This window comes from Alistipes sp. Marseille-P2263 (assembly GCF_018101075.1).
Taxonomy (GTDB): Bacteria; Bacteroidota; Bacteroidia; order Bacteroidales; family Rikenellaceae; genus Alistipes; species Alistipes dispar.
Map to the genome: position 1 here is coordinate 53,149 of NZ_JAGQEJ010000005.1, position 113,389 is coordinate 166,537.

The following is a 113,389-nucleotide window of genomic DNA, read 5'->3' on the forward strand; positions in this document are numbered from 1 at the left end:
ATGCCCCGGTCTATTGTGAGAAGTACGTGCTGAGGAACGGCGGTTCCGCTCCCGTCCTCGTCGAGATTCCCGCGGCGCGGTCGGTGATCCGTACCCGTGCGGACAAGGGCGTGGAGGGAAGCTACGAGCTGGTCGCCGAAATCCGGGGAGACACGACCCTGACGCTCGCGCCGCAGGAGGAGGTCGCCTTCGGCGCCTTCTTCGGCGGACGGAAGGCCGGGGAGCGGCCCTCTTCGCTGGATATGGACACGGAACTCGCGGCGCGGCGCGGTCTGATCGCCCGTCTGCAGGAGGACCTGGTGCTCGACACGCCCGATCCGGTCGTCGATGCGATGTTCGCCTTTGCGAAAATCCGCGCGGCGGAGAGCATCTATGCCACGCGCGGCGGCCTGATGCACGGACCCGGCGGCGAACGCTACTATGCGGCGATCTGGGCCAACGACCAGGCCGAGTACATCAATCCCTTCTTTCCCTATCTGGGGTATGAGAACGGCAACCGTTCGGCGCTTTGCTCCTTCGGGCACTTCGCCCGGTACATGAATCCCGGTTTCCGGCCCGTGCCGAGTTCGGTCATCGCCGAAGGGACCGGCATCTGGAACGGCGCCGGGGACCGCGGCGATGCGGCCATGATCGCCTACGGCGCTTCGCGCTATGCGCTGGCCCGCGGCGACAGGCGGGAGGCCGGGGAGCTGTGGCCGCTCGTGGAGTGGTGTCTGGAATATTGCCGCCGGCAGTTGACGCCGGACGGGGTGGTGGCTTCCGATTCCGACGAGCTGGAGGGGCGTTTCCCCGCCGGCGACGCCAACCTCTGCACCTCCTCTCTCTACTACGACGCCCTGCTTTCGGCCTCCATGCTGGGGCGCGAGCTGCATAAGCCCGCCGCGCAGACCGCCGCCTACCGCCGCGAAGCCGCCGCCTTGCGCGAGGCCATCGAACGGCATTTCGGCGCCCGGGTCGAGGGCTTCGACACCTACCGCTACTATGAGGGGAACGACCGGCTCCGGGCATGGATCTGCATTCCCCTCACCGTCGGGATCGACACACGGAGCGAAGAGACCGTGCGGGCGCTCTTCTCCCCGGCCCTGTGGACCGAAAACGGGCTGCTGACCCAGTCGGGCGACAAGACCTTCTGGGACCGTGCGACCCTCTATGCCCTGCGCGGGGCCTATGCCTGCGGCGAGACCGGGAAGACCACCGACTACCTGTCGTTCTACTCCGCGCGGCGGTTGTTGGGCGACCACGTGCCCTATGCCATCGAGGCGTGGCCCGAAGGCGGACAGCGGCACCTTTCGGCCGAGAGCGGGCTTTACTGCCGGATTCTCACCGAGGGCGTCTTCGGCATCCGTCCGACCGGTCTGCGCTCCTTCGACCTCACGCCCCGCCTGCCCGCGAAGTGGGAGCGGATGAGCCTGAGGAATATCCGTGCGTTCGGTTCCTGCTTCGATGTCGAGGTGGCCCGTGCGGACAAGGGCCTGGAGGTCCGTGTCACGGCGGGCGACCGGGTGGTCTGCCGCAGGACAATCCGCGACGGACGTACCCTGCACGTCTCGCTCGACTGACCCTCTGCTGCGGACGATCTCCCGGTGCGGGCCTTGCAGGACATCCTCTTGGGGACACTCCGGCCGTGAAGCCCCGTGTTCCGGTTCGCCCCGTTCGTCGGACCGCTGTGCGGAGGGCGGACTGCTTTCCGGCGGCGTCCCCGGGCCCTTCTTAATTAAAATGGTTCGCCCCTGCCGCATCCGATGTGCGGCAGGGGCGTATTGTATCCGTTCCGGAACTATTTCCGGGCGATGTAGAAGAGGTCGAAGCACCCTTCGCCGACGGGGCCGATGCGGTAGTCGTCCATGCGGATCGACGTCGTGAGGTCGGTGTTGCGCGCGAGCAGCCGGCGGCGGTTGATGCGGTTGAGCAGATCGTAGGGGAGTTGCAGCAGGCGGCGCGGCAGGCGGTGCTGAAGGTCCAGCGGGTCGAAGCGCAGGAGGCGCTGCACGCTGCGGCGGTTTTCCTCGTAGTAGGCCATCGCCTTCGCGTTCCCGAAGACGCCGAGCGTCTCGACCGCAGCGAAACTTTCTCCGAGCAGCGTGCGCAGCTCTCCGGCCGTATATTCCCGCACGTGCCACGGGTTGCGCGTGAGCGACATCGGGGCATTGGGCGTGGTGACGATCAGTTGTCCGCCGGGCCTCAGCACGCGGTGAATCTCCCGCACGAACTCCCCGTCGCGGCGGATGTGCTCGATCACCTGGAACGTGATGACCCAGTCGAACGACGCATCGGCGAAAGGGAGGGGAGGCACGACGGCCTGCCGGAATGCGACGTCCGTCCGTGCGAGCAGCTCCTGCGGCGGGATGTGCTTGTCGATGGTGGTGAAGCGGCGTGCGTGCGGCGCCACGACCTCGATGCCGTAGCCCGAGCCCGTGCCGATCTCGAGCACGTCGCCGGCTATGCGCTCCGCCGCCGCATGATAGGCCAGCAGCGAGCGCTGGAATACGAAGTTGTCCGAAGCCTCGCGCGAGACCCGTTCCGCCGTGTTGATCTTAGCCATTGTTCCGCAGTTTCATGCCCTCGGGCGTCGTCTCCGCCTCGCCGCTTTTGAGCAGCACGCCCAGCGACCGTTTGAAAACCTTCTTGCTCGTCCGCGTGAGCCGGGCGATCTCTTCGGGCGAGCTGTCGTCGTTCAGGGGCAGGAAGCCGCCGTTGTCGCGCAGCAGTTGCAGCAGCTCCCCGGCCGTGTCCCGCACCTGTGCGTATCCGGTCTGCTGGAGGCTCACGTCGATCCGGTTGTCCCCGGTGATGCGGCGCACGTAGCCCGTCAGGCGGTCGCCCACGGCCACCGGGCGGAAAAGCTGGTTGCGGTAGAGCATGCCCCAGTGGCGGTTCTCGACGATCACGCGGTAGCCGATCTCGCTCTCCGAGGCGACGAGCAGAGTCACCCGCTGCCGCTCGGCGACGGTGATCGGGTCGTTGTTCACGAAGCTCTTGAGCTTGGTCGTGGCCACGCAGCGGCCCGTGACGTTGTCCTCGTAGAGATAAACCACGTAGCTGTGCCCGATGAGGATGCCTCCCTGCTGGTTGCGGTTGGGCAGGAAGAGGTCCTTTCCGTGCAGTCCCCAGTCGAGGAACGCCCCGTGCGCCGTCTTGTCCACTACGCGCAGGTATCCCGCCTCGCCGACGCGCAGCAGCGGCTGTTCGGTCGTGGCCACCAGCCGGTCCTCCGAGTCGTGGTAAACGAAGACCTCCTTGCGGTCGCCGACCTTGTCCGCGAGCGACGTGTAGCGGTTCGGGAGCAGCACTTCGGCCTGTTCCTCGTCCGCGAGGTAGATTCCGTGTTCCGTCGTGCGGCTTACGGTGAGTGTCTGGGTGCGTCCGGCTTTGAGCATCTCGTTTGCTTTTTCGATTCGCTGCAAAAGTACGTTTTATTTCCTCCGAATCCAAACGTCCCGGCGGTCCGGGGAGTCCGGCCGGCCGGAAAGTTTGGCTTTTATGCGGAAAAACGCTATTTTTACACGGTCCGGCCGTGTCGTCCTTCCGGAAAGGCGTGTCCGGACGCAGCACGGAAAGCGTATGGAACTCAGAATCGCCGTTCTTCAGACCGACCCGGAGTGGGCGCAGCCCGCCCGGAACCTCGCGCGCGCCGGAGACCTCGTAGCCTCCTCGGGGGCCGATGTGGCGTTGCTGCCCGAGATGTTCGCCACGGGGTTCTGCACGGATCCGGCCGCCGTGGCCGAACCGGCGGAGGGCGGTGCGATCCTCGGCGCCATGCGCCGCTGGGCCGCACGGTGCGGCTGCGCCGTCGCCGGCAGCGTCGCCGTGGCCGCGCCGGAGGGTTTCCGCAACCGCATGTATTTCGTCGAGCCTTCGGGACGGACGACCCATTACGACAAGCGTCACCTCTTCTCGCCCGGCGGCGAGGCGCGCGGCTACCTTCCCGGCGAGCGCCGCGTCGTGGTCCGCTACCGGGGCGTGCGCTTTCTGCTGCTCGTCTGCTATGACCTGCGCTTCCCCGTCTGGAGCCGCTGTCGCGGGGACTACGACGCCATCCTCTGCTGCGCTTCGTGGCCCGCGTCGCGGCGCGACGCGTGGCGGACGCTGCTGCGGGCCCGGGCGATCGAGAACCAATGCTTCGTCGCCGCCGCGAACCGCGTGGGATGCGATCCGGCGGCGCATTACGCGGGGGATTCCGCACTCGTCGATTTCCGGGGCCGGACCCTCGCCGAGGCCGGTGCGGAGACGTGCACGCTGACGGGTGCGTTCGACCCGGCCGCAGCCGGGGAGTTCCGGGAGGCGTTTCCCGCCGGACGCGACGCCGACGAGTTCGTTCTCGGATAGCGGGGCTTTGTTTTTCCGCTCCGAATGTCGTATCTTTACGGCCCGATTCGCGCCCGGCGGCCGCGATCCGATGAAGCGCGCCTCCGGGACGTCCTTTTTGCCGAACGATGGAAGACACGATTAAGATATACGGCGCCCGGGTCCACAACCTCAAGAACGTGGACCTCGAGATTCCGCGCCGCAAGCTGGTGGTCATCACGGGCCTTTCGGGCTCGGGAAAATCCTCGCTGGCCTTCGATACGATCTATGCCGAGGGACAGCGCCGCTACATGGAGACCCTTTCGACCTACGCCCGGCAGTTCGTCGGGACGATGGAGCGCCCCGACGTGGACAAGATCACGGGGTTGAGCCCCGTGGTGGCCATCGAACAGAAGACGACCAACAAGAATCCCCGCTCGACGGTGGGGACCGTCACCGAGATCAACGATTTCCTGCGTCTGCTCTACGCCCGCGCCTCGCGCGCCTATTCGCCCGTCACGGGCGAGGAGATGGTGCACTACACCGACGAGCGGATCGCCGAGCTGATCCTCTCGGGCTTCGCCGGGCGGCGCATCGCCGTCATGGCGCCCGTGGTGAAGGGCCGCAAGGGCCACTACCGCGAGCTGTTCGAGACCCTGGCCAGAAAGGGTTACATCTATGCGCGCATCGACGGCGAGATACGCGAAATCTCGGCCGGGATGCGGCTGGACCGCTACAAGATCCATACGATCGACCTGGTGGTGGACCGGCTCGTCGTGAGCGGGGAGTCGGCCGAGCGGCTTATGACCTCGCTCCGCGAGGCCATGCGGCAGGGCAAGGGCACGATGGCCGTCTATGACTACGGGACGGAGCAGCAGCGTTTCTATTCGCGCCACCTGATGTGTCCTTCGACGGGCATCGCTTTCGAGGACCCCGCGCCGCACACCTTCTCGTTCAACTCTCCGAAGGGCGCCTGTCCCCATTGCAACGGCCTGGGCGAGGAGGCGGTCTTCGACCTGGAGAAGATCGTTCCCGATCCGGGGCTGTCGCTGCGCGAAGGGGCCGTGGAGCCGCTGGGCAAGTACCGCAACAACCTGCTCTTCGCCATGCTGGAGATGCTGGGCCGCCGTTATGACTTCACGCTCGACGATCCCGTGTCGAGTTTCTCCGAAGAGGGGTTGAACGCCGTGCTGTACGGCGATTCGGAGCCGCTGACGGTCGATCTTTCGGAGTTCAGCTCCTCGGGCGGGCGGCAGTTCCTGCAGTGGGAGGGCGTCGCCGAGTACATCGGCCGCACGGAGGACGAGGACTCGAAGCGCGGCCAGAAGTGGCGCGACCAGTTCCTCATCTACCGCAAGTGCTCCGTCTGCGGCGGTTCGCGCCTGCGGAAGGAGGCCTTGCAGTTCCGCATCGACGGAAAGAATATCGCCGAAGTGTCGGCCATGTCGATCGCCGATTTTTCGGAGTGGGTGGCCGGTATCGGGGAGCGGATGACCGAGAAGGAGTGGCGTATCGCGCAGGAAGTCGTCAAGGAGATCCGCGAGCGGCTGCGCTTTCTGATGGACGTGGGGTTGGGCTACCTGTCGCTGTCGCGCTCGTCGCGTTCGCTTTCGGGCGGCGAGAGCCAGCGCATCCGGCTGGCCACGCAGATCGGTTCGAAGCTGGTCAATGTGCTCTACATTCTCGACGAGCCTTCGATCGGGCTGCACCAGCGCGATAACCGGCGGCTGATCCGCAGCCTCGAGGAGCTGCGCGACGCAGGCAACTCGGTGATCGTCGTCGAGCACGACGAGGACATGATGCGCGCCGCCGATTTCATCGTCGATGTCGGCCCCCGCGCGGGCCGCAGGGGCGGCGAGATCGTCGCCGCAGGCACGTTTGACGACATCCTGAAGTCGGGGACCGTCACGGCCGACTACCTGACGGGCCGGCGGCGGATCGAGATTCCCGCGCATCTGCGTCCCGGCACGGGCGGGCGCATCGTCCTCCGCGGTGCGCGGGGCAACAACCTCAAGAACGTCACGGTCGAGTTCCCGCTGGGAAAACTCGTCTGCGTCACCGGCGTGAGCGGTTCGGGCAAATCGACGCTCGTGAACGAGACGCTGCGGCCGATTCTCTCGAAGGCGCTCTACCGCTCCTTCGACCAGCCGCTCGAATACGACTCGGTCGAGGGCATCGAGCATATCGACAAGCTCGTCGTCGTGGACCAGTCGCCCATCGGACGTTCTCCGCGGTCGAATCCGGCGACCTATTCGAACGTCTTCTCCGATATCCGCAAGCTGTTCGAGATGACCCCCGACGCCCAGATCCGCGGGTTCAAGGCGGGACGCTTCTCGTTCAACGTCAAGGGCGGACGCTGCGAGGAGTGCCGCGGCGCGGGCGTGCAGACGATCGAGATGAATTTCCTGCCGGACGTCTATGTACGCTGCAAGGCGTGCGGCGGCCACCGTTACAACCGCGAGACGCTCGAGGTGAAGTACAAGGGAAAGAATATCGACGACGTGCTGAACATGACGGTCAATATGGCCGTGGAATTCTTCGAAAACATTCCCGCTATCCACCAGAAGTTGCGCGCGATTCAGGAGGTGGGGTTGGGCTATCTGACGCTCGGGCAGCCCTGTACGACCCTTTCGGGCGGCGAAAGCCAGCGCATCAAGCTCGCCTCGGAGCTTTCGAAGCGCGACACGGGCCGCACGCTCTACATTCTGGACGAGCCGACCACGGGACTGCATTTCGAGGACATCCGCCTGCTGCTGGAGGTGCTCGACAAACTCGTGGACCGCGGCAACACGGTCATCGTCATCGAGCACAACCTCGACGTCATCAAGGTCGCCGACCATCTGATCGACATGGGCCCCGAGGGCGGAGCGGCCGGGGGACGGATCGTCGCCTGCGGCACGCCGCACGAGGTGGCGCGCTGTCCGGAGAGCCATACGGGCCGATTTCTCGAAAAATTAGGTCTTTAGCCTCCGCTGGCCCCGATTTTGCTTTCATAGCCGTAACAAATCTTATGTGCTATGAAAAAAACAGTCATCATCGTACTCGGGCTGCTGATGTGTGCGGCGGCCGTCACCGTCATCGGACAGAAAAAGGTGCTCTCTCCGAAACAGGAGCGCCGCGAAGTGCGCGAGAAGCGGCGTGCGGAGCGGATCGCCAACTACGAACAGTTCATGGATTCGCTCGTGCAGTCGCGCAACTTCCAGTTCAATCCGCAGTCGATGCAGCGCCAGCCGGCGGGGCCCCTGCGCCAGATCATGAACCCCGAGTTCAGCCTCGGCATCTGGGACGGCACGGCCGACATCTGCCTGCCTTATATAAAAGGGTATGTGGCTCCCTACTACGTCACGATCATCAACTACACGGTTTCCGATCTGCAGGGCTACACCACCGAACAGACCCAGGAGGGGTGGATGGTCAGCTTCTCGACCTCGCTCTTCTCGGCCTCGACCTATACCTTCACCCTCGAGATCTTCTCGCGCACGGGCGGGGCGAACCTGACGATCACCAATCCGTGGTACAATCCCGTGCAATATACGGGCACGATTTCGCAGTTCTATTAGCGGACTTTGCTTTTCCGCGGCGACCGCGGACCCTCCTTCGGCGACCGTTTCCGGCAGCTCATGCGGCCGGGAGCGGTCCGTCCGTTTTCCGGCGGGCGGTTATTCCCGGTAGATCAGCGCCACGGCCGAGACCGATACGCCCTCCTCCCGGCCTTCGAACCCGAGCCGTTCGGTCGTCGTCGCCTTGACCGACACGCGGTCCGTCTCCACGCCCATCGCTTCGGCCATCGCCGCGCGCATGGCGTCGATATGGGGACGCAGTTTGGGGCGCTGCATCCGGATCGTGCAGTCCACGTTGCCGATCTCGTATCCCTCGCGGCGCAGCAGCTCCGCCACGCGGCGCAGCAGAATTTTCGAGTCGATGCCCTTGAAGTCGGCCGACGTGTCGGGGAAGTGCAGCCCGATATCGCCCAGCGCCGCCGCACCCAGCAGCGCGTCGCACACGGCGTGTATCGCCACGTCGCCGTCCGAGTGCGCCACGCACCCCTTCGTGTGGGGGATCTCGACCCCGCCCAACACCAGATGCAGCCCCTCTTCGAGGGCGTGCACGTCGTATCCGTGTCCTATTCTGAAATCCATGTGTCGGAGGTTTTTCGCACCGCCGGCGTGCCTGCGCGTCCTCTCTTCCGGGAACGTCGGACCGCACCGGGCGGCTTTTCTTGACATACAAAGATAACGCTCTCCCGCCTTTTTGCCAAGTCCGCCGGAAATTTTCCGTCCGGATTTTGCCGTTTGTGTTTTATTTTCGTATCTTTAGGTGCGATTCGCTTCCGGATCGGCGGAAAAACGAACCTTAAACTTTCGAAATATTATGAACACGACGCTCAATCCCGACCCGCTGGTGCGCTTTCTCGGAAAGCCCCGGGCAGCTTTCACCCGTTCGGACATCGTCCGGTATGTCCGGGAGAACGGAATCGAAATGATCAACCTGCGTTATCCGGGGGCCGACGGCCGCCTGAAGACGCTCAACTTCGTCATCAACGACGAGGATTACCTGGAGAGCATCCTCACGTGCGGCGAACGCGTGGACGGGTCGAGCCTCTTTCCCTACATCGAGGCCGGGGCGAGCGACCTGTACGTCGTGCCGCGCTACCGCACGGCGTTCCGCAATCCCTTCGGCGGGATTCCCGCCGTGGACATCCTGTGCAGCTACTACACGAAGGACGGCGAACCGCTCGACATGGCTCCCGAGCAGACCCTCCGCCGTGCGCACGAGGAGCTGCGGCGCGCGACCGGGCTGGACTTTCACGTGATGGGCGAGCTGGAGTTCTACGTCGTCTCGCCGAAACAGGATCTTTTTCTGGCCGCCGACCAGCGGGGCTACCACGAATCGACGCCCTTCAACAAGGGCGCCGCGTTCCGTGCGCAGGCCATGAAATACATCGCCCAGGCGGGCGGCGAGATCAAGTACGGTCACTCCGAGGTGGGGAACTTCACGCAGGGCGACCGCATGTACGAGCAGAACGAGATCGAATTCCTTCCCACGGACCTCGAGTCCGCCGCCGATCAGCTCGTGGTGGCCAAATGGATCATCCGCACGCTGGCCTGCGAGTACGGCGTGGACGTGACGTTCGCGCCGAAGATCACTGCGGGCAAGGCCGGCAGCGGTCTGCATGTCCACACGCGTCTGATGCGCGGGGAGCGCAACGCGATGGTGGGGCCGGACGGCTCGCTGTCGGACGAGGCTCTGAAGGCCATCGCGGGCTACCTCTGGCTGGCTCCTTCGCTGACCGCCTTCGGCAACACCAATCCCACCTCCTATTTCCGGCTCGTCCCGCATCAGGAGGCGCCCACGAATATCTGCTGGGGCGACCGCAACCGCTCGGTGCTCGTGCGCGTGCCGCTGGGCTGGAGCGCAGGGGCGGGCCGCATGGCCTGCGACGCCAATCCGCTGGAGCGGCCCGCGACGCCGGACGTGAACCTCAAGCAGACCGTCGAGTTCCGCTGTCCCGACGGCTCGGCCGACATCTACCTGCTGCTGGCCGGACTGGCCGTCGCTGCGCGCCACGGCTTCGAGATGGAGAACGGCACGCAGTACGCCCGCGACCGCTATGTGGACGTCAATATCTTCGACGAGCGGCATCGGGAGGTGCTGGCGCGGCTGAACCGGCTTCCCGCCTCGTGCGAGGAGTCGGCGCGGCGGCTGGAGGAGCACCGGGCCGTTTACGAGCGCCACGGCGTCTTCTCGCCGCGCCTGATCGACGGACTCGTCGCACGCCTCGCGGCTTTCCGAGACGCCGACCTGCGGCGGGAGCTGGCCGGGGACGAAGAGAAGGTCCGCGAGCTGGTCGAAACCTATTTTTATTGCGGCTGACCGCAGTTTTTCCGTCCGAAATCCGTACCTTTACGGGTGGAATCCCGGGACTGTCCCGGCTTTCCGCCCGATGGGGCGTATCCGTACGTGCGGTGCGTTTCCGGATCGCCGGCCGGGCGTCCCGTTTTGCTGCGCTTTCGTTGCGAAAGCCTCCGCCCGGGGCGGGGATTCAGGGCCGAGTCGGACTTGTGCGTGCCGTCGCGGGCGGCGAATCGCGGCTGTCCGGATTCGCACGGCGGCGTAAGGGCGTTGCATAGATTGAGGAAAATAAGTGTAACTCTAACATTTTTATAGTATGTCAGCAATCACCTCGCTGGAACCCCGCATCGTCTGGGAGCAGTTCGATGCCATCACGCGGGTTCCGCGCCCTTCGAAGAAAGAGGGCAGGATCATCGAATTTCTCGTCGCGTTCGCCGAGAAGCACGGCATCGAATACCGTAAGGACGCCACGGGTAACGTCGTGATGCGCAAGCCCGCCACCCCGGGTTACGAGGACCGTCCGGGCGTGATCCTGCAATCGCACATGGACATGGTCTGCGAGAAGCGTTCGGATGTCGAGTTCGACTTCGAACGCGACGCTATCCGCACGCGCATCGACGGCGGGTGGGTGAAGGCCGAAGGAACGACGCTCGGCGCCGACTGCGGCATCGGCATGGCCGCCGCATTGGCCGTGCTGCTCGACCCCGCGGCGCAGCACGGGCCGCTGGAGGCACTCTTCACCGTCGATGAGGAGACGGGGCTTACCGGAGCCTTCGGACTGGGGGAGGGGATGCTCACGGGCAAATACCTTCTGAACCTCGATTCGGAGGACGAGGGCGAGTTGTTCATCGGCTGCGCCGGCGGCATCGACACCCTCGCCACGTTCCGTTACACGGCCGGGGCGGCACCTGCCGACTACGCCTATTTCCGCGTCGGGGTCTCGGGATTGCAGGGCGGCCATTCGGGCGACGACATCGACAAGGGCCGCGTCAATTCGAACAAGGTCGTGGCGCGTTTCCTGTGGGCCGCGATGCAGGAGTTCGACCTGCGGCTGAGCCGTTTCGACGGCGGCAATCTCCGCAATGCCATTCCGCGCGAGGCATGGGCCGTCTTCGGCGTGCCGGCCGGCCGCAAGGCCGGGTTCGCCGCCTTCTGCGAGCGGTTCGCCGCCGACCTCGGAGCCGAATTCCGCCTGCGCGAGCCGTCGTTTAGGATCGACTTTTCGGAGACGGAGCGCCCCGCGTCGGTCATCGACGCCGCGACGCAGCGGGGGCTGGTCTATGCGCTCGCGGGCGTGCCGAACGGCGTCGTGGAAATGTCGTTCGCCGTGCCGGGGCTGGTCGAGACCTCCACGAATCTCGCCTCGGTGAAGTTCGAGGGCGAGGACCGCATCGTCGTCACCTCGTCGCAGCGTTCTTCGGTCGAGAGCGCCAAGCTCTGTGTCATGCGGAGCGTCGAGGCGGTCTTCGCGCTGGCCGGGGCCGAGGTCGTCCATTCGGACGGCTATCCGGGCTGGGAGCCCGACCCTGCGTCGCACCTGCTGGAGGTGACCGCCGGCGCCTACGAACGGCTGTTCGGCACGAAGCCCAGGGTCCGTGCGATCCACGCCGGGCTGGAATGCGGGCTTTTCCTCGAAAAATATCCCCGTCTGGAAATGGTCTCCTTCGGGCCGACCCTGCGCGGCGTCCATTCGCCCGACGAGCGGCTCGAAATCGCCACGGTCCCCAGATTCTGGGAGCTGCTGCTGGAGACGCTGCGTAGCCTCTGATCCGGCGGCATTCCGTTCGGAGCGGCGTGCGACAAACCGTTTGTCGCACGCCGCTTTCGCGTTTGGCACTCCCGGAATTTTTGCTATATTTGTAGTGTAAAAGGACCTGATCGTATGCCGAAAAGTCTCTTCTGCCTCGTCGTTTTCCTGCTGTCGGGCGGAACGGCTGCGGCACAGTATCCCGACGACGAGTACTATCCCTATGCCGAACGCGAGGAGCGGCGGGAACTGCTCGTGACCGATTCGACCCTTTTCTACCGCGCCGTCCAGTCCGCCGCCGACCTCTACGGCGAGCAGACGGACTTCAACCTGCCGCAGGTGGCCTTCAAGCGCCGCGGGCTGGAACGCCGCGCCGGGCGCATCTCCTTCGCGGGCATGGACCTGTCGTACCGTTATCTTCCGGCCTTGCGGCTGCTGGGCGCGGAGGAGATCCGTTACGCCGGACTCGTGCCGCCGCCCGGCGAGTCGGGCGGCGCGGGCGGCGTCCGTCTCGTCGGCTTTTCCGCCGGGGAGCCGTTGCAGCCCTTTCTGGCGTCGGTGCGGCTGACCGACCGCAATTACCTCGCGGGGGCGAAGGTCGCCGCCTCGGCGCATCTGGGGCGGGGGTGGCGCGCCTCGCTGGCGCTGGATGCCCGCACGGGACGCGACATGCACGTCGAGGGCGTCTTCACCAATGCCCTGACCGTCGGACTGCGGCTCTTCCGCCGTTTCGGCGGGGAGCACGCCTTGTCGCTGGTCTGCATCGTCCCGCCCTCGGTGCGGGGCACGCGTCTTTCCTCCTCGGAGGAGGCTTTCACGCTGACGGGCGACCGGCTCTACAATCCGGCATGGGGCTATCAGGACGGGCGGGTGCGCAATTCGCGCGTGCGGCGCGAGACGCTGCCGCTCCTCGTCGCCGACTACGCCGTGCCGCTCTCGGAGGCGGCCTCGCTCTCGCTCCGCCTCGGGGCCGAAGCGGGCGTCGCGCGTTACAGCATGCTCGACTGGTACGACGCCCGCACCCCGATGCCCGACAACTACCGTTACCTGCCGAGCTACACGGACGATCTCGAAACCGAGCGGGCGTGGCTCACGCGCGACCCGCGCTATACGCAGATCGACTGGGACGAGCTGATTCGCCGCAACCGGATGCAGGGCGGTCATGCGGTCTATGCGCTCGACGACCGGGTGGAGCGGCCCGTGCGTCTCTGCCTCGACGCCGCCTTTTCGGTCCGCACGGACTCCCGCCTGACGCTCCGTTGCGGGGTGTCGCTGCGCAGCGACCGAACCCGTTTCTACCGGCAGATGCGCGACCTGCTCGGGGCCGGTTACGTGACGGATATCGACCGTTACCTGGTGGACGACGACACGTACAGCAACCTGCTCCAGAACGATCTGCGCCATCCCGACCGCACGATCCGCGAGGGCGACCGCTTCGGTTACGACTATGCGATCCGTTCGCGCGAAATCCGGGCGCGGTTCTGCGCCGAATACCGCTCCGACCGTTTCCGCTTCGATCTCTGCGCCGAGCTGGGCGCCGCCGCCGTCCGGCGGCGGGGGTTCTACGAGAAGGAGCTCTTCCCCGGGGCGCTCTCCTACGGACCTTCGCGCACGGTCCGTTTCGCCCCGTGGCGGCTGAAGGCGCTCGCCGGCTGGTCTTTCTCCCCGCGCAGCTACCTCGAGGCCGCCGTCATGGCCGGAGCCGAACCGCCGCTCTCCGAAGCGCTTTTCTACCAGCCTTCCTACAACAACCGCATCGTCGATGATTCGTCGCCCGAGCGCACCTTCGCCGCCGAAGCGTCGTGGCGCCGCACGGGGCCTTCGCTCGACATGCGCATCACGGCCTTCGCCGTCGCCGTGTTCGACGGTCTGGAGACACGGCGCTATTACGACGATCTGGCGGCGCTCTTCTGCGACATGTCCGTTGCGGGGATCGGCCGTCTCTGCCTGGGGATCGAGGCTGCCGCCGAGGTGCGCCTTTCCTACCGCTGGAGCCTTGCGCTGGCCGCTTCGGCGGGCCGCTACCGCCATATCCGCGATCCGCTCCTCACGGTCCTCTCCGACGTGGACAACACGGCGGTTCTGACGCACGCCGCAGGGCGTATGGCCGGCTGCGCGGTGGGCGGAACGCCCCAGACCGCGGCCACGGCCGGGGTTTCCTACTTCGGTCCGAAAGGGTGGGGCGGCCGTCTGTCGGCAGGCTATGCCGGCGGACGCTACGTCGAGCCGATGCCTCTCCGCCGCACGGACCGCATCGCCGGACAGGCCGCGCTCACGCCCGAGGCGTTCGACGCCTTCACCCGTCAGGAACGCCTCGCCGACGCCTTCACGCTCGATGCGTCGTTGTTCAGAACCTTCTATTTCGACCGTTCGCGGCTGACCGCTTCGCTGCTGCTGCGCAACCTCACGGGCGGGCGGGACACGGTTTACAACGGCTACGAGTCGCTGCGCGTGCGGCGCATCCGTTCGGGCGACGCGACGGAGTGGATGCCCCATGCTTCGCGCCGGACGTACGCCTGGCCGCGTTCGTTCTACCTTACGGTCTCTTACCGTTTCTGACCGGAGGGTAAAAAATCGTTCGGTTTTTTTGCATTTCGATACAAAATGCGTATTTTGGAAGGTGAAAAACCTTTAAAATATCCCGCGTTATGATTATCGGCATTCCAAAAGAGATCAAGAACAACGAAAATCGCGTCGGCCTCACTCCCGCCGGCGTGCAGGAGTTCGTCAAACGGGGACACGACGTCTTCGTGCAGGCTTCGGCCGGCGAGAACAGCGGTTTCCCCGACAGCGCCTACGAGGCGGTCGGCGCCCGTATCCTCCCCACGATCGAGGAGATCTACGCCACGGCCGAGATGATCGTCAAGGTCAAGGAGCCGATCGCTCCCGAGTACAGGCTCATCCGCCGGGGGCAGCTCGTCTTCACCTATTTCCACTTCGCCAGTTGCGAGGCGCTGACCCATGCGATGATCGACAGCGGGGCGGTCTGCTGCGCCTACGAGACGGTCGAACGGGCCGACCGTTCGCTGCCGCTGCTCATTCCCATGTCCGAGGTGGCGGGGCGCATGGCCACGCAGGAGGGACGCTACTTCCTCGAGAAGCCGCGCGGCGGCAAGGGCGTGCTGCTGGGCGGCGTTCCGGGCGTGAAACCCGCCAAGGTCTTCGTCATCGGAGCCGGCGTGGTCGGTACGGCCGCGGCCCGCACGGCCGCCGGAACGGGCGCCGACGTGACGATCTGCGACATTTCGCTGCAACGGCTCACTTACCTGGCCGACGTAATGCCGCGCAACGTCAAGACGCTCATGTCCTCGGAATACAACATCCGCGAGGAGCTCAGACACGCCGATCTGGTGATCGGTTCGGTGCTGATTCCCGGCGCGAAGGCGCCGAAACTCGTCACGCGGGAGATGCTGCGCGAGATGGAACCCGGAACGGTGATGGTGGACGTGGCCATCGACCAGGGCGGTTGTTTCGAGACGTCGCATCCGACGACGCACGAGGATCCCGTCTATTACGTGGACGGTATCCTGCACTATTGCGTGGCGAACATTCCGGGCGCCGTGCCGCGCACTTCGACCCTCGCGCTCACGAACGCCACGCTGCCCTATGCCCTCCAGTTGGCCGACAAGGGATGGCGCCGCGCCGCGAAGGAGAATCCCGAGCTGGCGCTCGGTCTGAATATCGTCGAGGGCCGGGTGGTCTATCGTCCCGTGGCCGAGGCGTGGGGACTGGAGTACGAGCCGCTGGCGCTCTGATCTTCCGGGGAGCGTCCTGGAAAACGTCCCGTCGCAGCCGTCGTCTGCGGCGGGACGTGCCGTCTGCCGCTCCGGGTCCGGTTTTTCCCGGAATCCGTTCCGGTACGCCGGATGCGGAACCGGTGCGGGGGTGTTTTGTTCTGCGCCGCATCAAATAAATTTGCCGCAGCGCCCGCTTTGCACTATCTTTGCCCCTTGAAAAGAAAACCGTTATGGCAAGTTCCAACTTCGTAGATTACGTGAAGATTTTCGCCCGCTCGGGTCACGGCGGGGCCGGCTCGGCGCATTTCCGCCGCGAGAAGTTCGTGGCTTTCGGCGGTCCGGACGGCGGCGACGGCGGCAAGGGCGGCAGCATCGTCTTGCAGGGCGACAGGCAGTACTGGACGCTGATCCACCTCAAGTACCAGCGCCACCAGTTCGCCGAAGACGGGCAGAACGGATCGGGCGCCCGCTCGTCGGGCAGGGATGCGCGGGACATCGTCATTCCCGTGCCGCTGGGTACGGTCGCACGGCGGGTCGTGGAGCTGGAGGACGGCACGACGACCACCGAACCCGTGGGCGAGGTGACCTCCGACGGCGAACGGCTCGTGCTGCTCCGGGGCGGCCGGGGCGGTTTGGGCAACTGGCACTTCAGGAGCGCCACGAACCAGACGCCGCGTTACGCCCAGCCGGGCGAGGAGGGCGAGGAGGGCGCTTTCATTCTCGAACTGAAAGTGCTGGCCGACGTGGGGCTGGTGGGCTTCCCCAATGCGGGCAAATCCACGCTGCTGTCGGTCGTCTCGGCCGCGAAGCCGAAGATCGCCAACTACGCCTTCACGACGCTCGAACCCAATCTGGGTATCGTGGAGGTCCGCGACGGCCGTTCGTTCGTCATGGCCGACATTCCGGGCATCATCGAGGGGGCGCACGAAGGCCGCGGCCTCGGCACGCGCTTCCTGCGCCATATCGAGCGCAATTCGGTGCTGCTGTTCATGATTCCTGCCGACAGCGATGACATCCGCCGCGACTACGACATTCTGCTCGGGGAGCTCACGCAGTACAATCCCGAGCTGCTCGACAAGGAGCGGCTGCTGGCCGTCACCAAGTGCGACATGCTGGACGAGGGGCTGATCCGCGAGATGCGCGCGCACCTGCCCGAGGGCGTTCCGGCGGTGTTCATCTCCTCGGTGTCGGGGCTGAATATCCGGAAGCTGAAGGATATGCTCTGGGAGGCGCTCCAGCGCTGATCCGCCGGAGCCCGTCCTGCCGGAGGCGATATATTCGCCGGCCCCGTCCCTCACGTCAGAGACCGTTCTCCGGAAACAGGATGTCGCGGTTGGTGACGCGCAGCGTGTATTTTCCGTCGAAATAGTCGATTACGCCGTATATCGAGCCCGTGCCCGCCGGTACGGGCTCTTTGGCGTAGGTGCAGGTCCCGGCGGTTCGCACGGGCAGGGTGTGCCCCTCGTCGTCGGCGAGCGTACGCTCGGTGGTCACGCTCCGGCCCGTCTGCGGGTCGGTGTCGCACCATTTCGCGCCCGCCTGCGGAAAATGCACGCCGTCGATCCGGACGCGGGTGTCGATATGCCGTTCCGCGATCCGGTCGATCGTGACGGCTTCGGCTCGCAGCCCCTCGTCCGCCTCCGGCATCCGGACACTGACGTAGCGGGCGAAATCCTCCGCCGGAATGCGGCCTGTGCCGCTGCCTTCGGGGGCGACCCCGATCTGGATCTTCCCGCCGTAGTCGCACAGCACGAGACCGTGGCAGCGCAGCGTCGCCACGTAGCCGAACGGACAGACGTCCGCCACCGATTCGAGGTCTGCGGCGACGGTGATTCCGCCCGTCGCATCCTCGATCACCAGCGATTTGGTGAATTCGCCGTAGCGGTCGTTCGCCGCGACGTAGCCCTGCACCGTGATCTCCTGCGTCACGACGACGCTGTTCCTTCCGTCGCAGAGCGACTTGAGATAGGCCACGGAGTTCGTCGCCCGCTGCTCCTCGCGGGGCGCGGGATGCGTGGCCTCGTCGCATCCGGCCGCGAGCGCCGCCGCGCATACGGCGAGCAGCGTTTCAAAGTGTCCGGCAGTCCGTCTCATCGCGCAGTTTGAGTATGTAACGGCCTCCGCCCGTCTCGTCGCGCTGGAGAATCCCCGTGAGCGACACCTGCCCCGCGGGCACTTCCTCGTCCGCGAAACGCGCATAGGTGCGGACGTAGGTGTAGATTTCCGCGCCCTCGTCGTCGGCGAAGCGTTTGTATCCGGACCAGGTCGAACCCGAAAGGTCTTCGGGACGGTAGATGAGGCGGTCGATACGCACCAGCGTTCCGCAGCGCTCCGGCGTCAGCTCCGCGATCCGGAGCCTCGCGGGTTCGAGTTCCCGCAACGTCTCTCCGTGACGGATCAGCGCGGCGTCGAGCGCGGGCTTCGATCCGATGTAATCCGTCGCATAGCCGCTTCCGGGGCCGGGCAGCCGTCCGGCTTGCAGTACGCCGCGGCTTTCGCCCACGGCGAGCCCTTCGAGCCGCAGCGTCACGCGGCAGCCCGCGGGGTAGTCGTTATGAAGCTGGTCTATGCCTGCCATGACCTCGATCGCCGCGTTCCCGTCCTCGATGCAGAGGGAGCGGTAGAAGTTGCGCGCCCGGTCGCTGCTCGTCACCGTGCCTTCGACCGTGATGTCGCCCGTCACGGGGAAGGTCTCCCCGGCGTAGAGCGCGCGCAGCGCGGCGATGGTTTCGGTCCGCGGGGGCGGCTGCGCGCCGTCGTCCGGCTCCCCGAACGAGGAGTCGCAGCAGCCCGCCGCCAGCGACAGCAGCGCTCCGAGAACCGTTGTACGCCGTATCATTGCTCGATGCGCGAATCCTTGAGTCCGAGGAAATAGAGGATGCCGTCCAGTCCGATCGTCGAGATCGACTGCCGGGCCGTGGCCTTCACCTTGGGCTTGGCGTGGAAGGCGATCCCCAGTCCCGCGAGGCTGAGCATCGGCAGGTCGTTGGCCCCGTCGCCCACGGCCACCGCCTGCGCGAGGTTGATCTCCTCGAACTGACACAGCAGACGCAGCAGCTCGGCCTTGCGGCGTCCGTCCACGATTTCGCCCGCGTAACGGCCCGTCAGGCGTCCGTTCTCGATCTCCAGCTCGTTGGCGTAAACGTAGTCGAAGCCGTACCTCTGCCGCAGGTAGTTGCCGAAATAGGTGAATCCGCCCGAAAGGATCGCCGTCTTGTAGCCCACGCGCTTGAGAATGGTCATCATGCGTTCCAGTCCCTCGGTGATGGGCAGCGAGCGGGCGATCTCCTCCATCACCGCGACGTCCAGCCCCCTGAGCAGCGCCACACGCTGGGTGAAACTCTCGCGGAAGTCGATTTCGCCCCGCATGGCGCGTTCGGTGATTTCGCGCACCTCGGCTCCGACGCCGGCCCGGTCGGCCAGCTCGTCGATCACTTCGGTCTCGATGAGCGTCGAATCCATGTCGAAGCAGATCAGCCTCCGGCTGCGGCGGTAGATGTCGTCGCGCTGGAACGAGACGTCGAGCCCCAGCTCCGAGAGGTTCATGAACCGCTCCTGCATCGCGGCGCGCTCCTCGTCGGTGAGCGATCCGCGCACCGAAAGCTCGATGCACGACCGCGCCGTGCGGTCGTCCTCGCGCAGGGGTACGCGCCCCGTCAGGCGTTTGATGGCGTCGATGTTGAGCCCGTGTTCGGCCACGGTTTTCGTCACCTCGGCGATGTGGCGCGCCGTCACGGTGCGTCCCAGCAGCGTGATGATGTAGCGGTTCTTGCCCTGCCGGCTCACCCAGTCCTCGTAGCGGCGTTCGGCGATCGGGGCGAATCGGATCATCACGCCCAGCTCCGAGGCTTTGAACAGCAACTCCTTCATGATGTTGCCCGACTTGTCGGCCGTGGTCCGTATCAGGATGCCGAGCGTCAGCGACTGGTGGATGTTGGCCTGGCCGATGTCGAGGATGAAGGCGTCGTAGCGCGCCAGAATCTCGGTCAGCGACGAGGTCATGCCGGGCTTGTCCTCCCCGGATATGTTGATCTGAATGATTTCTACGTCGTTTCGCATCTTCGGTGGTGTATTTCGGTCCTCTTCTGCAAGAATATGGACAAAGTTAATAAACTTCTCTTTTTTTTGGCTATTTTTGCATGGCAAACTTCTAAGGAACGGAATTATGAATTTTCTCGACGGCATCCTGTTCGACCTCTTCGCGGGGGCGGGCAAGTCGGCTCCCCTGATGGTCCCCGACAGCGTGCAGAAAGCCAATTTCGCCGAGACGGTCCGCAAGCTGGCCAACCTCGACGTGGACCAACTGCTGCAAAACCTGCTCTCCGAGGCGGTGTGGATTCTCGTCAAGGTCCTCATCGCGCTGACTATCTACTTCGTCGGACGCTGGATCGTGCGGCGGATCATACACCTTCTCGATGCCGTCTGCGAACGGCGCCAGGTGGACGTGTCGCTGCGTTCGTTCCTCCGCAATACGGTCCGCGTGGTCTTCATGCTGTTGCTGGTGCTCATCGTGGTCTCCACGCTGGGCGTGAACGTCACGTCGCTTATCGCCGTCTTCTCGGCCGCCACGCTGGCTATCGGCATGGCCCTGAGCGGTACGGCGCAGAACTTCGCCGGCGGGGTGATGATCCTGCTGATGAAGCCCTACCGCATCGGCGACTACATTTCGGCGCAGGGACAGTCGGGCACGGTCCGCGAGATCAAGCTCTTCTCGACGGTCATCACGACCGTGGACAACCAGACGATCTACATTCCCAACAACTCCATCGCCACGGCCATCATCGACAACTATTCGACGGCCGACGTGCGCCGCGTGGACTGGACCGTGGGCATTTCCTACGGCGACGACGTGGACACGGCCCGCAGGACCATCCTCGGCATGCTTGCGGCCGATCCCCGCGTGTTGCGCGAACCGGCCGAGCCGGTGGTGTGGGTCTCGGCGCTGGCCGACAGCTCGGTGAACCTCACCGTGCGCGTGTGGACGAAGAACACCGATTTCTGGGACGTCTTTTTCGAGTACAACGAGCGGTTCTACAAGGAGCTGCCAGCCGCGGGAATCAACTTCCCCTTCCCGCAGATGGACGTGCATGTGAAGAACGAATAACCTTAACCCAAAGATATTCATACGATTATGGAACTGAAAGAGATTCTGGCCATTTCGGGGCAGCCCGGACTTTATAAATATGTGGCGCAGTCCACGCGCGGCGTGATCGTCGAGTCGCTGCTCGACGGCCGGCGCATGAACGCCGCGGCGAACGCCCGTGTGAGCGCCCTCTCGGAGATTTCGATGTTCACCGAGGGCGACGACATTCCGCTCGCTGAGGTGTTCACCCGCCTCTACGCCCATACGGGCGGGAAGGAGGCCATCAGCCCCAAGGAGGCTCCCGAGAAGCTCAGGGCCTTCTTCGCCGAGGTACTCCCCGAGTACGACCGCGACAGGGTGCATGTCTCGGACATGAAGAAGTGCTTCGCGTGGTTCAACATCCTCATTGGAGCCGGTTTCACGGAATTCTGTCTTCCCGCCGAGGAGGAGTAGCGGACCTATGCCCGGCCTCTCGTAAGGGGGCCGGTTTTTTACGGAAACGGGAGGGTCCGCGGACCCTTTCATGAAGAAACGACGATATGGAACAGAAGATCAAAGCGCTGGCTCTGGTGGCCCACGACAACATGAAGCGCGACCTGGCCGAATGGGTCGATTGGAACTGCGCGAAACTCAGTCCGCACCATCTGATATGCACCGGTACGACGGGCAAGATGGTCGAGAAGACGCTCCGTGATCACCGCAGGGAGCACGACAAGGCCGACGGACCGCATCCCGACCTGCGCATTACGCTGCTCAAGTCGGGCCCGCTGGGCGGCGATCAGCAGCTCGGATCGCTCATCGCCGACGGCAGGATCAATGCGCTGATTTTTTTCTGGGACCCCATGTCGGCCCAGCCGCACGATGTCGATGTCAAGGCGCTGCTGCGCCTGGCGACGCTCTACAACGTTCCCACGGCCATCAACCGCTCTTCGGCCGACTTCCTGATCTCCTCGCCGCTGTTCGAAGATGACGGCTACGAGCCGGTGGTCAAAGATTACAAGGCTTATATCGAGCGCGTGCTGAAGTAGCGGCATGAATACGGCCGTTACCGCCGCCTTTCCCTGTCTGGCTGCGGTTCCCCGTTGTCAGAGGTCGTGCGACAGCGGCGCGGGGACCGTGCCCGAGAGGTCGAAGTCTCCCCAGCGCTCGGCGATGAAGTCGAGCGTGGAGTAGAGTTCGTCGGGATCGAGCGACGTCACGAGTTTGAGGCGCGTGGCCTTGAAATCGGGCAGCCCCTTGAAGTAGTTGGTCAGGTGGCGGCGCATTTCCAGAATCCCCACGTGCGGGCCTTTGACCTCGAGCGACTTGCCCAGGTGTTCCCGGGCGATCTCCACCCGCTCCGCGACCGACGGCTGGGGCAGCACCTCGCCTGTCCGGAGGAAGTGCTTCACCTCGCGGAAGATCCACGGCCGGCCGTAGGTCGCGCGGCCGATCATCACGCCGTCCACGCCGTAGCGTTCGAACATTTCGGCCGCCTTCGGTCCCGAATCCACGTCGCCGTTGCCGATGATCGGAATGCGTATCTGCGGGTTGTTCTTCACCCGGCCGATCAGCGTCCAGTCCGCTTCGCCTCGGTACATCTGTGCGCGCGTGCGGCCGTGAATCGTCAGCGCGGCGATGCCCGTGTCCTGCAGGCGGAGGGCGATCTCCTCGATATTTTTCGACTCGTCGTCCCATCCGAGGCGTGTTTTCACCGTCACGGGCTTGTTCACCGCCCCGACGATCCGCCGCGTCATTTCGACCATCAGCGGCACGTCGCGCATCATGCCCGATCCGGCTCCCCGTCCGGCGATCTTCTTCACCGGGCAGCCGAAGTTGATGTCGATGATGTCCGGCCCGGCCGCTTCGGCCATCCGCGCCGCCTCGACCATCGGTTCGACGAGGTGGCCGTAAATCTGGATGCCCACGGGGCGTTCCGCCTCGTCGATCTCGAGCTTGCGGAGCGATTTGGCCGCGTCGCGGATCAGACCGTCCGAGGAGATGAACTCCGTGTAAACCACGTCGGCCCCGAACCGTTTGCACATGTAACGGAACGACGGGTCCGTCACGTCCTCCATCGGAGCCAGCAGAAGCGGCTTCTCGCCCAGTTCGATGTCCGCTATTTTCATACCTCTTGTGCCGGGTCTTCCGGAATGCGCGTGATGAGTATTTTGTCGATGCGTGCGCCGTCCATGTCCACGATCTCGAATCCGAAACCGCCCCATTGCAGCCGCTCTCCGGTTGTCGGGATGTGCTTCAGTTGATCGAGGATCAGGCCGCTGACGGTGTTGTAGGCGTTGGTGGGGTGCTCCTCCTCGGCACCGAAGTGGAGCAGGAAGTCGTAGAACGGGCATTGTCCGTCCACCAGGCAACTGCCGTCCTCGCGCGGAACGATGTCCGGCTCCTCGCTCTGCTCGGGCAGCTCGCCCACGAGCGCCTCGAAGATGTCGCGCAGGGTGATGATGCCGCGCGTCACGCCGAATTCGTCGCAGATGATGCCGTATCCCAACTGTTCGTTGCGTAACTGTTCGAGGGCGTTGTAAACCTCGAAACCCTCGTGGAAGAACTTGGCCGGCTCGATCAGCGCGCGCAGGTCGAACCCTTCGTCGGGGAGGTGTACGAACAGGTCCTTGAGGTAAACCACGCCGAGCAGCCTATCGAGCGTTCCGTCTCCCACCGGGTAGCGGTTGTGCGGCTCGGCGGCGACCTTCTCGCGGATCTGCTGCGCGCTCATCGCCGCGTCGAGCCACACCATTTCGCTGCGGTGGGTCATGATCGACTCCACCGTGCGGTCGCCCAGCGAGAAGACCCGGCCGACGATCTGCTGTTCGACCTGCTGCACCTCGCCGTCCTCGGCCCCCTCCTGGATGATCGAGCGGATTTCCGCCTCGGTGACCTTCGTTTCGGCCTCGCGCAGTCCGAGCAGGCGGGTCACGCCTGCCGTGCTCTTGGAGAGCAGCCAGACGAACGGCGAGGCCGCGGCCGCGAGCAGCCGCATCGGGCGGGCCATGATCTTGGCCATGCGTTCGGCGGCGTTCATGCCGATCCGTTTGGGAACCAGCTCGCCGAAGATGAGCGTGAGGTAGGTGACGACGATGACGATGGCGAACTGCGCCGCGAGGGTGGCCGTGGCGATCGGAATACCCAGCCGCGCCAGCTCCGCGCCCGCCTTGCCGGCCAGCGCATCGCCCGAGTAGATACCCGTGAGGATGCCGATCAGCGTGATGCCGATCTGGATGGTCGAGAGGAACCGGTCCGGGTCCCGGGCGAGTTTGAGCGCCTGCCGCGCCGACGCGCTGCCCTGCCGGGCCTGCATTTCGAGGTTCGAACGGCGCGCCGAGATGAAGGCGATTTCCGACATGGCGAACAGGCCGTTCAGCAGGATCAGTAACAGAATGATCAGTATTTCCATCTGACGAGTGTTGGTCGTTTTCCGGCGGCGGACGGCGGCGGTTCCGAAGGGACGGATGCGGCCCGGCCGGGGCCTGCCGCCCGCATCGCGCGGGTTATTTTCCGCAAAGATAGGCAATGTTTTCCGATATTGGGGAGATTCCCGCCCCCGGGAATTGATTATTCGTCGAAAATCGCTAAATTTGCAGGCGAAAAATCGCAGAGCACACAATGAATATCGAAACCTTTATCTCGGATGCGGTCCGCCGTTCGGTGGAGGCGCTTTACGGCGAGCTTTCGGGCGAGCAGTTGCAGATTCAGAAAACCCGCAGGGAATTCGAGGGCGACTACACCCTCGTGACCTTTCCGCTGCTGCGCCGCAGCCGCAAGTCGCCCGAGGCCACTGCGACCGAGATAGGCGAATACATGACGGCCCACGTGCCGGAGATCGCGTCGTTCAACGTCATCAAGGGATTCCTGAACCTCTCGCTCGACGGCGCGTTCTGGGCGGCCCGCTTCGAGGAGATCGCCGCCGACGACCATTTCGGCCAGGCCGCGCCGACGGGCCGCACCGTGATGATCGAGTACTCGTCGCCCAACACCAACAAGCCGTTGCACCTGGGCCATATCCGCAATAACCTGCTGGGTTACTCCGTGGCGCAGATCCTCGCGGCCAACGGCCACACGGTCATCAAGGCCAACCTGGTGAACGACCGCGGCATCCATATCTGCAAGTCGATGCTGGCGTGGAAACTCTACGGCGGCGGCGAGACCCCCGCTTCGTCGGGCATGAAGGGCGACCACCTCGTAGGCAAGTACTACGTCGAGTTCGACAAGCACTACAAGGAGCAGATCAGGGAACTCGTGGCCGCCGGGCAGTCGGAGGACGAGGCCAAACGGAACGCGCCGATCATGCGCGAGGCGCAGGAGATGCTGCGCCGCTGGGAGGCGAAGGATCCGGAGGTCTATTCGCTCTGGGAGACGATGAACGGTTGGGTTTACGAGGGCTTCGACGTAACCTACAAGGCATTGGGCGTCGATTTCGACAAGGTTTACTACGAGTCGCAGACCTACCTGCTGGGCAAGTCGCTCGTCGAGGAGGGCCTTGCCAAGGGCGTCTTCTACCGCCGCCCGGACAATTCGGTGTGGATCGACCTCACGGGCGATGGGCTGGACGAGAAGCTGCTGCTGCGCGGCGACGGCACGTCGGTTTACATGACGCAGGACCTCGGTACGGCCTACCGCCGTTTCGAGGACAACCGGCTCGACGACATGATCTATGTCGTGGGCAACGAGCAGAACTACCACTTCCAGGTGTTGAAACTGGTTCTCAAGAAGCTGGGCTACGCCGAGTGGAGCGATCATATCACGCACCTTTCCTACGGCATGGTCGAGCTGCCCGAGGGCAAGATGAAGTCGCGCGAGGGCACGGTGGTCGATGCCGACGACCTGATCGCCGCGATGGTGCAGACCGCGCGCGAGATGTCGGCCGAACTGGGCAAGCTGGACGGCTGCACGGAGGAGGAGGCCGACGCCGTTTCGGCGATGGTGGGCCTCGGGGCGCTGAAGTACTTCATCCTCAAGGTCGATCCCAGGAAGACGATGCTCTTCGACCCGCGCGAGTCGATCGACTTCAACGGCAATACGGGCCCCTTCATCCAGTACACCCACGCACGCATCCGTTCCGTGCTGCGCAAGGCTGCCGAGGCGGGCATCGGTCTTGAGGGCGACGGCGACGGAGCCGCCGCGAACTACCTGCCGGAGGAGATCGCCCTCGTCAAATCGCTGACGGAATACCCTGCCGTGGTGAAGGCCGCGGGCGACAGTTTCGCCCCTTCGATCGTCGGAGCCTATGTTTACGAGCTGGCCAAGACTTTCAACGGCTACTACCACGATCATTCGATTCTCCGGGAGGAGAACCCCGCCGTGCGCCGGATGCGTCTGCGGCTGGCCGGGCAGGTCGCCCGCGTCATTCGCAGCGGCATGCGCCTGCTGGGCATCGACGTCCCCGAACGCATGTGATCGGACCGCTTCCGGGGACGCGAACGAACGCCCCTGCCGTGCAATGCGGCAGGGGCGTTTTTCGTCCGGCTGCGGGCCTTTCCGGGGCCGTTTGGCGTTCGGGCCTTTCCGGTCCGTCCTTCCGGTTCCGGCGGGCGTTCTTCAGGCATGTCTGCGCGCCAGTTCCTTCTCGAGGTCCGCGATCGAGCACCCGGTGGCTTCGAGCAGCACGAGCAGGTGGTATATGAGGTCCGAGGCTTCGTAGATCATCGCCTCGCGGTTCTTCGCTACGGCCTCGATCACCGTCTCCACGGCCTCCTCGCCGACCTTCTGGGCGATCTTGTTCACACCGCGCGTGAAAAGTTTCGAGGTGTAGGAGCCTTCGGGCATTTCGGCGTGCCGGCCGCGGATGACGCTTTGCAGGTAGCGGATGAACCCTTCCGTTTCGGGCAGGGCCGCTCCGAAACAGCTTTTCGACCCCGTATGGCAGGTCGGGCCGTGGGGGATGACCCTTATGAGCAGCGTGTCGTTGTCGCAGTCCGCCGCCACGGAAACGATGTCGAGCCAGTTGCCGCTCGTCTCGCCCTTCGTCCAAAGGCGGCGGCGCGTGCGGCTGTAAAAGGTGACGCGTCCTTCGGCGAGGCTTTTCTCGTAGGCTTCGCGGTTCATGTAGCCCAGCATGAGCACCTGCAGGGTGCGGTCGTCCTGAATGACGGCGGGAACGAGCCCGTCGGGGAGCTTTTCGGCATCGAGTTCCGAAAAGGGTTTCGCTGTGATTTTCATGTTTTTCCTGTTTTGTTTATAGCCTGACGTTTATATTCATTTTCCTCAACTCGCGCTTGAGGACCGGAATCGGGATTTCCCCGTAGTGGAAGATGCTGGCCGCCAGCGCCGCGTCGGCTCTGCCGCGCGTCAGCACGTCGGCGATATGCCCGACGCATCCCGCGCCGCCCGAGGCGATGACCGGGACCGGCAGTTCGGCCAGTCGGGCGAACAGGTCGCTCGGATAGCCGTTCCGCGTGCCGTCGTGGTCCATCGAGGTGAAGAGAATCTCTCCGGCGCCCCGGTCGGCGACCTCCCGGGCCCATTCGAACAGTTCGCGTTCCGTGGCCCGCTTGCCGCCGTGGGTCGTCACCTGCCAGCGTTCGCCGGTCTTCCGGGCGTCGATCGCCGCCACGACGAACTGCGACCCGTACCGGGCCGCCAGCAGGTCGATGAGCGCCGGATTCGTGACGGCCGCGCTGTTGAGCGACACCTTGTCCGCTCCGGCGTCGAGCAGCCGGGCGGCGTCTTCGGCCGACGCGATGCCGCCCCCGACGGTGAAAGGGATGTCGATCCGCGCGGCGATGCGCGATACCAGTCCCGTGAAGGTGCGGCGTCCCTCCTCCGAGGCGCTGATGTCGAGATACACCAGTTCGTCGGCCCCTTCGGTGGCGTATTTCGCCCCCAGCTCCACGGGGTCCCCGACCTGCCGCAGCGCGGTGAAGTTGATTCCCTTGACGGTCTGGCCGTCGCGGATGTCGAGGCAGGGGATTATGCGTTTGGCGAGCATGGTCCGGGTTTTTCGAGGGTGATGCGGCCTTCGTAGAGGGCTTTGCCGACGATGACGCTGCGCAGCCCTTCGCGCTCCAGCCGCGCGATGTCGTCCGGCGACGAGACGCCGCCGCTGACGGTGATTTCGACCTGCGGGAACCGCCTCTGCAGGTCGGCGTAGAGGGCGACTGCCGGGCCGCAGAGCATTCCGTCGCGCGAGATGTCCGTGCAGACGACCTGCCTGAGCCCCGCCGGCAGGAACGTTTCGATCAGCTCGGGCGCCGTGCGTTCCGAACGCTCCGTCCAGCCCTGGATCGCCACGACGCCGTCGCGGACGTCGGCCCCGAGGATCAGGCGTTCGGGGCCGAACTCCGCGATCCACCGGGCGAACAGCTCCGGTTCGCGTACCGCGACGCTGCCGCAGACGGCCCGGCGCGCCCCGGCGTCGAAGACGCTGCGCAGCGCTGCGCGGCTCTTGATGCCGCCGCCGTACTGCACCTCGAGCGAGGTCTTCGCGGCGATGCGTTCCAATACCGCCAGATTTTGCGGTTCGGCGGCCTTCGCGCCGTCGAGATCGACCATGTGCAGGCGGCGTGCGCCCGCCTCTTCGAAGCGCAGCGCCGCTTCGAGCGGGTCGCGGTAGTAGGTTTTCCGGCTCGTATAGTCGCCTTGCGTGAGGCGGACGCAGCGGCCGCCGATGAGGTCCGTTGCGGGAATCATTTCGATCATGCGTAAAGTCGTTTCATTTCATGTTCAGAAAATTGCGAAGTATGCGCACACCCGTCTCCCCGCTCTTTTCGGGGTGAAACTGCACGCCGAAGAAGTTGCCGCACGCGAGTGCCGCGCTGAACGGCCCGCCGTAGTCGGTCATGGCGACGGTCTCCGCGCAGGGTTCCGCGGCGAACGAGTGTACGTAATAGACATACGCCCCCTCGTCCAGCCCGTCGAACAGCGGCGACCGCAGGCCGGAGAGCGTGTCCCAGCCCACGTGGGGGACCTTGATCCGTCCGCCGTCCGGCGCGGCGGCGGGCAGCCGCCGCACCCGTGCCGGGAAGATGCCCATGCAGCGGGTGTCGCCCTCCTCGCTCGAAAGGCACATGAGTTGCATCCCGATGCAGATGCCCAGCACGGGCTGCGCGAGCGAGGGAATCACCCGGTCGAGCCCCCGTTCGCGGAGCCTTTGCATGGCGGACGATGCCTCGCCGACTCCGGGGAGGATCACCCTTTCCGCTTCGCGCAGCAGCCTTTGGTCGGACGTGAGGCGGAACTCCGCGCCTGCACGTCGCAGCGCCTCGGCCACCGAGCGCAGGTTGCCCGTATCGTAATCGACCACCGCTATCATAGGACTCCTTTGCTGCTGGGTATGTCGTATCCGAATCCCTGCCGGGCCACGGCCATCCGCAGGGCGCGGGCGAAGGCCTTGAAGATCGCTTCGGCCTTGTGGTGTTCGTTCCCGCCGCGGGCCGCGATCTGGAGGTTGCACCGCGCGGCGCAGCAGAGCGAGCGGAAGAAGTGGCTGAACAGTTCGGTGGGCATGTCGCCGATGCGTTCGCGGCGGAATTCCGCGTCCCATTCGAAGTCGATGCGTCCGCCGAAGTCGAGGAGCACCAGCGCCCGGCAGTCGTCCATCGGCAGGGCGAATCCGTAGCGTGCGATGCCCGCCTTGGAGCCCAGCGCGCGGTCGATCGCCTCGCCCAGCGCGATGGCCACGTCCTCCGCCGTGTGGTGTTCGTCCACGTCGAGGTCGCCCCGGGCCTCCACGTCCAGCGCCACGCCGCCGTGGTGGACGATCTGTTCGAGCATGTGGTCCAGAAAACGCAGCCCCGTCGAGATCCGGGAGCCGGACGCCCCGCGTCCGTCGAGGTCGAGGCGCACGGCGATCCGCGTCTCGCGCGTTTCGCGCCGTACCTCGACCCGCCGCTCTCCGCGGCGGATGTACTCGGCGATCTCCTCCCACGAGTCGGTGACGAGTGCGCAGGCCTCCGCGGCCCCCGCTTCGCGCAGCAGCCGTTCGCCCTTCCCGCGCGGGGCGAGCAGGATGCCCCGCGCCCCGAGGTTGCGGGCCAGCAGGATGTCGGTCGCGCGGTCGCCGATGACGTAGCTCGCGGCCAGGTCGTATCCGCCGCCGAGGTAGTTGCCGAACAGGCCCGTGCGGGGCTTTCGCGTGGGGGCTCCGTCGCGCTCGAACGTGCGGTCGATCAACTGGTCGGCGAATTCGACCCCTTCGCCGCGGAGCGTCGAGAGCATCTTTTCGTGTGCGGGCAGGAACGCCGCTTCGGGAAAGGCGTCGGTTCCCAGCCCGTCCTGGTTCGAGGCCAGCACCAGCTCGAAATCGAGCCCGGCGAGGGCCTTCAGCGCCGAGATGGCGCCGGGTACGAACTCCAGCTTCCCGAGGCTGTCGATCTGCTGGTCCGCGGGTTCGGCGACGATCGTGCCGTCGCGGTCGATGAAGAGGGCTTTTTTCATGGTCTGAAATTTTTGACAGTTTCGATGAGCCGGGCGTTCTCCCCGGGGGTTCCGACGGTGATGCGCAGGCATCCGGCGCATCCCGGGATGCGCGAGCGGTTGCGGACGATGATGCCCGCCCCGATCAGGGTGTCGTAGAGACGGTCCGGATCCGGCGTGCGTACCAGCAGGAAGTTGGCCTCGGAGGGGTAAACACGTTCGATGCAGGCGGCCCCGGCGAGGGCTTCGGCCACGGCGGCGCGTTCGCGGCGGATCAGGGCGGTCTGCCCGGCGATGTCCCATGCGAGCCGTTCGGAGGCCGCCTCCTGTGCGAGGGTGTTGATGTTGTAGGGGTATTTGACCCTTGCGAAAAGTTCCGCGACGGGTTCCGAGGCGAAGGCCAGCCCGAGACGCAGGCCCGCCATGCCCCAGGCTTTCGAGCAGGTCTGCAGGACGATCAGGTTCGGGAACTCCGCGAGGCGCGGCAGGAATCCCGGTCCGTCGGCGAAGTCGATGTAGGCTTCGTCGAGTACCACCATCCCGTCGAATCCGGCGAGCAGCCGTTCGATCTCCCCTTCGGGAAAGGCGTTGCCTGTGGGGTTGTTCGGCGAGCAGAGCCACAGGAGTTTCGTGCGCTCGTCCGCAGCGGCGAGCAGCGCCTCGACCGGCAGCGAGAACCCCTCGCCGAGCGGCACTTCGCGCAGCTCCACGTCGTTCGTGTCGGCCGCCACGCGGTACATGCCGTAAGTGGGGGAGATCGACACGGCGTTGTCGCGTCCCGGGACGCAGAAGATGCGGTAGGCCAGGTCGATCGCCTCGTCACTGCCGTTGCCGAGGAAAATCCGCTCCTCGCCGATGCCTTTCAGCGCGGCGATCTGCCGCTTGAGCCGCCGCTGGTGCGGGTCGGGGTAGCGGTTGATGCCGTTCTCGAAGGGATTTTCGTTGGCGTCGAGCCAGGTTTGGACGGCACTCCCGGCGCATTCGCCTCCGGCGTACTCGTCGCGGGCCGTGGAGTAGGGGCGCAGCGCCCGGATGTTGGGGCGCACCAACTCTTCGAGGGGTCTCATAGCGCACCTCCTTTCATCCGGATGCGCACCGCTGCGGCGTGTGCCCCGAGCCCTTCGGCTTCGGCCATGGCGACGATCGTCGGCGCGAGACGCCCGAGTCCTTCGCGCGTGAGTTCCTGATAGGTGATCTTGCGCAGGAATGCATCGGTGTTCACGCCGCTGCAAGCCCTCGCCCAGCCGCCCGTGGGCAGCGTGTGGTTCGTTCCCGAGGCGTAGTCCCCGGCGCTTTCGGGCGACCAGGGTCCCACGAACACGCTGCCCGCGGCGATGCGTCCGGCGGCCTCCCACGGGTCGTGCATCGCCACGATCAGGTGCTCGGGGGCGTAGGCGTCGGCGAAGGCGATGCGCTCCTCCCGGTCGCCGAGCACCACGATCCGGCTCGTGCGGAGCGCCTCGCGGATGACCGTTCCCCGTCCGAGGCGCTGCAATTGCTCTTCGACGGCGAGTTGCACGCGCCGCGCGAAGGTTTCGGAGGCGCAGACCAGCATCGCCTGACTGTCGCCCCCGTGCTCGGCCTGCGAGAGGAGGTCGGCGGCGGCGAAGGCGGGCGATGCGTCGTCGTCGAGGAGCACCAGCACCTCCGAAGGGCCGGCCGGAAGGTCCACGGCCACCGTGTCGCTTGCGACCAGTTGCTTGGCCCGGGTGACATAGCGGTTGCCCGGACCGAAGATCTTGTCCACCCGCGGGATGCTCTCCGTGCCGTAGGCCATGGCGGCCACGGCCTGCGCGCCTCCCACGGCGAATATGCGGTCCACGCCGCAAAGGTCGGCGGCGTAGAGTATCTCCGGGGCGACGGCCCCTTCGCGCGAGGCCGGCGTGCAGAGGATCACCTCTCCGCATCCGGCGACCCGTGCCGGTACGGCGAGCATCAGCACCGTGGAGAAGAGCGGCGCCTGGCCGCCCGGAACGTACAGCCCCACGCGGCGGATCGGCACGGCGCGCTGCATGCAGCGGACACCGGGCATCGTCTCGATGCGCACCTCCTGCGGCAACTGGGCGCGGTGGAAGGCCTCGATGTTGGCTTTGGCCGCGGCGAGCGCTTTTTTCAGGTCGTCGGAGACCGCCTCCGCGGCCTTGCGGCGGATGTCTGCCGGAATTTCGAATGCCTCCGGCGTGCGGCCCTCGATGCGGCGGACGATGCGGCGGAGCGCCTCGTCGCCTCCTTCGCGCACCTGGGCGAGGATGCCGGCGACCTGTTCGGCGATTTCGCCCTCCTGCCGGGTACAGCGCCGGGTGAGATCCGCCCATTGCGGCCGGGCGGGATTGTCGTAAATCTTCAGTATTTCCATCGTTTCTGCGGTTTGTTTCAGCGGATCATGTTTTCGAGAGAGAGGATCAGGATGCCTTCGGCACCGATGGCCTTGAGCCGCTCGATGCGTTCCCAAAGCTGCGCCTTGTCGATCACGGCATGGATCGAGCACCAGCCCTCCTGGGCCAGCGGCAGCACCGTCGGACTGCGCATGCCGGGCAGGATCCGGATGGCCTCGTCGAGCCGTTCCTGGGGCAGGTTCATCAGCACGTATTTCATGTCGCGGCTGTCGAGGATCGAGTTGAAGCGGAAGGTGAGTTGCCCGACCTCCGTGCGTTTCGCCCGGTCGAGGTCGGGTGCGGCGATGAGCACCGCCTCCGAGAAGAAGACCTTCTCGACCTCCGTAAGTCCGTTCGAGATGAGCGTGCCGCCCGACGATACGATGTCGAAGATGGCGTCGGACATGCCCACGGCCGGGGCGATTTCCACCGAGCCTTCGATGGTGTGGATTTCGGCTTCGATTCCCTTTTCCGCGAAATAGCGGGCGAGGATGTTGGGGTAGGAGGTCGCCACGCGCTTGCCGCGGAAGAAGTCGGGCCCTTCGTAATCCGCCGTCCGGGGAACGGCCAGCGAGAGGCGGCAGCCTCCGAAGCCGAGGTCCATGAGCTGTTCGACCGCGAAGCCCTTTTCGGCCACCTCGTTCAGCCCCACGATGCCCAGATCGGCGACTCCCATCGAGACGGCCTGCGGAATGTCGTCGTCGCGCAGGTAGAGGACTTCGAGCGGAAACCCTTCCGCGCGGGAAATCAGTTTGCGTTTGCTCTCGGCGACCCGGATACCCGCTTCGGAGAGCAGTTCGAGGCTCTGTTCATTGAGCCGGCCTTTGGCCTGGATGGCGATTTTCAGCATGTTTTTTCGGTGTTTTTAAGACACCCTCCGGCGGCGATGAACAAAAAAAGAGCTCATCCCGCAGAGGGTGAGCTCGTGTGTATTGTGTACGGATTGATTCGGTCTATCTGCGATACATATACATAGTCGTCTGCCCCTTTGCCGGATTGCGGAAATGGTGGTGATGACGATGGATATGGTTGCGGTTATTCATTTACGCAAATGTAGGGATTTTTCCGGAAAATGCAAAATTCCGGCCCGGAAAATCGTATCCGGATGTCTTTTTTCCGGTTTTCCGGCCCGGATTCCGGAGGGGATCGTGCGGCTGTCCGCGGCCGCGAGGCCTTTTCCGGGTCCGGCCGCCGCCTGCGGTCTGTTCCGTCCGGTCCGACCGCCGTTCAGTTTCCTACGCCGTTCCGACCGGGACGTTCCGGGCGATTTCCCGTGCCGGGCGTTTGGTAATAAGGAAACGTTTTCCTATCTTTGTCTGCGGAAAATTCCAATACCTATTTTTATATGGCAAATTTACGTTACCTGAAGAAGGAGATCGACTACCGCCTCGAGGAGGTCGTTTTCGATTGCGATATGGCTATCTGCTTCCAGCCGTCGAAGGAGAAAGAGATTTTCGAAGTGATGCAGGAGGCCGTGGCTCTGCGCAACGATCTGTTCTCCAAAGCGATGAACCCCGCCGAACCGCATAACCGCTCGCTCGTGCGCAAGCATTACGCCGCACTGCGCGCCGAAATGGCCGATGCTTTCGAGAAGCTCTTCGAGAAGCTGAGCGCCATCAACGAGCAGAAGAAGTAGGGTAGGACGCGTCCCTGCCGTCGTGCGGATTTCTTCCGCGGGGCGGGGGAGACCGCCGTGGAACGGCGGTGTCGTATCCGCAATGAAAAACCGCTGCGATCCGAACGATCGCAGCGGTTTTCGTTTCGTGCGCGGAAGAGGCCCCTTCCGTCCGCTTCGGCCAGGGCGGGATCAGAAGGTGATTCCCTGGAATACGCGGGATTTTTCAGCCGGCATCAGCGTTCCGTTGAGCGTGATCCGGTTGGAGTGGAAGTTGGGATTGACCGTCACCGAGGCCTGGTCCGTCCCCTTCGGCAGCGTGATGGATACCGTGGCTGAAATGCCCTTGCCCATGACGCTCATCGAGAAGTAGGAGGTTCCCCGTTTGTCGGTCTTGATCTGGATATTCGACGCCACTCCCTCCACCGTGATGCCGCCCACGCCGTTCGGGCCTCCGCCGGCGTTGAACGGCGCGATCTGCACGACGGCCTTGTCGTTCTGCACCGAGATGAAATTGGTCGTGGTGGAGACGAACACGCTCATTCCGCGTTTGAACACCAGTTGGTCGGCCTCCAGCACGAAATCGAGGTTTTCGAGCGCCTGAAGGGCGTTCGCGTAGTTGATCGAGTCGATCTCCGCCTGGATGAATTTTTCGGACTGGCGCTGTTTACGCTCTGCCTTTCTGCGTTCGCTTCTGTTTTCGCTTTTCTGCTCCTGTTTGGGATAGATGCGTTTGACCGTGGACTGCTGCGCCTCGGCCGTCATGCCCGCGAACAGCACGACTATCGTTAATAGGAATCGGATCATGGTTTTTTATTTTTTTCGTTTGTCGCTTCAACTCCTGCAAGAATCCGTCCAACGGGGGCGTTTCGATGCATATCGGGCTGATTGCGTTTATATTGAAACGTTTTCGGCCCTATCGTTATTGTGCCGTTCGGAAAAATAACCGTTCCGGAACGCACCGGCCGTGCCATACGGGAGTCCGTAGGCACTCGTCCGGGACATTTCCGCGCCGGCTGTCCCGTGCGGGGCGGGCGTCGTCGTCGCGGATCACTCGCCGTCGCAGCACCCGTCGCCCGGGTGGTGCTCTAGCACGGTATGGGGGATATGGCCGTGCGATACGAGCTGGATCGGGCAGTCGTAGTTGCGTAACTGCTCCTCGGTCAGTATATTCGAGCGGTGACGGTGTGCGCGGCGATTGACGCAGACGATCTCCTTCACGACGCTGGTGATCGTTCCGATGTCGTGCGAGACGATGACGACGGCCATGCGCCGATTGAGTTCCTGCAGCGTGCGGTACAGTTCCTTTTCGAAACGGTTGTCCACGAAGTTCGCCGGTTCGTCCAGAATCAGCAGTTTCGGGTCGGCGATTACGGCCCGGCACAACAGCGCCCGCTGCATCTGTCCTCCCGACACTTCGCCTATCGGTTTGCGGGCCGTGTCGGCGATCCCAGCCTCTTCGAGCAGGGCCGTTGCCTTCGCCCGGTCCTCCTTCGTGTAGCGCGAGCGGAATCCGCGGCGTCCCTGCAGCCCGGAGAGCACGACTTCCTGCATCGAGATCGGGAAGGCGCGGTCGAAATCCGAAATCTGGGGCATGTATCCGATCAGCCGCTCTCCGCCGCGGAACAGCTCGGGAGCGTAGCGGATCGTTCCCGAGTGGGGTATCGTTCCCAGAATGGCCTTCACGAGCGTCGTTTTGCCGCCTCCGTTCGGACCGATGACGCCCAGGAAGTCGTGCTCCCCGATCTTCAGATCGACGTGCTCGAGGGCTTCGTACCCGTCGTATGCGACGCCTACGTCGCGCAGCGTTATCAGTGTCATTGCGGCCGGACTATTAAGTCGGTGATCGAATCTATGTTGGCGATCGCGTCCTCGCGCAGCGGGTCGATCTCCGTGCACTCGGCGCCGATGTCGCGGGCGATGGTCTCCACGACCGACACGGGGAACTGACTCTGGTAGAGGATCCGGCCGATGCCGTCCTTCCGGGCCTGCCGGATGAGCGCCGTCAGCCGTTTGGCCGATGGCTCCTTGCCGTCGGCCTCGACGGCCTCCTGCCGCAGCCCGTAGTCGCGGGCGTAGTAGGTCAGGGCGGGGTGGTAGATGATGAAATAGCGAATGCCGCTGCGGGCTATCTTTTCCGCCGTGCGGAGGTCGAGCTGCCGCAACTCCTCCTGCAGCCGTGCATGGTTGGCCGTGTACTTCGCCGAGTCGGGCCAGCGGGCGTGAATAGCCTCGTAGGCATTCTCCGCCATCCGTTGCAGGGCCCGCGGCGAAGTCCACACGTGCGGATCGACCCCGTGGGCATGGTCGCTGCCGTTCCTGCCGGCATGCGCACACGAGCCCTCGATCCGTACGATGCCGCGGCTCAGGTCCACGATCTTCGTGCGGTCTTCGATTTTGTCCAGCAGAGCCGTCTCGAACTCGAGAAGACCCACGTTGAAAACGAGCTGGGCCTCGTTCAGTCCGATGAATTGTCTGGGTGTCGGTTCGAACGTTTCGGGGCTCGCTCCGGGCGGGACGAGCACTTCGATCCGGAAATCTTCGTCCACGATCTCCTTGACGAGACTGCGTATCGGCAGAATCGACACGTACAGCGTCTTTTCCTGCGATGCCGGTTGCGGCGAACAGGCGCTCAGGAATCCTGCGATAAGTAAGCTGAAAATAGCCTTATTCATTGTTAACCAATAATTTATTAATTTATGTGGCAGGGTGGTGCTCCCTGTCTTTCCGCTTGCGGACCGAAGGGCGGTTATCCCGAAGCCCGGTTTGGATTTTCCGATCGGCGGTTGCCATCGTCCCGATTCCGAACGGCCTTCGTCCGTACGCTTCTTCCGATACCGGCCGCGAATGAACGGCAACACAAGCGCCGGAATGCGACTTGCTTACGCACCGCGTGCGGTTTGCGGATTTCCGGTCGGCATTCAAACGGCCGTGAGGCGAAATGCCATGCGGCGGAATGCAACGCAAATACTGTCGAGATGTAGGTCGAACGCTCATATAAATGTACAAAAGTAATAATTTGCATAGATATTTGGAAGATTCGGATGATACGACCTATTATTTAACATAATATAAATATTAATTCATTTACCTTTGCGTTACATACGTTCTTTGACGTCTTTAAGCCTCTTGTTTGCTTGGCTCTTGGCAGACCGAATAAACCGATACGGGCGAATGTTTTCGGGGATTTTCCGTCGGCATCTGTCGGTCGTATGGTTTTCGGATTTTGTTGGATTGCTTCCTAACTGCGGCGATTCCGGATGATATCCCCGGAGCGAATCCATGCGGCGACCGTAATTTTCGGAGATACGAATCCGCTATATGCGATTTTCCGGGTATCCGGCCGGGTTATGACCGTGCTGCGAATTCGTCGGCTGCGAGCTTCCTTATCGTATTTTATCGCCTCGTGCCTGCGATATTCCGGAGACTGTCCCGGAAAAATTATTTCATCGTCTTCTCGGGCGTATAACTTTCGAAGGTCTGGTCGTCGTAAAACAGGACGATTCGCGTCACCGAGACGCCCGCTTTTTTTCCGACCGGCAGCTCCGTGAGCGTTCGCGGACTTTCCGGACGTTCCGTAACCGATGCCGGGGAGATTCCCGGCCGGCCCGGTTCCGTCGCCGGTTGTCCGAACAATCCGTCCGTCGGTTCGTTTTCCGGAACAGCCGATTGAGACTGCGTCGGGTTTCCCGGGATTTGTTCCCGGTACATCTGCGGAGCGTCGAGCAGCAGCCAGTCGGGGTTGATCCGGGGAAACCGGCGGAGAATTTTTTGCAACAGGTCGAACCCCGGCTTGTTCCGTCCGGCGAGGATATGCGAAATTCCGGCTGGGTTGATTCCGAGTGTCTCCGCGAGCTGGCTCGGTTTCAGCCCTTCGTTTTTCATCAAATCGAGCAATTTTTCCCTCATCGGCCTAATTTTTTACAAAAATAAACATTTTTCTTTTGTAAAACAAGAAATTTTTCTATTTGTAAAATGTTAATAAGTGTTGAAAAAGTTTACAAGTGTAATCATTCGGATATGGTTAAAAGTCGCCGGAGTCTCTTATATAAAGTATAGATAGATATAAATAAATTTAAATGACTGGTATATTTCGTATTTACGTGTTATTTATCCTGATCGAAGAATACCCTGCCGTTATTCTGTTGATTTCATTGCCTATTGCTGCTGTATTACTTTATATGATTTGTATAACTATTGGTATTTAAGTAGTTAATATTATTTGTTAATTATTTTGACTTCTGCTTGTGTGGTGGTAAAAGCTATTTATCGGCAAGAGATGTGTATTTTCCATATCTATATATTAACAAGCATGAACAACTGAGTTGTATTTACATCTGTAATATAACGCAAAGTGAATACACTTTGTTGGCGTTTACAAATGGAAATAATCTACCCTATCCGGTCGATTTTCCGATAATTTTCTGGTATTTCGAATTACGATTGGCTTCTTTTTTCGGATCTATTTTCCGTAGCTTATATTATGTTAAATAAATAAGCAGGCATATAGTGTTGATAACCCACTATATGCCTGATAAAAAATGAATTGTATTTTTGTAAATTCCGGTTTACCGGGCCAGCTTTTCGGCGATTTCCCGGAATTCTTCCGGTGTCAGCCGGAGCTTTTCCCGGTGAAAATCCACGTCGTTTTCGCTCTGAATCGGGATCAGATGGATGTGCGCATGAGGTACTTCCATGCCCAATACGACTACGGCTACCCTTGCGCACGCTATTTCGCGCTTGATTCGGGCCGCCACCTGCTTGGCGAATATCATCATGCCGGCCAGCGTCCGGTCGTCGAGGTCGAAAATATAGTCCACTTCCTGTTTCGGAACCACGAGCGTGTGTCCTTTCGTAAGCGGATTGATGTCGAGGAATGCATAGTAGTTTTCATCCTCTGCGACTTTGTAGGAAGGAATTTCCCCTGCGATGATGCGTGAAAAAATGGATGCCATCTCTTTTGATTTTATAAGGTTGTGTCGTTGCGATTCGTTCCGCGGCTTTTTCCGGTCGATATGCGTCTCCGATGATACAAGGCCGCTTTCGTTCGGTGCGAGTGCCGCGAACTGAACGCAGGGGGATCTTTCCGGGGCGATGCGCCGGATTGCAGGTTTCCCCGGCGGGCATGAACACCGTTCCCCGGTTTGCGCTGGATTCCGAGCGTTCGTCTGATCGATCCTCCGGGGATCGTAGGCGGCGATTCGCGGCTCCTTCGGGTGTCGTCCGGGGCTGACAGTTCATCTTCGTCCTGTCCATCCTTTACCTGTTTTATCCGGAACGTTCGCATATTTCCATGCCCGGTTCGGATCCGTCGGGCTCGGATACCGAGCCGTCTGAGTGTTTCCTCTGGCCCTTGTCGGGGTTGTCCGGACGGTTATTCTTCGAATTTCGGTTTGAGTATCTCGGCGTAGATCACGGCCCTGCGCAGATCGAAATCCGCGGCTATTCCGGCCGCCGGCTCCTCTTCCGTCCGGTTCGCGACGCACGGGCTGTCGTCCGAGCCGATCGAACCCTGCATGATCGTTGCAGAGGCCGTGCGCCCTGTCGCCGGAAGTCCGAAGACCGTCTCCGGGGCGGGCTGTACGGTCGGAATCCGTCGCTGTTCCGCGACTTGCCGCCTTTGGGCACTCTCGTCCCGCCGCTTCCGCGCTGAGGCCGCATCTGCCGGAAAAACAGTTGTTTCTCTGGTTTCGGGCTGATCCGTGCCGGGTGCTCTTTCGGTCGTTTTCGGCTTGGAGAAAGGCTTTTCGCGGCTTTCCGGGCCGGAGACGACACGGCGTGCCGGAGCCTCCGGAGCGCTTTCCGCCGCGGCTTTCCGGGTTTCTCCGTCGTGCATCCCGCCTTCCGGGAAACCCGGAATCTTCGGAAATCCGGGGATTCCGGGCCATTCGGGACGTGTCGTAGGCGTCGGATGCGGCGCAGTGTCGTCCGTCGCCGGTCCCGGTTTGCGCGATGTCTTTCCGGACCGTGCCTTGCGTCCCTGCGACAACAGCGAAGCCGCGGCGATCACCAGGATCCACAGAATCGTCGAGAAGTCTTCCATGACCTTAACTGATAGTTCGTTTAATACTGTCTATTCCTTTGATCTTTCGAAGTTTGTCCATTACGGCATTCAGGCTCTCCGCGTCCTTGACATACAGGCTGACGCTGCCTTCGAAGATGCCGTCGTGGCTGTGGATGTTCACTTCGCGGATGTTGATGTTGAAATCGTCGCTGACCACCTTCGCCAGGTCGAGCAGCAGCCCCTGGCGGTCGATGCCGCGCAACTCGGTCGTGACGAGGTACGACATGGCCTTGTGCTGCGACCATTTGATCTCCTCCTTGACGATGTTTTTCCCGTATTGCGCGGCCAGCCGGTTCAGCTCGTCGCACGTGGCCTTGTGGACGATGATTTTTCCCGTCACCGGATTGCGATACCCCACGACCTTGTCGCCGGGAATCGGTTTGCAGCACTCCGCGATCTCGAACTGCGGTTCGTCGGCCGGCTCTTTCGGCTGTGCCGGCGGCGCGATCTCGCCCGTGTCGTCGCCCTCCTCCTCTTTTTTCTGGGGGATGAAGAGCGTCCAGAACTTGAGTATCTTGCTCTTCGAATTGACCTTCAGGACCTTGTCCAGATCGTCCAGCGAGACGATTCCCGCGCCGATCTTGCTGTACAGCTCCTCTTTGTTGTTGCTCTCGTAGATCGGGACGATCTTGCGCAATACCCTGCCGCTGAGCTGGATATTGAGCGATTTCATCTTCTCCTCGAGCAGTTGCATGCCCCGCTCGATATTGTTCTGCCGTTCGCGTTTGAGGAAGCTCTTGATGGCCGATTTCGCCTTCGCCGTCGTGACGATGTCCAGCCATTCGGGTTTCGGACGGGCCGTATCGGCCGTTATGATCTCGATCTGGTCGCCGCTGTTGATCTGCGTGGTGATCGGTTCGAGCTTGTGGTTGATCTTGGCGCTGATGGCACTGTTGCCGATCTTCGAGTGGATGTCGTAGGCGAAATCCAGCGCCGTGGCGCCGAAAGGCATCTTACGGGATTCTCCTTTCGGTGTAAATACTACTATTTCAGAAGTATATAGCGATAATTTGAAGTTGTCGAGGAAGTCCACGGCGTTTTCCGTCGGACTGTTCAGCGCCGCCCGTATCTGCTTGAGCCACTTGTCGAATTCGTCCTCGTCCTGCGAAATAGTGGCGTGCTTGTATTTCCAGTGCGCGGCGAATCCCCGTTCGGCGATGTCCTCCATGCGCTGCGTGCGGATCTGTACTTCGACCCATACGCCGTCGGGCCCCATCACCGTCGAGTGCAGCGCTTCGTAGCCGTTGGCCTTGGGCATCGAAATCCAGTCGCGCAGCCGGTCGGGCTTGGGAGTGTAGATGTCGGTGATCGTGGAGTAAATCTGCCAGCACTGCGTCTTTTCCGAGGGGAACGGCAGCGGCTTGAAGACGATGCGCACGGCGAACAGGTCGTAGATCTCCTCGAAGGGGATTTGCTTGCGCTGCATCTTCGACCAGATCGAATAGACGCTCTTCACGCGGCCCGAAATCTCGTAGTTGAAGTTGTCGCGGTTGAGCGCGGCGACGATCGGGGCGCTGAATTTGTCGATGAACTCCCGGCGCGACGCCTCGCTCTCCTGCAACTTCTGCGTGATTTCGGCGTACTGCTGCGGGAAGCGGTACTTCATGCAGAGGTCCTCCAGCTCGCTCTTGATCGAATAGAGGCCCAGCCGGTAGGCCAGCGGCGCGAAGAGGTAGATCGTCTCGCCCGTGATCTTGATCTGCTTGTTCATGGGCATCGACCCCAGCGTGCGCATGTTGTGCAGCCGGTCGGCGATCTTGATGAGGATCACCCGCACGTCGTCCGAAAGCGTGAGGAGCACCTTGCGGAAGTATTCGGCCTGCTCGGAGGTGTCGGCATTGAACACGCCGGCCATCTTCGTCAGTCCGTCCACCATCGAGGCGATCTTGGGGCCGAAGATGCGCTCCATGTCCTCCACGGTGTACTCCGTGTCCTCCACGACGTCGTGCAGCAGCGCCGCGACGACCGACTTCACACCCAGGCCGATCTCGTCGATGACGATTTTGGCTACTGCAATGGGATGCAGGAGATACGGCTCGCCGGAGCGGCGCCGTACCCCCTCGTGTGCCTCCTTGGCCAGGAAAAACGCCCGTTTGATGAAATTCCAGTCCTCGTCGTTCTTGCAGATTTTCGTGCACGAGAACAACAGGTCGTCCCATTTTTCCCGGATCAGGGCTTCATCCTCGGCAGTATATCCCATAGGCTACTGTTTTTGGTTCTTCATCGCCTCGCGGACCTTCTCTTCGATCTCCGCGGCCAGCGCCGCATCGTTTTTCAGCAGCTCCTTCACGGCGTCGCGGCCCTGGCCGATCTTTCTGTCGCCGTAGGAGAACCACGACCCGGCTTTCTTCAGTACGCCGTAATCCACGCCGAGGTCGATGATTTCGCCGATCTTCGAGATGCCCTCGCCGAACATGATGTCGAACTCCGCACGTTTGAACGGAGGCGCCACCTTGTTCTTCACGACCTTGACCTTCGTGCGGGTTCCGAGCTGCTCCTCGCCGTCCTTGATGACCGACATGCGGCGGATGTCGATGCGCACCGAAGCGTAGAATTTCAGCGCGTTGCCGCCGGTCGTGGTCTCGGGGTTGCCGTAGACGATGCCGATTTTGTCGCGCAGTTGGTTGATGAATATGCAGACGGTCTTGGTCTTCGAAATGCTCGAGGTGAGCTTGCGCAGGGCCTGCGACATGAGACGCGCCTGGAGGCCCATCTTCGCGTCGCCCATCTCGCCCTCGATTTCGGCTTTGGGCGTGAGGGCCGCCACTGAGTCGATGACGATGATGTCGATGGCGCTCGAGCGGATCAGCGAGTCGGCGATTTCGAGTGCCTGTTCGCCGTTGTCGGGCTGCGAGATGAGCAGGTTGTCCACGTCCACGCCCAGTTTCTGGGCATAGAAGCTGTCGAAGGCGTGTTCGGCGTCGATGAAGGCCGCGATGCCGCCCGCCTTCTGCGCCTCGGCGATGGCGTGGATCGCCAGTGTGGTCTTGCCCGACGATTCGGGGCCGTAGATCTCGATGACGCGGCCTTTGGGGTAGCCGCCGACGCCGAGGGCCATGTCGAGGGTGATCGACCCCGTGGGGATCACCGGAATGTCATTGACTTCCGTGCTGTTCATGCGCATGATCGACCCCTTGCCGAAGTCCTTCTCGATCTTCTCCATCACCGCGTTCAAGACTTTGAGCTTGTCCGGGTTCACCTGTACTTTTTCTGCCATGGATGTTGTTGTTCCTTTTTTTTATCGTTTTTTCTTTTGTTCCGTTCGGGGCGCCGCATCGGGCGTTCTCTCTCCTGTTCCGCTACTTCGGCGGTACGGGCCGGGGCGGCCCTGCCTTTTTCGCCCGGTCCAGTTCGCGGATGTCGCGCATCGGGTAACGGATGGCCCGTGCGTCCAGCGCCCGGTCCGGATAGGGGCTCCAGTTGCCGTTGTTGCCGACGCTTACGCGCCATTCGCCGATCGCGACCGACGGGTCGGCGGGCGCGGCGGACCGCTCCGCCCCTTCGACTGCCTCCAGCGCCCGCTCTCTGGCCCGGGAGCGCATCATACGCTCCAGATGCCTGCGTTCACGCTGAACCGGGTCGAGTTCCTCGCGTATCCATCCCACGTCGGGCCGGGCCGGTTCGAAAGCGCTTCTTCCGTAGAGGAAGACCCGCATTTCGGCCCGCACCCCCGGTGTCATGCAGCCCGGGAGCTCCTGGGTCCGCCCGGCGAGAGCCGGCAGCAGACCTGCGAGCAGCAGCGCGATGCGGTTCGGACGTTTCATAGTTCCTCTCTATTCGTATGCGTCGAGGATTTGTCGGTAGTGGTTCTTGGTGTCCACCTTCGTGAAAATCCGTTCGATCCGACCTTCGGCGTCGATGACGAACGTCGTGCGCAGAACCCCCATGTATTTGCGGCCGTACATGGATTTCTCGGCCCACACGCCGTAGGCTTCGCAGACCGAGTGGTCGGTGTCGGCCAGCAGCGTGAAGTTCAGGTCGTGCTTGGCGCAGAAGTTCCGGTGCGACCGTTCGCTGTCGGGGCTCACGCCGACGATGCGGAATCCCATCCGGGCCAGCTCCTCCCTGCCGTCGCGCAGACTCTGGGCCTCGAGCGTGCAGCCCGAGGTGTTGTCCTTCGGGTAGAAGTAGAGAATCGTGCGCTGTCCCCGGAGATCGGCGAGTGTCAGCGGCATGCCGTCCTGCGTCGTGGACCTGAAATCGGGAGCCATGTCTCCCTCCTGCAAATGTGTCATCGTTCCGAAAAATGAATTTACCTTTCAAAGATAGCGATTTTCCCCGGATTTCCGCGTTTCGGAGCCGTTTTTTTGCAGGTCAGTCCCATTGGTAGGTCACTTCGATCTGTCGGTTGAACTCCTCCTGCGTGGCGTTGAGCCTGCGGCGGCAGGCCGGGCAGCGGATGGCCGTTTCGGTTTCGACCGTCTCGCCGCAGCCCACGCACGCGGGCAGGATGCCGTAACCGGGCTGCATGTAGTGGTCGAACCGGGCGCCGCAATGTTTGCAGCGGATTTTGTAAGCTGTTCCCATACTCTACTGTTTTTTTAGGTTCACGGTACAAAGGAACGGCTTGTTTGTGTCAGCTTTTGACACGGTTCGATTTTTTTGCAAAAAATGGCCGCCGATTTCCGGGGCGGACCGCCCGGAGTCTCTTATTCCGTCCGGGCCGCCGTTTTCCGGGTAGCCTACCGCAGGGCGTGCTGGCGGAGGTAGTTCCGGAGGTAGTCGGTCAGTTCGGGGGAGTCGATGATGCGGATGTCGTCGAGCAGTCCCACGACGAAGCGCCCCACGCCCGCCATGCCGGCCACCTCGGTATCCAGCAGCCACCGTCCCCGGCCTGCCGGGCGGATGTCGCGTTCGGCGAGCGGATACTCCTCGCACAACAGGTTGCAGGCCAGCAGCCCCATCTCCAGCCGTACGCGGATGCGTCGTTCGCCGTGCATGCGGAATGCGTCGATGAATCCTTCGGCGTGCTCCCCGGCGTGTTCCCACGGAGTCTCGGTCGGCTCGACCTCGCCGATACGCAGGGTCTTGAAGAGCTTGTTCGAACCGCTTTCGGGGTCGTAGCACCACACCTGCACGTAGTTCGTCGTGAAGGCGAAAGGTTCCACCCGGCGGTCGCGTACCTCCCCGCCGTGCGCCGACCGGTAGCCGTGCAGGACGACCTGCCGCCGCTCCTCGATGGCCTCGATCAGGCGGCGGATGTTCGGGGCGTTCCGGCCGCGCACGACCGTGTCGGCCAGCGTCTTGTTGTCGTAAACCGAGCAGAGTTTGCGCTTGAGGTTCTGTTTCAGCAGGTTCGAGTCGTCGATGCTCTCGATGGCGCTCTTGAGGATCACGGCCTCCTCCTCGGTGAAGTGCACCAGTTGCGAGATGTCGCGGAAGTGCGGCGACTCCTTGTCGAGTCGGATGCAGTCGCCCGACTTCTTGATGACGAATCCCGCCTCGCGGAAGGTGTCGATATAGCGATAGACCGTGCGGCGCGACATGCGGAGCCGCTCGGCCAGCTGGTCCACGTTGTAGGTCGTGTTGGCCGTGAGCAGCTTCATGAGCCGCAGCAGGCGTTCCAGTTTGGGTTGGTCCATATTATTCGGTGGCGGACGGCTGTTTACCGTGCAGAGGTCGTAAATTGTCCATAAGAAAATCGGATGTTCTTTTTATGAAGTCGTCGAATGCGATCAGTATCGGGTCTTCCTTTCCGCCGTGTGCGGCATTTTCTACGATCATCAACTCTTTGGGAGTCGTTCCGGGCACGGATTCGATTATTTTCCTGCTCATCCAGACGGGAGTGCGGAAATCGTTCTCGCCTACGATCAGGAAAAGAGGTTTTCCGAATTCCGGAGCAATATGTACGGGCATCAGTTCGGTCGGAAAATCCTCCGGGACCAGCAATTCATTGCGGGTCTTGTTTTTGTACTTCATGACCAAAGGGATGAAATCGTCGAAATCGGTCGGAAGGGAACGGCCGACGAACGCATTCACCAGATCGTCGGTGTAGGCCGTAATCATGGACAGATAGGCGCCTGTCGACCAGCCGACGACGGCTATCGCTCCGTTCAAGACCTCCTCCTGTTCGGAGGTGGTTCGTACGACAGCCCGGTAATCTTCCAGCATTTCCGTATAACACAGGTAGTTGCGATCCATTGCAAAGGGTGAGCTTTTGCCGAATCCGCGCCAGTCGAAAGTGACGACATTGAACCCTCGGGAAGTCCAGCTCTTCGCCAGATAAAGTTGGAAGTAAGACATGTTGCCTGCATCGCCATTGCATACGATTATGGTCGGGCGCTTTGTCTCGTCCTGCGTTTCGTAGGTTCGGCGGTTTCCGTTCAGATCCCGCAGCTCACCCTCGGACAGCGGGCTTTGTGCGGGGAAAAACCAGGTTTCGATTTTGTACCCGTCGTTTGTGATGACTTCTAAATTTTTATATATCAGCCCCATGCTTTCCGGCTTCCTGATATATACGGTATCCGGAATGATTGCATGGCAGTTTCCGATTCCTGAAAATAAAGCGATCAAAAGAATGACGAACGATTTCATACCGTTTCTTGCAAATATACGAAAAATCGTGACATTGTTTGTCACGATCTTCTGTTTGTACTGACGCTATGTATGCCCTGTTATTGGGCGAGCACCTTCTTTTCGATCTCCTCGACCTGGCGGCGGAACGCCTTGTCGGTCTCCAGCAGGTTCGAGACGGCTTTGCACGAGTGGAGCACCGTGGCGTGGTTGCGCCCTCCGATGGCCGCGCCGATGGTCGTCAGCGGCGCCTTGGTGTGTTGCTTGGCCAGATACATGGCGATCTGCCGCGCCTGGGCGATTTCGCGCGTGCGCTCCGTGGAGTTGAAGCGCGCGAAGTCGAGGTTCAGGTAGTCGCATACGACCTCGATGATGTGGTCGATGGTGATCTCCTTCTGGTAGAGCTGTACATAGACCTTCAGTATCTCCTTGGCCAGCGACGTGGTGATCTTGCGGCCGAGGAACGAGGCGTTCGCCACGAGCGATGACAGCGCGCCCTCGATCTCCCGCACGTTGGCCGAGATGTTGTCGGCGAGGTACACCGCCACGTCGTCCGAGATCTGTGCGCCGAGTTTCTGCGCCTTGGCGCGGATGATCTTCAGCTTCGTCTCGTAGTCCGGCGTATTGAGCTGCGCCGAAAGCCCCCACTTGAAGCGCGTGAGCAGCCGCTGCTCGATGTCCTTCAGCTCCACGGGCGGCTTGTCCGAGGTGAGGATCAGTTGCTTGCCGGCCAGTTGCAGGTGGTTGAAGATATTGAAGAAGGCGTTCTGCGTACCCGTCTTTCCGGTCAGTTCCTGGATGTCGTCGATAATCAGCACGTCGATCATCTGGTAGAAGTGGATGAAGTCGGGTATCTCGCCGTTCTTGTAGGCGGTCTGGAACTGCGCCTGGAACTTGTTCATCGAGACGTAGAGCACCTGCAACTCGGGATGCCGCTGCCGCACCTCGTGGCCGATCGACTGCACGATATGGGTTTTTCCCAGCCCCGAGTCCCCGTATATGTAGAGGGGGTTGAAGGGGTTGTTGCCCGGCGTGACGGCCACCGACATGCCCGCCGAGCGGGCCAGCCGGTTGCATTCGCCCTCGATGAAGGTGGCGAAGGTGAGGTTCGGGTTCAACTGCGGGTCGATTACGATGCGCTTGAGTCCCGGAATCACGAACGGATTCTTTATATTTGCGGTGTTCGTCTGCGTGTTGAAGCGCGAGATGGCCGTCGTGTCGGCCTCCGCCGCCACGGGAACCGGCTGCGCGGCGCGCGGCACGGCGTAGTGGAGCCGCGTCTGCTGCCCGTAGAGCTGCGAGATGATCGGCCTGAGGAACGGGATGTAGTTCTTCTCGATCTGGCGCACGTAGCTTTCGTTGGGAACGCGCAGGCGGAGCGTCGTGCCGTCGAATTCGAGCGGAACGATGGGCTGGAACCACTTCTCGAACTCTTCGGCCGAGGTCTGCGCCTTGATCCGATCGAGGCAGTTCTGCCACATATCGCTGTATGTCTGCGTGTTATTCAGCATGATGGGTGATTGTATCGCATTTTCGACAGACAAAGTTGTGAATAATTTCGCAAAAAGATTCCGGAAAAACAGTTGCAAATGTCTCTTTTTTGTATATAGAAAAACAACGGTTTCCGGAGACCTATTTTTAACTCCCTGATATTGAATATTCGAATTTTATTCCGTATATTTGCATATAAATATTTTGGAGTGTCCGGATATTGAATCATAAATAAAACTAATACGGATTATGGCAAATGAATTGGAACAGACGGTGCTGAAGAAAGCCCAGGCATGGCTCGACGGTCATTATGACGAAGAGACGAAAAAGCAGGTCAAGTACCTGATGGATAACGATATGAAGGAGCTCGTCGAGAGCTTCTACAAGGACCTGGAGTTCGGTACGGGCGGCCTGCGCGGCATCATGGGCGTGGGGACGAACCGCATGAACGTCTATACGGTGGGCGCTGCCACGCAGGGACTTTCGAACTACCTGAAGCGCACCTTCGCCGGCGAGCAGGTGCGGGTGGCCGTGGCGCACGACAGCCGCAACAATTCGCGGATGTTCGCCGAGCGCGTGGCCGACATTTTCGCCTCGAACGGCTTCAGGGTTTACCTTTTCGACACGCTGCGTCCGACACCCGAGCTGAGTTTCGCCATCCGCGAGCTGAAGTGCCATTCGGGCGTGGTCGTCACGGCGTCGCACAACCCCAAGGAGTACAACGGTTACAAGGCCTACTGGACCGACGGCGCGCAGGTTACCCCGCCCCACGACAGGAACATCATCGCCGAGGTGGAGAAGATCACCGACGTCGATCAGGTCCTCATCGGAAAGCATCCGGAGAATATCACGATTCTCGACGAGAAGTTCGACGAAATCTATTTGAATAAGGTGCACGAGCTGTCGCTGTCGCCCGAGAGCGTGCGGAAATACCGCGACATGAAGATCGTCTATTCGCCCATGCACGGCGCCGGCGTAAGGCTGGTTCCCGCCTCATTGCGCAAGTTCGGCTTCACCAACGTCATCATGGTCGAGGAGCAGGCGGTCATCGACGGCAACTTCCCCACCGTCGAATCGCCGAATCCCGAGGAGCGCAAGACGATGTCCATGGCCATCGACCTCGCGGCCAGGGAGGGCGCCGATCTGGTGCTGGCCACCGATCCCGATTCGGACCGTATCGGCGTGGCGCTGCGCAACAAGCAGGGCGAATACGTGCTGCTGAACGGCAACCAGACTCTCGTGCTGCTGTTGAGCTACCAGTTGACCCGCTGGGCCGAGCGCGGCGAGCTCGACGGCAACCAGTACGTCGTGAAGACCATCGTGACGTCGCAGATGGCCAACGCCGTGGCCGACTTCTTCAAGGTGAAGTGCTACGACTGCCTCACGGGCTTCAAGTATATCGCCAAGATCATCCGCGAGAACGAGGGCAAGGCGAAGTATATCGGCGGCGGCGAGGAGTCGTTCGGCTATCTGGCGGGCGACTACGTGCGCGACAAGGACGCCGTGTCGGCCTGTTCGCTGGCGGCCGAGGCGGCTGCGTGGGCCATGGATACGATGGGCCTGACGCTCTACGAGTGGTTGCAGCAGCTCTACGTGAAGTACGGCTTCTACCGCGAGGGACTGGTTTCGGTGGTCCGCAAGGGCAAGGAGGGCGCCGAGCAGATCCAGAAGATGATGGCGGATTTCCGTGCCGATCCGCCCAAGACGATCGTCGGATCGCCCGTGGTGAAGATCAACGACTTCCAGTCGCTCGAGCAGACCGACGTGCGGACCGGGGCCAAAACCCCCATCGAGCAGGATTCGAGCAACGTGCTGCAATGGTTCACCGAGGACGGCACGACCGTCTCGGTGCGTCCTTCGGGCACGGAGCCCAAAATCAAGTTCTATTTCGGCGTGAAGGCTCCGCTGGCGTCGGTGGCCGATTACGAGCGGACGCTCGCCGCGCTCGACGCCAAGATCGAGGGCATCAGGAAAGACCTCAGGCTGGAGTAGGAGCGCTACCCTGCCGTTATCGTGTCCCGGCTCGTGAGAGCCGGGACTTTTTGTCGTTTCCGAGAGGGTGTTTCTGCACGGCCGGGGATGCCCTCGGGGACTATTTCAGCTTTTCGTTCTCTTTGTGCCGCTCCCGGTCGCGGGCGGTCTTCTTGGCGAAGTTGGCCTCTACGGCGGCCGTGAGGTCCACGCCCGTCTGGTTGGCCAGACAGACCAGCACCCACAGTACGTCTGCCATTTCATCGGCCAGATTGTCCCGCTCGCCCGCCTTGAAGGACTGGTCGCCGTAGCGGCGGGCCATGACGCGCGCCAGCTCCCCCACCTCCTCGGTGAGGACGGCCATGTTGGTCAGTTCCGAAAAGTAGCGCACGCCGTACTCCCTGATCCAGGCGTCCACGCGCTCTTGCAGTTCTTTGATTTCCATGATTATTTGACCCTTATCAGATTCAGTCCGTCGCGCAGCGGGACAATGACGTTCTCCACGCGCGGGTCCTCGGCCACCATCCGGTTGAACTCCACGACGGCCTGCGTGTGGCGGTCCCGGCGTGCGACGGGCTCCACGACCTTGCCCGACCACAGGATGTTGTCGGCGATGAGCACCGAGCCGCTGCGGACCAGCGGCCGTCCGTCCCGGTCGCCCAGCAGCATGCGGTAGTAGTCGGGGTACTCGCGTTTGTCGCCGTCGATGAACACCAGGTCGAACACGCCGCCCAGCGCCGGGGCGACGTCGAGCGCCGAGCCGATATGCAGCCGGATTTTCTTTCCGTGGGGGCTGCGGTCGAAGTAGGACTGCGCCAGCTCCTCCAGTTCGTCGTCCACCTCCACGGTGTGCAGTTCGGCTCCTTCCTCCAGTCCTGCGGCCATCGAGAGGGCCGAATACCCCGTGAACGTGCCGATTTCGAGCACCCGCTGCGGCCGCGCCATCCGTACGAGCATCTCCAGCAGCCGGCCCTGGATGTGTCCCGAGAGCATCCGCGGCGCCACGGCCCGCAGATTCGTCTCGCGGTCCAGTTCGTGCAGCAGCGGCTCCTCGGGGGCCGACAGGTCGTGAATGTAACGTTCGAGCGCGTCCATCCTATGCCTTGCAGAGCCCCTCCTTGTTGAACGCATACGAAGCGGCGATGGCCTCCGGGGTGTCGGCCTCGAGCGCCGCGAGGCATTCGCGCGTGAATTCGAGGTATCCCGTACCGTTGGCCGTCACCAGGAGGTCGTCGCGCACGGCCTGCCGCTCCTCGTAGAGCGCCTCGCCCGTGTAGTGTTCGCCGCCCCACTCGCGCAGCATGGCGAGCGTGTTGCCCGTGTGGCGCCGGTCGTTGAGCAGCCCGTGCGCCGCCAGGAACGATACGGCGTTGCAGATCGCACCGACCGTAAGACCGCGCGACAGCGCCTCGCGCACCGTACCGGCGACCGGTTCGGCTTCGGGTTTCCTCCAGCTCATGCCGCCGACGAGCACCAGCGCGGCGCAGTCGTCGGGCAGCGTCGCCGTGTCGCAGTCCGGCGTGACGGTCAGTCCGCCCAGCGAATGCACCGTCCGCCCGCCCGGCGCTGCGTACTTCACTTCGTACCGCCCTTCGCGGCCCGGCATGACGCCTGTGCGGAGGGCCGGGGCGAGAAACGCCGCCTCCCAGTCCGCGAAATCGTCCAGCAGGACGAAATAAACCGTTTTCCTGTCCATCGTATATCGTGTTTTGTACGGCCGCCTTCGTGCGGCGGCCGGATGTGTTGTCCTATTCGCCGCCCCAGACGAGCCGCGACGTGCCGGAGAAGGTCTCCGCCGCGGCTTCCATGAGCTGTTCGGCCGTCAGGGCGCGGATCTTGGCGTAAACCTCCTTCATCGTGTCCACCTCGTCGTGGACGAGCAGGCTTTTGCCCGCGCCGAGCATGTAGCTTTCGTTGTTCTCGCTCGAGATCGCCAGCTGGGCTACGAACTGCTTTTTGGCCATCGAGAGCCTCCGGGCCGTGAGCGGCTGGGTGCGGAGCCGGTGCAGTTGCTCCTCGATGAGCTCGATGCACCGCGCGGCGTTGTGGTGGTCCGAACTGAAGTAGATCGCCACGATTCCCGCATCGCTGTAAGGCGTATAGCTGGCCTCGATGTTGTACGACAGCCCGTGTTTTTCGCGGATCGTGGTGTTCAGCAGCGAGTTGGCGCTCGGTCCTCCGAGGATGTTCACTACGAGGGCCAGCGGCAGCCGCCGCCCGTCGCCGATGCCGCAGGCCCGGCAGCCGACGATGCAGTGGGTCTGGTGCGTATGCCTGCACACCGTTTTGCGGAACGGCTCCGTCGCGGCGGGGACGCTCCGTGCGAATCCGCGTTCCGTAGCGGGTTCGCCACCGAAGCAACGCATGGCCACCGCCTCGGCCTGCCGGGCCGGGATGTTGCCGATCGAGGCGAACACCATCCGGTCGGTGGTGTGCGTGCGGGCCGTGAAACGGCGGATCGCGTCGCCGTCGTAGCGCATGAGCGCCGCCTTGCGGCCCAGGATGTTGTGCCCCAGCTCCGACCCGGCGAAGAGCATGTCTTCGAACGTGTCGTAGATCATGTCGGCGGGCGAATCCTTGTAGGTGTTGATCTCGTCGGCGATGACCTCCTTTTCGCGCTCCAGCTCCCGGTCGGGATAGACCGAGCGGAACGTCACGTCGGCGATCAGTTCGGCGGCCTTCGGAAAATCGCTGCGGAGCGTCGTGGCGTGGATCGTCGTATCCTCCTTGGTGGTGAAGGCGTTCAGCTCGCCGCCGAGGTTTTCGAGGCGGCAGTTCACCTGCCAGGCGCGCCGCCGCTGCGTCCCCTTGAAGAAGGCGTGCTCGGTGAAGTGCGCCAGTCCGTATTCGCCCGTCCGTTCGTCGCGGCTTCCGGCGTCCACGACCAGCGCGCAATGCGCCACCGCACCCTTCACCTGCCGGTGGATGCCCCGGATGCCGTTCGGAAGTCGGTATGTGTAAAATTCCATGGTCGTTCGGCTCAGAGTTTGGTCCTCAGGCGCAGGAACTCGCCCGTATGGCTTTCGGGGCACTCCTCCAGCGCGCGCGGCGTGCCTTCGAAGACGACCCGGCCGCCTCCCGTGCCCGCCTCGGGACCGAGGTCCACGACCCAGTCGGCGCATTTGATGATCTCCATGTTGTGCTCCACGACCACGATCGTGTGCCCCCGTTCGATCAGGGCGTTGAACGCCGCCAGCAGTTTCGATATGTCGTGGAAGTGGAGTCCCGTCGTCGGCTCGTCGAAGATGAACAGGATGCTGCCGTCGGAGGTCTCCTTCGTGAGGAACGAGGCGAGCTTCACGCGCTGGCTCTCGCCGCCCGAGAGGGTCGAGGAGGACTGTCCGAGTTTGATGTATCCCAGTCCGACGTCCTGCAACGGCTGGAGCCGTTCGACGATCCGGCGGCAGACGGCGCTCTTTTTGTCCTCGCCGAAGAAGGCGATGGCGTCGTCCACGGTCATTTCCAGCACGTCGTAGATCGACTTGTCGCGGTATTTCACCTCGAGCACTTCGTCGCGGAAGCGCTTGCCGCCGCACGCCTCGCACACCAGTTCGACGTCGGCCATGAACTGCATCGAGACCTTGATGACGCCCTCTCCCTGGCACTCCTCGCAGCGGCCTCCGGCGATGTTGAACGAGAAGGCCGAGGCGCCGAGCCCCGTGTGCTGCGCATAGGGCTGGTCGGCGAAGAGCTTGCGGATCTCGTCGTAGGCCTTTATGTAGGTCACGGGATTCGACCGCGAGGATTTGCCGATGGGGTTTTGATCGACCATCTCGACCGAACGGAGCAGGCCGACGTCGCCGTCGATGCCGTCGAAATCGCCCGGCTTGACTCCCGTGTCGAAGAGCATGCGCCGCAGCGCCGGATAAAGGATGCCTTTGGCCAGCGACGACTTGCCCGAGCCGCTGACCCCCGTGATGCAGGTCATGACGCCCAGCGGGATGCGGACGTCCACGTTCCGCAGGTTGTGTTCGCGGGCGCCGCGGACGACGATCGAGCGGCTCCAGCCGCGGACCGCGGTCGGAGCGGCGATCGAGCGTCGTCCGGTGAGGTAGTCGGCCGTGAGGCTCCCGGAGCATTCGAGCAGCCGCTCCAGCGGGCCGCTGAAGACCACCTCGCCGCCGTTGTATCCCGCTTCGGGGCCGATGTCCACGATCCAGTCCGCGGCGCGGATCACCTCCTCCTCGTGTTCGACGACGATCACGGTGTTGCCCAGGTCGCGCAGTTGTTTGAGCACCTTGATCAGGCGGTTCGTATCGCGCGGGTGGAGTCCGATGGAGGGCTCGTCGAGGATGTAGAGCGATCCGGTGAGGTTGCTGCCCAGCGACGTGGAGAGGTTGATGCGCTGGCTTTCGCCGCCCGAGAGGGTCGAGGAGAGACGGTCGAGCGTCAGATAGCCCAGCCCCACGTCCGCGAGGTATTGCAGGCGGTTGCGGATTTCGACGAGGATGCGTGCGGCGGTCTTCGTGTCGTGCTCGTCGAGCCGCAGGCCGCCGAAGAAGGGAATCAGCTCGTCCACGGGCATCGTCACCAGCTCGGCGATCGTGCGGCCGCCGACGCGGACGTACAGCGCCTCCTTCCGGAGGCGCGAACCGCCGCACTCGGGGCAGACGGTCTTGCCCGTGTAGCGGGCCTTCATCACGCGGAACTGGATCTTGCGGCGCTCCGAGTCGATGTACTCGAAGAATTCGTCCAGCCCGTGAAAGTATTCGTTGCCGCGCCACAGCAGCCGTTTCTGCTCCGGCGTGAGGGCGTGGAACGGCGTGTGGACGGGAAAGCCGAACTTCGGGGCGTTCTCCACGAGCTGGTCCTTCCACTTGCGCATCGTCTCGCCGCGCCAGCAGGCGACGGCGTCTTCGTAGATCGTCTTGCCCTTGTCGGGAATCACCAGGTCCTCGTCGATGCCGATGACCTTGCCGTATCCTTCGCAGCGGGGACACGCCCCGAGCGGGTTGTTGAAGCTGAAGAGGTGTTCCGACGGGCGTTCGAACTCGATGCCGTCGGCTTCGAAGCGCGACGAGAACTCGCGCCGTTCCCCTTGGACGAGGATCGTGCAGAGGCCGTCGCCGTAGGAGAAGGCGCGTGCCACCGAATCGCGGATGCGGGTCTGCGTGTCGTCGTCCGCGGCCACGCGCAGGCGGTCGATCACCGCCAGCATCCCCTCGGCCCGCGTGTCGGGGCCGATGCCGGGCAGCACCTCCTCGATCAGGCGCACCTCGCCGTCTGTATGGACGCGCATCAGGCCGTCCGAGAGCAGCAGCGTCAGCTTTTCGATGAGTCCCTGTCCCTCGGCGAGCGTGAGCGGCGCGGCGATCACGACCCGCTCTCCGGCATGCGCGAGGACGTATTCCGCCACGTCGTCCGTGCCGTAGCAGCGCACTTCGCGGCCCGAGACGGGCGAGAAGGTGCGGCCGATGCGGGCGTAGAGGAGTTTGAGATAGTCGTAGATCTCGGTGGTCGTGCCGACGGTCGAACGGGGATTCCGCGTATTGACCTTCTGCTCGATGGCGATGGCCGGCGCGATGCCCGTGATGAGGTCCACGTCCGGCTTGTTGATCTTGCCCAGGAATTGCCGGGCGTAGGCCGAGAGGCTCTCGACGTAGCGACGCTGCCCTTCGGCGAAGATCGTGTCGAAGGCCAGCGTCGATTTTCCCGAACCCGAAAGGCCCGTGACCACCACGAGTTTGTCATGCGGGATTTCGACCTCGATGTTTTTGAGGTTGTGCACCCGCGCGCCCTTGATATGGATGGAATTTTCGTGTTTCATGCTCATTCGTTACAGCTTCTTCCCGGCCGCTTCCCGGCCGGGCGTCGTCGTATCGCCGCCGATGCTGCCTCCGGCCTTTTCCAGCCGTTCGGCCAGCCGTCCGGCGCGGCTTTCGCGGATCGTGAGCCGCATCGTGCAGAGGTTGTCGAAGGTCTGCTCCCCGATGCGGGGCTGCTCCTCCTTGACCACCCGCATGATGTCGTTCATCGCCACGTAGGGGAAGCGGACACGGATTTCGCGGTCCACGGTCCGTTCGACGATCCGGGCCGCGGCGATCGCCGCGGCAGCCGATTCGCGGTAGGCGGCGATCAGTCCCGGCACGCCGAGTTTCGTGCCGCCGAAGTAGCGGACCACCGCTACGAGGCAGTCCGTGATTCCGGCCGAGAGCATCTGCCCGAGAATCGGCTTGCCGGCCGTACCCGAAGGCTCGCCGTCGTCGTTGGCGCGGAACGTCTCGCCGTGCGGCCCCAGCCGCCAGGCGTAGCAGTGGTGCGTGGCGTCGTAGTAGCGTTTGCGCAGCGCATCGAGCCGCTCGCGGATCTCCCCTTCCGTGCGGACGGGATAAATGTAGGCGAGAAACTTGCTGCTCCGCTCCCGCGACGCCGCTTCGGCCGGTCCGTCCACGGTCAGATAACGGTCGTCGTCCACCCTACCGCACCTTTTTGAATATCCGTTCCCAGCGGATGTTCGCCGGGAAGCGCTTGGAGGCGTCGAGCGACAGCCAGACGAACGACGCCTTGCCGACGATGTGGTCCTCGGGAACGAATCCCCAGAAACGCGAGTCGGCCGAATTGTGGCGGTTGTCGCCCATCATCCAGTAGTAGTCCATCGCGAAGGTGTACTCTGCGGCGGGCATGCCGTCGATGAGGATCGTCCCGTCGTCCGCGACCTTCAGCGTGTGGCCTTCGTAGGCTTCGATGATGCGGCGGTAGAGCGGCAGGTTCTCGGTCGTGAGCCGCACCGTGGCGCCCCGGGCCGGAATCCAGACCGGGCCGTAGTTGTCCTGGCTCCAGCGTGCCTCGCCCCACTGCGGGAAGACGTCGTCGTTGGGCGTGTAAACGTAGCGGCGGATCGAAATGACGTTTTTGAGCGCCCGCACCTTCTCGGCGGCCTCGGCCGTCAGGGCCATGTAGTACGACGAGCCGTTGCCGCTGTACTCCGTCACCCCGAGGTTGTCGATGGCGTATTGCGTGAAGGGTTCCGAGGTCTGCACCAGATAGGTGTACTGCACTCCCGGAATCGGCTCCTGTGCCGTGCCGTTCACGTAAACCTGCCCGTCGCGGACTTCCAGCGAGTCGCCCGGGAGGGCCACGCAGCGCTTGATGTAGTTTTCGCGCTTATCGACCGGACGGCTTGCGACCGTGTACTTTTCCGCGAGGCGTTTGCGCCCCTCCGCTGTGCCGAACGACTCCTCGTAGCCGCGCAGCACGTCGTAGTAGGTCACGGCCTGGTTTTCCAGCAGCACCGTGTCGCCCGCCGGAAAGTTGAATACCACCACGTCGTTGCGCGCGATGCGGCGGAGCCCCTTGAGGCGGTGGTAGGGCCATTTGATCGCCTCGGAGTAGGATTTCCTGGTCTCGGAGAAGGGCATCGTGTGGTGCACGAACGGGAACGAGAGCGGCGTGTTGGGCATCTGCGGGCCGTAGGTCACCTTGCTCACGTAGAGGTAGTCGCCCACGAGCAGCGACTTTTCCATCGACGAGGTGGGGATGACGTACATCTGGAAGACGAAGATATGCACCAGCGTCGCCACCACCGTGGCGAAGACGATGGCGTTCACCCACTCGTAAACCGCCTTGTAGGTCTTGCTGCGTTCGCACATGCGCCGGTTGCGGCTCCAGACGTAGCGGTAGAAGAGGCGCGAGACGTAGAGGTCGTAGATGACCGGAAGTCCGAGCAGCAGCCAAAGGTTGCCCGTCCAGACCACGAACCAGAGCGTATAGAGCAGTGCGGCGAGGGTGAATCCTACCCACTTGTTTCGGAAGAAAGCCTTGATTTTTCCCATCTTGTGTCGGTTATTTCGATTGTTGCAACAGGTCGTCCATGCCGAATACGCCCCGCTTGCCGCAGAGAAATTCGGCCGCCGTGACCGCTCCGGCGGCCAGCGTGCGGCGGTTCCGGATCGTGTGGCGGATCTCCAGCACGTCGTCCGCCGATTCGTAGGTGACGGTATGGACGCCCGGGACCTCCCCTTCGCGCACGGAGCGGATTTCCACGCAGTCGGCGGGCGTCTCTTCGCTGCGCTCCACGCGGTTCGCCGCGTGGGCGATGCCCGGGGCGTAGTTCACCCAACCCCGCTTGGCGTCGAGGTTCTCGACGATCCCTTCGGCCAGCGTGATGGCCGTACCGCTCGGGGCGTCCTTCTTCTGCGTGTGGTGCACCTCCCCGATGCGTACGTCGTAGCCGCCGACACGGTTCATCATCTCCGCGAGGCAGCGGTTGAGGCGGAACATGAGATTGACTCCGAGGCAGTAGTTCGAGGCGTAGAACAGCGCCCCGCCCCGTTCGCGGCACAGCGCCTGCAGTTCGGGCAGGCGGTCGGTCCAGCCCGTCGTGCCGCTCACGACCGCCACGCCGCATTCGATGCAGGTGCGGATATTCCGGTAGGCGGTCGCCGGAGTGGTGAACTCCAGCGCCACGTCGATTCCCCGCAGGTGCTCCGCATCGAGTTCGGCGGCGTTCTCCGTGTCGATGACGAGCGCGGCCTCGTGGCCCCGTTCGTGCAGGATCCGTTCGATTTCACGGCCCATCTTGCCGTATCCTATGATGGCTGCTTTCATGTTTCTCTCGTATTCATATCTGCGCGGACGTACGGTCCGGCTCCGTTGCGGGGCGCCTTCCGGTCCGCGGCGGTTTATCCGCACGCAAAGATACGAATTTATTTGAATTTCGAACGTCGCGGCGGGCGGTTATGGTATGTGTGCGGCGCGATGCCGGAGATGCGGCGGAAAATGCGCCGCCGCGGATTTTGCGGTGCGGACCGGAATTTTTCCTATCTTTGCCTGCGACACCCGGACGGCGCCGCGTTTCGGCGGGAACGGGCGGGCATACGGTTTCCCGCTCCGTATCCGGACCGTGCCGGGTCCTGATTTTTTGGACGATGCGTTATTTTCTCGAACTCAGGTACAACGGTGCGGCCTACTGCGGCTGGCAGCGGCAGCCCGACCGGCCGTCGGTGCAGCAGACGCTCGAAGGGGCGCTCGCCACGCTCCTGCGCGGGCGGGTCGAAGTGACGGGCGCCGGGCGCACCGATACGGGGGTGAACGCCTCCTACTACGTGGCGCACTTCGACGTGCCGCAGCCCGTGGCCGATCCCGTGCAGACGGTCTATAAGCTCAATTTCCTGCTGCCGGGCGATATTGCGGTGAGCGGCATGACCCCCGTGGCGGACGACGCCCATGCGCGCTTCCATGCCTGCGAGCGGGAGTATATCTACCTGATCGAGCCCCGCAAGAACCCCTTCACGCGCCACATGACGTGGCAGTATTACGTGCCGCTCGACGTGGAGCGGATGAACCGCGCGGCGGAGATGCTGCCCGGATTCCGGGATTTCACCTCCTTCGCCAAGCTCAACTCCAACAACAGGACCAATATATGTCGCGTCATGCAGGCCCGCTGGCGGACCGATGCCGACGGACGGCTCTGTTTTACGATCCGTGCGGACCGGTTTTTGCGTAACATGGTGCGGGCGATCGTCGGCACGCTGGTCGATGTCGGCCGCGGACGGTACACGCCGGAGGATTTCCGCTCCATCGTGGAGAGCCGCGACCTGGCGAGGTCGAGTGCCGGAGCGCCCGCGCAGGGATTGTTTTTGAGCGACGTGCGCTACCCTGCGGAGGTTTTCGAACGTAGGTGTTTCACTAAATGCGATTTGTTATGATAGGAACGTTGATTTGGTTGGTCGGGGTCGTCTGCACGATCTGGTGCGTACTCGACATTTTCAAGAAGAACATTTCCACCGCCGGCAAGGTCATCGCCTCGGTGCTGGTGCTGCTGACGAGCTGGGTGGGGCTCGCGGGCTACTATTTCTACGGCCGCGACCGCCTCGAAGCGTGGTTCAGGTAAGCGGAAAAAAAGGGAGGTCTTCGGACCTCCCTTTTCCTTTGACGCGGGGCATCTTTACAGGTGTATCGCCGCGCCGAGGGCCGCTTCGGCCGCCTCCATGATCCCTTCGTTCATCGTCGGGTGGGCATGGATCGTGCGTGCTATCCGGTGGGCCGTCGCGCCCAGATGCCGGGCCAGCGTCGGTTCGGCGAGCATCTCCGTGACCGATGCGCCCACGAGGTGCGCGCCGAGCAGGCGCTCGTCGGCGTCGAAGAGCAGCTTGACGAAGCCGTCGCGGTCGCCGGCCGCCGTCGCCTTGCCCGAAGCGGTGAAGGGGAAGCGTCCGACCTTGTATTCGATGCCGCGCTCGCGCGCCTCCTGCTCGGTCATGCCCACCGACGCCACCTCGGGCTGCGTGAAGACGCACGAAGGAACGGTCGTGTAGTCCACCGGATCGGGGTTCAGCCCGCAGATGGCTTCCACGCAGCAGATGCCTTCGGCCGAGGCGACATGCGCCAGCGCCGGGCCGGGTACGATGTCGCCGATGGCGTAGATGCCCGGGACGCTGGTGCGGTAATACGGGTCCACCGTCACCTTGCCGCGTTCGACGGCCACGCCCAGCTCCTCGAGTCCGATTCCCTCGATGTTGGCTTGTATGCCCACGGCCGAGAGCACCTTCTCGGCCACGAGCGTCTCCGGGCCTTTCCTGCCTTCGATTTCCACCTCGCACATGCCTTCGGGCGTGATCCTCACGCCCTTGACGGTCGTCGAGGTGAGCACCGCGGCGCGCAGTTTGCGGAACGAGCGCTCCATGGCTTTCGACACCTCCTCGTCCTCGAGCGGCAGCATGCGCGGCAGGTATTCGACGACCGTCACGCGGACGCCGAGCGTCGCGTAGAACCATGCGAACTCGCTGCCGATGGCTCCCGAGCCGACCACGACGAGCGATTCGGGCAGCCTGCCGAGCGTCAGCGCCTCGCGCGAGGTGACGACGTGCTCGCCGTCCGCGGGCAGGAACGGCAGCTCGCGCGGCCGCGCTCCCGTGGCGAGGATGATGTGGTCGGCCTCGTAGGTCGTGCCCTCTACGTCGAGACGGCCCGGAGCCGTGAGACGTCCGAATCCGGGAATCAGGTCGATGTTGTTCTTCCGGAGCAGGAACTGCACCCCTTTGGACATGGTTTCGGCCACGCCGCGCGAGCGGGCGACGATCTTTTCCGGGTCGGGGCGCACTTCGCCCGTGAGCTCCAGCCCGTAGTGGCCGGCATTGCGGCAGTAGCCGTAAACCTGTGCGCTCTTGAGCAGCGCTTTGGTGGGGATGCAGCCCCAGTTGAGGCAGACGCCTCCTGCCTCGGCGCGTTCGACGAGCGCCACGCGGCGGCCCAACTGTGCGGCGCGGATCGCGGCCACGTAGCCGCCCGGTCCGCTGCCGACGATGAGGATGTCGTATTTCATAGGACGGAAATTATTTTACCACTTTCAGTATCTTGCCGTTGTCGGCCGCCACGGCGCGCTTCCACTTCTCGTTGTAGCCCGGGAACCGGATCTTGTCGGGAATCTGCCGGCCGTTGCCGTTCTCCACGAAGTGCTGGGCCATCGGGGCGTCGCTGTCGAGGAACGCCAGCACGTCGCCGTGCTCGCTCTTCACGTTGCCGTCCATGTATTTGACCATGAGGTAGCGGTCGAGCTTCGACCAGCGGGCGAACAGCTCCTGGGCCTTCCCGACGCTGAAGCGCGTGAGGTAGCGCCGGCGTGCGGCCGCCGTCTCGAACTCCCCGGCCCGGGCGTCCACTCCGCGGACCTCCTCGAGCAGTCCGTTCTCCCAGGCGTCGGTCACCTTGCGGATATCGGCCGCGATCATGTCGTAGCGCATGTAGGCGAAGTTCGTCACGCGGTTGAAGAGCCAGAAGGCCGACGTGGGCGAGTATTCGAGCATCGAGCCGTTCCCCTCGCGGAAGCACTCGGGGACCTCCTGCACCGAGCAGTAGATCGGCGTGAGGCACGAAGTGGCGGCGTCGTCCACGCCGAACCAGAGGATGCCCATGTCGGGCCCGGCGTCGGCGCGGGCCTGTCCCACGAACCAGAAGCCGGTCTGCTGCGTGGCCGTCGCGCGTTCGTTGAGGTACTCCTCGCCGTCCACCTCGAAGGTCATCGGCCGCCAGCGGTACGGGCAGTTGTGTCCTCCGGCGCCGAGGTCCCGGGTCATGTCCATCGGGGTTCCCTCGTAGTGATCGCGCATGCAGTCGAAGACGGTCTTGGGCGATACCTTCGCACGGGGTTTGACCCATAGCGGCATCCGGTTCTGCATGTCGTAGCCCATGGCGTATTGTTCGTAGGCGTCCATGCCGTCGGCCACGGTGCGGAAGAAGGCCCACACGCGGGCGTCGCAGCCACGCACCGTGCCGAAGTCGGCCGGGCCGTAGGCGTCGCAGAAGCTGAAGTCGGCGTCTTCGCCTTCGAAGTAGCCCATCTCGCGGGCGAAGTCGATGACATCGGGCGCGTAGAGGCAGTTCTCGGGGTCGTCGAGCGGGAAGGTCGTGATGCGCGACTGGTTGGCATGGGCCGACACGTAGCCGTCGGGAATGCGGCGCGCTACCCAGACGATGCCCTTGCGCGTGTTGATGCCTGCGGTGTCGGGCTTGCTGCCCTTGCCGATCAGCTCCATGATCCATGCCTCCCCGGGATCGGCGATCGAGAACGATTCGCCGCTCGAGGCGTAGCCGTAGGTGTTGGCCAGCTCGACGATCACTCCGATCGCCTCGCGGGCGGTTTTGGCACGTTGCAGCGTGATGTAGATGAGCGAGCCGTAATCCATCAGTCCGGCCGGGTCGGCCAGCTCCTCGCGGCCGCCGAAGGTCGTCTCGGCGATGATGAGCGAATGTTCGTTCATGTTGCCGACGGTCGAATAGCTCTCGCCTGCCTGCGGAATGTCCGTGAGGTAACGCCCCGTGTCCCATTCGTAGATGGGCAGGATCGCTCCCTGGGAGTGTTTGCCGCCTGCCGAGTGGTAGAGGGCGCCGTAGAGCGAGTGGGAGTCGGCCGCATAGGAGACCATCACCGATCCGTCGGTCGAGGCTCCTTTCGTGACGATGAAGTTGGTGCATGCGGCCGCCGCTCCGTAGGAGAGCATCGCCGCCGCCGCGAGAATCGTTCGGATATTTTTCATAGGACTTGCGTGTTTTGCCTCCGTAAAGATAGAAAACTATTCCGGAACGGCAAAAAATCGGTATATTTGTCCCGTATGCGGAGGATTCGCATTCCGGCGTTACCCCCCCCCGTGGCGGGAGTATGTATTTATAATCAGTAAGTTATGCGTGCTATTTCAGGCGTGCTGCTCTGCGCGCTGTTTGCGGCGGCCTGCTCGGAGCGTCTCGGGCGGTCCGAAGCGTTCGTCCGGGACGTCTCGCTCCCGGCGGGGCCTTTTTCGCCCGGCGACGAAGTGACCGTCGCGGCGTCGGGATTCGAATCCGACGACGAAATCATGTTCGAAATCCGCTGGCCCCTCGAGGGCGAGGCGCTGGAGGAGGGCTCGGCTCTCGGCGTACGGGGCGTCGTCACGGCGCGCACCGGGCGGAGCCTTACGTTCCTGGCTCCGGGCGGCTACCCCGCCTCGACGGTCGAGGTGCTGCTCTTCCGCCGGGGCGACCGTCAGTCGCTCGGCCGGATCGCGGTGTCGGACGGGCGTCCTCCGCAGGAGTATTCGCTCTACGGTGTCGTCGGTTCCGATGCGGGCCATGCGTCGCTCGTGCGGATCGACATGCGAAGCGGATCGACGGAGGAGATCGCCCGGCGGACGGGCGGCAGGATCCGGTGTGCGGTCAATGAGCCGGGATCGAACCGGTTGTTCTGCATCTCGGAGGAGTCCGGGGAGCGGGTCGGCTGCCGCTACGATCTGACGATGCGTTACTGGTCCGCCCCGGAGCTTCGGGGTTGCGTGACAGCCGGGCTGCTCCCCTCGTCGGCCGCCGTGCTGACGACGGACGGCGGCCGGCTCTGCCTGAGGCAGGCGGGGCTTACGCGCTCCTCCGCCGGGATACCCTACTGCTGGCGGCTTCCCGAGGGGCTGGAACCCGGGATGCTGACCGGGGCGCCGTTCGTCTTCACCTCGGCGGGCGGTCCCCGGCTGCTGCTTGCGGCCGACCTCGGCGACGGAACCTTCGCTCCCGTCGTGCTGGCGGCCTACGGAGGAGGCGTCGCGGTGGGCGGTCCCGTCCGTGCCGGGGCGCTGATTCCCTTTGCGATGCTGGAGCGCGGGGCGGATTCGGAGGCGTTTCGCCTGGTCGGCGGATACGTCGTCTCGGATGCCGGAGGCAGCGAACTGCGCCCGTTCGACGTGCGGACGATGCGGCTGGGGGAGCCGTTCGCCCGGCTGGAGGAGCCGGTGCGCAGGGCGGTGGCGCTGCTGTCGGAGAACGGTGCGACGCAGGAGCTGTGGGCGCTCGCCGGTCCGGAGGGCCGGGGTGCGATATGGGTCTGCGACCTGCCGACGGGGACGTGGAGGCGGCTGCCTGGCGGTGAACTGCCCTGTTCGGAGATCGTCTTGGCGCGGTAGCGGGTGCGATTTTTCCGGTGTGCGTTTCCCCGTTGTACGAAATTTGCGTAATTTTACCCGGTTAAAATCGGAATTATGTCTGTTGCAAGTCAAATCGCGTGTGTGAGACGGTCGCTTCCCGAGCGGGTGACGCTCGTGGCCGTGTCGAAAACCCATCCTGCGGAGCTGATCCGCGAAGCCTACGAAGCGGGACACCGCATCTTCGGCGAGAGCCGGCCGCAGGAGCTGCGGGAGAAGTACGAGGCGCTGCCGAAGGACATCGAGTGGCACATGATCGGCCATTTGCAGACCAACAAGGTCAAGTATATCGCGCCGTTCGTCCGGCTGATTCATTCGGTGGACAGCGCACGGCTGGCCGAGGCGATTCAGAAGGAGGCCGCGAAGTGCGGCCGGACGATCGACATCCTGCTCGAAATCCATGTCGCCGAGGAGGAGACCAAGACGGGATGGAATATCGGCGAGCTGATGGACTACGTGCGGACCGCACCCTTCGCGCGGATGCCGGACCTCTGCGTGCGCGGGGTGATGGGCATCGCCACCAATACGGACGACGAGGCGGTGATCCGCCGGGATTTCGGCGAACTGAGACGCTGCTTCGAACTGCTGCGCCCCTATTTCGGCGCGCGCTTCGACACCCTTTCGATGGGGATGTCGCACGACTATCCGCTGGCCGTCGAATGCGGCGCGACGATGGTGCGCGTGGGGTCGCTCATCTTCGGCGAGCGGGACTATTCGGAGAAGTAGATACACAGGTCATTCAGCAAAAAGGCAGTTCTCATGCAGATCGGATTTATCGGATTCGGAAACATGGCGCAGGCGCTCGCCCGCGGCCTTGCCGGGACACAGGCGGTGCGCCCGGAACAGATCGGGGCCTGCGCCCGCGATTACGACAAACTGCGCCGCAATACGGAGCCGGACGGATTCCGGGCCTTCCGCGATGCCGCGGAGACGGTCCGGTTCGCCGACATGGTGATCGTGGCCGTGAAGCCCGGGCAGGTCGGACCGGTCGTCGGCCCCCTGAGGGAGGCGCTGCGGCACAAAATCGTGGTGTCGGTGGCCGCCGGCGTGACGTTCGAGGACTACGAGCGGATGCTGGCGCCCGGCACGCAGCACCTCTCGACCGTGCCCAATACGCCGGTCGCCGTCGGCGAAGGGATCGTCGTCTGCGAAAGGCGGCATTCGCTTTCGGAGGAGGCGTGGCGGTCCGTCGAGCGGCTGTTGTCGCACGTCGGACTGGTGCTACAGGTCGATACCCCGCTGCTGGGCGTCGCCGGGACGGTCTGCGGCTGCGGTCCGGCCTTCGCGGCGATGTTCGTCGAGGCGCTTGCCGATGCGGCCGTCATGCACGGCATTCCGCGTGCCGACGCCTACCGCATGGCGAGCCAGATGATCGTCGGTACGGGAAAACTGCAACTGGCTTCCGGTACGCATCCCGGGGCGATGAAGGACGCCGTCTGCTCGCCGGGCGGCACGACGATCCGCGGCGTGGCCGAGCTGGAGCGCCGCGGATTCCGCGGCGCGGTGATCGACGCCGTAGATGCGATCGAGGGAAAACGCTGAGGCGTGCGTCGGGAAAGAAGAGGCTGTCCTGCGAGTCTCCGCAAACGGAATCATCCCCGTCAGAGACACTCTGACGGGGATGATTCCGTAAGATCCGAATTCGCCGGACGGCCTCTTTCCGTATGCCCCGGCGGCCGGGGGATCACCGCACGCGCAGTGTGCGGCCGATGCGCAGCGTGGTCGTGGGCTTGATGCCGTTCAGCGCGCAGATCCGCTTCACCGTGGTTCCGTATTTCACGGCCAGATGGCCCAGCGTGTCGCCCGAGCGGATCTTGTGGTAGCGCATGGCGGCCCGTTCGGCGGCCTCTTGTTTGTCCTGCTTCTCGTTGGCCTCCTCGTCGTCGAAATCCTGCCCGGCGTTGGAGTAGATGCTCAGGAACGACCGTTTGAGCAGGAAAACCTCCCGGTTGAGGATGCCGCGCTTGAAGTCGATCAGCCGTTCGGGATCGAACGACTGGCCGTAGTAGCGGGTCTCGAAGTGGAGATGCGGTCCGGTCGAACGGCCCGTCGAACCGCCCAGTCCGATGACCTCCCCCGCCTCGACCCACTGGTTCGGCTCGACGAGACGTTCGGCGAGGTGGCCGTAGTAGGTCTCCAGTCCGTTGTCATGGCGGATGATGACCAGGTTGCCATACCCCCGGACGGTTTGCGAGATGCGCACGCGGCCGCAGAAGGTGGCGTAGATCGTGTCGCGCATGCGGAGCGGCAGATCGACGCCCTGATGCCGCCGTCCGCGGCGCAGGCCGAACTTGCCGCGCGGATTGACCGCACCTTTGTAGGGATAGTGGAATCCCGAGGCCGAGTCCACGAGCGTCACGACGACCGATTCGGGAATGTCGGCTTTCGTGACGCTGCTGTACGGGAAGAGCGACTTCGTGTCCCAGTATTTTTCGAAGATCGTGCTGTCCTTCGCCACCTCGCGGTTGCGGACGTATTTCCACGAGTTGTCGCTGAACAGGACGACGTAGAGGGCCTCGTTGCCCGAATCGAGCGTGTCGATCACCGTCAGGGATTCCGTGTCGAACGTCGAGCGGATCTCCTTGCGCTCCATGCGGCGGCGCATGTCGGCCACGGAATCCGCGGCGATCTGTTCGGGCGTGCGCGGGTCGGGCTCCGCCCGCCGCGGCTCTTCGGCCGGGGCGCACTCCTCCTCCTCGGGGCATACGGCGATGCATTGTAACGAGTCGATTACGGCGGCCTGGCGGGTCGTGACGGCGCGGAGCGAATCCGCAGCGGCTTCGGCGGCCTGCAGGCGGGCCGCACGGGAGGTTTTCCGGGGGTTGCGCGCCGTCGCGGCGGAGGCCAGCGAGAGAGCGGCGAACAACAGCAGGTATTTTTTCATATGCGGTGTTTTCGTTGTTTCATTGTTTTTTCAGTAACTCTTCGGCGGCCTCCAGCGCGCGGTAGAACTCCTCGCCGAAGCGGCGGACGATCGGTTCGCGCAGCGCCTTGTAAACCGGGATGCCCAGCTTTGCGCCGCATTCGCGCGCCGGGGCGCAGACCGACCAGCGGTGGTAGTTGAGCCCGACCGTCCCGTTCGAGAAGCGCATGAGGCGGATCGGATAGAGGTGGCACGAGATCGGCTTGCGGAAGGTCGTGCGGCCCTCCAGCCACGCCTTTTCGATGGCGCAGAGCGTCGTGCCGTTCTCCGTATAGGCGTAGGCGCACTCGGCGCCGGCGACCAGCGGCGTGGTATAGTCCCCCTCCTCGTCCACGACCATGAATCCCTGCCGTTCGACGGCGGCGATTCCCTCGGGCGTCATGTAGGGTTTGTAATGCGGGTATTCGCTTTCGAGGATCGTCTCCTCGTCCTCCTCGAGCGGCGCGCCGGCGTTCCCCTCCACGCAGCAGATGCCCTTGCAGCGCGCGATGTCGCAGGCGAAGCATTCGCGCAGCAGGTCGGCGCTCACGATTTTGTCGTCGATCTCGATCATTTGCGGCGGGTGTCGTCGATAACGATGTCGAACAGCTCCCCGAGGGTCATGCCCATTGCGCGGACCTGCTTGGGGACGATGCTGCCCGCACTCATGCCGGGGATCGAGTTCAGCTCGATGAAATAGGGCCTGCCTTCGGGCGTGACGATGAAATCCACCCGTACGACGCCCGAGCAGCGGCAGGTTCTGTACGCCTCGAGGGTCATGCGGTTCAGCTCGGCCTTCACTTCGGGGGCGATGTCGGCCGGGGTGATCTCCTCGGAGCGTCCGGCGGTGTATTTGGCTTCGTAGTCGAAGAACTCCTTGCGGGGAATGATCTCCGTGATGGGGAAGAGGTACTCCTTCCCGCCGGCGATCATCACGCCGCATCCCATTTCGCGGCCCGCGATGCACTCTTCGACGAGGATTTCGTCTCCCTGAGCGAAGGCCGCGGCGATGGCCGCGGGCAGCTCTTCGGGGGTGTGGACTTTCGTGACGCCGAACGACGAGCCGTTGGCGTTGGGTTTCACGAAGAGGGGCAGCCCCAGGTCGGCGACGATCCGCGCCGCATCGAACGCCTCGCCCCGGCGGAGGAACACCTCGCGGGCGAGGTTGATGCCGCGTCCCGCGAGCGTGCGCTTGGTGGTGATCTTGTCGAAGGTGATGACCGACGAGACCATCGAGCACGACGAATAGGGAATGCCCATCATGTCGAGGTAGCCTTGCAGCCTGCCGTCCTCGCCGGGCGTGCCGTGGATGATGACGAGCGCGTAGTCGAACTCCCGCCGCTCGCCTTCCACGGTGAGCGAGAAGTCGTTCTTGTCCACCTGCCACTGCCGCCCGTCCGGCGCCGTGTAGTGCCAGTCGCGGCGGTGCAGGTCGATTACCGTGACGTCGTATTTCCCGCGGTCCAGCGCCGCGGCGATCTGTGCGGCGCTTTGCAGGGCGATCTCCCGTTCGGGCGAGTCGCCGCCCGCAAGGAGTGCTATTTTCAGTTTTTCCATCGTTGTCCGTGTCGTTTGTGTCGTTTCTATTGTTTCGCTGTTCGCCTGGGGCGTCTCAGGGGTTGTAGAGGTCCTTGTAGCGGAACTCCAGAATCTCCCGCGCCATCTCGACGTACTGCCGGGCCTCGGCGTTGTCTGTGTCGAGGGCCAGCGCCCGGTTGAAGTCGTTGAGGGCAGCGCCCCACTCGTTGAGACGGAAATGGAGTCTGCCGCGTTCGACGTAGAGCGCCGCATCCGCCGTTCCGGCGTCGATCCGCGCCGAGAGGGCCGCGATCCGCGAAGCGGGGCTCCACAGTCCCTTGCGGCGGATGTACTCCGCCACCCCGTCGTCGAGCAGGCCGTCCACCGCTTCGCCCCGTCCGATGCGTTCGCGGATCTGCGTGGCGGAGAGGTCCTGCAACGGGGCGTCGTCGAGCACGGTGATCCGCCCTGCGAAACGGTCGGTCCGTTCGCCGCGGCGCGGATAGACGTAGATCGGATATTCGAGCACCCGCTCGTACTCCTTCCAGCCGTCGAGCCGGGCGATCTGATCGCCGCCCATGAGAATCGAGAAGCGCATTTCCGACCCGAAGTTCTGCGTGAGATAACGAAGCGTGTCGATTGTGTACGAGGGCTTCGGGAGCAGAAACTCCACCGCCGACGGCTTGATGCGGTCCGGGTATTCCGATGCCGCGCAGGCGATCTCCGCCATCTCGAAACGGTCCAGTTCGGGAGCCAGCTCCGCGGTCTCCTTGTAGGGGCTCCGGGGCGAGACGACGAGCGCCACCTCGTCGCAGAGGCCGCGTTCGAGGACGTACTCGGCCAGGGCGGTATGTCCCTTGTGCACCGGGTTGAACGACCCGAAATAGAGCATCATGCGCTTCATTCGGCCTCTCCGATAAATGCGTCGAGAATCGCGCAGGTGCGCTCCACGGCCTCCTCGAGACGGTCGTTCAGCACGATGTGGTCGAACTCCGGGGCCTTGGTCAGCTCGAACTCGGCCTTCGCCACACGCCGCTCGATCACTTCGGGGGCGTCCGTGCCGCGCCCTTCGAGGCGGCGGCGCAACTCCTCCACGGAGGGCGGCATGATGAATACCGAGCAGGCGTCGCCGCCGAAGATGCGCTTGAGGTTGATGCCTCCCAGCACGTCCACGTCGAAGACGATCACGTGGCCCCGCTGCCAGATGCGTTCCACCTCGCTGCGCAGCGTGCCGTAGCAGGTTCCCTCGTAAACCTCCTCCCACTCCACGAAGCGGTTTTCGGCTACGGCGCGCATGAACTCCTCCTGCGGAAGAAAATAGTAGTCCGTCCCGTCGCGCTCCTCGCCGCGCGGGGCGCGGCTGGTTGCCGAAATCGAGAATTCCAACTGCGGATAGCGCGCCAGCAGCCGGCGGACGATCGTGGTTTTGCCCGACCCGCTCGGGGCGGAGAAGATGATGACTTTGCCCATCGTGTGTATCTGTTTCGGTTCCGCGGCGTTGCGGCCCGTTTACAATATGTTCAGCACCTGTTCCTTGATCTTTTCCAGCTCGTCCTTCATCTGCACGACGATCCGCTGGATGTTCGCCTCGTTGGCCTTCGATCCCATCGTGTTGATCTCGCGGCCCATCTCCTGGGCGATGAAGCCCAGCTTGCGGCCCGCGTCCTCCTCGCTGCCGGCCACTTCGCGGAAGTAGCGGCAGTGGTTGTCCAGGCGCACCTTCTCCTCGGTGATGTCGAGTTTCTCGAGGTAGAAGATCATCTCCTGCTCCAGCCGGTTGCGGTCCACCTCGGCGGCGAGTTTCGCGAGGTTGTCCAGAATCCGGGCCCGGATGGTCTCGGTGCGGGCCTTTTCGAACGGTTCGACCTCGTGACGGTATCCTTCGATCAGCTCCACGCGCCGCAGCAGGTCGGCGATCAGGATGGCGCCCTCCTGCGAGCGGAAGGCGTCGAGCCTGCCGCAGGCTTCCTCGACGGCCCGCAGCAGTGCGGCGTGCTCCTCCTCGGAGACGCTCTCCGCGTCGGTGGACACCGCGTCGGGAAGGCGCATGAGCACCTGCAGTGCGGCGGCGTCCCATCCGGGGCCCGTCGTGTCGAACCCCGCTTCGCGGGCGGCTTCGCGCAGCTCGCCGGCGTAGGCGGCCAGTATCTGCCCGTTGATGTGGGCCGAGGTTTCGACGGCCTGCGATTCGACCGAAACGAAGACGTCCACCTTCCCGCGCCGGAGCGCGCGGGCGACCGCGTTGCGGATTTCGTATTCCGATTGCCGGTAGATCGCCGGCAGCCGCAGCGAGAGGTCCATCTGTTTGGAGTTCAGGGAGCGGATTTCGACCGTGATTTTTCGGTTCGGGAGCGTGACTTCGCTTTTCCCGAAGCCGGTCATTGATTTTACCATGTGGCTGGAGCTTAAATTTCGGCAAAATTAATAAAAACAATTCAAAAAGGGAGGGCTTCGGGACGGAGAGTGAAATTTATTTGGCGACGCTTGCATTTTTGAATTTATTTTTGTTTATATTTGTGTTAGTAAACTAACAGAATGAAAGTCAAACAACCAAATCACGTAACATTATGAAAAAGCACAATTTCAATGCAGGACCTTCGATCCTGGCGGACGAGGTGATCGAAAATGCGGCCAAGGCCGTGCTCGACTTCAACGGATCGGGACTCTCCGTGCTTTCTATCTCGCATCGCTCGAAGGAGTTCGATGCCGTGATGGAGGAGGCCGACCGGCTCTTCCGCGAATTGCTGGCCATTCCCGACAACTACCGGATCGTCTATCTGGGGGGCGGCGCCAGCACCCTCTTCTACGAGGTGGCGGCCAACTTCCTCGGCCGGAAGGCGGGTTACGTGAATACGGGCGTATGGTCCAAGAAAGCCATCAAGGAGGCCAAACGCTACGGCGAGGTCGAGGTGGTGGCTTCGTCCGAGGACCGCAACTTCACCTACATTCCGAAGGGTTTCGCCGTTCCCGCGGATCTGGACTACCTGCACATTACGTCGAACAACACGATCTACGGTACGGAGTACCACGAGAACATCTCCTCGCCCGTGCCCCTTATCGCCGACATGTCGTCCGACATCCTGTCGCGTCCGGTGGACGTCTCGAAGTACGCCATGATCTACGGCGGCGCCCAGAAGAACCTGGCCCCGGCGGGCGTGGCTTTCGCCATCATCCGCGAGGACATGCTCGACCGCATCGTCCGCGACCTGCCGACGATGGTGTCGTTCAGGACCCACGTGGAGAACAACTCGATGTTCAACACGCCGCCCGTCTTCCCTATCTACGTACTCATGGAGACGCTGCGCTGGCTCAAGTCGATCGGCGGCGTCGGGGAAATCTTCCGCCGCAACCGCGAGAAGGCCGCGCTGCTCTACGACGAGATCGACCGCAACCCGCTCTTCCGCGGCACGGTGGAGAAGGAGGACCGTTCGCTGATGAACATTTGCTTCGTCATGGCGGACGGTTACGAGGAGCTGGCCCCCGAGTTCATGGAGGCCGCCAAGGCCCGCGGCATCGTCGGCATCAAGGGTCACCGGCTGGTGGGCGGCTTCCGTGCGTCGTGCTACAATGCGCTGCCGGTTGAGAGCGTCCGCGTGCTGGTGGAGTGCATGCAGGAGTTCGCCGCGAAACACGCGAAATAACCCGCGGTCATGGCTCTCGTTACGCGTGTCCCGGCCGGTTACGACACCCTCACGGGCGAAGTGAAGGCGTGGGATTATAAAGAGGAGTTGAACATCGAAATCATGAAGAGTATGAAAATATTGGTAGCTACGGAGAAGCCTTTCGCGAAGAAGGCCGTGGAGGGAATCCGGGAAATCGTCGAAGAGGCCGGCGGCGAGCTGGCATTGCTCGAGAAATACACCGACAAAGTGCAGTTGCTCGAGGCCGTTGCGGAGGCCGATGCGCTGATCGTCCGCAGCGACAAGGTGACCGCCGAGGTGATCGCCGCGGCGCGGCGTCTCCGGATCGTCGTGCGTGCCGGCGCGGGATACGACAACGTGGACCTTGCGGCCGCTTCGGTGCGGGGAATCGTGGTGATGAACACCCCGGGACAGAACTCGAACGCCGTGGCCGAACTGGCCGTGGCGCTGATGATCTTCATGTCGCGCAACCGCTTCACGCCCGGCACGGGCTCGGAGATTCAGGGCAAGACGCTCGGAATCCACGCCTACGGCAATGTGGGGCGTCTGGTGGGCCGTAAGGGCAAGGCGCTGGGAATGAACGTCATTGCCTACGACCCATTCCTCTCCGATCCGGCGGTCTTCGAGGCCGATGGCGTGCGGCGCGTCGGTTCCGTGGAGGAGCTTTACAAAACCGCCGATTTCCTTTCGCTGCACATTCCCGCGACGGCCGAGACCAAGGGCTCGATCGGCTACGACCTGCTGATGTCGATGCCCAAGGGGGCGACGCTGGTGAACACGGCGCGCAAGGAGGTGATCGACGAGGGGGGGCTGATGCGCGCGCTGACCGAGCGCGAGGACCTGAAGTACGTCACCGACATCGCCGCGGGCAATCAGGCCGCGTTGGACGAGGCGTTCGGCAAGCGCGTCTTCGCCACGCCCAAGAAGATGGGCGCCGAGACGGCCGAGGCCAACCTCAATGCCGGTCTGGCCGCCGCACGGCAGATCGTGGATTTCTTCAGAACGGGCAACACCCGTTTCCAGGTAAACAAATAAACGGCGAATACGAGAACCGTCCGGGGCGGAGAGGCGTTTCTGCGTCCGCGCTCCGGACGGTATCGGCAACCTGAAACTGTTATGGTAAGAATCAAACCTTTTCGCGGAATCCGCCCGCCGAAGCAGTATGCGGCCGAGGTGGCGTCGCGTCCCTACGACGTGCTGAACTCCGCCGAGGCGAAGGCCGAGGCCACGGAGCGTTCGCTGCTGCATATTATCAAACCCGAGATCGACTTCGATCCCATCGCCGACGAACACGCCCCGGAGGTCTATGCCCGGGCCGTGGAGAATTTCCGCAAGTGGCGCGAACGGGGCTGGCTCGTACAGGACCCCGGCGAGTACTATTATATATATGCGCAGACGATGGAGGGCCGCACGCAGTACGGTCTGGCCATGTGCTGCCACTTCGAGGACTACCTCTCGGGGGCCATCAAGAAGCACGAGCTGACGCGCACCGAGAAGGAGGAGGACCGCATGATCCACGTCCGCAATCAGCAGGCCAATATCGAGCCGGTGTTCTTCGCCTATCCCGACAACGCGGAGATCGACGCCATCGTGGAAGGCGTGGTGAAGTCCGAAGCCCCGGAGTACGACTTCACGGCCGAGGACGGCTTCGGGCACAAGCTCTGGGTGATCCGCGACCGGGCTACGAACGACCGCATCACGGAGATATTCAAGGGTATTCCGGCGCTGTACGTCGCTGACGGACACCACCGCACGGCCGCTGCCGCGCGTGTGGGCGCGGAGTGCCGCGGGAAGAATCCGCATCATACGGGCGAGGAGGAGTACTGCTATTTCCTGGCCGTGACGTTCCCCGCCAGTCAGCTCCGCATCATCGACTACAACCGCGTGGTGAAGGACCTGAACGGACTGACGCCCGAGGCGTTCGTCGAACGGCTGAAAGAGGATTTCACGGTCGAGGAGAAGGGCGCGGAGGAGTACCGTCCGCAGGCGCTGCACAATTTCTCGATGTACCTCGGAGGCCGCTGGTACAGCCTGACGGCCAAACCGGGAACCTACGACGACCACGACCCGATCGGGGTGCTGGACGTAACGGTGCTTTCTAACCGGGTGCTGGACCGGATTCTGGGCATCGGGGACCTCCGGACGTCGAAACGGATCGACTTCGTGGGCGGCATCCGCGGACTGGGCGAGCTGAAGCGCCGCGTGGACAGCGGGGAGATGCAGGCGGCCTTCGCCCTCTACCCCGTCTCGATGAAGCAACTGATCGACATCGCCGACACGGGCAATATCATGCCGCCGAAGACCACGTGGTTCGAGCCGAAGCTGCGCTCGGGCGTGGTGATTCACTCCTTCGGCGAGTGACGGGACTGCGGGCCGCAGGAACCGCCGCCTGCGGAGGAACCCGTTGCGGACAGCATGTGCGGGGATCGCCTTGGAGGGCGGTCCCCGCTTTTTTATGGGGCGCGGTTGCGGAATCTGCCGCGGCCGCCCTGCCCTTCCAGCCCGGAGCGGATTCGTGTGCGGTGCTTTGCCGGGAGGTTTCCGGTCTGCCGGATGTGGGCTCCTGTCCGGGGTACGGTTCCGGCGGCGTAACGGGTGTGCCGAGGCCCGGAGTGCGGTTTCCGCCGTGAATGGATGCGGTTTTCCGCCGCAGCGGCCGCTGCCGGGGTGCGGATATTTTTTGCCGGCAGCGTGTTCGGACGCCCGGACGATCGCTTCCGGGTCGTCGGATTTCCCGAAAGTTTTGTTGTGAACAATCGAGTATTTGTCGAAATTTTCTTACATTTGTAAGAACAAACAAACAACGTCGATATGGCAAAAATCAAAGGAACGATCGTGGTCGATAAGGAGCGGTGCAAAGGGTGCGGGGTCTGCGTGGCGTCGTGTCCGTGCGCGGTGCTCGAATTGTCGGCCGAGGTGAACAGCAAGGGCTATCCGGTGGCCCGGATGGCGAATCCCGACGCCTGCACGGGTTGCGCCTCGTGCGCGGTGATCTGTCCCGACAGCGTCATCACGGTTTATCGTCAAAAATTCGAATAGCTATGGCAGAGAAGGAGATAAAATTGATGAAAGGCAACGAGGTGATCGCCCATGCGGCGATCCGCTACGGTTGCGACGGGTATTTCGGCTACCCGATCACGCCCCAGTCGGAGGTGATGGAGACGCTCATGGAGCTCAAGCCCTGGGAGACGACCGGCATGGTGGTCCTGCAGGCCGAGTCGGAGATTTCGTCGATCAACATGGTTTACGGCGGGGCTTCGACCGGCAAACGGGTGATGACCTCCTCGTCGAGCCCCGGCATCAGTCTGATGTCCGAGGGGCTGAGCTATCTGGCCGGGGCCGAGCTTCCGTGCCTTGTCGTGAACTGCCAGCGCGGCGGCCCGGGACTGGGCACGATCCAGCCTTCGCAGGGCGACTATTTCCAGGCCTGCAAGGGCGGCGGGCACGGCGACTTCCACCTGATCGTCTTCGCGCCCAACTCGGTGCAGGAGATGCACGACCATGTGGCCGAGGCGTTCGATTTGGCCTTCAAGTACCGCAATCCGGCCATGATCCTGGCCGACGGCGCGATCGGACAGATGATGGAGAAGGTGGTGCTCGCTCCGCAGCGGCCCCGCAGGACCGATGAGGAGATCGCCGCCGAGTGCCGCACGTGGGCCGCTTACGGCAAACCCGCCGACCGCGGACGCAATGTCGTGACGTCGCTCGAACTACAGTCGGAGAAGATGGAGATCATCAACAAGCGGCTGCAGGACAAGTACCGTGCGCTCGAAGAGAACGAGGTGCGTTACGAGGCGATCGGATGCGACGATGCGGAGTGGGTGATCGTGGCCTTCGGATCGTCGGCGCGCATCTGTTCGGCGACGGTCGAAATGGCCCGTGCCGAGGGGTTGAAGGTCGGCCTGCTGCGTCCGATCACGCTCTACCCTTTCCCGAAGAAACAGATCGCCGAACTGGCCGCCCGCGGCGTCAGGGGCTTCCTGTCGGCCGAGCTGAACGCCGGCCAGATGGTCGAGGACGTGCGGCTGGCCGTGAACGGCAAGGCTCCCGTGGAGCATTACGGCCGTCAGGGCGGTATGCTTTTCAATCCCGACGAGGTGCTCGACGCGCTCAAGGAAAAACTGATTAACAAGTAAGACGATGGCAGAGGTTGAAATCAAACAGGAGAATCTGGTCTACGCGAAGCCCAGACTCATCACCGATAACGTCATGCACTACTGTCCGGGCTGTAGCCACGGTACGGTGCACAAACTCGTAGCGGAGGTCATTGACGAGATGGGCCTCGCGGAGAAGGCCGTGGGCATTTCGCCCGTGGGCTGCTCGGTGTTCGCCTACAATTATATCGACATCGACTGGATCGAGGCGGCGCACGGCCGCGCGCTGGCCGTGGCTACGGCCGTGAAGCGGCTCCACCCGGGAAATCTGGTCTTCACCTACCAGGGCGACGGCGACCTTTCGGCCATCGGCACGGCGGAGTCGATCCATGCGGCGGCACGCGGCGAGAACGTCGTGGCGATCTATATCAATAATGCGATCTACGGCATGACCGGCGGTCAGATGGCTCCCACCACCCTCCTGGGCATGAAGACGGCGACGACGCCCTACGGCCGCGACCCGCGGCTGAACGGTTATCCCTACAAGATCGCCGAGATGATGGCCCATCTGGACGGTGCGACCTACATCACGCGTCAGAGCGTGCACACGCCTGCCAACGTGCGCAAGTGCAAGAAGGCGATCCGCAAGGCGTTCGAAAATTCGATGGCCGGCAACGGTTTCTCGCTCGTGGAGGTCGTTTCGACCTGCAACAGCGGCTGGAAACTCTCGCCCGTGGCCTCGAACAAGTGGCTTGCCGAGAACATGCTGCCCTTCTATCCGCTGGGCGATATCAAGGACGTAAAAATGGAGGAGACGCGATGAAAGAGACATTGATCATAGCAGGATTCGGAGGACAGGGCGTCCTTTCGATGGGTAAGATTCTGGCCTATTCGGGCGTGATGCAGGACTTCGAGGTGACGTGGATGCCCTCCTACGGCCCCGAGATGCGCGGCGGCACGGCCAACGTGACGGTGATCCTCTCCGACCGGAAGATTTCGTCGCCCATCGCGCACGAGTTCGACACGGCGATCATTCTGAACCAGCAGTCGATGGAGAAGTTCGAGCCGATGGTCAAGCCGGGCGGCGTGCTGATCTACGACACGAACGGCATCACGCGGCACCCGGTGCGCAAGGACATCGAAGTCTATGCGATCGACGCCACGGCCGAGTGCGCGAAGATGGGTCAGGCCAAGCTGTTCAACACGATGATCCTGGGCGGTTACCTCAAGGTGCGTCCTGTCGTTGCGATGGAGAACGTGATGGTGGGCCTGAAAAAGTCGCTTCCGGAGCGGGCGTGGAAAATGCTTCCGGCCAACGAGGAGGCCATCCGCCACGGCGGCGAGATCATCCGCAAACGCTGATTCCGGTGACATGTATGAAGAAGAAGAGGCGCCTTGTATAGCGCCTCTTCTTTTGTGTTCGGTCAGAACCCGAAGCCGATTCTGAACAGAATGGCATTCGTTCCGGTTCCCATGTGCTGGAACCGGATGCTGAAATCTCCGCGGGGCGATCCTTTTCGGTTTCCCCAGTTGATACCCGGACCTACGCTGGTATAGAATTCCGTTCCCTCGGCCCAACCGGCTACTCCGAATGCAGCACCGAGGTCGAGCGAAAAATAGACAGCAAGTTTTTTGGTAGCCGGATAATATCCTTTCAGATTGATGAATGAAGACAATACTCCGGCTCCGTCGTAGCTGCCGATCGCGTTTCCGTAGTAGTCCTCCATGTCTATGGATTCGTAAAAATAGTCGAACCCGAGGCCCAGACCGGTGAATAGATAGGGGTTGATGCGTATGCCGTGTACGGTTTCGAAGAGGATCCGGTCCGTGTTGATGAATTCGGAGACCCTGCCCACGCCGAGTCCGTATGCCGCTGCTATTTCTCCCTGATATTTCGGGAAGTCTCCTGCGATATCCGATCGGGTGCGGGCGGAGTTGGCCGAAATGATATCTTTGGAACCGTTTTGATATTTGATGATGAATATTTCGTTTGCCGGGATGATGTAAATCGGGCCGTCGAGATTTTCCCATTTTTTGTATTCGATCTCCGTTTCAGTTACTTTCAGGACCTTGGCCTGAATTTCATCCGCGTTTTTCTTTAGTATGATATCCTGCGCCGAAACGGTACAGCATACGAGTGCGAGCATGGATGTTAGATACGATTTTTTCATAATGCTTGAGTTGATGTGGGTTATTGACAAGCATATAAAAAACGCAGGCTAAACTTTTATTTGCTATTGAGGTCTTCGACTACCTTGCTGACAAATAATGAGTAAAGCCCACGTAGAAACGTGAGCGTTTACGCTTTACTCTTGTCAGCTGTGAAATTGTCGAAGTTTCAATAGCAAGCAATAAAGCTAACGCTTTTTATATGTATGTACCTGTGCTTCGCTGTGCGGTGGCGGTACGCGTGTGTTTCAGGTAAACGATCTATTTATTCATAGGCGTTGTTTTTTAGTTATGATAGAACAAATATACGAATATTTTCCAAATGAATTTTTATAGTGTCCTTTTATGTCCGGAAGATGAGCCGTTTCAGTCGTCTGTCCGGGATTTGAAATAATCCGACCGGATCAGGATGTCCGAGACGCGCCACAGCGCTTTGCGGTACTGCCGCACCGAATCGTCCGTGTTGTCGCCGACCCAGCCGCTCGAATGGTCCGACGCGCAGTCGATCCGGCGGCGGAAGACGCTTTCGCCCAGTCCGTGAAAGGTGTAATCCCCGGCGTTCATCATGTCCAGCAGGCTCGGATAGATGTCGCATTGCGCGATCGCGGCATCCGTGCCGACGGCCTTCAGCGGGGCGTTGAGAATGAACAGCGGGACGAACCGATCGCTCAGTTCGCACCGTTCGCGTCCCTCGTAGCGGTTGCGGGTGATCGAGTCGTGGTCGCCCGTGATGACGACGATGCTCCGCTCGTAGAGCCCGCACCGTTTGAGCGAGTCGATGAACCCCGCGAGGCAACGGTCTGCGTATTGCGTGACGACCAGGTAGTATTTCGCCTGCTCGTCCGTGATGCAGGCTTCGTTGAGCGGGCTTTCGAGCTCGCTTTTCACGGCATCGTGGCCCGACATGGTGACCAACTGGGCGTAAAACGGCTGCGGCAGCTCCCGCAGGATCGGAAGGGCGCGGCGGTACAGGTTTTCGTCTGCCCGGACCGAGGGGCCGCCTTCGCCCAGCTTCTCGTGCAGGGCGCCGAATCCGTAACTCTTCGTCGTGGCCTCTTGATTCCAGTAGGACCGGGAGTCGCAGATGAACGAGGCGGAGGCATACCCCTTCCGGGCCAGCGCTTTCGGGAGCGACGGATAGGTGTTCGTGCTGCCGTAGAGGCTGGCGGCGGCTCCGGTTTCGATCGGCAGCAGTCCGGTATTGAGCAGCAACTGGGCGTCGGACGAACGGCCGTCCTTCACCTGCGGCAATACGTGCGGAAAGCAGATTACGCTCGTGTCCCGGGCCAGCGAATCGAGAAAGGGAGTCACTTCGGTCCCTTCGACCGTGAGTCCTATGGGCCAGCTGGAGAGCGATTCCATGAGTACCACGATGAGGTTTTTCCGGTGCTCCGGCGTCAGCGGATCGCGGAAGGCCCTCCGTTCGGAGGCTTCGACGAACTGTGCGGCGTACTGTTTTTCTTCATCCGAGCAGCCCTGCAGGCAGCCGATTTCGTAGATCCAGTAATTTATCAGTCCGAATTCGCGGTAGCCTACCATGAGCTCGTTCCGGAAACAGGGCCAGGGATGGCTGAAACTGTTGCGGTCGTGGCGGTACGGCAGCGCGACGACGGCGGCGATGAACAGCAGGCAGCCCGCGCACCACACGATGCGGAACCGCTTCCCCCCCCCTTTGGAATCGTATCGGCTCAGGAACGGATAGCAGACGGCGAAGCAGACCGAGGGAAGCACGATCCAAAGGTCCCGGAACCGGATCGAGCTGCGGATGCTCGGACCGAGGCCGTCGAGGTTGCGCACCATCAGGTACGAGGGCAGCGGCATGACGTTGCCGTAGTTCCGGTAGTACCAGACGTTCGAGAGCAGGTAAAGGTCGGCCAGCGCGATCCAGAGCAGCACCCACCGTTTTTTGTGCAGGAACCAGACGGGCAGCGCCAGCAGCATGGCGTCGGTGAATCGCCGGAGCCGGATGACGAACAGGTGCGGATGCGGGATTTCCCAGATGCGGTCCGCGGCCGACAGCGCGGCATAGAAGGCCAGCGTCAGCAGCAGGTAGATCGCAGGCCGGAATAGCGGGGAACTGCCGCCGGGGATACCGGTTCGGACGAACGGGGTGCGGATCATAATGCGTTTTTTTCGGAAACGCCGCAAAGGTACGGATTTTTTCCTCGAAAGCGGCATTCGGGTATCGAATTTGCGGAATGTCGGACGGATTTCAAATTTCAGAGATTATGGACGAACAACGACGGACGATGCCGCGGCTGGGGGAACCCGTCCCGGCTTTCGAGGCGATGACGACCCGGGGGAGGATCCGCTTCCCGGGCGATTACAAGGGCAAATGGGTGATTCTGTTCAGCCATCCGGCCGATTTCACGCCGATCTGCACGACCGAGGTGCTTACGTTCGGGGCCCGCACGGAGCGGTTCCGGGCGTTGAACTGCGAGCTGGTGGGGCTTTCGGTGGACAGCCGCAACAGCCATATCGCCTGGCTGCGGACGATCCGCGACCGGATCGAATACCGCGGGATGAGGGGCGTGCGGGTCGAATTCCCGATCATCGACGATGTGGGGATGAAGGTCGCGTCGCTCTACGGCATGATTCAGCCAGGAGAGAGCGAGACGGCGGCTGTGCGGGCGGTCTTTTTCATCGACCCGACGGGCGTGCTGCGGGCCATGATCTGCTATCCGCTGGCGCTGGGGCGCAATTTCGACGAGATCGAGCGGGTGCTGATCGGATTGCAGACCATCGACGCCTTCCGGATCGCGCTGCCGGCCGACTGGCGGCCGGGCGACGACGTGATCGTGCCGATGAAGGGCGACGACGGCGAGAAGCAGCCCGAGGGGGTGACTTGCTGCGACTGGTTTTTCTGCACGAAGCCGTTGCCGAAGGAGGAGGTCGAACGGAAGATCGGCAAAGGCGTGCCTGTCGCGTGAGGTCGTTCCCGGAACGGATTCACCCCTGCCGCACGCAGCGGCAGGGGTGAATTGCGTATCGGGGCGTGCTCCTGTATGCGGACGGACTATCGTCCGAAGCGGTATTGGTTTACGTCGCGCCAGCCGAGCAGCAGTTCGCGCACCGGGAGCCGCTTCTTGCCCGCGAGCTGCAACTCTCCGGGAATGATCCAGCCGTCGGCGCAGGCGATGCGGATTTCCGTGCGGCCGTCGCTTGCGACCGTGCCCGGCTGCAGTCCGTGTGCGGCGGCTTCGAATGCCGCGGAGAAGATTTTGACCGACGGTCCGTCGCCGGCCGCCCCGCCGCTCTCTCCTCCGGGAGCCGTGCCGTCTTTCCGGTCCCCCTCTTCGCGGATCAGGTCGCTCCAGGCCGCCGGATAGGGCGCCAGCCCTCGGATGAAATCGACGATCCTCCGTCCCGGCAGCGTCCAGTCGATCCGGCAGTCCTCCTTGAAGATCTTGGGCGCGGGGCGGAGCGTCGCCTCGTCGGCGTATTGCTGTTCGACGGGGGCGATGTCGCCCGCGGCGATGCGCTCCACGGTCCGCGTGACGAGTGCGACGCCGGCGGTCATCAGCTTTTCGTAGAGCGTGCCGGCGTTGTCCTGCGGAAGGATCGGCAGGCGCGCCTGCGCGAGGATGGCTCCCTTGTCGATCTCGTGGTTCAGCAGGAAGGTCGTCACGCCCGTCTCCCGCTCGCCGTTGATGATCGCCCAGTTGATCGGCGCGGCGCCCCTGTACTGAGGCAGCAGCGAGGCGTGGAGGTTGAAGGTTCCCAGTCGCGGCATGGCCCACACGATCTCGGGCAGCATGCGGAACGCGATGACGATACCCAGGTCGGGCCGCAGCGCCCGCAGCGCCCCGACGAACTCCGGGGCCTTCAGCCTTTCGGGCTGCAGGACCGGAAGCCCCAGCTCCCGGGCGGCGGTCTTCACGTCGCTTTCGCGGAGTTGCCTCCCGCGTCCGGCGGGTTTGTCGGGGGCGGTGACGACGCCCACGACGTTGTAGCCCCCGGCGACCAGCGCGCGGAGCGACGGCACGGCGAATTCGGGCGTGCCCATGAATACGATGCGGAGTTGCCTTGCGTCCATGATGCGGTTTCGTTTTTGTCGCGCCGGTCCGGGCGTCCGCGGCGGATGCCGCGCTTTCGCGGACCGGTCGTGCGCTATTTCTTCTCCAGTCCCAGCGTATGATGCATACGCTCCTGCTTGGTCTCCAGGTAATGTTCGTTGTACTTGTTCGGCGCGATGACGATGGGCACGATCTCGTCGATCTTCAGCCCGTAGCCCTCCAGCCCGGCGCGTTTGAGCGGGTTGTTGGTCATCAGCCGCATGTGGCGGATACCCAGCTCGCGGATGATGCTCGCGCCCACGCCGTAGTCGCGTTCGTCGGCCTTGAAGCCCAGCCGGAGGTTGGCGTCCACGGTGTCGAGTCCCTCGTCCTGAAGCTTGTAGGCGTGGATCTTGTTGCAGAGTCCGATGCCGCGCCCCTCCTGATTGAGATAGACGACGGCACCTTTGCCTTCCCGCTGGATCATCTGCATCGCGCGGTGGAGCTGCTCGCCGCAGTCGCAGCGGTACGAGCCGAAAATGTCGCCCGTGGCGCACGACGAATGCACGCGGATGAGCACCGGCTCCTCTTCGCTCCATTCGCCTTTGGTGAGCGCGACGTGCTCCACGCCGTTCGACTTCTGGCGGAACGGCGTGATGCGGAAGTCGCCCCACTCCGTAGGCAGGGGAACCGTCACGCCCCGTTCGACGATCGACTCCTCGCGCAGCCGGTAGGCGATCAGCGAGGCGATCGAGATGATCTTCAGGTCGAACTTTCGGGCGATCTCCTGTAACTGCGGGAGGCGGGCCATCGTGCCGTCCTCGTTCATGATCTCGATCAGCGCGCCGGCGGGCTGCAACCCGGCTAGCCTGGCCAGGTCCACGGCCGCTTCGGTGTGGCCCGGGCGGCGCAGCACGCCCTTCTGCCGGGCGCGCAGGGGGTTGATGTGTCCCGGGCGCCCCAGGTCGGAAGGCCTGGTCGCGGGATCGGCCAGCGCGCGGATCGTAGCGGCGCGGTCGTGGATCGAGACGCCCGTCGTGCAGCCGTGGCCCAGCAGGTCCGCCGTCACCGTGAAGGGCGTGCCGAGCAGCGAGGTGTTGTTCTCCTCCATCATGTTCAGCTCGAGCTGCGCGCAGCGCTCTTCCGACAGCGGGGCGCACAACACGCCGCGGCCCTCCTTGAGCATGAAGTTCACGATCTCGGGCGTGATCTTTTCGGCGGCGACGATGAAGTCGCCTTCGTTCTCGCGGTCTTCGTCATCGACGACGATGACGATCTTTCCGTTCCGGAAGTCCTCGATGACCTCCTCTACGCTATTGAGCGTCGTTTGCTTTGCCATGTCTATTTCTGATTCTGAATTTCAATTTGTCGGTCAGCCGGGCCGCCGCCGGGGCGATCCGATCCCGCAGGGCCTTGATCCGTCCGGCGTACCAGTCGGTGTCGAGCAACGCCGAATCGTTCGTGGCCTTCCATGTGAGGTAAACGGCGATCGGCGTCAGAATGAAGGTCGAGAGCCAGACGCCGTAGATGGCCTCCCAATTGCCCTCCTTGGCCAGCTTCTCGCCCGTGAGGCTGATGATGTAGTAGATCACGAAGAAGATGACCGAGACCACCACGGGAAGTCCCAGACCGCCGCGGCGGATGATGGCTCCCAACGGGGCGCCGATCAGGAAGAAAATGAGGATCGACACCGGCAGGGAGAGCTTCTTGTGCCATTCGACCTTCGAGCGGTAGAGCTGGTTGAGCGCCTCCTTGGCCGTCGATTCGTCGAACGACGAGAAGGTGTTGCGCGAACTTTTGGCCAGCGTCCGCGCGAGGTTCCACACCTTGTCCTTCTCGCGCATCGGCAGCCGGGCGACGGAGTCGGCGGCCGCGAGATCGCGGTAGCCGCTTTTGTCCACGCGCAGGCTGTCGGGCTGCGGCAGCACGGAGTTGTCGCGCACGAAGATCTGCTCTTTGAGCAGCGGTTCGTAGGAGGTGGTCGTCGCGGCATTGACCTTCACCTCGAGCGAGTCGATGTCGTGCGACAGGTCGGCGATGTCCTTGGTGCTGCTGTTGTTGAACAGATCGGCGTCGGTGCGCTCCATGGCGAAGCCCTCCATCGGAATGACCTGCTTCTGCAGGTCGAAGATGTGGTGGCGCAGCGCGCTCTTGGTGAACCATTGCGAATTGCGGGTCTGTTCGTAGGTCTCGCCGTGGAAGAGCGTCACCAGCAGGAACCGCTTGTCGTCCGACAGGCGGATGTAGCCCGAGTCGGCCAGAATGGTGTTCATGTTGTTGTTGGCCGCGCGGTTGTCGTATATCAGCACGTTGTGCAGCAGGTGCGTGTCGGGATCCTGGTGGCTGACGCGGATCGACATGTTGTCGATGCCGTTGAAGAACAGCCCGTCCTGGAACTCCAGCGCCTGCTTCTGCTGGCGGATGTCGTAGAGCGTGCTGTAGAGTTTCTTGTTGGCGCTCGGAACGAGGTCGTTGCCGATGAAGAAACTGCCCACCGAGACGATGCTGACCAGAATGATGAGCGGCTTGGTGATCTTCACGAGCGACATGCCCGCCGATTTCATCGCCAGCAGCTCGTAGTTCTCGCCCAAGTTGCCCATCGTCATGATGGCTGCGAGCAGCATCGAGAGCGGCAGTCCCATCGGGATCATGTTGGCCATGAAATAGGTCATCAGCTCGATGATGATGCCCGCGCTCAGTCCCTTGCCCACCAGCTCGTCGATATAGCGCCACACGATGTTCATCATCAGCACGAACATGACGATGAAGAACGTGAGCACCATAGGCCCGAGATATGCCTTCAGGACGAGCTTGTGAATGGTTTTCATGCGGCGGGTCGCGGTTTTTTCCTGTGCAAAGTTAATAGTTTTGCCATAATAAGCGTAAGCGTGAGGGTAAATATTATGGCCGCGCCGGGCGGAACTTCGAAATTGTAGCTGACGACGAGCCCCGCGACGTTGCCCGTCACGGCCACGGCCGGCGCCGCGAGGGCGATGGTCCGGTACGACCGCGAAAAGGCATTGACGATCGCGACGGGAATCGTCAGCAGCGAGATGAGCAGCACGATGCCCATGATGCGGATCGAGAGGACGATCGTGGCGGCCGCGAGCGCCGCCATGAGGTACGAGATCGTCCGGGTCGGAATGCCCCGGCTGCGGGCGAATTCGCGGTCGAAGGCGACGTACATGACGGGGCGCAGCCAGAGCAGCGCGCCGAGCAGGATGAGGAGCGTGAGCCACGCCAGCGCCAGCACGTCGCCGCGCGTGACGGTCACGATGCTGCCGAACAGATAGGCCGCCAGATCGCCCGACGTGTAGCCCGGACGCAGGCTCATGAACAGCGCGCCGACGGCCATGCCCACCGACCAGATGATGCCGATGGCCGAATCCTCGCGGATGCGTCCGCGGCTGCCGGCCCACTCGATGCCCAGCGCCGAGAGCACGGCGAACAGGAGCGCCCCGCCGATGGGGTCGGCCCCGAGCCAGAAGGCGATGCCCAGCCCGCCGAACGAGGCGTGCGTGATGCCGCCGGCGAGGAAGACCATGCGGCGGCATACGACGTACGTGCCGACGATGCCGCACGCGATGCCCGAAAGCACGCATGCCGTCAGGGCGTTGAGCAGGTAGCCGTAGTGGATCAGATCGCTGAAAAATTCCATGTTCCCTCTTCCCGATTGCGCGCAAATTTACGCTTTTTTCTCCGAAATGAGGCCTCCTTTCGGACATAATTCGTATTTTCGTGCCGGGAAAAACAGCTATCGTATGCAATCCGGAAGAGTCAGTTTCCATACGCTCGGCTGCAAGCTCAACTTCTCGGAGACCTCCACTCTGGCCCGGGAGTTCGAGCGCGGCGGCTTCGTGCGTGTGGCCCCTTCGGCCGAGGCCGACATATGCGTCATCAACAGCTGCTCCGTGACGGAGCACGCCGACAAGAAATGCCGCAATCTGATCCGCAGGCTCCACCGCCGCAATCCGCAGGCGATCATTGCAGTGACGGGCTGCTACGCGCAGCTCAGACCGCAGGAGATCGCCGCGATCGAAGGCGTGGACATCGTGCTGGGCAACAACGACAAATGCGATCTGTTCAAACGTGTGGCCGAGCTGTCCGGAAAGGGCCGGGCGCGGATTTACAGCTGCGACACGGAGCAGCTCACGTCGTTCTTCGCCGCCTTTTCGAGCGGCGATCGCACGCGCGCCTTCCTCAAGGTGCAGGACGGCTGCGACTACTGCTGTTCCTACTGCACGATCCACTACGCCCGCGGGTCGAGCCGCAACATGCCCGTGGCCGATCTGGTGCGCGAGGCGCGCCAGATCGCCGCGGCCGGACAGAAGGAGATCGTCCTCACGGGAATCAACACGGGGGATTTCGGCCGCACGACGGGCGAGCGGTTCATCGACCTGCTGCGGGCGCTCGACGCCGTGGAGGGAATCGAACGTTACCGCATCTCGTCGATCGAGCCGAACCTGCTCACCGACGAGATCATCGCCTTCTGCGCCTCGTCGCCCCGCTTCATGCACCACTTCCACATTCCGCTCCAGAGCGGTTCCGACCGCATTCTGCACCTGATGCGCCGCCGCTATACGGCTGCGCGCTTCGCCGAACGCATCGCGGCCGTGCGGCGGGCGATGCCCGACGCCTTCATCGGGATCGACGTGATCGTGGGGTTTCCGGGCGAGACGGAGGCCGATTTCCGTGCCACGTACGAACTGCTCGAAGGGCTCGAACCGGCCTACCTGCATATCTTTCCCTTCTCGGAACGCCCCGGGACGTCGGCGGTCGGTCTGCCCGGCAAGGTGCAGGCGTCGGTCGCCACGCGCCGTGTCGGGGAGTTGGAGGCGCTGTGCGCCCGGCTGCACGGCGCCTTCTGCGCACGGGCCGAAGGCACGGAGGACACGGTGCTGTTCGAAAGCACGATGCGCGGCGGCATGATGTTCGGCTACACGGGCAACTACCGCCGGGTGAAGGCTCCCTACGACCGGTCGCGGATCAATACGATCTGCCGCGTGCGGCTCGGGAAGATGGACGAATCTTGCGACCTGAGGGGTGAAATTCTGGATTAATTCACTATATTTGCGAAAACGTAAATCGGATAAAGCTAAAGTATGACGGGTATGCGCAAACGGGTGACGGCCGGATTTCTGAGTATCGTCTGCCTGCTCTTCTTTTCGGGCATGGTGTCGTTCCTCGAACTGAGCCGTCTGAGCCGCGATACGGACGAGATTCTCGGCGCCAACCAGCGCAGCATCCGTCTGGCGCGGGAGATGCTCGACGCCGTGCACGGGCAGAGCGGGGCGATGGCCCGCCGCGCCGTGTTCGGCGACCGGTCGTACGACAGCCTGTGCCGTGCCGGACTGGAACGGCTCGAAGAGGTGCTGCTCGCGGCGCAGAAGGAGGCTGCGGACCGGTCGGCGCTCGATTCGCTGGCCTTCGCCACGACCGGGCTGCGCCTGCTTACGGACAGGTTCCTGGCTTCCGATGCGGCACGGAGGACCGATTCGCTGGCCGTCCGCGGGGCCGATTCGCTCGGTGCAAGGTGGTACCGGACCGAATACGGGGCTTACTACGACCGGCTGGTTTCGGCCATCAACTATTACATGACCTCGACGCAGAGTTCGCTGGCTCCGCGCGCCGAGCAGATGAAGACGAACGCTTACCGGGCCGTGACGCCGGTGCTCATATCGCTTGCGGTGATGATCGCCATCGTGCTGATGCTCTACTATTTCATTTTGGTCTACTGTGTCCGGCCGGTCGAACGGATGGACAAGGGGCTGGACGACTACCTCTCCTTCAGGATGCCCTTTGCGGTGAAAGGCGAGTTCAAGGACGAGATGCTTTCGCTGCGGGAGAAGATCGAGGCGCTGATCAATCTGACGAAACAAGCCAAATAGGGGGATCGGGATGCGGATAGACGTGGTTTTTCGGTATGTCGGAATCGTGCTGCTCTTCATCGCGGCGTTCATGCTGCTCTCGGCGGGCATCTCCTGTGTCAGCGGCATGGACTCGTCGTTCTATCCCCTGCTGCTCTCGGCGCTGCTGACGATCCTGCTGGGGGCTTTTCCGCTGATCTTCGTCGGCAAGCGCGACCAGATATCCAACAAGGAGGGGTTCTGCATCGTCGTGGGGGCGTGGCTCGTGGCCTGCGTGGTGGGGATGTTCCCCTACCTGATCTGGGGCGGCGAGTTCAGCCTGGTGAACGCGTGGTTCGAGAGCGTCTCGGGATTCACGACCACCGGGGCGTCGGTGCTTACCGATGTGGAGGCGCTGCCGCGCGGGTTGCAGTTCTGGCGCTTCTCTACGACGTGGATCGGCGGTATGGGCGTGGTGATGTTCGCGCTGGTGGTGCTGCCGACGATGGGCCGCAGCAAGATGACCCTTTCGAACGTGGAGATGTCGTCGCTGGCGCGCGACAACTACCGTTACCGGGCGCAGATGATCGTCCATGTGCTGCTGGTGGTCTATGTGGGGCTGACGGCGATCTCGACCGTGATGCTCAAACTCTCGGGCATGAACTGGTTCGACGCCCTGTGTCACGCCATGTCGGCCTGCGCCACGAGCGGATTCTCGACCAAGAACGCCAGCGTGGCCTATTTCGACAGCCCGCTGATCGAGACGGTGCTCATCCTGACGATGGGCATTGCCGGTATGCACTTCGGCCTGATTTACGCGACGGTCACCGGCAAACGCAACAATCTTTTCCGTTCGGAGGTGACACGCTGGTACGTGGGCATTCTGCTCGGATGCAGCGTGCTGATCGCCGTGAGTCTCTACGCCGCGGATATCTACCCTACGCTGACCTCCTCGTTCCGTCATGCGGCCTTCCAGTTCTTTTCGCTGATGACCACGACGGGTTTCGCCTCGGCCGATTCGAACGTCTGGCCGCCGTTCGCCGTGATCCTGCTCATGTTCGGCTCGATCGTCTGCGCCTGCGCCGGATCGACCACCGGCGGCATGAAGGTAAACCGGCTCGTGCTGGCCGGAAAGATGATCCGCACGCAACTACAGCGTCAGCAGCATCCCAACGCCGTGATCCGCATCAAGCTCGACGGCATGCTTCAGGAGGACGGGGTGATCCACGGCGTGATGATTTTCATCGTGACCTACATGCTGGCCATCCTGTCGGGGACGGTGTTCAGCGCGTTGTGCGGCGTGGACCTGCTGACCGGATTCTCGGGAACAGTGGCCTGCCTGGGCAATGTGGGACCCGGTTTCGGCGAGGTTTACTCGCTGGGCAATTACGCCGGCATTCCGGCCGCCGTCAAATTTTTCAACGCTTTTCTGATGCTGTTGGGCCGTCTGGAGATTTTCGGCCTGATTCAGTTGTTTTTTCTAAAATGGTGGAGATGATGAAAGCCAAGTGCCTAAGAATGTACATATTGCTGTGCGCGCTCTTCGCGGCGGGAAGCCTCGGGGCGCAGCAGCTCGACGTGAAGGCCCGCATCGCGGGGCTCGAGAAGAACGGGGAGTACATGTCTCTGCTGCGCGAGGACGCGCTGTTGCAGGCGCGCGAAGATTCCGTCGTGCGGGTGGTCGAACGCACGCGCACGCTGCTGCGCGAGGACCCCGAGCGGAGACAGCAGTACTCGCAGGAGATTCTGGCGCTCGAGAACCGGATTTTCGAGATCCGGAACGCCAAGGGACGGCTGATCGACCGCATCAACACCATCGAGCAGGAGTGGGTGCTTTCCAATCTCGACGCAGGAGGTGCGGGCGGCGCGGCGCACCGCACCTCGGCGGCGATTCCCGATTCGCTCAAGGTGCGTAACCTCGTCTGCAATCCCTGGTTCGGCGAACAGCTCCCGGCGGCGGACTATGCGGCGTTGCGCCGGGCGCAGGACATGGAGATGGTCGCCGTGGATTACGTGAACCGTTATTTCGCCAATTACGACACTCTGAAACAACTGGCCGAGACCTATGCGGCGGTCGGCACCGAGGCCGAGGCGCAGGAGGTTTTCGACCGTTACGAGGCGTTGCAGGGAGTGAACCGGATTTTGGCCGATTCGCTCTCCGGGGTATGGAACTACATTTTCGACAACAAGAACTACGCCTACGGTTATCTGCTCGACAGGCTGGGGCAGGAACAGGCGCTCGTCCGGGAGGAGGAGGCGTTGTCGAAGGCGATGCGGCAACTGGCCGCCGTGCGCGGGGAAACGGCGTCGGATGCCGTGGCCGACTACTTCCTGCGCAAGCGCGTCCTGGTGGATTACGAACGCTCGGTGGCCGACGTGCTGGGGCTGGAGGCGGCGTCCGATTCGCTGCGCGGCGTGGCCGGGCAGCTCGGGGCGATCGACTTCCGGCTGCCGAAGGTGGAGGTCGCCGAACGCTACTTCCTCGATTTCGACAGCGTGACCTTCACCAAGACGCCGAAATACAGTTACAAGAATCCCATTCCCGAGTGCCGGGTTTACGAGCGCGGTACGATCTACCGTATCCTGCTGGGAACGTTCAACACCAAACGTGCCGTGGCGACATTCCGGGGAGCCTACCCGCTCTCCTATCTGGTAAACGACGAGGGCAAGTGGTGCTATTACACGGGCGGCTTCGCCACGCGCGAGGAGGCCGATTCGGTGCAGGGCGTGCTCCGCAGGCACGGGTTCGTGCGCCCCGAGGTGGTCGTGTGGACCGACGGGGAGTACCGCAATCTGTCGCGCGAGCCCGAAGCCGGGGCCGCGGTTTACCGGGTCGAGATCACGGGAACGGACGCGCTGTCCGAAGCCGTGAAACAGGTCATCGCCGGGACGGCCGAGGGACGCGAGCTCTCGCGCGTCGGACAGCAGTTGTTCGTCGTCGGGACGTTCGAAGACCGCGCCGTGGCCGAGCGGCTGGCCGAAGCGTTGCGGCAGGCGGACGCCGCGCTGGAAATAAAAGTGGCGGAAGTCGCGGAATAATCGGAAAAAATTCCTTACCTTTATAACCGATCCGAATACGATGGAACTCTTTTATATCATACTGCTGATCTTCTTCGGACTGCTGTTTCTGGTGGCCGAGCTGGTCCTGCTGCCCGGCGTCACGGTCGGTGCGGCGCTGGCGCTGCTGTGCGACGGCTGCGCGATCTGGCTGGCGTTCCGGGATTTCGGAACGGGCGGCGGAGCCGCGGCGATCGTCGCCGTGCTTCTGCTGTCGCTTCTGGTGACGGTCGTATCGCTGCGGGCCAAGACCTGGCAGCGGTTCTCCCTGCGTCAGCAGATCCGTTCGTCGAGCACGCCCGTCTCTCCGGCCGAGGAGCTGCATGTCGGCGACCGGGGCACGACCCTTTCGCGCCTCTCGCCGATGGGCCGCGTCGAGATCGGCGGCCGCGCCTACGAGGCCAAGTCGGCCGTCGGCTATGTCGATCCGCAGCGCGAGGTCGAGGTCGTGGGATTCGAGAATTTCAGCGTCGTCGTAAAAATCGTCAAACAATAACCTTCTATCATTTATGGATTTTCAGATGGGAATGATCGTCGTGATCGTCTTCGTGAGCCTGCTCGCGCTATGGCTCGTCTTCTATTTCATTCCGGTGGGACTGTGGTTTTCGGCGCTGGTGTCGGGCGTGCGGATCAGTCTGTTGCAGTTGATCCTGATGCGGTGGCGCAAAGTGCCGCCCTCGACGATCGTTTCGTCGATGATCGAGAGCACGAAGGCCGGGCTGGAGCTCAACCCCAACGAGCTGGAGGCGCACTATCTGGCCGGCGGCAACGTGACGAACGTGGTGCACGCCCTCGTGTCGGCCCAGAAGGCCAATATCATGCTCGACTTCAAGATGGCGACGGCCATCGACCTGGCGGGCCGCGACGTGTTCGAGGCCGTGCAGATGTCGGTGAATCCGAAGGTCATCAACACGCCCCCCGTGGCCGCCGTGGCCAAGGACGGCATTCAGCTCATCGCCAAGGCCCGCGTGACGGTGCGCGCCAATATCAAGCAGCTTGTGGGCGGTGCCGGCGAGGAGACCGTGCTGGCGCGCGTGGGCGAAGGCATCGTCTCGTCGATCGGTTCGGCCATGTCGCACAAGATCGTGCTGGAGAACCCCGATTCGATTTCGCGCGTGGTGCTCGAAAAGGGACTCGATGCGGGGACGGCTTTCGAGATCCTTTCGATCGACATCGCCGATATAGACGTGGGCAAGAACATCGGCGCGCAGTTGCAGATGGACCAGGCGCAGGCCGACAAGAACATCGCCCAGGCCAAGGCCGAGGAGCGGCGTGCGATGGCCGTGGCGCTCGAACAGGAGAACAAGGCCAAGGCGCAGGACGCCCGGGCCAAGGTGATTCTGGCCGAGGCGGAGGTCCCGCTGGCCATGGCCGAGGCGTTCCGCAGCGGAAACCTGGGCATCATGGATTACTACAAGATGAAAAATATCATGGCCGACACGTCGATGCGCGAGACTATCGCCCGGCCGGAGAAGAAATAACGGGGTCGGGGCGTACTGCGGTGCGCCCCGCTTTTTGTGGCGGATGCGCTGCGTGCCGCCGGGTTTCCGGCAGCCGTTTCCGGTGCGGCGGGACCGTGTCGGATTCCTCCCGGGGCGGACGATCCGGAAGGCCGTTCGCCGAAGCATGGACCGAAAAATATCATGGTTGTTATGAAGAGATACCTTTTTACCCTTTTGTGCCTTTGCGCTTCGGCTGCGGTCTCCGCGGCCGGTATCGACACGCTCAAAGTCTTCAGCCCGAAGATGCAGCGTGAAATCCCCACCGTCGTCGTGACGCCCGACGAGGCGGCCGTACGGCGCCTGCCTGTTGTCTATCTGCTGCACGGTTACAGCGGCGACGAGCTGGCCTGGCAGCGGATCACCGACCTGCGGCCGCTGGCCGAGCAGTTCGGCGTGATCTTCGTCTGCCCCGACGGCGAGAACAGCTGGTACTGGGACAGTCCGATCAACCCTTCGTCGCAGTTCGAGACCTTCGTTTCGCAGGAGCTGCCCGACTGGGTCGATGCGCACTACCCGACCCTGCCTTCGCGCGAGGGGCGTGCCGTTGCGGGATTGAGCATGGGCGGCCACGGCGCATTGTGGACGGCCGTGCGCCACAAGGACCGCTTCGGAGCGGTCGGCTCGGTGTCGGGCGGCGTGGATATCCGGCCCTTCCCCGATTCGTGGGAAATGAAGGCGCAACTGGGCGAGGAGCGGGAGAATCAGGCCCGCTGGGACGCCCATACGGTCATCAATGCGGTCGATTCGCTCCGGGACGGCGAACTGGCGATTTTCGTGGATTGCGGGTATGACGACTTTTTCTACGGCGTGAACGTGGCGTTGCACGAAAAGCTGCTCCGGCAGGGTGTCGGTCACGACTTCCTCACGCGTCCCGGGGCCCACACGGGCGAATATTGGGGCTCCTCGCTGCCCCATCAGTTGCTCTTCTTCCGAAGCTATTTCGACCGGGCCGGGAAGTGACGGCGCGCCGCGCGGGCGGGATGTTCCCGCCGCCGGACGGTTCGGACGGATTCGCCCCTGCCGCAAACAGTGCGGCAGGGGCGAATCCCCTTTTTCCGGAGCGGTCGTGTCCGGGCTGCGTACGGCGGCTGCGGACACCCGGTTCCGCAGCGTCAGCAGACCTCTTCGGGCAGCCGCTCCCCGACCGGTTCGCCCGCGAGGCCGTCGCGCCATTTGACCGCTGCGTGCGTGCCGTCGCAATAGGGTTTGTTGGCCGACTTCCCGCAGCGGCAGAGCACCGTGCGGTTGCGGATTTCGTAGGTGCGCCCGTCTTCGCGCCGTACCGGAATGCCGCCGCGCACCCAGAGGCCGCCGCTGGAGCCGATGGCAGGGTCCTCGATCAGTCCGAGGCTGGGGGCGAAGCGGAACTCGAAGGGTTTGCCCGTCGTCCGGTCCCAGGCCATGAGACGGCCGCTCGGGCACATCGAGGCCTCGCGGATGGCCATCTGCCGGGCTTCGGGGGCGTCGGAGCGTTCGGTGAGCGTCCAAGCATCGCCGCAGGGATGGCAGAAGCGTGCGAAGACGCAGTAGCGGGCGTTGTCGGTCATCGTGAGCGAGCCTCCCTCGATCAGTTCCGCCTCGTCGAGCAGCGCCTCGTCGCGGGAGGTCGGTTCCGAGTCCCACTCCGTGCGTTCGTGCGTGCCGTCGCAATAGGGTTTGCGCTTCGAGGCTCCGCAGCGGCACAGCGCCGTGGGTTCCGCTTCGGTCGGGAAGCGGCGCCCTTCCTGGAAATACCAGCTTTCGCCGGCATCGTCGGGCATGATGAACTGTTCGGCCAGCGGCGGGCGGCCGTAGATCAGAAGGGGCCCCCGTTCGGTCACGGTGATACCGAATCGTTCTTCGGCGGGCGAGCTCCCCGTCTCGATTTTCGTTTTCGACATACTATATCGCTTTAAAATTCGTTGAAAGAAGAGCGGCAATAATTGTTCCCAAGCCGGAAATATTTGGAACCCGGAGTAGGAATTGTTGCGCTTTTTGGTATCTTTGCAAAGATTTTTGAAACTGAACGGTATGAAAAGATTTACAGCCTTTGTCGCGCTCGTGCTGCTGGCGGCGGCAACCGCGGTGTCGTGCAGCAAGGACAAGGATGCGGGCAAACTGGCGTTCGACCGCCCCGCGGTGTTCCTGCAGCCGGGCGGGACGGCGACGGTCGGATTCTCCTCGACCGATATCAAGAGCTACTCCATCTCGTCCAAACCCGTGGGCTGGGACGATGCCATCGTGTTGGACGAGGGCGCGATGAGCGTCCGGATCACCGCTCCCACCGTCTTCGAAGACGATGCCAGGGCGGACGAAGGAACCGAGGAAGAGGAGAAGGCGGAACGGTCGGGAACGCTGACCCTCGCGGGAACCTCTTTCGGGGGGAAGCGCGTCACGGCGACGCTCTTCGTCAGCGTTTCGAAGACGGTGGACATGAGCGACCGTCCGGCGAACAGCTATCTGGTCAATGGCAGGGAGTGCAACTACACGTTCGACGCCATGCACAAGGGTGACGGACAGAGCGCGCTCGCTACGGCTTCGGTCGATATCGTCTGGCAGTCGAAGACGAATCTGATCCAGTACCTGTCGCTGGACGACGGAAAGGTCTCCTTCTACGTGGGGGCCGACGAGGACGAGGACGACAGGATCGACGAGGGCAACGCACTCATCGGTGCATACGATGCGGACGGGACGCTGATCTGGAGCTGGCATGTGTGGGCTGCGGACTACGACCCCGATGCCGAGGGCGGATCGGTCGTTTTCAACGGCTATACGATGATGAACCGCAACCTCGGCGCGCTGGCCAACGGCAATGAGACGACCGATGAGATACTCGCCTCTTACGGGCTTTACTATCAGTGGGGGCGCAAGGATCCCTTCATCGGACCGAGTACCTACCGGGCCGACAACGGATCGTCCGCTTCGATGTACAATGCCAAGAGCGGTACGGTCAAACTGGAGTCCGTGGAGTCGGACGCCGAAACCGGAACGGCGGACTACGCCGTGCAGCATCCGCTGGAGTACATTACGGGAACGGCGGATTCGGATTACGATTGGGCCTGGAGCCATGACGGCGCCTTGTGGGGCGAAAGCAAAACGGTGAACGATCCCTGCCCCTACGGCTGGCGGGTCGCTCCGTCGAAGGCCTTTGAGGGACTGACGATCTCGGGCACGCCTGCGGCGGCCGATTACGACAAGTTCGGCTGGACGCTGACCGACGACGTGTCGCAGTCGTTTTTCGTCGGCGCCGGACGCCGCCGTTACGACAACGGTACGATCCTGAATATCTACAATCCCGTGCCCGCGGAGGCACAGTCGCGGAACACGGCGACCGAGGCTCAGCCGTGGGAGGGCCTCTATTGGACTTCCGACGCCGGTTCGGGAGCGCAGTCGCCCGCTTTCTATTTCTGGTTCGAGAAGAAGACCTCCGGCGGCAATGTCGAGTACGAAGTACCCTATGCCCGTGCCAACGGAATGCAGGTGCGCTGCGTGAGGGAGAAATAAGCGGAGGTTCGCTCCGGGCAATGAAAAGCGGGACGGCGTGAGCCGCCCCGCTTTTCATTGGGTCATGGCGACGCGATACGATAAAAAGGTTGTAAAATAGTGTAAAAAGTTTTATATTTGTTTGTACGATAACTTAAAACTACCCTATGATGAGAACCTCTTTACTCGTGCTGCTGGCCGGAATGGCGTTGGGAGCAGGCTGCTCCGACGACCGGGAGGCACCGTCCTCCGTCCGGATTTCGCCGACGGTTTCCCGCGTGACGGGACTGTATTTCGACAAGGAAGACCGGATCGGGCTGACCATCTCGCGTACTTCGGGCGATTATGTCACGAACCGCCTGATGACCTACGACGGGAGCGTGTTCACGGCCTCCGGGCTGAAATGGTACGAAAGCACGCAGGAGACCTCGACGCTGACGGCCTACTATCCCTATTCCGAGGCGGGGGTTCCCTCCGCATTCAGTGTGGAGGCCGACCAGCGGCAGGGCTGCACGCCGTCGGATCTGCTGGGAGCTGTCGCACGGGAGGTCAGGCCGGGCAGCGCACCCGTCGCGATGGTTTTCTATCACCTCATGTCGCAGCTCTCCGTGGTCGTGGAGAACAACGGTTCCTCGCCGGTCGCCGCAGTGAAGATCGGCGGTTCGGCCGTCGAGGCCGTCGTGGACCTCGCCGTGCCTTCGGCGAAGGCGAAAGCGGGTGCGGCGGCGGTGCAGATCGAGGCTTTCGAGGCGGAGCCCGATTCCCGTTATCGGGCCGTGCTCGTGCCGCAGCAGACGACGCTGGATGTCGAGGTGGAGTTGCAGGACGGTTCGGTGTGCCGCAAATCCGTTTCCGACGCCCTGCTCGAAGGAGGCAGGTGTTACGACCTGTCGGTCGTCATCTCCGGAGGCGGCACTCCGCAGATCGAGGTGAGTATCAGTGGCGATGTGGTCGATTGGGTGGACGGCGGAGAGCTCGTCGGGTCCGATGGCGGAAACGACGGTGCGGACGGAGTGGATCACGAGGGGGAACACTACCGGACGGTGGCGATCGACGGAAAAGTCTGGATGGCGGAGAACATGCGGCACAAGCCGGCGGGGGCCCAGCTCGGAACAGGAATTTGGGAACCTGCGGGCGGTGCTTCGATGATCTCCACGCAGGGCATGCTGTACGACTATGCCACGGCCACCGCAGGCGCATCGGACGGTGCGGGGCGTATTCGGGGAATCTGTCCCGAAGGTTGGCATATCCCCGATGCCGACGAGCTGCGGGCGCTGGCCGAAAGCCAGAACCGTCCCGAGGATTTCTTCTGTTGTGCGGGATATCAGATTGTAAATGATAAGAGCAATAGACCCGGTGCGAAGACTATGGGAAAACTGATGGGGGTCGGTCTGGCGGACGACAGCGAAAAGTGCAATAGTCTGGATTATTCGGAAACCACCGAACCGTTGCCGGCGACGATTTCCCGGAAATTCGGCCTTTCGCTCCGTTGCGTGAAGGACTGAGTGCCTCGGTTACGGAAAAACCGGGACGCTGCCCGAAAAGCGGCGTCCCGGTTTCTTTGTGTCGGTCCGGGCCCTTGCAACGAGCCGTCCGGCAGTGGAGGTGTGCCGGTGGATTCCCGCCCCGCCCGTCGTGGAATCAGCGGTCGCGGTTCAGGAAGAAGATCGGGATATTCGCCAGGAAGACGTCCCTGCCCGAGAGCTGCGAGCGCTTGTCCATCAGTTCGCTCAGCAGGATGTCGCCGATCACGTAGTTGCTCTCCTCGCCGATGTACTGTTCGCGTATTTTGTCGAAATGCAGTATGTTGTGTATGTCGGTCTCCTTGTAGCGGACGTAAACCTTCAGCGTGATGTCGGTCGTGTACCCGGGTTTCTGCACGTAGTTCATCTTCTTGTACTCGTAACGGTAATCGTGCAGGCGGGCCATGATGTCGCTCAGGATCGAGGAGGCCGTGGGGAGGCTGCCCGCACCTTTGCCGAACATGAACTGCCGGTCGTAGCATTCGCCGCGGATCACCACGCCGTTGTATTCGTCGTCAACGCTGTAGATGTACTTGTCGGGCGTCACGAACTCGGGCATGACGAACATCGTGAAGTGCTCGTCGCTGACCTTGACGACCTGCGCCACGAGTTTGATCTTCACCCCCTTCTCGCGGGCGTAGCGGATGTCCGAGTCGTGGATCGTGGAGATGCCGTAGGTGAAGATTCGTTCCGGAGCCACGTAGGTTCCGAGGGCGTGGACCGTGATGATGACCAGCTTGAAGAGCGAGTCGTATCCTTCGATGTCGAACGAGGGGTCGCTCTCGGCGAATCCCAGAGCCTGAGCCTGCGCCAGCGCGTCGGCATACGGTTCGGCATGGTCGAACACGCGCGAGAGGATGTAGTTCGACGAACCGTTCAGAATGCCCTTGACCTCGAGCAGCAGGTCGTTGTCGTAGTACTCCTCGAGGTTGCGGATCACGGGGATCGAGCCGCACGACGAGGCGTCGTACAGCAGCGCGACGTGGCGCGTCTTCTGCAGTTCGATCAGTTCGGGCAGGTGGCGGGCCAGCATCGTCTTGCTGCCCGAAACGACGGGAATGCCGCGGAGCATGGAACGTTTTACGATGTCGTAGGCGGCGTCGGGATCGTTGATGACTTCGACGACGAGGTTGATGTTCGGGCTGTCGAGAATCTCCTCGACCGAGGTGGTGAAGAGCCGCTTGTCCGCCTGTATCTTGCGGGGTTTCTCCGGATCGCGGACACAGATCTTCACGATCTCGGCGTTGGCGTTCTTCGCTTTGCGCACCACTTCGTAGATGCCCTGTCCGACGACGCCGAATCCGAACAGTCCGATTTTGATTTTGCTCATATACTGTGATTTTTTCTGTTGTTGTCTCTCTCTTTTGTCCGACGTGTTTCGGGATGCGCTGTCCGGCCGCCGTCAGTTCTCCATGAAGGGCGAGAGCAGTCCGTCGAGCTGTTCGTGCTCCACCAGAAAGCCGTCGTGGCCGAACGGAGAGTCGATCTCGCGGTAGCGGCTGCCGGGGATCATGCCGTGCAGCTCACGCATTTCGCCGGGGGTGAAGATGATGTCGGTCGTAATGCCCACGACGAGCGTGCGGGCTTCGATCCGCGCGAGCGCCGCGGCCACCCCGCCCCGGCCGCGGCCGACGTCGTGGGTATCGAACGCATCGAGGATCGTATAGTAGGAGTAGGCGTTGTAGCGGCGGCAGAGTTTCTCGCCCTGATACTGCTGGTAGGTCGAGGCACGGTGTTCGGCGGGCCATTCCACGCGGTCCTGCTGCGTGGGGTTGTAGCCGCTGCTGCCGCGGTAGGTCAGCAATCCGATGGCGCGGGCCGCGGCCAGTCCCTTCATTCCGGCGTCGTCGCGCGGCTGGCCGAACGTGGCGTCGGCCTCGATGGCCATGCGCTGCGTCTCGTCCACGGCGATCGTCCACGGCGATGCTTTGGCCGCCGTGGCGATCAGCACGAGGCGGTCGAACCGCGCAGGTTCCTCGACGGCCCATTCCACGGCCTGAAAGCCTCCCACGGAACTGCCCACGAGGGCGGCGATGCGGCCGATGCCGAGCGCCGAGGCCAGCAGGCGGTGCGCCGCGACCATGTCGCGGATGGTCAGGCGGGGAAAATCCCCGTACCACGGCCGCCCCGTCGCGGGGTTCTCGTGCAGCGGTCCTGTCGTGCCGTAGTGCGAGCCGAGGATGTTGGCACAGACGACGAACCACCGCGAAGGATCGAGAAACCTCCCCTCCTCGACCGTGTGGGGCCACCAGTCGGCCACGTCCGAATTGGCCGTCAGCGCGTGGCAGACCCATACGACGTTGTCGCGTGCGGCGTTCGGTTCGCCGTAGGTGTGGTAGGCGATCCGCAATGCGGGCAGTTCGCCGCCCCGCTCCAGCGGAAAAGGCTCTCCGGAGTCGAAATAGCGTACCATCCCCTATTTGTCGGATACGTGAGCGAAGGCCTGCTCGAAGTCGGCGATGATGTCGTCGGCGTTCTCCAGTCCGAGCGAAATGCGCAGCAGCGTCGGCGTCACGCCGGCTGCCGCCAGGTCGGCCGCACCGAGCTGCTTGTGGGTCGTCGAGGCGGGGTGCGTGACGACGGTGATCGAGTCTCCGATCATCGTCATGTTGGCCGCCAGTTGCAGCGATTCGACGAACCGCACGGTGCTTTCGAGCGTACCCCGGAGCTCGATCGTGAAGACGGCCGAGGAACCGAACCGGTAGTATTTGCGGGCGTTCCCGTAACTCGGGTGCGACTCGAATCCCACGAAGCTGACGCTTTTGACCTTCGGGTGGTGGAGGCAGTATTCGGCCACCTTGCGTGTCGATTCCACCTCGTGACGCACGCGCAGCGAGAGGGTTTCCAGCCCGATCATCATCAGGTAGGAGTCGAACGGCGAGGGACAGCATCCCAGGTCGCGCAACCCGTCCACGCGGCATTTGGCGATGAAGGCCGCCGCGCCGAACGCTTCGCGGAGGTTCAGCCCGTGGTAGCCCTCCGACGGACCGTCGATCTGCGGAAACTTGCCGTTGCCCCAATCGTACGTTCCGCCGTCCACGATGACGCCTCCCATGGACGTTCCGTGGCCGTTGATCCACTTCGTCGCCGAATCCACGACGATGTCGGCACCCCATTCGAACGGGTTGCAGAGGTATCCCGCCGCGCCGAACGTGTTGTCCACCACGAACGGGACGTCGATCCGCCGCGCCAGCGCAGCCAGTGCCTCCAGATCGGGAACGGCGCAGGTCGGGTTGCCCATGCTTTCGACATAGAGGGCTTTGGTCCGCTCGTCCGCGAGCGCTTCGAAGTCCTCCGCGCGTTCGCTGGCCGCGATACGGCAGTCGATGCCCAGGTTGCGCAGCGAGATGCGGAACTGGTTGTACGTGCCGCCGTAGAGGTACGGCGAGGCCACGATATTGTCGCCGCTGCGGGCCAGCGACAGCACCGTGAGGAGAATCGCCGACATGCCCGACGACACGGCCAGTGCGCCGACGGCTCCGTAGAGTGCCGCGATGCGCTCTTCGTAGGCCGTCGTCGTGGGGTTCTGCAGGCGGGTGTAGATGTTGCCCGCCTCGCTCAGTTCGAACAGCCGGGCCGCGTGGTCGCAGTTGCGGAAACGGTAGGCGGCCGTGGGACAGATCGTCACGCCCCGGGCTCCGGTCTCGGTGTCGGGTCGCAGGCCCGCATGGACCTGCAAGGTTTCGAATCGGTAGTTTTTCGGATTCATCGCGTTTGTCGTTTGAAATCGTTCACAAAAAAATCCGACCTCCTGGGAAGCCGGATCGTATCACGTTATGCACGAAGAACTATACCCGGCGAAAATCGCTGCGCATGTGCATCATACCGTACATCATGTGACGGCGGAATCCGCCGTGCCCTTCGCCGTATGCCGTATGCGTCGTCATCGTTTCGCTTTTCTCTTCGCTTTGCGGTGCAAATATAAAAAAATTTCGGAACAGATCGTTCCGTCGGCCGCTTTTTTTCGCTTCCGGGCATAAAAAAAGCCGCAGGATTCGCCTGCGGCTTTTCCGGTCTGCCGGAATCCGGATCACGGTTTCCGGTCGATGAGGTCTATTCCCTGCTGCGTCGCAGCGCCCCGGAGAATCGTCCGGCAGAGGAGGTAGAGCTCTTCGCGCGTCGTGCGGTTCAGCCGCAGCTCGAACAGCGTGCTCATCAGTTGCTCGGCCAGAGCGGCGGTGTCGATCTCCGACAGGAGCAACCCCCCCCCGCGACACTCCTCGAGATTGAGCGACAACTCCTTGCGCCAGAACTCGCGGTGTTCGTCGTATTGTTCGGCGAAGAGGACCTTGCGACGTATGTCCGCCAGAAAACTGTGATCGACCGTATAGAGGCTGTCGATATAGTCGTTGGCGAGCCGGAGCGTCCTTTGCAGCGGATTGCCGCTGCGTCGTCTGCGGCTGGCCGCGATGCGCTGCCGCTGCCGGCGGGCCAGATCGTCGAGGCAGGCGCTTATCAGGTCGTTCTTGTCTGCGAACATTTCGTAGAGGGTGCGCTTCGAGATACCCAGCCTTTGCGCGATCTCATCGACCCGGACGGCACGGATGCCGTTCCGGGTGATGAGGTCCTGCGTCGTGCGGATGATCTCCTCCTTGGTCGCTCCCCGTTTCATCACTTCTCCTCCGTCGTAAGGTCACGACCTCCGCCGAGGGCCTGGTAGAGGTTTACGATGCCCTGGATTTCGTCGAAACGGTCGGTGATCTGCGACAGTTGGGCCGAGAGCAGCGACTGCTGGGCGGTCAGCACTTCGAGGTAGGTAGTCGAACTGTGCTCCATGAGCAGTTCGGTGCTCTCCACGGCGCGCGTCAGGGCTTCGATCTGTTTGGCTCGCAGGTCGGTTTTGGCGCGGGCCGACTGACATTGCGTCAAGGCGTTGTTCACCTCGGCGCCGGCATTGAGCAGCGTCTGCCGGAACGAGAGCTTGGCCTCCTCCTGCTGGGCCTTGGCGATCTTCAGGTTCGCCCGGTTGGCTCCGGCGTTGAAGATCGGCTGCAACAGCGATCCTGCGGCCGAAAGAAGCAGTTTGCCGGGATTCATTTCCTTGATGCCGGCGTTGTTGGTCCACCCTGCCGAGCCGCTCAGCGTGATCGAAGGATAGAGCGCCGAACGGGCGGCGTTGGTCGCATAGAAGGACTGCATGAGCGAATACTCGGCGCTGCGCACGTCGGGACGGTTCGAGAGCATCTGGACCGGTACGCCCACGGCGAGCTCCTGCGGAAGCTGCTGGTTGTCCAGGCTGCCGCGCGTGATCTCCTGCGGAGCCAGCCCGAGCACGGAGCAAAGGCTGTTTTCGGCTTCGCGGATCGAGTATTCGAGGTCGTGCAGCGAGGCTTCGATCGCGTAGTAGGAGCCCTCGTACTGGGCTACGCCCGCCTCGTTGGTCATGCCGGCATCTTTCATGGCGCGCATCGTGCGGACGGTCTCCTCCCACTTCCGGGCCGTTTCGCCGGTCACTTCGTACTGGCTGTCGAGCATCAGCAGCGTGTAGTAGAGGTTCGCTACGCTGGCGATGAGCTGCGTCTTGACGGCCTGTTCGTACTCCCTGCTCTGCAGGTAGAGCGCCTTGGCCTTCCGCTTGGCGTTGGTGATACCGCCGAAGATGTCGATCTGCCAACTGGCCGTGACGGGGATCGAATAGGTCTTCGTCGTGTTGGCGTTGTCGAAGCTGCTGATCGACCCCTGCGGGGCGAAGTTGAACGACGGCAGATAGGCCAGACGGGCCGATTTGAGCGTAGCTTCGGCCTCCTTCACGCGCCACTGGGCCGACTGCAGGTCGGTGTTGTTCTCCAGCGCCTGGGCGATGAGCGCCTGCAACTGCGGGTCGGAGAACATCTCCTGCCACGTAATGTCGCCGATGGTCGTCGAATCCGCCGTTTCGGCCGTGCCGTACAATCCGTCGGTCTCGATCGACTCGGGACGGGAGTAGGGCTTGTAGATGCCGCAGCCCGTCATGGCGGCTGCAAGGCAGATAATCAGTATCTTTTTCATGTGTTATTTCTCCTCTTTCTCGTTTTTAGCATCTTCGAGTTCGGCGCGCACGGCCCACTGCGGATCGGGGTCCAGTTCCACCGGCTTGACCTTCTCCTGAAGGGTCTGGAAGACGATGAACAGCGTCGGCACGAGGAACAGCAGCGCCAGCGTACCCACGATCATACCGCCTACGACGCCGGCGCCGAGGGTCGAGTTGCCGTGAGCGCCCACGCCCGATGCGGTCATCAGCGGCAGCATACCGAATACGCAGGTGAGCACCGTCATCAGAATAGGACGCAGACGGGCCTTGGCTGCCGATACGGCGGCCTGCGTGAGCGACATACCTGCGGCGCGGCGGTCGGCGGCGTACTCCGTGATGAGGATGGCCGTCTTCGACAGCAGACCGATCAGCATGATGATACCCGTCTGGAGATAGATGTTGTTCTCGAGTCCCATGGCCTTGGCCAGCAGGAACGAACCCATCAGACCGCACGGAACCGACAGAATGACGGCGAACGGAACGAAGAAACTCTCGTAAAGGGCGCTCAGGATCAGGTAAATGAGCAGGATACAGATACCGAAGATAATCGCCGTGTTGTTCGTCGTCTGGCTCTCCTCGCGCGTGATGCCGTCGAATTCGTATCCGTAGCCTTTCGGCAGGAGCTGCTCGGCGGTTTCACGGACCGCGGCGATCGCTTCGCCGGTCGAATAGCCGCTGGCGTTCGTACCGTTGATGGCGATCGAGTTGTAGAGGTTGAAGCGGTTGAGCACCTCAGCGCCGTAGGTCTTCGTCAGCGTGGCGAACTGGCTTACGGGAGCCATCTCGCCGCTGTCCGTGCGCACGAAGACGTTGTTGAGCGACTCGGCGTCGAGACGATACTTCGGATCGGCCTGGATGATGACGCGGTAAACTTTCGAGAAGCGGTTGAAGTACGACACGTACTGTCCGCCGTAGTATCCCGAGATCGTCGAGAGGATCGACGTGGGCGAGATGCCGGCACGCTTGGCCTTCGCAGCGTCGATGTCCACCATATACTGGGGGAAGGCGATATTGAAGGTCGTGACGGCACGTTCGAATTCCGGACGCTGGTTCAGCGCGCCGATGAACTGCTGCGAGACGTTGAAGAAGTCTTCCGTGCTGCCGCCAGCGCGGTCCTGCAGGTGCATCGAAATGCCGTTGCCCGTACCGTAACCCGTAATCATCGGGGGAGCCATGGCATAGACCTGGGCCTTCTTGATATCGGCCGTGAGGGCGTAGATCTGTCCGATGACGGCCTGCACGCCGTCCGATTTTTCAGGACGCTCGTCCCAGTCCTTGAGCTTGATGATACACATACCGTACGAGGGGCCCTGTCCGGCGATTATACCGTATCCGGAGATGGCGTTGAAGTCGCGGATCTGCGGGATTTTCTCCAGACGGCGGCTGATTTCCTCCATCACGCTCGTGGTCTCGGCCAGTGACGAACCGGGGGCCAGCGTGACGTTCACCATCACCGTACCCTGGTCCTCGTCGGGAACCAGACCCGTCTTCGTGTTGTTCATCAGCACGATCAGCAGGCCGAATGCCAGCGCGAGCGTGGACCACATGAGCCACTTGTGCTTGATGAAGAGCAGCACGCCGTGCTTGTATTTCTTGACCATGACGCCGAACGCGGCGTTGAAGGCCTTGCGGAAGCGTGCGGCGAAGTTGTCGCGCATCTCGCCGTTCTCGTCGAGATACGGCTTCAGGATCAGGGCGCAGAGCGCCGGCGACAGCGTGAGGGCGTTCACGGCCGAAAGACCTACGGCCACGGCCATCGTGATACCGAACTGCGTGTAGAACGTACCCGACGTGCCGCCCATCATGGTTACGGGGATGAACACGGCCATGAAGACGAGCGTCGAGGTGATGATGGCCGACGTGATGCCCGACATGGCGTCGATGGTGGCCATGTACGAAGACTTGTAGCCCACGTCGAAGCGCGCCTGGACGGCTTCGACGACGATGATGGCGTCATCGACGACCGTACCGATCGCCAGCACGAGGGCGAACAGCGTCAGGAGGTTGATCGAGAAGCCGGCCAATGCGAGGAAGCCGAACGTTCCGATCAGGGCGACGAAGATGGAGATCGTGGGGACCAGCGTCGAGCGGATGTCCTGCAAGAAGACATACACCACCAATACGACGAGGATGATGGCTTCGATCAGGGTCTTCAGCACCTCGTTCATCGAGGCGTAGAGGAAGTCCGTCACGCTCATCAGGTCGGTGATCTCGATGCCTTTCGGCAGTTCGGCGCGGCATTCGTCGAGCAGGGCGTTGATGTCGCCGACGATCTGCGTGGCGTTCGTCCCGGCGGTCTGGAAGATCATGGCCGACACGCCCGGGTGACCGTTCACCTTGCCCGAGTAGGCGTACGATTCGTCGCCCATCTCCACTTCGGCCACATCCTTGAGTTTCAGAACGCTGCCGTCGTTCAGCGAGCGGATCACGATTTCGCCGAACTCCTCCGGGGTCATCAGACGGCCGCGGTACTTCATCGTGTACTGGAACGTGTTGTCCGAATTCTCGCCCAGCGAACCGGTGGCCGCCTCGATGTTCTGTTCGGAGAGTACGCCCGTGATGTCCGACGGGACGAGGTTGTACTGCGCCATCACGTCGGGCTTGAGCCAGATTCGCATCGCGTAGTCGGCGCCGAGCACGAAGCACTCGCCCACGCCCTGGATACGCTTGATGCGCGGTTCGATGTTGATGGAGAAGTAGTTGGCGAGGAAGCCCTCGTCATACGTGTCGTCGGGGCTGCTGATGGAGATCACCTTCAGCATCGAAGTCTGACGCTTCATGGTCGTCACGCCGATCTGCGTCACCTCGCCCGGCAGCTGTCCCGTGGCCGTGGCCACCTTGTTCTGGACGTTCACGGCCGCCATGTCCGGGTCGGTTCCCTGGCGGAAATAGACCGTGATCGAGGCGCTGCCCGAGTTCGAGGCTTCGGACTGAATGTACATCATGTTCTCCACGCCGTTGATCGCCTCCTCGAGGGGTACGATCACCGACTTCTGGATCGTTTCGGCGTTGGCGCCCGGATAGGTGGCGCGCACCATCACCGTCGGAGGCGCGATATCGGGGTACTGCTCCACGGGCAGCGAAGCCAGACCGATGATACCGGCTATGACGATTACGATTGAAATGACCGACGCCAGAACGGGCCGTTCGATAAAATGCTTGAGTGTCATACGTTATTCCTCCTTTTCGGTTTCGGTTTGAGCGGCTCCGGCTGCTGCGGGCTTCTCGGTTTCCGCGGCCGGTGCGGCCGTCGGCTGCGTCTTGGCCACGATTTCCGTGCCCTCGCGGAGCAGGCCTACGCCTTCGGACACGATCTGCTCGCCCGGGGTGAGCCCTTCATTGACGATATACTCCTTGCCGTTCGATATCTTCTCCACGGAGATCATCTTCGACGAGGCCTTGCCGTCCACAATATTATATACATAGACTTTGTCCTGAATCTCGAACGTCGCGCTCTGCGGGATCACCACGACGCCCTTGAACTCGTTGGGCAGGATGACGGACCCGTTGCTGCCGCTGATGAGCAGACCGCTCGGGTTGGGGAATGCCGCGCGGCACTGCGCCACACCCGTCGAGGAGTCGAGCACGCTGCTGATCGCCTCGATACGGCCTGCCTGATCGTAAACCGAACCGTCGTTGAGCCGCAGTTGCACCTCGGGCATGGCCTTGAGCACTTCGCTCATCGAGCCGTACTTCCGGATGAGGTTCTGGAGATGGTTTTCCGTGATAGAGAAATAGACGTACATCACCGAGTTGTCCGAGATGGTGGTCAGCGGCTGCGGAAGCGAAGCGCTTACCAGCGCGCCCGCACGGTAGGGAATCGTGCCGGCCACGCCGTTCGACGGGGCCTTTACTACCGTATAGGAGAGGTTGTTGGCCGCGTTCACGCGCTGTGCCTCGGCCTGTGCCAGCTGCGCCTTGGCGGTGAGCAGGTTGTTCTCGGCCGTCGAGAGGTCGTACCGCGAGACTACCTGCTTGGCGAACAGCTCCTTCTTGCTGTCGTAGGTGAGCTGTGCGGTGGCCACGCCGGCCTCGGCTGCGGCCACGTTGGCTTCGGCCGTCTGGAGAGCCGCCTTATAGGGAACCTGGTCGATGATAAAGAGGGTCTGGCCCTTCGATACGGTTTGTCCTTCGTTGAAGCAGACCTCCGTGATCGTGCCGGAAACCTGCGGATAGATCGCAATGTCCTGACGTCCGTTGATCTTGGCCGAGTAGTTGCTCGGGATCGTGCGGTCGGTGGTGGCGATGGTCATTACGGGGTACTGACCGGGCCCCATTTCCGTCGGGGCCTGTTTGCACGCGACGGTTGCCATGCAGCTTGCCACGAGGGCAGCTTTCACAAATGTTTGTCTCATAATTCCTCTTTATAAATGTACTAAAAAACTTTTTCAGGTGCAAAAGTACCCTATTATAACGCATTCGATATCTTAATATTGCGAATAGTGTTGGTAATTTTCGGAATAAAATATTCTCTTTTCCGCAAAATTGCGCTATTTTTGTTCGAAAAAAGAATTTCAGATGGTTTCGCGTAATCCGATAATGACCACTCCCGAGGAGCAGTTCACGGTCGGCGAGTCCGATTTCGCCTTTTTCGGCAGTTGCCCCTACCGCATCGAGGGCGGTGCGCTGCTCTTCTGCCGCGGCGGCAGCGCCGTGGCGACGATCGACCAATACCGGGGGGAGGTGCGGGCCGATACGATGCTCCTGCTGCTTCCCGGTTCGGTGTTCCTGCTCGCGGATCGGTCGGCGGATTTCCGGGTTACCTACTGCGCCTTCTCGCTCGATCTGTTCTCCGAGGCGGCCTTCCGGCTCGATCCGGCCTTCTTCGCCGCGCTGCGCGAGCAGCCGATCGTACGGCTTCACCCGCGGCTCGTGGAGGGCGCTTCGATCTGGTTCCAGATGGCCGGCTACACCTACCGCGACCGGGACAACATGTTCCGTAACACGATCATCAGGAACCGGTTGCAGAATGTGCTGCTGGAGGCATTCGACAAGATGCAGCGGTTCGGTTCCCGGCGGCAGGCCGTGTCGGAGACGACCACGCGGCAGACCGAGCTGTTCCACCGCTTCGTCTCGCTCGTGCACGAGAACTGCGCGCACGAACGCGAAGTGACCTTCTATGCCGACCGGCTCTGCATTTCGACCCGCTACCTCTCGACGATCGTGCGTAGCATCGCCCATACGACGGCCAAGGAGTTCATCGACCGTTCGGTGATTCTGGAGATCAAGATGCTTTTGCAGTCCACCGACCTGTCGGTGCAGGAGATCGCCTACCGGCTCCATTTTCCGGACCAGTCGTATCTGGGGCGATTTTTCAAGAAGCACACGGGAGAATCCCCCACCGAGTACCGGAATACGAAGAAGTGACGGCGCAGGAACCTCTCCCGCGGCCGTCCGGGCGGTTCCTTTGCGGAAGGCCCTTTTGCGGACGGTGCGGCGGGCGTCTCCGTCCGTGAAAAGGGGCCGGCGTCTCCGCTCCCGCGGGATTCTCCGGATTTGCGGCATAATAAATGCGATTGGAAAAACGTTCGATGACGATCCGTTAATCTCAGCCGTACATGAAAATCACTCTTTTCGGGACACAACCTTACGACCGTGAGTCGTTCGACCGCATCCGCGATGCGTACGGATTCGACGTGACCTATCACCGCAGCCATCTCAACGCCGGGAACGTAGCGTTGGCCGAAGGGGCCGACGTCGTCTGCATCTTCGTGAACGATACGGCCGACGCCGCGACCGTCGCACGCCTCTCGCAGTTGGGCGTGCGGCTGATCGCCCTGCGCTGCGCGGGTTTCAACAACGTGGACCTGCTCTCTGCGGCGCAGCACGGGATTCCCGTGGTGCGGGTCCCCGCCTACTCGCCTCATGCCGTGGCGGAGCACGCCGTGGCGCTCATGCTGTCGCTCAACCGCAAAATCCATCGCGCCTATTGGCGCACGCGGGACGGGAATTTCTCTCTCCACGGTTTGCTGGGCTTCGATCTCTACGGCAAGACGGCCGGCATCGTCGGCACGGGCCGGATCGCCCGTGAGCTGATCCGCATTCTCCGGGGCTTCGGCATGGAGGTCATCGCTTACGATCTCTGTCCCGACGAAGCGTATGCCGCGGTGGCCGGGATCGCCTATGTGCCGCTCGACGAGCTGTACGCGCGGGCGGACATCGTTTCGCTGCATTGTCCGCTGACCGATCGGACGCGCTACATGATCGGGCCGGAGGCCATCGGGCGGATGAAGCCGGGCGTCATGCTCATCAACACGGGCCGCGGGCAGCTGATCCATACCGGGGCGCTGATCGACGGGCTGAAACAGAAGAAGATCGGTGCGGCGGGGCTGGACGTTTACGAGGAGGAGGCCGCCTATTTCTACGAAGACACCTCGGACCGGATCATGAGCGACGACGTGCTGGCGCGCCTGCTGTCGTTCAACAACGTGATCGTCACTTCGCATCAGGGGTTCTTTACACGTGAAGCGTTGGATAACATAGCGCGTACCACGATGGAAAATATCAGGGAGTTCGCTGCCGGAGAGCCGCTCACGAACCGTGTGAGCGCCGGGGCGTGAACCGCCCGCGATCCGTTCAATCAATCAAAAAATACCGTCTTATGAAGAAAATCGTGCTGCTCCGCCACGGCGAGAGCGAATGGAACCGGGAGAACCGTTTTACGGGCTGGACCGATGTGGATCTGAGCGAAAAGGGCGTCGCGGAGGCCGCCCGGGCCGGAGAGACGCTCCTTCGGGAGGGCTTCCGTTTCGGATGCGCCTATACCTCCTTTCTGAAGAGGGCCGTCCGGACGCTCGACATCGTGCTGGACAGGATGAACGAAGACTGGATTCCCGTGACGAAGAGCTGGAGGCTCAACGAGAAGCATTACGGCATGTTGCAGGGGCTGAACAAACGCGAGACGGCCGAGAAGTACGGCGACGAGCAAGTGCATGTCTGGCGTCGCAGCTACGACGTGGCCCCCGAACCGCTCGCGGCGGACGATCCGCGCAATCCGCGTTTCGATCCCCGCTATGCGGGGGTTCCCGCGGCCGAGCTGCCTGCCACCGAGTCGCTGCGGGACACCGTCGCCCGTACGATGCCCTACTGGCAGTGCGAGATTCTGCCGTCGCTCGCCCGGTACGATCAGGTGCTGGTCGTGGCCCACGGCAACAGCCTGCGCGGCATCGTCAAGCACCTGAAGGGCATCTCCGACGAGGCCATCTCGGAGTTCAACCTGCCGACGGCCACTCCCTATGTTTTCGAGTTCAGCGAGGGGCTGAATTGCGTGAAGGACTATTTCCTGGGCGATCCGGACGAGATCGCCCGTCTGATGCAGGCCGTCGCCGATCAGGGCCGGGCCTGACGCCGTCGGTCCGGAGCCGTTCCGCCCCGTGCCGGATTTTCCGGCGCGGGGCTTTTCCGTGTGTTCCGGAACGGTGCGGTCCGTTCCGGAACGGTGCGGTCCGACAGACGATCGGTGCGGTCCTGCCGGACGGGATGCGGCGCGTGAGACCGCGCAGGCTATGATTTTGGGGGATTCATCATATTTAACTATATGGGTTGCACTCCGTGCGGGAAGCGTTATCTTTGCACTCCCAAAAAACGAAAACATGAAAGACAGTATCGACTTCGGCAGCATGGAGATTCCGCGGTTGTTCCGCAAACTGCTGATCCCTACCGTTCTGGGAATGGTTTTCTCGGCGGCGTTCGTCATCACGGACGGCATTTTCGTCGGCCGCGGCGTCGGCAGCGACGCGCTGGCGGCAGTCAATATCACGGCGCCGCTGTTCCTCATCAATACGGGCGTGGGACTGATGTTCGGTGTCGGCGCTTCGGTCGTGGCGTCGATCCACCTCGCACACGGAAAGGTCAAGACGGCGCGGATCAACGTGACGCAGGCCGTCGTCGTTTCGTCGCTGCTTCTCGTGGCATACAGCCTCGCGATCTGTCTGTTCGCACCCGGCGCGGCGCGGCTGCTGGGCAGTTCGGAACGCCTCATGCCGCTCGTGCTGGAGTACATGTATTGGTTCGTGCCTTTTCTGCCCTTCAGTGCGCTGCTCAGCTCGGGCATGTTCTTCGTGCGGCTCGACGGGGCGCCCAACTATGCGATGCTCTGCAATGCCGTTCCGGCGGTCATCAATATCGCGCTCGACTACGTTTTCATTTTCCTCTTCGGCTGGGGCATGTTCGGCGCGGCGCTGGCCACGAGTCTCGGCTATGTGGTCGGCGCGGGGATGATCCTCGTTTACCTGAGCCGGCGGCGCAACGTCATCCGTTTCTGCCGGGTGAAGACGAGCCGCAGGAGTCTCCGGCTGACCCGCCGCAACGTGGGATACATGTGCCGGCTGGGGCTCTCGACCTTCCTCTGCGAGGGAGCCATCGCCGCGATGATGTTCACGGGCAACTACGTTTTCATCCGTTACCTGGGCGAGGACGGCGTGGCGGCGTTCAGCATCGCCTGCTACTTCTTTCCGATCATCTTCATGGTCTATAACGCCATCGGGCAGTCCGCGCAGCCGATTCTGAGTTACAATTTCGGCGCCGGCAACGCTGAGCGCGTGCAGTCGGCCTTCCGGCTGGCGATGATGACGGCCGTGCTGCTGGGACTCGCCTTCTTCATCCTGACCGCGCTGTTCAGCCGTCAGATCGTGGGGATGTTCCTCGACGAGGTCTATCCCGCTTACGGCATCGCTGTCGGAGGTTTGCCGCTCTTCGCTTCGGGGTTCGTCTTCTTCGCCTTCAATATCGTCTCGATCGGTTATTTCCAGAGCGTCGAACGCGCCCGGCCCGCCATGACGGTTACCCTGCTGCGCGGCTTCGTGCTGCTGGTGGCCTGCTTCGTCGCCCTGCCGCCGCTGCTCGGCGTCCGGGGCATCTGGCTGGCCGTGCCGTGCTCCGAAGTGCTGACGGCCGTGGCCGTCGTGGCGATCTTCCGCCGCGGAGCGCGCAGCGCCCGGTATTGACGGACGCCGTTTTTCCCGCACCGTACCGGGCTTTGCCGGATTATTTGTATCTTTGCCCCCAAACGACCGTCTTTTTATGGAGAAAGTGTTGATTATCGACGACGAAACGCAACTGCGGGGACTGCTCGCGCGGATCATCTCGCTCGAGGGTTATGACGTGGCCCAGGCGGAGGATTGCGCTGCGGGACTGAAGCTGCTCGAACGCTATGCGCCCGACGTGGTGCTGTGCGACGTCAAGCTGCCCGACGGCAACGGCGTGGACATGG

The 113,389-nt window shown here is 62.8% G+C and carries 102 protein-coding genes (2 of these 102 running past the window's edge); 42 read left to right on the forward strand and 60 right to left on the reverse strand.

Annotated elements, in window-relative coordinates; all coding sequences use genetic code 11:
- On the forward strand, positions 1-1,559 hold the 3' portion of the coding sequence (locus KB554_RS07460) for a hypothetical protein (protein ID WP_211035382.1). Its footprint begins 460 nt before the window's first position; the window shows 1,559 of its 2,019 coding nt (coding positions 461-2,019); the start codon falls outside the window, past its left edge; it ends in the stop codon at positions 1,557-1,559.
- 218 nt (positions 1,560-1,777) lie between these two features.
- Here KB554_RS07460 and KB554_RS07465 read toward each other — a convergent pair whose 3' ends face one another.
- Together KB554_RS07465 and KB554_RS07470 are read right to left on the reverse strand one after the other, a co-directional pair.
- Positions 1,778-2,542 (reverse strand): class I SAM-dependent methyltransferase, encoded by a 765-nt coding sequence (locus tag KB554_RS07465; protein ID WP_141427429.1) that lies wholly within the window; start codon positions 2,540-2,542, stop codon positions 1,778-1,780.
- Positions 2,535-3,377, reverse strand: coding sequence for a S1-like domain-containing RNA-binding protein (locus KB554_RS07470; protein WP_211035538.1), 843 nt, complete (start codon positions 3,375-3,377; stop codon positions 2,535-2,537). The genes KB554_RS07465 and KB554_RS07470 overlap by 8 nt, the downstream gene beginning before the upstream one ends.
- Before the next feature lie 184 nt (positions 3,378-3,561).
- Between KB554_RS07470 and KB554_RS07475 the strand changes: the two genes are divergently transcribed.
- From KB554_RS07475 to KB554_RS07485, 3 genes are all read left to right on the forward strand, one after another.
- Positions 3,562-4,326: a nitrilase-related carbon-nitrogen hydrolase gene (locus tag KB554_RS07475; protein ID WP_211035383.1), complete on the forward strand. Its 765-nt coding sequence runs from the start codon at positions 3,562-3,564 to the stop codon at positions 4,324-4,326.
- A 107-nt stretch (positions 4,327-4,433) separates the two neighbouring features.
- The gene (uvrA, locus tag KB554_RS07480; protein WP_211035385.1) at positions 4,434-7,250 is read left to right on the forward strand and encodes an excinuclease ABC subunit UvrA; all 2,817 of its coding nucleotides are present in this window, start codon (positions 4,434-4,436) and stop codon (positions 7,248-7,250) included.
- A gap of 51 nt (positions 7,251-7,301) precedes the next feature.
- Positions 7,302-7,844: a DUF4251 domain-containing protein gene (locus KB554_RS07485; protein ID WP_141427423.1), complete on the forward strand. Its 543-nt coding sequence runs from the start codon at positions 7,302-7,304 to the stop codon at positions 7,842-7,844.
- A 99-nt stretch (positions 7,845-7,943) separates the two neighbouring features.
- On the opposite strand, the gene ispF is transcribed toward KB554_RS07485, so the two are convergent.
- A complete protein-coding gene (gene ispF, locus KB554_RS07490) occupies positions 7,944-8,423 on the reverse strand; it encodes a 2-C-methyl-D-erythritol 2,4-cyclodiphosphate synthase (RefSeq protein WP_141427421.1) in 480 nt (159 codons plus the stop codon).
- Between the two features lie 232 nt (positions 8,424-8,655).
- On the opposite strand from ispF, the gene KB554_RS07495 reads away from it, so the two are divergent.
- The 5 genes from KB554_RS07495 to obgE all read left to right on the forward strand — a co-directional run bounded on the left by KB554_RS07495 (position 8,656) and on the right by obgE (position 16,865).
- The gene (locus KB554_RS07495; RefSeq protein WP_211035386.1) at positions 8,656-10,158 is read left to right on the forward strand and encodes a glutamine synthetase family protein; all 1,503 of its coding nucleotides are present in this window, start codon (positions 8,656-8,658) and stop codon (positions 10,156-10,158) included.
- Positions 10,159-10,453: 295 nt separating this feature from the next.
- The gene (locus tag KB554_RS07500; RefSeq protein ID WP_211035387.1) at positions 10,454-11,905 is read left to right on the forward strand and encodes an aminoacyl-histidine dipeptidase; all 1,452 of its coding nucleotides are present in this window, start codon (positions 10,454-10,456) and stop codon (positions 11,903-11,905) included.
- A 114-nt stretch (positions 11,906-12,019) separates the two neighbouring features.
- Positions 12,020-14,443, forward strand: coding sequence for a TonB-dependent receptor (locus KB554_RS07505; protein ID WP_211035388.1), 2,424 nt, complete (start codon positions 12,020-12,022; stop codon positions 14,441-14,443).
- Between the two features lie 89 nt (positions 14,444-14,532).
- A complete protein-coding gene (gene ald, locus KB554_RS07510; RefSeq protein ID WP_141427414.1) occupies positions 14,533-15,639 on the forward strand; it encodes an alanine dehydrogenase in 1,107 nt (368 codons plus the stop codon).
- A gap of 212 nt (positions 15,640-15,851) precedes the next feature.
- Positions 15,852-16,865 carry a GTPase ObgE gene (gene obgE / locus KB554_RS07515; protein WP_141427412.1) on the forward strand — a complete coding sequence of 338 codons (1,014 nt, stop codon included), beginning with the start codon at positions 15,852-15,854 and terminating at the stop codon, positions 16,863-16,865.
- A gap of 55 nt (positions 16,866-16,920) precedes the next feature.
- On the opposite strand, the gene KB554_RS07520 is transcribed toward obgE, so the two are convergent.
- Genes KB554_RS07520 through serB form a run of 3 tightly spaced genes read right to left on the reverse strand, consistent with a single transcriptional unit; the run spans position 16,921 to position 19,680 of the window.
- Positions 16,921-17,715, reverse strand: a complete 795-nt coding sequence (locus KB554_RS07520; RefSeq protein WP_211035389.1) for a DUF5689 domain-containing protein — start codon at positions 17,713-17,715, stop codon at positions 16,921-16,923.
- Positions 17,690-18,460, reverse strand: coding sequence for a DUF5689 domain-containing protein (locus KB554_RS07525; RefSeq protein WP_211035390.1), 771 nt, complete (start codon positions 18,458-18,460; stop codon positions 17,690-17,692). Before KB554_RS07525 ends, KB554_RS07520 begins: the two co-directional genes overlap by 26 nt.
- Positions 18,457-19,680: a phosphoserine phosphatase SerB gene (gene serB / locus KB554_RS07530; protein WP_211035391.1), complete on the reverse strand. Its 1,224-nt coding sequence runs from the start codon at positions 19,678-19,680 to the stop codon at positions 18,457-18,459. The genes KB554_RS07525 and serB overlap by 4 nt, the downstream gene beginning before the upstream one ends.
- A gap of 106 nt (positions 19,681-19,786) precedes the next feature.
- Here serB and KB554_RS07535 point away from each other — a divergent pair, with 106 nt between their 5' ends.
- The 3 genes from KB554_RS07535 (at position 19,787) to KB554_RS07545 (ending at position 21,732) form a co-directional block, all read left to right on the forward strand.
- Entirely contained in the window at positions 19,787-20,725 is a 939-nt protein-coding gene (locus tag KB554_RS07535; protein ID WP_211035393.1) for a mechanosensitive ion channel domain-containing protein, read from the forward strand.
- A 27-nt stretch (positions 20,726-20,752) separates the two neighbouring features.
- The gene (locus KB554_RS07540) at positions 20,753-21,157 is read left to right on the forward strand and encodes a DUF5606 domain-containing protein (RefSeq protein WP_211035395.1); all 405 of its coding nucleotides are present in this window, start codon (positions 20,753-20,755) and stop codon (positions 21,155-21,157) included.
- Between the two features lie 86 nt (positions 21,158-21,243).
- Positions 21,244-21,732, forward strand: a complete 489-nt coding sequence (locus KB554_RS07545) for a methylglyoxal synthase (RefSeq protein ID WP_211035397.1) — start codon at positions 21,244-21,246, stop codon at positions 21,730-21,732.
- 57 nt (positions 21,733-21,789) lie between these two features.
- Here the strand turns inward: KB554_RS07545 and dusB are convergent, their stop codons facing one another.
- Entirely contained in the window at positions 21,790-22,812 is a 1,023-nt protein-coding gene (dusB, locus tag KB554_RS07550; protein WP_141427401.1) for a tRNA dihydrouridine synthase DusB, read from the reverse strand.
- A complete protein-coding gene (locus KB554_RS07555; RefSeq protein WP_141427398.1) occupies positions 22,809-24,095 on the reverse strand; it encodes a hemolysin family protein in 1,287 nt (428 codons plus the stop codon). The genes dusB and KB554_RS07555 overlap by 4 nt, the downstream gene beginning before the upstream one ends.
- Positions 24,096-24,304: 209 nt before the next feature.
- Here KB554_RS07555 and argS point away from each other — a divergent pair, with 209 nt between their 5' ends.
- Complete coding sequence (gene argS, locus KB554_RS07560; protein WP_211035398.1) at positions 24,305-26,095, forward strand: arginine--tRNA ligase; 1,791 nt, start codon at positions 24,305-24,307, stop codon at positions 26,093-26,095.
- Between the two features lie 141 nt (positions 26,096-26,236).
- On the opposite strand, the gene hisIE is transcribed toward argS, so the two are convergent.
- The 8 genes from hisIE to hisG are packed head-to-tail and all read right to left on the reverse strand — an operon-like array spanning position 26,237 to position 33,277.
- Entirely contained in the window at positions 26,237-26,857 is a 621-nt protein-coding gene (hisIE, locus tag KB554_RS07565) for a bifunctional phosphoribosyl-AMP cyclohydrolase/phosphoribosyl-ATP diphosphatase HisIE (protein WP_141427395.1), read from the reverse strand.
- Between the two features lie 16 nt (positions 26,858-26,873).
- Positions 26,874-27,626 (reverse strand): imidazole glycerol phosphate synthase subunit HisF, encoded by a 753-nt coding sequence (hisF, locus tag KB554_RS07570; protein ID WP_211035399.1) that lies wholly within the window; start codon positions 27,624-27,626, stop codon positions 26,874-26,876.
- On the reverse strand, positions 27,608-28,336 hold the full coding sequence (gene hisA / locus KB554_RS07575) for a 1-(5-phosphoribosyl)-5-[(5-phosphoribosylamino)methylideneamino]imidazole-4-carboxamide isomerase (RefSeq protein WP_141427392.1): 729 nt from the start codon (positions 28,334-28,336) through the stop codon (positions 27,608-27,610). The genes hisF and hisA overlap by 19 nt, the downstream gene beginning before the upstream one ends.
- 13 nt (positions 28,337-28,349) lie before the next feature.
- On the reverse strand, positions 28,350-28,949 hold the full coding sequence (hisH, locus tag KB554_RS07580) for an imidazole glycerol phosphate synthase subunit HisH (RefSeq protein ID WP_211035400.1): 600 nt from the start codon (positions 28,947-28,949) through the stop codon (positions 28,350-28,352).
- Positions 28,946-30,073 (reverse strand): bifunctional histidinol-phosphatase/imidazoleglycerol-phosphate dehydratase HisB, encoded by a 1,128-nt coding sequence (gene hisB / locus KB554_RS07585; RefSeq protein WP_211035401.1) that lies wholly within the window; start codon positions 30,071-30,073, stop codon positions 28,946-28,948. Before hisB ends, hisH begins: the two co-directional genes overlap by 4 nt.
- Complete coding sequence (gene hisC / locus KB554_RS07590) at positions 30,070-31,119, reverse strand: histidinol-phosphate transaminase (RefSeq protein WP_211035402.1); 1,050 nt, start codon at positions 31,117-31,119, stop codon at positions 30,070-30,072. Before hisC ends, hisB begins: the two co-directional genes overlap by 4 nt.
- Positions 31,116-32,408 carry a histidinol dehydrogenase gene (gene hisD / locus KB554_RS07595; protein WP_211035403.1) on the reverse strand — a complete coding sequence of 431 codons (1,293 nt, stop codon included), beginning with the start codon at positions 32,406-32,408 and terminating at the stop codon, positions 31,116-31,118. The genes hisC and hisD overlap by 4 nt, the downstream gene beginning before the upstream one ends.
- A gap of 17 nt (positions 32,409-32,425) precedes the next feature.
- A complete protein-coding gene (hisG, locus tag KB554_RS07600) occupies positions 32,426-33,277 on the reverse strand; it encodes an ATP phosphoribosyltransferase (RefSeq protein ID WP_211035405.1) in 852 nt (283 codons plus the stop codon).
- Between the two features lie 495 nt (positions 33,278-33,772).
- Here hisG and KB554_RS07605 point away from each other — a divergent pair, with 495 nt between their 5' ends.
- Positions 33,773-34,063, forward strand: a complete 291-nt coding sequence (locus KB554_RS07605) for a hypothetical protein (RefSeq protein WP_211035407.1) — start codon at positions 33,773-33,775, stop codon at positions 34,061-34,063.
- Positions 34,064-34,234: 171 nt separating this feature from the next.
- Here KB554_RS07605 and KB554_RS07610 read toward each other — a convergent pair whose 3' ends face one another.
- The 14 genes from KB554_RS07610 to dnaA all read right to left on the reverse strand — a co-directional run bounded on the left by KB554_RS07610 (position 34,235) and on the right by dnaA (position 48,130).
- Positions 34,235-34,849, reverse strand: coding sequence for a DUF4251 domain-containing protein (locus tag KB554_RS07610; protein WP_211035409.1), 615 nt, complete (start codon positions 34,847-34,849; stop codon positions 34,235-34,237).
- Between the two features lie 243 nt (positions 34,850-35,092).
- Positions 35,093-35,863 (reverse strand): ABC transporter ATP-binding protein, encoded by a 771-nt coding sequence (locus tag KB554_RS07615; protein WP_211035410.1) that lies wholly within the window; start codon positions 35,861-35,863, stop codon positions 35,093-35,095.
- Positions 35,860-36,717, reverse strand: coding sequence for a zinc ABC transporter substrate-binding protein (locus tag KB554_RS07620; RefSeq protein WP_211035411.1), 858 nt, complete (start codon positions 36,715-36,717; stop codon positions 35,860-35,862). The genes KB554_RS07615 and KB554_RS07620 overlap by 4 nt, the downstream gene beginning before the upstream one ends.
- A 766-nt stretch (positions 36,718-37,483) precedes the next feature.
- The gene (locus tag KB554_RS07625) at positions 37,484-37,951 is read right to left on the reverse strand and encodes a helix-turn-helix transcriptional regulator (RefSeq protein ID WP_211035412.1); all 468 of its coding nucleotides are present in this window, start codon (positions 37,949-37,951) and stop codon (positions 37,484-37,486) included.
- 659 nt (positions 37,952-38,610) lie between these two features.
- The gene (locus KB554_RS07630; RefSeq protein WP_211035413.1) at positions 38,611-38,997 is read right to left on the reverse strand and encodes an HIT family protein; all 387 of its coding nucleotides are present in this window, start codon (positions 38,995-38,997) and stop codon (positions 38,611-38,613) included.
- Positions 38,998-39,416: 419 nt separating this feature from the next.
- Positions 39,417-39,560, reverse strand: coding sequence for a hypothetical protein (locus tag KB554_RS07635; protein WP_162502035.1), 144 nt, complete (start codon positions 39,558-39,560; stop codon positions 39,417-39,419).
- Between the two features lie 529 nt (positions 39,561-40,089).
- On the reverse strand, positions 40,090-42,306 hold the full coding sequence (locus tag KB554_RS07640) for a RelA/SpoT family protein (protein WP_141427372.1): 2,217 nt from the start codon (positions 42,304-42,306) through the stop codon (positions 40,090-40,092).
- 3 nt (positions 42,307-42,309) lie between these two features.
- Positions 42,310-43,323, reverse strand: a complete 1,014-nt coding sequence (gene recA / locus KB554_RS07645) for a recombinase RecA (RefSeq protein ID WP_141427370.1) — start codon at positions 43,321-43,323, stop codon at positions 42,310-42,312.
- Positions 43,324-43,405: 82 nt separating this feature from the next.
- Positions 43,406-43,870: a hypothetical protein gene (locus KB554_RS07650; RefSeq protein ID WP_211035414.1), complete on the reverse strand. Its 465-nt coding sequence runs from the start codon at positions 43,868-43,870 to the stop codon at positions 43,406-43,408.
- Positions 43,871-43,879: 9 nt separating this feature from the next.
- Positions 43,880-44,341, reverse strand: coding sequence for a thioredoxin-dependent thiol peroxidase (gene bcp / locus KB554_RS07655; RefSeq protein WP_141427368.1), 462 nt, complete (start codon positions 44,339-44,341; stop codon positions 43,880-43,882).
- Positions 44,342-44,420: 79 nt separating this feature from the next.
- Positions 44,421-44,633, reverse strand: a complete 213-nt coding sequence (locus KB554_RS07660) for a hypothetical protein (protein ID WP_141427367.1) — start codon at positions 44,631-44,633, stop codon at positions 44,421-44,423.
- 155 nt (positions 44,634-44,788) lie between these two features.
- Positions 44,789-45,688 (reverse strand): WYL domain-containing protein, encoded by a 900-nt coding sequence (locus tag KB554_RS07665; RefSeq protein ID WP_211035415.1) that lies wholly within the window; start codon positions 45,686-45,688, stop codon positions 44,789-44,791.
- A 1-nt stretch (position 45,689) separates the two neighbouring features.
- The gene (locus tag KB554_RS07670) at positions 45,690-46,640 is read right to left on the reverse strand and encodes an alpha/beta fold hydrolase (RefSeq protein WP_211035417.1); all 951 of its coding nucleotides are present in this window, start codon (positions 46,638-46,640) and stop codon (positions 45,690-45,692) included.
- Positions 46,641-46,720: 80 nt separating this feature from the next.
- On the reverse strand, positions 46,721-48,130 hold the full coding sequence (gene dnaA, locus KB554_RS07675; RefSeq protein WP_141427364.1) for a chromosomal replication initiator protein DnaA: 1,410 nt from the start codon (positions 48,128-48,130) through the stop codon (positions 46,721-46,723).
- A gap of 229 nt (positions 48,131-48,359) precedes the next feature.
- Between dnaA and KB554_RS07680 the strand changes: the two genes are divergently transcribed.
- Complete coding sequence (locus KB554_RS07680) at positions 48,360-50,102, forward strand: phospho-sugar mutase (protein WP_211035419.1); 1,743 nt, start codon at positions 48,360-48,362, stop codon at positions 50,100-50,102.
- A 100-nt stretch (positions 50,103-50,202) separates the two neighbouring features.
- Here the strand turns inward: KB554_RS07680 and KB554_RS07685 are convergent, their stop codons facing one another.
- The 8 genes from KB554_RS07685 to dapB are packed head-to-tail and all read right to left on the reverse strand — an operon-like array spanning position 50,203 to position 58,628.
- Complete coding sequence (locus KB554_RS07685) at positions 50,203-50,526, reverse strand: nucleotide pyrophosphohydrolase (RefSeq protein ID WP_141429905.1); 324 nt, start codon at positions 50,524-50,526, stop codon at positions 50,203-50,205.
- A gap of 2 nt (positions 50,527-50,528) precedes the next feature.
- Positions 50,529-51,176, reverse strand: a complete 648-nt coding sequence (locus KB554_RS07690; protein ID WP_211035420.1) for a class I SAM-dependent methyltransferase — start codon at positions 51,174-51,176, stop codon at positions 50,529-50,531.
- Between the two features lies 1 nt (position 51,177).
- Positions 51,178-51,777: a type 1 glutamine amidotransferase family protein gene (locus KB554_RS07695; protein WP_211035421.1), complete on the reverse strand. Its 600-nt coding sequence runs from the start codon at positions 51,775-51,777 to the stop codon at positions 51,178-51,180.
- A 52-nt stretch (positions 51,778-51,829) separates the two neighbouring features.
- Entirely contained in the window at positions 51,830-53,050 is a 1,221-nt protein-coding gene (locus tag KB554_RS07700) for a pitrilysin family protein (protein ID WP_211035422.1), read from the reverse strand.
- 11 nt (positions 53,051-53,061) lie between these two features.
- On the reverse strand, positions 53,062-55,848 hold the full coding sequence (gene uvrA / locus KB554_RS07705; protein WP_211035423.1) for an excinuclease ABC subunit UvrA: 2,787 nt from the start codon (positions 55,846-55,848) through the stop codon (positions 53,062-53,064).
- A 9-nt stretch (positions 55,849-55,857) separates the two neighbouring features.
- Positions 55,858-56,496, reverse strand: a complete 639-nt coding sequence (locus KB554_RS07710) for a YigZ family protein (RefSeq protein WP_211035424.1) — start codon at positions 56,494-56,496, stop codon at positions 55,858-55,860.
- Position 56,497: 1 nt separating this feature from the next.
- Complete coding sequence (lepB, locus tag KB554_RS07715) at positions 56,498-57,853, reverse strand: signal peptidase I (protein ID WP_211035425.1); 1,356 nt, start codon at positions 57,851-57,853, stop codon at positions 56,498-56,500.
- A gap of 10 nt (positions 57,854-57,863) precedes the next feature.
- Positions 57,864-58,628 (reverse strand): 4-hydroxy-tetrahydrodipicolinate reductase, encoded by a 765-nt coding sequence (gene dapB / locus KB554_RS07720; RefSeq protein ID WP_141429898.1) that lies wholly within the window; start codon positions 58,626-58,628, stop codon positions 57,864-57,866.
- Positions 58,629-58,948: 320 nt separating this feature from the next.
- Here dapB and truA point away from each other — a divergent pair, with 320 nt between their 5' ends.
- Positions 58,949-59,728, forward strand: coding sequence for a tRNA pseudouridine(38-40) synthase TruA (gene truA, locus KB554_RS07725; RefSeq protein WP_141429897.1), 780 nt, complete (start codon positions 58,949-58,951; stop codon positions 59,726-59,728).
- On the forward strand, positions 59,725-59,913 hold the full coding sequence (locus KB554_RS07730; RefSeq protein ID WP_141429896.1) for a hypothetical protein: 189 nt from the start codon (positions 59,725-59,727) through the stop codon (positions 59,911-59,913). Before truA ends, KB554_RS07730 begins: the two co-directional genes overlap by 4 nt.
- 54 nt (positions 59,914-59,967) lie before the next feature.
- Here the strand turns inward: KB554_RS07730 and lpdA are convergent, their stop codons facing one another.
- Both lpdA and KB554_RS07740 read right to left on the reverse strand, forming a co-directional pair.
- The gene (gene lpdA, locus KB554_RS07735) at positions 59,968-61,344 is read right to left on the reverse strand and encodes a dihydrolipoyl dehydrogenase (protein ID WP_211035426.1); all 1,377 of its coding nucleotides are present in this window, start codon (positions 61,342-61,344) and stop codon (positions 59,968-59,970) included.
- A 10-nt stretch (positions 61,345-61,354) separates the two neighbouring features.
- Positions 61,355-63,055: a C69 family dipeptidase gene (locus KB554_RS07740; RefSeq protein ID WP_141429894.1), complete on the reverse strand. Its 1,701-nt coding sequence runs from the start codon at positions 63,053-63,055 to the stop codon at positions 61,355-61,357.
- Between the two features lie 144 nt (positions 63,056-63,199).
- On the opposite strand from KB554_RS07740, the gene KB554_RS07745 reads away from it, so the two are divergent.
- From KB554_RS07745 to proC, 3 genes are all read left to right on the forward strand, one after another.
- Positions 63,200-64,441 carry a WD40-like domain containing protein gene (locus tag KB554_RS07745; protein ID WP_211035428.1) on the forward strand — a complete coding sequence of 414 codons (1,242 nt, stop codon included), beginning with the start codon at positions 63,200-63,202 and terminating at the stop codon, positions 64,439-64,441.
- A 75-nt stretch (positions 64,442-64,516) separates the two neighbouring features.
- Positions 64,517-65,185, forward strand: coding sequence for a YggS family pyridoxal phosphate-dependent enzyme (locus KB554_RS07750; RefSeq protein ID WP_211035430.1), 669 nt, complete (start codon positions 64,517-64,519; stop codon positions 65,183-65,185).
- Between the two features lie 33 nt (positions 65,186-65,218).
- Entirely contained in the window at positions 65,219-66,001 is a 783-nt protein-coding gene (gene proC, locus KB554_RS07755; RefSeq protein WP_141429891.1) for a pyrroline-5-carboxylate reductase, read from the forward strand.
- Positions 66,002-66,143: 142 nt separating this feature from the next.
- On the opposite strand, the gene KB554_RS07760 is transcribed toward proC, so the two are convergent.
- From KB554_RS07760 to KB554_RS07785, 6 genes are read right to left on the reverse strand one after another with little or no spacing between them, the layout of a single operon-like run.
- Positions 66,144-67,343: a peptidoglycan DD-metalloendopeptidase family protein gene (locus KB554_RS07760; protein WP_141429890.1), complete on the reverse strand. Its 1,200-nt coding sequence runs from the start codon at positions 67,341-67,343 to the stop codon at positions 66,144-66,146.
- Positions 67,344-67,362: 19 nt separating this feature from the next.
- The gene (locus tag KB554_RS07765; RefSeq protein WP_211035432.1) at positions 67,363-67,935 is read right to left on the reverse strand and encodes a DUF3109 family protein; all 573 of its coding nucleotides are present in this window, start codon (positions 67,933-67,935) and stop codon (positions 67,363-67,365) included.
- Entirely contained in the window at positions 67,932-68,918 is a 987-nt protein-coding gene (locus KB554_RS07770; RefSeq protein WP_211035434.1) for a D-alanine--D-alanine ligase, read from the reverse strand. The genes KB554_RS07765 and KB554_RS07770 overlap by 4 nt, the downstream gene beginning before the upstream one ends.
- A gap of 55 nt (positions 68,919-68,973) precedes the next feature.
- Positions 68,974-69,783 (reverse strand): nicotinate (nicotinamide) nucleotide adenylyltransferase, encoded by an 810-nt coding sequence (gene nadD, locus KB554_RS07775; protein WP_141429887.1) that lies wholly within the window; start codon positions 69,781-69,783, stop codon positions 68,974-68,976.
- Positions 69,780-70,349 (reverse strand): guanylate kinase, encoded by a 570-nt coding sequence (gene gmk, locus KB554_RS07780; RefSeq protein ID WP_141429886.1) that lies wholly within the window; start codon positions 70,347-70,349, stop codon positions 69,780-69,782. The genes nadD and gmk overlap by 4 nt, the downstream gene beginning before the upstream one ends.
- A gap of 39 nt (positions 70,350-70,388) precedes the next feature.
- Positions 70,389-71,261: a YicC/YloC family endoribonuclease gene (locus KB554_RS07785; RefSeq protein WP_211035540.1), complete on the reverse strand. Its 873-nt coding sequence runs from the start codon at positions 71,259-71,261 to the stop codon at positions 70,389-70,391.
- 185 nt (positions 71,262-71,446) lie between these two features.
- Between KB554_RS07785 and serC the strand changes: the two genes are divergently transcribed.
- The 7 genes from serC to KB554_RS07820 all read left to right on the forward strand — a co-directional run bounded on the left by serC (position 71,447) and on the right by KB554_RS07820 (position 77,976).
- On the forward strand, positions 71,447-72,520 hold the full coding sequence (serC, locus tag KB554_RS07790; protein ID WP_211035436.1) for a 3-phosphoserine/phosphohydroxythreonine transaminase: 1,074 nt from the start codon (positions 71,447-71,449) through the stop codon (positions 72,518-72,520).
- A 111-nt stretch (positions 72,521-72,631) separates the two neighbouring features.
- A complete protein-coding gene (locus tag KB554_RS07795) occupies positions 72,632-73,555 on the forward strand; it encodes a 3-phosphoglycerate dehydrogenase (RefSeq protein WP_211035542.1) in 924 nt (307 codons plus the stop codon).
- An 81-nt stretch (positions 73,556-73,636) separates the two neighbouring features.
- Positions 73,637-74,881, forward strand: a complete 1,245-nt coding sequence (locus KB554_RS07800; protein WP_141429884.1) for a DUF1015 domain-containing protein — start codon at positions 73,637-73,639, stop codon at positions 74,879-74,881.
- A gap of 450 nt (positions 74,882-75,331) precedes the next feature.
- Positions 75,332-75,559 carry a 4Fe-4S binding protein gene (locus tag KB554_RS07805; protein ID WP_141429883.1) on the forward strand — a complete coding sequence of 76 codons (228 nt, stop codon included), beginning with the start codon at positions 75,332-75,334 and terminating at the stop codon, positions 75,557-75,559.
- A 2-nt stretch (positions 75,560-75,561) separates the two neighbouring features.
- Positions 75,562-76,656: a 3-methyl-2-oxobutanoate dehydrogenase subunit VorB gene (locus tag KB554_RS07810; RefSeq protein WP_141429882.1), complete on the forward strand. Its 1,095-nt coding sequence runs from the start codon at positions 75,562-75,564 to the stop codon at positions 76,654-76,656.
- Positions 76,657-76,660: 4 nt separating this feature from the next.
- Positions 76,661-77,437, forward strand: a complete 777-nt coding sequence (locus KB554_RS07815; protein WP_141429881.1) for a thiamine pyrophosphate-dependent enzyme — start codon at positions 76,661-76,663, stop codon at positions 77,435-77,437.
- Positions 77,434-77,976 carry a 2-oxoacid:acceptor oxidoreductase family protein gene (locus tag KB554_RS07820; RefSeq protein ID WP_015546220.1) on the forward strand — a complete coding sequence of 181 codons (543 nt, stop codon included), beginning with the start codon at positions 77,434-77,436 and terminating at the stop codon, positions 77,974-77,976. Before KB554_RS07815 ends, KB554_RS07820 begins: the two co-directional genes overlap by 4 nt.
- Before the next feature lie 62 nt (positions 77,977-78,038).
- On the opposite strand, the gene KB554_RS07825 is transcribed toward KB554_RS07820, so the two are convergent.
- Both KB554_RS07825 and KB554_RS07830 read right to left on the reverse strand, forming a co-directional pair.
- The gene (locus tag KB554_RS07825; protein WP_211035438.1) at positions 78,039-78,761 is read right to left on the reverse strand and encodes a hypothetical protein; all 723 of its coding nucleotides are present in this window, start codon (positions 78,759-78,761) and stop codon (positions 78,039-78,041) included.
- A gap of 388 nt (positions 78,762-79,149) precedes the next feature.
- Entirely contained in the window at positions 79,150-80,904 is a 1,755-nt protein-coding gene (locus KB554_RS07830) for an LTA synthase family protein (RefSeq protein ID WP_211035440.1), read from the reverse strand.
- A gap of 107 nt (positions 80,905-81,011) precedes the next feature.
- Here KB554_RS07830 and KB554_RS07835 point away from each other — a divergent pair, with 107 nt between their 5' ends.
- Positions 81,012-81,713, forward strand: a complete 702-nt coding sequence (locus KB554_RS07835; protein WP_211035442.1) for a peroxiredoxin — start codon at positions 81,012-81,014, stop codon at positions 81,711-81,713.
- 86 nt (positions 81,714-81,799) lie between these two features.
- On the opposite strand, the gene fmt is transcribed toward KB554_RS07835, so the two are convergent.
- The 4 genes from fmt to KB554_RS07855 form a co-directional block, all read right to left on the reverse strand.
- Positions 81,800-82,819: a methionyl-tRNA formyltransferase gene (gene fmt, locus KB554_RS07840; protein WP_211035444.1), complete on the reverse strand. Its 1,020-nt coding sequence runs from the start codon at positions 82,817-82,819 to the stop codon at positions 81,800-81,802.
- A 74-nt stretch (positions 82,820-82,893) separates the two neighbouring features.
- Positions 82,894-84,117 (reverse strand): bifunctional 3,4-dihydroxy-2-butanone-4-phosphate synthase/GTP cyclohydrolase II, encoded by a 1,224-nt coding sequence (locus tag KB554_RS07845; protein WP_211035446.1) that lies wholly within the window; start codon positions 84,115-84,117, stop codon positions 82,894-82,896.
- Positions 84,092-85,606 (reverse strand): LptF/LptG family permease, encoded by a 1,515-nt coding sequence (locus KB554_RS07850; protein ID WP_211035448.1) that lies wholly within the window; start codon positions 85,604-85,606, stop codon positions 84,092-84,094. Before KB554_RS07850 ends, KB554_RS07845 begins: the two co-directional genes overlap by 26 nt.
- Positions 85,603-86,436 carry a metal ABC transporter permease gene (locus KB554_RS07855; RefSeq protein ID WP_211035450.1) on the reverse strand — a complete coding sequence of 278 codons (834 nt, stop codon included), beginning with the start codon at positions 86,434-86,436 and terminating at the stop codon, positions 85,603-85,605. The genes KB554_RS07850 and KB554_RS07855 overlap by 4 nt, the downstream gene beginning before the upstream one ends.
- Before the next feature lie 103 nt (positions 86,437-86,539).
- Between KB554_RS07855 and mtaB the strand changes: the two genes are divergently transcribed.
- The 7 genes from mtaB to KB554_RS07890 all read left to right on the forward strand — a co-directional run bounded on the left by mtaB (position 86,540) and on the right by KB554_RS07890 (position 94,143).
- Positions 86,540-87,838, forward strand: a complete 1,299-nt coding sequence (gene mtaB, locus KB554_RS07860; protein WP_211035452.1) for a tRNA (N(6)-L-threonylcarbamoyladenosine(37)-C(2))-methylthiotransferase MtaB — start codon at positions 86,540-86,542, stop codon at positions 87,836-87,838.
- Positions 87,839-87,880: 42 nt separating this feature from the next.
- Complete coding sequence (locus tag KB554_RS07865; RefSeq protein WP_141429872.1) at positions 87,881-88,666, forward strand: hypothetical protein; 786 nt, start codon at positions 87,881-87,883, stop codon at positions 88,664-88,666.
- A 10-nt stretch (positions 88,667-88,676) separates the two neighbouring features.
- Complete coding sequence (locus KB554_RS07870) at positions 88,677-90,122, forward strand: TrkH family potassium uptake protein (protein ID WP_179954817.1); 1,446 nt, start codon at positions 88,677-88,679, stop codon at positions 90,120-90,122.
- A 20-nt stretch (positions 90,123-90,142) separates the two neighbouring features.
- Positions 90,143-91,663 (forward strand): SPOR domain-containing protein, encoded by a 1,521-nt coding sequence (locus tag KB554_RS07875; protein WP_141429871.1) that lies wholly within the window; start codon positions 90,143-90,145, stop codon positions 91,661-91,663.
- Between the two features lie 40 nt (positions 91,664-91,703).
- Complete coding sequence (locus tag KB554_RS07880; protein ID WP_211035454.1) at positions 91,704-92,177, forward strand: NfeD family protein; 474 nt, start codon at positions 91,704-91,706, stop codon at positions 92,175-92,177.
- Between the two features lie 13 nt (positions 92,178-92,190).
- Positions 92,191-93,162 (forward strand): flotillin-like protein FloA, encoded by a 972-nt coding sequence (gene floA / locus KB554_RS07885; RefSeq protein ID WP_162852166.1) that lies wholly within the window; start codon positions 92,191-92,193, stop codon positions 93,160-93,162.
- Between the two features lie 171 nt (positions 93,163-93,333).
- Positions 93,334-94,143, forward strand: coding sequence for an alpha/beta hydrolase family protein (locus tag KB554_RS07890; RefSeq protein ID WP_141429869.1), 810 nt, complete (start codon positions 93,334-93,336; stop codon positions 94,141-94,143).
- A 152-nt stretch (positions 94,144-94,295) separates the two neighbouring features.
- On the opposite strand, the gene KB554_RS07895 is transcribed toward KB554_RS07890, so the two are convergent.
- Complete coding sequence (locus KB554_RS07895; RefSeq protein ID WP_211035456.1) at positions 94,296-95,063, reverse strand: CDGSH iron-sulfur domain-containing protein; 768 nt, start codon at positions 95,061-95,063, stop codon at positions 94,296-94,298.
- 130 nt (positions 95,064-95,193) lie between these two features.
- On the opposite strand from KB554_RS07895, the gene KB554_RS07900 reads away from it, so the two are divergent.
- Positions 95,194-96,666, forward strand: a complete 1,473-nt coding sequence (locus KB554_RS07900) for a hypothetical protein (protein ID WP_211035458.1) — start codon at positions 95,194-95,196, stop codon at positions 96,664-96,666.
- Between the two features lie 149 nt (positions 96,667-96,815).
- Positions 96,816-98,150, forward strand: coding sequence for a fimbrillin family protein (locus KB554_RS07905; RefSeq protein WP_242116323.1), 1,335 nt, complete (start codon positions 96,816-96,818; stop codon positions 98,148-98,150).
- Between the two features lie 136 nt (positions 98,151-98,286).
- Here the strand turns inward: KB554_RS07905 and KB554_RS07910 are convergent, their stop codons facing one another.
- The 7 genes from KB554_RS07910 to KB554_RS07940 all read right to left on the reverse strand — a co-directional run bounded on the left by KB554_RS07910 (position 98,287) and on the right by KB554_RS07940 (position 108,491).
- Positions 98,287-99,498, reverse strand: a complete 1,212-nt coding sequence (locus KB554_RS07910) for a homoserine dehydrogenase (RefSeq protein WP_141429865.1) — start codon at positions 99,496-99,498, stop codon at positions 98,287-98,289.
- A gap of 72 nt (positions 99,499-99,570) precedes the next feature.
- Entirely contained in the window at positions 99,571-100,581 is a 1,011-nt protein-coding gene (gene metX, locus KB554_RS07915) for a homoserine O-acetyltransferase (protein WP_211035461.1), read from the reverse strand.
- A gap of 3 nt (positions 100,582-100,584) precedes the next feature.
- Positions 100,585-101,877 carry an aminotransferase class I/II-fold pyridoxal phosphate-dependent enzyme gene (locus KB554_RS07920; protein ID WP_141429863.1) on the reverse strand — a complete coding sequence of 431 codons (1,293 nt, stop codon included), beginning with the start codon at positions 101,875-101,877 and terminating at the stop codon, positions 100,585-100,587.
- Positions 101,878-102,198: 321 nt separating this feature from the next.
- Complete coding sequence (locus KB554_RS07925) at positions 102,199-102,780, reverse strand: TetR/AcrR family transcriptional regulator (RefSeq protein ID WP_141429862.1); 582 nt, start codon at positions 102,778-102,780, stop codon at positions 102,199-102,201.
- Positions 102,780-104,156, reverse strand: a complete 1,377-nt coding sequence (locus KB554_RS07930; protein ID WP_211035462.1) for an efflux transporter outer membrane subunit — start codon at positions 104,154-104,156, stop codon at positions 102,780-102,782. Before KB554_RS07930 ends, KB554_RS07925 begins: the two co-directional genes overlap by 1 nt.
- Positions 104,157-104,159: 3 nt before the next feature.
- Complete coding sequence (locus tag KB554_RS07935; protein WP_211035463.1) at positions 104,160-107,348, reverse strand: efflux RND transporter permease subunit; 3,189 nt, start codon at positions 107,346-107,348, stop codon at positions 104,160-104,162.
- A gap of 3 nt (positions 107,349-107,351) precedes the next feature.
- The gene (locus KB554_RS07940; RefSeq protein ID WP_232522969.1) at positions 107,352-108,491 is read right to left on the reverse strand and encodes an efflux RND transporter periplasmic adaptor subunit; all 1,140 of its coding nucleotides are present in this window, start codon (positions 108,489-108,491) and stop codon (positions 107,352-107,354) included.
- A 205-nt stretch (positions 108,492-108,696) separates the two neighbouring features.
- Here KB554_RS07940 and KB554_RS07945 point away from each other — a divergent pair, with 205 nt between their 5' ends.
- From KB554_RS07945 to KB554_RS07965, 5 genes are all read left to right on the forward strand, one after another.
- Positions 108,697-109,545 carry a helix-turn-helix domain-containing protein gene (locus KB554_RS07945; protein WP_141429858.1) on the forward strand — a complete coding sequence of 283 codons (849 nt, stop codon included), beginning with the start codon at positions 108,697-108,699 and terminating at the stop codon, positions 109,543-109,545.
- Positions 109,546-109,736: 191 nt separating this feature from the next.
- Entirely contained in the window at positions 109,737-110,738 is a 1,002-nt protein-coding gene (locus tag KB554_RS07950) for a 2-hydroxyacid dehydrogenase (protein WP_141429857.1), read from the forward strand.
- Positions 110,739-110,779: 41 nt separating this feature from the next.
- On the forward strand, positions 110,780-111,523 hold the full coding sequence (gpmA, locus tag KB554_RS07955) for a 2,3-diphosphoglycerate-dependent phosphoglycerate mutase (protein WP_211035464.1): 744 nt from the start codon (positions 110,780-110,782) through the stop codon (positions 111,521-111,523).
- A gap of 247 nt (positions 111,524-111,770) precedes the next feature.
- A complete protein-coding gene (locus KB554_RS07960) occupies positions 111,771-113,123 on the forward strand; it encodes an MATE family efflux transporter (RefSeq protein WP_211035465.1) in 1,353 nt (450 codons plus the stop codon).
- 76 nt (positions 113,124-113,199) lie between these two features.
- On the forward strand, positions 113,200-113,389 hold the beginning of the coding sequence (locus tag KB554_RS07965) for a sigma-54 dependent transcriptional regulator (RefSeq protein ID WP_211035466.1). It continues 1,148 nt past the right edge of the window; 190 of the gene's 1,338 nt are visible here — the first part of the coding sequence; its start codon is at positions 113,200-113,202; its stop codon lies off the right edge, out of view.

Excerpts from the sequence above, each read along its gene's own strand:
- KB554_RS07465 (WP_141427429.1), bottom strand. The coding sequence starts at position 2,542 with ATGGCTAAGATCAACACGGCGGAACGGGTCTCGCGCGAGGCTTCGGAC.
- KB554_RS07470 (WP_211035538.1), bottom strand. The coding sequence starts at position 3,377 with ATGCTCAAAGCCGGACGCACCCAGACACTCACCGTAAGCCGCACGACG.
- KB554_RS07475 (WP_211035383.1), top strand. The coding sequence starts at position 3,562 with ATGGAACTCAGAATCGCCGTTCTTCAGACCGACCCGGAGTGGGCGCAG.
- uvrA (WP_211035385.1), top strand. The coding sequence starts at position 4,434 with ATGGAAGACACGATTAAGATATACGGCGCCCGGGTCCACAACCTCAAG.
- KB554_RS07485 (WP_141427423.1), top strand. The coding sequence starts at position 7,302 with ATGAAAAAAACAGTCATCATCGTACTCGGGCTGCTGATGTGTGCGGCG.
- ispF (WP_141427421.1), bottom strand. The coding sequence starts at position 8,423 with ATGGATTTCAGAATAGGACACGGATACGACGTGCACGCCCTCGAAGAG.
- KB554_RS07495 (WP_211035386.1), top strand. The coding sequence starts at position 8,656 with ATGAACACGACGCTCAATCCCGACCCGCTGGTGCGCTTTCTCGGAAAG.
- KB554_RS07500 (WP_211035387.1), top strand. The coding sequence starts at position 10,454 with ATGTCAGCAATCACCTCGCTGGAACCCCGCATCGTCTGGGAGCAGTTC.
- KB554_RS07505 (WP_211035388.1), top strand. The coding sequence starts at position 12,020 with ATGCCGAAAAGTCTCTTCTGCCTCGTCGTTTTCCTGCTGTCGGGCGGA.
- ald (WP_141427414.1), top strand. The coding sequence starts at position 14,533 with ATGATTATCGGCATTCCAAAAGAGATCAAGAACAACGAAAATCGCGTC.
- obgE (WP_141427412.1), top strand. The coding sequence starts at position 15,852 with ATGGCAAGTTCCAACTTCGTAGATTACGTGAAGATTTTCGCCCGCTCG.
- KB554_RS07520 (WP_211035389.1), bottom strand. The coding sequence starts at position 17,715 with ATGAGACGGACTGCCGGACACTTTGAAACGCTGCTCGCCGTATGCGCG.
- KB554_RS07525 (WP_211035390.1), bottom strand. The coding sequence starts at position 18,460 with ATGATACGGCGTACAACGGTTCTCGGAGCGCTGCTGTCGCTGGCGGCG.
- serB (WP_211035391.1), bottom strand. The coding sequence starts at position 19,680 with ATGCGAAACGACGTAGAAATCATTCAGATCAACATATCCGGGGAGGAC.
- KB554_RS07535 (WP_211035393.1), top strand. The coding sequence starts at position 19,787 with ATGAATTTTCTCGACGGCATCCTGTTCGACCTCTTCGCGGGGGCGGGC.
- KB554_RS07540 (WP_211035395.1), top strand. The coding sequence starts at position 20,753 with ATGGAACTGAAAGAGATTCTGGCCATTTCGGGGCAGCCCGGACTTTAT.
- KB554_RS07545 (WP_211035397.1), top strand. The coding sequence starts at position 21,244 with ATGGAACAGAAGATCAAAGCGCTGGCTCTGGTGGCCCACGACAACATG.
- dusB (WP_141427401.1), bottom strand. The coding sequence starts at position 22,812 with ATGAAAATAGCGGACATCGAACTGGGCGAGAAGCCGCTTCTGCTGGCT.
- KB554_RS07555 (WP_141427398.1), bottom strand. The coding sequence starts at position 24,095 with ATGGAAATACTGATCATTCTGTTACTGATCCTGCTGAACGGCCTGTTC.
- argS (WP_211035398.1), top strand. The coding sequence starts at position 24,305 with ATGAATATCGAAACCTTTATCTCGGATGCGGTCCGCCGTTCGGTGGAG.
- hisIE (WP_141427395.1), bottom strand. The coding sequence starts at position 26,857 with ATGAAAATCACAGCGAAACCCTTTTCGGAACTCGATGCCGAAAAGCTC.
- hisF (WP_211035399.1), bottom strand. The coding sequence starts at position 27,626 with ATGCTCGCCAAACGCATAATCCCCTGCCTCGACATCCGCGACGGCCAG.
- hisA (WP_141427392.1), bottom strand. The coding sequence starts at position 28,336 with ATGATCGAAATGATTCCCGCAACGGACCTCATCGGCGGCCGCTGCGTC.
- hisH (WP_211035400.1), bottom strand. The coding sequence starts at position 28,949 with ATGATAGCGGTGGTCGATTACGATACGGGCAACCTGCGCTCGGTGGCC.
- hisB (WP_211035401.1), bottom strand. The coding sequence starts at position 30,073 with ATGAAAAAAGCCCTCTTCATCGACCGCGACGGCACGATCGTCGCCGAA.
- hisC (WP_211035402.1), bottom strand. The coding sequence starts at position 31,119 with ATGAGACCCCTCGAAGAGTTGGTGCGCCCCAACATCCGGGCGCTGCGC.
- hisD (WP_211035403.1), bottom strand. The coding sequence starts at position 32,408 with ATGGAAATACTGAAGATTTACGACAATCCCGCCCGGCCGCAATGGGCG.
- hisG (WP_211035405.1), bottom strand. The coding sequence starts at position 33,277 with ATGCTGAAAATCGCCATCCAGGCCAAAGGCCGGCTCAATGAACAGAGC.
- KB554_RS07605 (WP_211035407.1), top strand. The coding sequence starts at position 33,773 with ATGGCAAATTTACGTTACCTGAAGAAGGAGATCGACTACCGCCTCGAG.
- KB554_RS07610 (WP_211035409.1), bottom strand. The coding sequence starts at position 34,849 with ATGATCCGATTCCTATTAACGATAGTCGTGCTGTTCGCGGGCATGACG.
- KB554_RS07615 (WP_211035410.1), bottom strand. The coding sequence starts at position 35,863 with ATGACACTGATAACGCTGCGCGACGTAGGCGTCGCATACGACGGGTAC.
- KB554_RS07620 (WP_211035411.1), bottom strand. The coding sequence starts at position 36,717 with ATGAATAAGGCTATTTTCAGCTTACTTATCGCAGGATTCCTGAGCGCC.
- KB554_RS07625 (WP_211035412.1), bottom strand. The coding sequence starts at position 37,951 with ATGAGGGAAAAATTGCTCGATTTGATGAAAAACGAAGGGCTGAAACCG.
- KB554_RS07630 (WP_211035413.1), bottom strand. The coding sequence starts at position 38,997 with ATGGCATCCATTTTTTCACGCATCATCGCAGGGGAAATTCCTTCCTAC.
- KB554_RS07635 (WP_162502035.1), bottom strand. The coding sequence starts at position 39,560 with ATGCAGGGTTCGATCGGCTCGGACGACAGCCCGTGCGTCGCGAACCGG.
- KB554_RS07640 (WP_141427372.1), bottom strand. The coding sequence starts at position 42,306 with ATGGGATATACTGCCGAGGATGAAGCCCTGATCCGGGAAAAATGGGAC.
- recA (WP_141427370.1), bottom strand. The coding sequence starts at position 43,323 with ATGGCAGAAAAAGTACAGGTGAACCCGGACAAGCTCAAAGTCTTGAAC.
- KB554_RS07650 (WP_211035414.1), bottom strand. The coding sequence starts at position 43,870 with ATGAAACGTCCGAACCGCATCGCGCTGCTGCTCGCAGGTCTGCTGCCG.
- bcp (WP_141427368.1), bottom strand. The coding sequence starts at position 44,341 with ATGACACATTTGCAGGAGGGAGACATGGCTCCCGATTTCAGGTCCACG.
- KB554_RS07660 (WP_141427367.1), bottom strand. The coding sequence starts at position 44,633 with ATGGGAACAGCTTACAAAATCCGCTGCAAACATTGCGGCGCCCGGTTC.
- KB554_RS07665 (WP_211035415.1), bottom strand. The coding sequence starts at position 45,688 with ATGGACCAACCCAAACTGGAACGCCTGCTGCGGCTCATGAAGCTGCTC.
- KB554_RS07670 (WP_211035417.1), bottom strand. The coding sequence starts at position 46,640 with ATGAAATCGTTCGTCATTCTTTTGATCGCTTTATTTTCAGGAATCGGA.
- dnaA (WP_141427364.1), bottom strand. The coding sequence starts at position 48,130 with ATGCTGAATAACACGCAGACATACAGCGATATGTGGCAGAACTGCCTC.
- KB554_RS07680 (WP_211035419.1), top strand. The coding sequence starts at position 48,360 with ATGGCAAATGAATTGGAACAGACGGTGCTGAAGAAAGCCCAGGCATGG.
- KB554_RS07685 (WP_141429905.1), bottom strand. The coding sequence starts at position 50,526 with ATGGAAATCAAAGAACTGCAAGAGCGCGTGGACGCCTGGATCAGGGAG.
- KB554_RS07690 (WP_211035420.1), bottom strand. The coding sequence starts at position 51,176 with ATGGACGCGCTCGAACGTTACATTCACGACCTGTCGGCCCCCGAGGAG.
- KB554_RS07695 (WP_211035421.1), bottom strand. The coding sequence starts at position 51,777 with ATGGACAGGAAAACGGTTTATTTCGTCCTGCTGGACGATTTCGCGGAC.
- KB554_RS07700 (WP_211035422.1), bottom strand. The coding sequence starts at position 53,050 with ATGGAATTTTACACATACCGACTTCCGAACGGCATCCGGGGCATCCAC.
- uvrA (WP_211035423.1), bottom strand. The coding sequence starts at position 55,848 with ATGAAACACGAAAATTCCATCCATATCAAGGGCGCGCGGGTGCACAAC.
- lepB (WP_211035425.1), bottom strand. The coding sequence starts at position 57,853 with ATGGGAAAAATCAAGGCTTTCTTCCGAAACAAGTGGGTAGGATTCACC.
- dapB (WP_141429898.1), bottom strand. The coding sequence starts at position 58,628 with ATGAAAGCAGCCATCATAGGATACGGCAAGATGGGCCGTGAAATCGAA.
- truA (WP_141429897.1), top strand. The coding sequence starts at position 58,949 with ATGCGTTATTTTCTCGAACTCAGGTACAACGGTGCGGCCTACTGCGGC.
- KB554_RS07730 (WP_141429896.1), top strand. The coding sequence starts at position 59,725 with ATGATAGGAACGTTGATTTGGTTGGTCGGGGTCGTCTGCACGATCTGG.
- lpdA (WP_211035426.1), bottom strand. The coding sequence starts at position 61,344 with ATGAAATACGACATCCTCATCGTCGGCAGCGGACCGGGCGGCTACGTG.
- KB554_RS07740 (WP_141429894.1), bottom strand. The coding sequence starts at position 63,055 with ATGAAAAATATCCGAACGATTCTCGCGGCGGCGGCGATGCTCTCCTAC.
- KB554_RS07745 (WP_211035428.1), top strand. The coding sequence starts at position 63,200 with ATGCGTGCTATTTCAGGCGTGCTGCTCTGCGCGCTGTTTGCGGCGGCC.
- KB554_RS07750 (WP_211035430.1), top strand. The coding sequence starts at position 64,517 with ATGTCTGTTGCAAGTCAAATCGCGTGTGTGAGACGGTCGCTTCCCGAG.
- proC (WP_141429891.1), top strand. The coding sequence starts at position 65,219 with ATGCAGATCGGATTTATCGGATTCGGAAACATGGCGCAGGCGCTCGCC.
- KB554_RS07760 (WP_141429890.1), bottom strand. The coding sequence starts at position 67,343 with ATGAAAAAATACCTGCTGTTGTTCGCCGCTCTCTCGCTGGCCTCCGCC.
- KB554_RS07765 (WP_211035432.1), bottom strand. The coding sequence starts at position 67,935 with ATGATCGAGATCGACGACAAAATCGTGAGCGCCGACCTGCTGCGCGAA.
- KB554_RS07770 (WP_211035434.1), bottom strand. The coding sequence starts at position 68,918 with ATGGAAAAACTGAAAATAGCACTCCTTGCGGGCGGCGACTCGCCCGAA.
- nadD (WP_141429887.1), bottom strand. The coding sequence starts at position 69,783 with ATGAAGCGCATGATGCTCTATTTCGGGTCGTTCAACCCGGTGCACAAG.
- gmk (WP_141429886.1), bottom strand. The coding sequence starts at position 70,349 with ATGGGCAAAGTCATCATCTTCTCCGCCCCGAGCGGGTCGGGCAAAACC.
- KB554_RS07785 (WP_211035540.1), bottom strand. The coding sequence starts at position 71,261 with ATGACCGGCTTCGGGAAAAGCGAAGTCACGCTCCCGAACCGAAAAATC.
- serC (WP_211035436.1), top strand. The coding sequence starts at position 71,447 with ATGAAAAAGCACAATTTCAATGCAGGACCTTCGATCCTGGCGGACGAG.
- KB554_RS07795 (WP_211035542.1), top strand. The coding sequence starts at position 72,632 with ATGAAAATATTGGTAGCTACGGAGAAGCCTTTCGCGAAGAAGGCCGTG.
- KB554_RS07800 (WP_141429884.1), top strand. The coding sequence starts at position 73,637 with ATGGTAAGAATCAAACCTTTTCGCGGAATCCGCCCGCCGAAGCAGTAT.
- KB554_RS07805 (WP_141429883.1), top strand. The coding sequence starts at position 75,332 with ATGGCAAAAATCAAAGGAACGATCGTGGTCGATAAGGAGCGGTGCAAA.
- KB554_RS07810 (WP_141429882.1), top strand. The coding sequence starts at position 75,562 with ATGGCAGAGAAGGAGATAAAATTGATGAAAGGCAACGAGGTGATCGCC.
- KB554_RS07815 (WP_141429881.1), top strand. The coding sequence starts at position 76,661 with ATGGCAGAGGTTGAAATCAAACAGGAGAATCTGGTCTACGCGAAGCCC.
- KB554_RS07820 (WP_015546220.1), top strand. The coding sequence starts at position 77,434 with ATGAAAGAGACATTGATCATAGCAGGATTCGGAGGACAGGGCGTCCTT.
- KB554_RS07825 (WP_211035438.1), bottom strand. The coding sequence starts at position 78,761 with ATGCTCGCACTCGTATGCTGTACCGTTTCGGCGCAGGATATCATACTA.
- KB554_RS07830 (WP_211035440.1), bottom strand. The coding sequence starts at position 80,904 with ATGATCCGCACCCCGTTCGTCCGAACCGGTATCCCCGGCGGCAGTTCC.
- KB554_RS07835 (WP_211035442.1), top strand. The coding sequence starts at position 81,012 with ATGGACGAACAACGACGGACGATGCCGCGGCTGGGGGAACCCGTCCCG.
- fmt (WP_211035444.1), bottom strand. The coding sequence starts at position 82,819 with ATGGACGCAAGGCAACTCCGCATCGTATTCATGGGCACGCCCGAATTC.
- KB554_RS07845 (WP_211035446.1), bottom strand. The coding sequence starts at position 84,117 with ATGGCAAAGCAAACGACGCTCAATAGCGTAGAGGAGGTCATCGAGGAC.
- KB554_RS07850 (WP_211035448.1), bottom strand. The coding sequence starts at position 85,606 with ATGAAAACCATTCACAAGCTCGTCCTGAAGGCATATCTCGGGCCTATG.
- KB554_RS07855 (WP_211035450.1), bottom strand. The coding sequence starts at position 86,436 with ATGGAATTTTTCAGCGATCTGATCCACTACGGCTACCTGCTCAACGCC.
- mtaB (WP_211035452.1), top strand. The coding sequence starts at position 86,540 with ATGCAATCCGGAAGAGTCAGTTTCCATACGCTCGGCTGCAAGCTCAAC.
- KB554_RS07865 (WP_141429872.1), top strand. The coding sequence starts at position 87,881 with ATGACGGGTATGCGCAAACGGGTGACGGCCGGATTTCTGAGTATCGTC.
- KB554_RS07870 (WP_179954817.1), top strand. The coding sequence starts at position 88,677 with ATGCGGATAGACGTGGTTTTTCGGTATGTCGGAATCGTGCTGCTCTTC.
- KB554_RS07875 (WP_141429871.1), top strand. The coding sequence starts at position 90,143 with ATGTACATATTGCTGTGCGCGCTCTTCGCGGCGGGAAGCCTCGGGGCG.
- KB554_RS07880 (WP_211035454.1), top strand. The coding sequence starts at position 91,704 with ATGGAACTCTTTTATATCATACTGCTGATCTTCTTCGGACTGCTGTTT.
- floA (WP_162852166.1), top strand. The coding sequence starts at position 92,191 with ATGGATTTTCAGATGGGAATGATCGTCGTGATCGTCTTCGTGAGCCTG.
- KB554_RS07890 (WP_141429869.1), top strand. The coding sequence starts at position 93,334 with ATGAAGAGATACCTTTTTACCCTTTTGTGCCTTTGCGCTTCGGCTGCG.
- KB554_RS07895 (WP_211035456.1), bottom strand. The coding sequence starts at position 95,063 with ATGTCGAAAACGAAAATCGAGACGGGGAGCTCGCCCGCCGAAGAACGA.
- KB554_RS07900 (WP_211035458.1), top strand. The coding sequence starts at position 95,194 with ATGAAAAGATTTACAGCCTTTGTCGCGCTCGTGCTGCTGGCGGCGGCA.
- KB554_RS07905 (WP_242116323.1), top strand. The coding sequence starts at position 96,816 with ATGAGAACCTCTTTACTCGTGCTGCTGGCCGGAATGGCGTTGGGAGCA.
- KB554_RS07910 (WP_141429865.1), bottom strand. The coding sequence starts at position 99,498 with ATGAGCAAAATCAAAATCGGACTGTTCGGATTCGGCGTCGTCGGACAG.
- metX (WP_211035461.1), bottom strand. The coding sequence starts at position 100,581 with ATGGTACGCTATTTCGACTCCGGAGAGCCTTTTCCGCTGGAGCGGGGC.
- KB554_RS07920 (WP_141429863.1), bottom strand. The coding sequence starts at position 101,877 with ATGAATCCGAAAAACTACCGATTCGAAACCTTGCAGGTCCATGCGGGC.
- KB554_RS07925 (WP_141429862.1), bottom strand. The coding sequence starts at position 102,780 with ATGAAACGGGGAGCGACCAAGGAGGAGATCATCCGCACGACGCAGGAC.
- KB554_RS07930 (WP_211035462.1), bottom strand. The coding sequence starts at position 104,156 with ATGAAAAAGATACTGATTATCTGCCTTGCAGCCGCCATGACGGGCTGC.
- KB554_RS07935 (WP_211035463.1), bottom strand. The coding sequence starts at position 107,348 with ATGACACTCAAGCATTTTATCGAACGGCCCGTTCTGGCGTCGGTCATT.
- KB554_RS07940 (WP_232522969.1), bottom strand. The coding sequence starts at position 108,491 with ATGGCAACCGTCGCGTGCAAACAGGCCCCGACGGAAATGGGGCCCGGT.
- KB554_RS07945 (WP_141429858.1), top strand. The coding sequence starts at position 108,697 with ATGGTTTCGCGTAATCCGATAATGACCACTCCCGAGGAGCAGTTCACG.
- KB554_RS07950 (WP_141429857.1), top strand. The coding sequence starts at position 109,737 with ATGAAAATCACTCTTTTCGGGACACAACCTTACGACCGTGAGTCGTTC.
- gpmA (WP_211035464.1), top strand. The coding sequence starts at position 110,780 with ATGAAGAAAATCGTGCTGCTCCGCCACGGCGAGAGCGAATGGAACCGG.
- KB554_RS07960 (WP_211035465.1), top strand. The coding sequence starts at position 111,771 with ATGAAAGACAGTATCGACTTCGGCAGCATGGAGATTCCGCGGTTGTTC.